The sequence below is a fragment of the Streptomyces chrestomyceticus JCM 4735 genome (genome assembly GCF_003865135.1).
In the GTDB taxonomy this organism is placed as follows: Bacteria; Actinomycetota; Actinomycetes; order Streptomycetales; family Streptomycetaceae; genus Streptomyces; species Streptomyces chrestomyceticus.
Genome location: NZ_BHZC01000001.1, coordinates 6,123,436 through 6,238,778, shown reverse-complemented (window position 1 = coordinate 6,238,778; position 115,343 = coordinate 6,123,436). Strand labels below are relative to the sequence as shown.

General features: G+C 71.9%; 90 protein-coding genes, 2 tRNA genes and 4 pseudogenes (2 of these 96 only partly in view). 44 read left to right on the top strand and 52 right to left on the bottom strand.

Annotated features, from left to right (window positions below):
* Positions 1-921 carry the 5' portion of a CYTH and CHAD domain-containing protein gene (locus EJG53_RS27005; RefSeq protein WP_125047062.1) on the bottom strand. 834 nt of this gene lie to the left of the window's left edge, so the window shows 921 of its 1,755 coding nt (coding positions 1-921); the start codon lies at positions 919-921; the stop codon falls past the left edge of the window.
* Between the two features lie 297 nt (positions 922-1,218).
* Here EJG53_RS27005 and EJG53_RS27000 point away from each other — a divergent pair, with 297 nt between their 5' ends.
* The 3 genes and pseudogenes from EJG53_RS27000 (at position 1,219) to EJG53_RS42795 (ending at position 5,069) form a co-directional block, all read left to right on the top strand.
* Complete coding sequence (locus tag EJG53_RS27000) at positions 1,219-2,598, top strand: family 2B encapsulin nanocompartment shell protein (protein ID WP_125047061.1); 1,380 nt, start codon at positions 1,219-1,221, stop codon at positions 2,596-2,598.
* Between the two features lie 439 nt (positions 2,599-3,037).
* Positions 3,038-4,437 (top strand): annotated as a pseudogene (locus EJG53_RS26995) (SufS family cysteine desulfurase).
* A 185-nt stretch (positions 4,438-4,622) separates the two neighbouring features.
* A complete protein-coding gene (locus tag EJG53_RS42795; protein WP_244955359.1) occupies positions 4,623-5,069 on the top strand; it encodes a hypothetical protein in 447 nt (148 codons plus the stop codon).
* 44 nt (positions 5,070-5,113) lie between these two features.
* Here the strand turns inward: EJG53_RS42795 and rodA are convergent, their stop codons facing one another.
* The 11 genes and pseudogenes from rodA to EJG53_RS26935 all read right to left on the bottom strand — a co-directional run bounded on the left by rodA (position 5,114) and on the right by EJG53_RS26935 (position 19,911).
* Positions 5,114-6,322: a rod shape-determining protein RodA gene (rodA, locus tag EJG53_RS26985; RefSeq protein WP_125047060.1), complete on the bottom strand. Its 1,209-nt coding sequence runs from the start codon at positions 6,320-6,322 to the stop codon at positions 5,114-5,116.
* Entirely contained in the window at positions 6,319-8,460 is a 2,142-nt protein-coding gene (gene mrdA, locus EJG53_RS26980; RefSeq protein WP_125047059.1) for a penicillin-binding protein 2, read from the bottom strand. The genes rodA and mrdA overlap by 4 nt, the downstream gene beginning before the upstream one ends.
* A complete protein-coding gene (mreD, locus tag EJG53_RS26975) occupies positions 8,457-9,179 on the bottom strand; it encodes a rod shape-determining protein MreD (protein WP_125047058.1) in 723 nt (240 codons plus the stop codon). The genes mrdA and mreD overlap by 4 nt, the downstream gene beginning before the upstream one ends.
* 3 nt (positions 9,180-9,182) lie before the next feature.
* Positions 9,183-10,115, bottom strand: a complete 933-nt coding sequence (mreC, locus tag EJG53_RS26970; RefSeq protein WP_031001874.1) for a rod shape-determining protein MreC — start codon at positions 10,113-10,115, stop codon at positions 9,183-9,185.
* A gap of 176 nt (positions 10,116-10,291) precedes the next feature.
* Positions 10,292-11,311 carry a rod shape-determining protein gene (locus EJG53_RS26965; RefSeq protein ID WP_003985182.1) on the bottom strand — a complete coding sequence of 340 codons (1,020 nt, stop codon included), beginning with the start codon at positions 11,309-11,311 and terminating at the stop codon, positions 10,292-10,294.
* Between the two features lie 289 nt (positions 11,312-11,600).
* Positions 11,601-12,014: a nucleoside-diphosphate kinase gene (gene ndk, locus EJG53_RS26960; protein ID WP_031001873.1), complete on the bottom strand. Its 414-nt coding sequence runs from the start codon at positions 12,012-12,014 to the stop codon at positions 11,601-11,603.
* Positions 12,015-12,313: 299 nt separating this feature from the next.
* Complete coding sequence (locus EJG53_RS26955; RefSeq protein WP_125047057.1) at positions 12,314-12,673, bottom strand: DUF4233 domain-containing protein; 360 nt, start codon at positions 12,671-12,673, stop codon at positions 12,314-12,316.
* Positions 12,674-12,675: 2 nt separating this feature from the next.
* Positions 12,676-14,213 (bottom strand): annotated as a pseudogene (gene folC, locus EJG53_RS26950) (bifunctional tetrahydrofolate synthase/dihydrofolate synthase).
* A 103-nt stretch (positions 14,214-14,316) separates the two neighbouring features.
* Positions 14,317-15,765, bottom strand: a complete 1,449-nt coding sequence (locus EJG53_RS26945; RefSeq protein ID WP_125047056.1) for a peptidoglycan D,D-transpeptidase FtsI family protein — start codon at positions 15,763-15,765, stop codon at positions 14,317-14,319.
* A gap of 1,217 nt (positions 15,766-16,982) precedes the next feature.
* Positions 16,983-17,153 (bottom strand): hypothetical protein, encoded by a 171-nt coding sequence (locus tag EJG53_RS43985; RefSeq protein WP_154806401.1) that lies wholly within the window; start codon positions 17,151-17,153, stop codon positions 16,983-16,985.
* A 112-nt stretch (positions 17,154-17,265) separates the two neighbouring features.
* The gene (locus EJG53_RS26935) at positions 17,266-19,911 is read right to left on the bottom strand and encodes a valine--tRNA ligase (protein WP_125047055.1); all 2,646 of its coding nucleotides are present in this window, start codon (positions 19,909-19,911) and stop codon (positions 17,266-17,268) included.
* Between the two features lie 159 nt (positions 19,912-20,070).
* On the opposite strand from EJG53_RS26935, the gene EJG53_RS26930 reads away from it, so the two are divergent.
* Together EJG53_RS26930 and EJG53_RS26925 are read left to right on the top strand one after the other, a co-directional pair.
* A complete protein-coding gene (locus EJG53_RS26930; RefSeq protein ID WP_125047054.1) occupies positions 20,071-21,000 on the top strand; it encodes a hypothetical protein in 930 nt (309 codons plus the stop codon).
* Positions 21,001-21,033: 33 nt separating this feature from the next.
* Positions 21,034-22,026, top strand: a complete 993-nt coding sequence (locus tag EJG53_RS26925) for a hypothetical protein (protein WP_125047053.1) — start codon at positions 21,034-21,036, stop codon at positions 22,024-22,026.
* A 92-nt stretch (positions 22,027-22,118) separates the two neighbouring features.
* Here EJG53_RS26925 and clpX read toward each other — a convergent pair whose 3' ends face one another.
* The 5 genes from clpX to EJG53_RS26900 form a co-directional block, all read right to left on the bottom strand.
* Entirely contained in the window at positions 22,119-23,408 is a 1,290-nt protein-coding gene (gene clpX / locus EJG53_RS26920) for an ATP-dependent Clp protease ATP-binding subunit ClpX (protein WP_030020546.1), read from the bottom strand.
* 163 nt (positions 23,409-23,571) lie between these two features.
* Positions 23,572-24,255, bottom strand: coding sequence for an ATP-dependent Clp protease proteolytic subunit (locus tag EJG53_RS26915; protein ID WP_031001865.1), 684 nt, complete (start codon positions 24,253-24,255; stop codon positions 23,572-23,574).
* 69 nt (positions 24,256-24,324) lie between these two features.
* Positions 24,325-24,927 (bottom strand): ATP-dependent Clp protease proteolytic subunit, encoded by a 603-nt coding sequence (locus EJG53_RS26910; RefSeq protein ID WP_030020548.1) that lies wholly within the window; start codon positions 24,925-24,927, stop codon positions 24,325-24,327.
* 324 nt (positions 24,928-25,251) lie between these two features.
* The gene (tig, locus tag EJG53_RS26905) at positions 25,252-26,649 is read right to left on the bottom strand and encodes a trigger factor (RefSeq protein WP_125047052.1); all 1,398 of its coding nucleotides are present in this window, start codon (positions 26,647-26,649) and stop codon (positions 25,252-25,254) included.
* 329 nt (positions 26,650-26,978) lie between these two features.
* Positions 26,979-27,055 (bottom strand) — tRNA-Pro (locus EJG53_RS26900).
* Positions 27,056-27,270: 215 nt separating this feature from the next.
* Between EJG53_RS26900 and EJG53_RS26895 the strand changes: the two genes are divergently transcribed.
* The 3 genes from EJG53_RS26895 to EJG53_RS26885 all read left to right on the top strand — a co-directional run bounded on the left by EJG53_RS26895 (position 27,271) and on the right by EJG53_RS26885 (position 28,061).
* Positions 27,271-27,344: transfer RNA gene (locus EJG53_RS26895), tRNA-Gly, on the top strand.
* 65 nt (positions 27,345-27,409) lie between these two features.
* Complete coding sequence (locus EJG53_RS26890) at positions 27,410-27,598, top strand: hypothetical protein (protein ID WP_125047051.1); 189 nt, start codon at positions 27,410-27,412, stop codon at positions 27,596-27,598.
* A gap of 85 nt (positions 27,599-27,683) precedes the next feature.
* Positions 27,684-28,061, top strand: a complete 378-nt coding sequence (locus EJG53_RS26885; protein WP_125047050.1) for an arsenate reductase family protein — start codon at positions 27,684-27,686, stop codon at positions 28,059-28,061.
* Between the two features lie 46 nt (positions 28,062-28,107).
* Here EJG53_RS26885 and EJG53_RS26880 read toward each other — a convergent pair whose 3' ends face one another.
* Complete coding sequence (locus tag EJG53_RS26880; protein ID WP_030020551.1) at positions 28,108-28,302, bottom strand: hypothetical protein; 195 nt, start codon at positions 28,300-28,302, stop codon at positions 28,108-28,110.
* Positions 28,303-28,877: 575 nt separating this feature from the next.
* On the opposite strand from EJG53_RS26880, the pseudogene EJG53_RS26875 reads away from it, so the two are divergent.
* Together EJG53_RS26875 and EJG53_RS26865 are read left to right on the top strand one after the other, a co-directional pair.
* Positions 28,878-30,066, top strand: a pseudogene (locus EJG53_RS26875) (acyltransferase family protein).
* 594 nt (positions 30,067-30,660) lie between these two features.
* Positions 30,661-31,860 carry a cation:proton antiporter gene (locus EJG53_RS26865; RefSeq protein WP_244955358.1) on the top strand — a complete coding sequence of 400 codons (1,200 nt, stop codon included), beginning with the start codon at positions 30,661-30,663 and terminating at the stop codon, positions 31,858-31,860.
* Between the two features lie 141 nt (positions 31,861-32,001).
* Here EJG53_RS26865 and EJG53_RS26860 read toward each other — a convergent pair whose 3' ends face one another.
* Positions 32,002-32,463 carry an SRPBCC family protein gene (locus EJG53_RS26860; RefSeq protein WP_125047049.1) on the bottom strand — a complete coding sequence of 154 codons (462 nt, stop codon included), beginning with the start codon at positions 32,461-32,463 and terminating at the stop codon, positions 32,002-32,004.
* 46 nt (positions 32,464-32,509) lie between these two features.
* Positions 32,510-33,652: a PP2C family protein-serine/threonine phosphatase gene (locus tag EJG53_RS26855; RefSeq protein WP_125047048.1), complete on the bottom strand. Its 1,143-nt coding sequence runs from the start codon at positions 33,650-33,652 to the stop codon at positions 32,510-32,512.
* Between the two features lie 127 nt (positions 33,653-33,779).
* On the opposite strand from EJG53_RS26855, the pseudogene EJG53_RS26850 reads away from it, so the two are divergent.
* Together EJG53_RS26850 and EJG53_RS26845 are read left to right on the top strand one after the other, a co-directional pair.
* Positions 33,780-35,008: pseudogene (locus tag EJG53_RS26850) on the top strand (GNAT family N-acetyltransferase).
* Positions 35,009-35,135: 127 nt separating this feature from the next.
* A complete protein-coding gene (locus EJG53_RS26845; RefSeq protein WP_125047047.1) occupies positions 35,136-35,417 on the top strand; it encodes a hypothetical protein in 282 nt (93 codons plus the stop codon).
* A 19-nt stretch (positions 35,418-35,436) separates the two neighbouring features.
* Here the strand turns inward: EJG53_RS26845 and EJG53_RS26840 are convergent, their stop codons facing one another.
* Both EJG53_RS26840 and EJG53_RS26835 read right to left on the bottom strand, forming a co-directional pair.
* The gene (locus EJG53_RS26840; protein ID WP_125047046.1) at positions 35,437-36,246 is read right to left on the bottom strand and encodes an Fpg/Nei family DNA glycosylase; all 810 of its coding nucleotides are present in this window, start codon (positions 36,244-36,246) and stop codon (positions 35,437-35,439) included.
* 74 nt (positions 36,247-36,320) lie between these two features.
* Entirely contained in the window at positions 36,321-36,809 is a 489-nt protein-coding gene (locus EJG53_RS26835) for a ribose-5-phosphate isomerase (protein ID WP_125047045.1), read from the bottom strand.
* A 204-nt stretch (positions 36,810-37,013) separates the two neighbouring features.
* On the opposite strand from EJG53_RS26835, the gene EJG53_RS26830 reads away from it, so the two are divergent.
* On the top strand, positions 37,014-38,513 hold the full coding sequence (locus EJG53_RS26830) for an amino acid permease (protein ID WP_125047043.1): 1,500 nt from the start codon (positions 37,014-37,016) through the stop codon (positions 38,511-38,513).
* Here the strand turns inward: EJG53_RS26830 and EJG53_RS42780 are convergent.
* Both EJG53_RS42780 and EJG53_RS26825 read right to left on the bottom strand, forming a co-directional pair.
* Positions 38,474-38,704: a DUF1795 domain-containing protein gene (locus EJG53_RS42780; protein ID WP_244955357.1), complete on the bottom strand. Its 231-nt coding sequence runs from the start codon at positions 38,702-38,704 to the stop codon at positions 38,474-38,476. The two genes, EJG53_RS26830 and EJG53_RS42780, sit on opposite strands and share 40 nt — an antisense overlap.
* A 35-nt stretch (positions 38,705-38,739) precedes the next feature.
* Positions 38,740-40,140, bottom strand: a complete 1,401-nt coding sequence (locus tag EJG53_RS26825) for a serine/threonine-protein kinase (protein WP_244955356.1) — start codon at positions 40,138-40,140, stop codon at positions 38,740-38,742.
* A gap of 64 nt (positions 40,141-40,204) precedes the next feature.
* Here EJG53_RS26825 and EJG53_RS26820 point away from each other — a divergent pair, with 64 nt between their 5' ends.
* The gene (locus EJG53_RS26820; RefSeq protein WP_244955355.1) at positions 40,205-40,954 is read left to right on the top strand and encodes a hypothetical protein; all 750 of its coding nucleotides are present in this window, start codon (positions 40,205-40,207) and stop codon (positions 40,952-40,954) included.
* Between the two features lie 174 nt (positions 40,955-41,128).
* Here the strand turns inward: EJG53_RS26820 and EJG53_RS26815 are convergent, their stop codons facing one another.
* Positions 41,129-41,728: a biotin transporter BioY gene (locus EJG53_RS26815; protein ID WP_125047041.1), complete on the bottom strand. Its 600-nt coding sequence runs from the start codon at positions 41,726-41,728 to the stop codon at positions 41,129-41,131.
* A 310-nt stretch (positions 41,729-42,038) separates the two neighbouring features.
* Here EJG53_RS26815 and EJG53_RS26810 point away from each other — a divergent pair, with 310 nt between their 5' ends.
* The 3 genes from EJG53_RS26810 to EJG53_RS26800 all read left to right on the top strand — a co-directional run bounded on the left by EJG53_RS26810 (position 42,039) and on the right by EJG53_RS26800 (position 46,067).
* The gene (locus EJG53_RS26810) at positions 42,039-43,451 is read left to right on the top strand and encodes an amino acid permease (RefSeq protein WP_125047039.1); all 1,413 of its coding nucleotides are present in this window, start codon (positions 42,039-42,041) and stop codon (positions 43,449-43,451) included.
* A gap of 279 nt (positions 43,452-43,730) precedes the next feature.
* Positions 43,731-45,197, top strand: a complete 1,467-nt coding sequence (locus tag EJG53_RS26805) for an amino acid permease (protein WP_125047037.1) — start codon at positions 43,731-43,733, stop codon at positions 45,195-45,197.
* Positions 45,198-45,425: 228 nt separating this feature from the next.
* On the top strand, positions 45,426-46,067 hold the full coding sequence (locus EJG53_RS26800; protein WP_031001846.1) for a superoxide dismutase: 642 nt from the start codon (positions 45,426-45,428) through the stop codon (positions 46,065-46,067).
* Between the two features lie 172 nt (positions 46,068-46,239).
* Here EJG53_RS26800 and EJG53_RS26795 read toward each other — a convergent pair whose 3' ends face one another.
* Complete coding sequence (locus EJG53_RS26795) at positions 46,240-46,896, bottom strand: DsbA family oxidoreductase (protein WP_125047035.1); 657 nt, start codon at positions 46,894-46,896, stop codon at positions 46,240-46,242.
* A gap of 123 nt (positions 46,897-47,019) precedes the next feature.
* On the opposite strand from EJG53_RS26795, the gene pepN (EJG53_RS26790) reads away from it, so the two are divergent.
* On the top strand, positions 47,020-49,602 hold the full coding sequence (gene pepN / locus EJG53_RS26790) for an aminopeptidase N (protein ID WP_125047033.1): 2,583 nt from the start codon (positions 47,020-47,022) through the stop codon (positions 49,600-49,602).
* A 248-nt stretch (positions 49,603-49,850) separates the two neighbouring features.
* Positions 49,851-50,897: a hypothetical protein gene (locus EJG53_RS26785; RefSeq protein WP_125047031.1), complete on the top strand. Its 1,047-nt coding sequence runs from the start codon at positions 49,851-49,853 to the stop codon at positions 50,895-50,897.
* 31 nt (positions 50,898-50,928) lie between these two features.
* Here the strand turns inward: EJG53_RS26785 and EJG53_RS26780 are convergent, their stop codons facing one another.
* On the bottom strand, positions 50,929-52,689 hold the full coding sequence (locus tag EJG53_RS26780; RefSeq protein WP_125047029.1) for a TIGR03767 family metallophosphoesterase: 1,761 nt from the start codon (positions 52,687-52,689) through the stop codon (positions 50,929-50,931).
* A gap of 405 nt (positions 52,690-53,094) precedes the next feature.
* On the opposite strand from EJG53_RS26780, the gene EJG53_RS26775 reads away from it, so the two are divergent.
* Positions 53,095-56,430, top strand: coding sequence for a S8 family serine peptidase (locus EJG53_RS26775; RefSeq protein WP_125047027.1), 3,336 nt, complete (start codon positions 53,095-53,097; stop codon positions 56,428-56,430).
* 83 nt (positions 56,431-56,513) lie between these two features.
* Positions 56,514-57,545, top strand: a complete 1,032-nt coding sequence (locus EJG53_RS26770) for an aspartate-semialdehyde dehydrogenase (protein ID WP_125047025.1) — start codon at positions 56,514-56,516, stop codon at positions 57,543-57,545.
* A 72-nt stretch (positions 57,546-57,617) separates the two neighbouring features.
* Here EJG53_RS26770 and EJG53_RS26765 read toward each other — a convergent pair whose 3' ends face one another.
* The 3 genes from EJG53_RS26765 to EJG53_RS26755 form a co-directional block, all read right to left on the bottom strand.
* Complete coding sequence (locus EJG53_RS26765; protein WP_125047023.1) at positions 57,618-58,139, bottom strand: DUF1203 domain-containing protein; 522 nt, start codon at positions 58,137-58,139, stop codon at positions 57,618-57,620.
* 68 nt (positions 58,140-58,207) lie between these two features.
* Positions 58,208-58,555: a type II toxin-antitoxin system PemK/MazF family toxin gene (locus EJG53_RS26760; RefSeq protein ID WP_125047021.1), complete on the bottom strand. Its 348-nt coding sequence runs from the start codon at positions 58,553-58,555 to the stop codon at positions 58,208-58,210.
* Entirely contained in the window at positions 58,542-58,772 is a 231-nt protein-coding gene (locus EJG53_RS26755; RefSeq protein ID WP_125047019.1) for a ribbon-helix-helix domain-containing protein, read from the bottom strand. Before EJG53_RS26755 ends, EJG53_RS26760 begins: the two co-directional genes overlap by 14 nt.
* Positions 58,773-58,884: 112 nt before the next feature.
* On the opposite strand from EJG53_RS26755, the gene pepN (EJG53_RS26750) reads away from it, so the two are divergent.
* Positions 58,885-61,461 (top strand): aminopeptidase N, encoded by a 2,577-nt coding sequence (gene pepN, locus EJG53_RS26750; protein WP_125047017.1) that lies wholly within the window; start codon positions 58,885-58,887, stop codon positions 61,459-61,461.
* A 234-nt stretch (positions 61,462-61,695) separates the two neighbouring features.
* Here the strand turns inward: pepN (EJG53_RS26750) and alc are convergent, their stop codons facing one another.
* From alc to EJG53_RS26725, 5 genes are all read right to left on the bottom strand, one after another.
* Positions 61,696-62,853: an allantoicase gene (gene alc, locus EJG53_RS26745; protein ID WP_125047015.1), complete on the bottom strand. Its 1,158-nt coding sequence runs from the start codon at positions 62,851-62,853 to the stop codon at positions 61,696-61,698.
* 155 nt (positions 62,854-63,008) lie between these two features.
* On the bottom strand, positions 63,009-63,974 hold the full coding sequence (locus EJG53_RS26740) for a LysR family transcriptional regulator (protein ID WP_125047013.1): 966 nt from the start codon (positions 63,972-63,974) through the stop codon (positions 63,009-63,011).
* Positions 63,975-64,007: 33 nt separating this feature from the next.
* On the bottom strand, positions 64,008-64,985 hold the full coding sequence (locus tag EJG53_RS26735; RefSeq protein WP_125047011.1) for an acyl-ACP desaturase: 978 nt from the start codon (positions 64,983-64,985) through the stop codon (positions 64,008-64,010).
* A 233-nt stretch (positions 64,986-65,218) separates the two neighbouring features.
* Positions 65,219-65,461, bottom strand: coding sequence for a hypothetical protein (locus EJG53_RS26730; RefSeq protein WP_030020579.1), 243 nt, complete (start codon positions 65,459-65,461; stop codon positions 65,219-65,221).
* 78 nt (positions 65,462-65,539) lie between these two features.
* The gene (locus EJG53_RS26725) at positions 65,540-67,114 is read right to left on the bottom strand and encodes an alpha-L-fucosidase (RefSeq protein WP_125047009.1); all 1,575 of its coding nucleotides are present in this window, start codon (positions 67,112-67,114) and stop codon (positions 65,540-65,542) included.
* A gap of 75 nt (positions 67,115-67,189) precedes the next feature.
* Here EJG53_RS26725 and EJG53_RS43405 point away from each other — a divergent pair, with 75 nt between their 5' ends.
* On the top strand, positions 67,190-67,318 hold the full coding sequence (locus tag EJG53_RS43405; protein WP_280526785.1) for a hypothetical protein: 129 nt from the start codon (positions 67,190-67,192) through the stop codon (positions 67,316-67,318).
* A 165-nt stretch (positions 67,319-67,483) separates the two neighbouring features.
* Here EJG53_RS43405 and malQ read toward each other — a convergent pair whose 3' ends face one another.
* Together malQ and EJG53_RS26715 are read right to left on the bottom strand one after the other, a co-directional pair.
* Positions 67,484-69,688, bottom strand: a complete 2,205-nt coding sequence (gene malQ / locus EJG53_RS26720) for a 4-alpha-glucanotransferase (RefSeq protein ID WP_125047007.1) — start codon at positions 69,686-69,688, stop codon at positions 67,484-67,486.
* Positions 69,688-70,005 (bottom strand): hypothetical protein, encoded by a 318-nt coding sequence (locus EJG53_RS26715; RefSeq protein ID WP_125047005.1) that lies wholly within the window; start codon positions 70,003-70,005, stop codon positions 69,688-69,690. The genes malQ and EJG53_RS26715 overlap by 1 nt, the downstream gene beginning before the upstream one ends.
* A 761-nt stretch (positions 70,006-70,766) precedes the next feature.
* On the opposite strand from EJG53_RS26715, the gene EJG53_RS26710 reads away from it, so the two are divergent.
* Positions 70,767-73,877 carry a beta-N-acetylglucosaminidase domain-containing protein gene (locus EJG53_RS26710; RefSeq protein ID WP_244955680.1) on the top strand — a complete coding sequence of 1,037 codons (3,111 nt, stop codon included), beginning with the start codon at positions 70,767-70,769 and terminating at the stop codon, positions 73,875-73,877.
* Positions 73,878-73,972: 95 nt separating this feature from the next.
* Here EJG53_RS26710 and EJG53_RS26705 read toward each other — a convergent pair whose 3' ends face one another.
* Positions 73,973-74,509 carry an HNH endonuclease gene (locus tag EJG53_RS26705; protein ID WP_003982442.1) on the bottom strand — a complete coding sequence of 179 codons (537 nt, stop codon included), beginning with the start codon at positions 74,507-74,509 and terminating at the stop codon, positions 73,973-73,975.
* Between the two features lie 277 nt (positions 74,510-74,786).
* Here EJG53_RS26705 and EJG53_RS26700 point away from each other — a divergent pair, with 277 nt between their 5' ends.
* Positions 74,787-75,854, top strand: coding sequence for a mechanosensitive ion channel family protein (locus EJG53_RS26700; RefSeq protein ID WP_125047003.1), 1,068 nt, complete (start codon positions 74,787-74,789; stop codon positions 75,852-75,854).
* A gap of 91 nt (positions 75,855-75,945) precedes the next feature.
* On the opposite strand, the gene EJG53_RS26695 is transcribed toward EJG53_RS26700, so the two are convergent.
* The 5 genes from EJG53_RS26695 to EJG53_RS40710 form a co-directional block, all read right to left on the bottom strand.
* The gene (locus tag EJG53_RS26695; protein WP_244955354.1) at positions 75,946-76,302 is read right to left on the bottom strand and encodes a hypothetical protein; all 357 of its coding nucleotides are present in this window, start codon (positions 76,300-76,302) and stop codon (positions 75,946-75,948) included.
* Positions 76,303-76,476: 174 nt separating this feature from the next.
* The gene (locus EJG53_RS26690) at positions 76,477-77,058 is read right to left on the bottom strand and encodes an SUKH-3 domain-containing protein (RefSeq protein WP_125046999.1); all 582 of its coding nucleotides are present in this window, start codon (positions 77,056-77,058) and stop codon (positions 76,477-76,479) included.
* Positions 77,059-77,061: 3 nt separating this feature from the next.
* Complete coding sequence (locus EJG53_RS26685) at positions 77,062-77,448, bottom strand: YwqJ-related putative deaminase (protein WP_125046997.1); 387 nt, start codon at positions 77,446-77,448, stop codon at positions 77,062-77,064.
* Between the two features lie 3 nt (positions 77,449-77,451).
* Positions 77,452-77,913 carry an SUKH-3 domain-containing protein gene (locus EJG53_RS26680; protein ID WP_167515171.1) on the bottom strand — a complete coding sequence of 154 codons (462 nt, stop codon included), beginning with the start codon at positions 77,911-77,913 and terminating at the stop codon, positions 77,452-77,454.
* A 21-nt stretch (positions 77,914-77,934) separates the two neighbouring features.
* Positions 77,935-79,740, bottom strand: a complete 1,806-nt coding sequence (locus tag EJG53_RS40710) for a YwqJ-related putative deaminase (RefSeq protein WP_154806400.1) — start codon at positions 79,738-79,740, stop codon at positions 77,935-77,937.
* A 199-nt stretch (positions 79,741-79,939) separates the two neighbouring features.
* Between EJG53_RS40710 and EJG53_RS26660 the strand changes: the two genes are divergently transcribed.
* The 4 genes from EJG53_RS26660 (at position 79,940) to EJG53_RS26645 (ending at position 84,419) form a co-directional block, all read left to right on the top strand.
* Positions 79,940-80,473, top strand: a complete 534-nt coding sequence (locus EJG53_RS26660) for a (2Fe-2S)-binding protein (protein WP_125046993.1) — start codon at positions 79,940-79,942, stop codon at positions 80,471-80,473.
* Positions 80,470-81,492 (top strand): FAD binding domain-containing protein, encoded by a 1,023-nt coding sequence (locus EJG53_RS26655; protein ID WP_125046991.1) that lies wholly within the window; start codon positions 80,470-80,472, stop codon positions 81,490-81,492. Before EJG53_RS26660 ends, EJG53_RS26655 begins: the two co-directional genes overlap by 4 nt.
* On the top strand, positions 81,489-83,633 hold the full coding sequence (locus EJG53_RS26650; protein ID WP_125046989.1) for a xanthine dehydrogenase family protein molybdopterin-binding subunit: 2,145 nt from the start codon (positions 81,489-81,491) through the stop codon (positions 83,631-83,633). Before EJG53_RS26655 ends, EJG53_RS26650 begins: the two co-directional genes overlap by 4 nt.
* 156 nt (positions 83,634-83,789) lie before the next feature.
* Entirely contained in the window at positions 83,790-84,419 is a 630-nt protein-coding gene (locus tag EJG53_RS26645) for an SUKH-4 family immunity protein (protein WP_125046987.1), read from the top strand.
* On the opposite strand, the gene EJG53_RS26640 is transcribed toward EJG53_RS26645, so the two are convergent.
* Together EJG53_RS26640 and EJG53_RS42775 are read right to left on the bottom strand one after the other, a co-directional pair.
* On the bottom strand, positions 84,413-84,610 hold the full coding sequence (locus EJG53_RS26640) for a DUF397 domain-containing protein (protein WP_125046985.1): 198 nt from the start codon (positions 84,608-84,610) through the stop codon (positions 84,413-84,415). The two genes, EJG53_RS26645 and EJG53_RS26640, sit on opposite strands and share 7 nt — an antisense overlap.
* A gap of 164 nt (positions 84,611-84,774) precedes the next feature.
* On the bottom strand, positions 84,775-85,122 hold the full coding sequence (locus EJG53_RS42775) for a Scr1 family TA system antitoxin-like transcriptional regulator (RefSeq protein ID WP_244955679.1): 348 nt from the start codon (positions 85,120-85,122) through the stop codon (positions 84,775-84,777).
* 413 nt (positions 85,123-85,535) lie between these two features.
* On the opposite strand from EJG53_RS42775, the gene EJG53_RS26630 reads away from it, so the two are divergent.
* From EJG53_RS26630 to EJG53_RS44295, 14 genes are all read left to right on the top strand, one after another.
* The gene (locus EJG53_RS26630) at positions 85,536-86,672 is read left to right on the top strand and encodes an ROK family transcriptional regulator (RefSeq protein ID WP_125046981.1); all 1,137 of its coding nucleotides are present in this window, start codon (positions 85,536-85,538) and stop codon (positions 86,670-86,672) included.
* Positions 86,673-86,928: 256 nt separating this feature from the next.
* The gene (locus tag EJG53_RS26625) at positions 86,929-88,266 is read left to right on the top strand and encodes an ABC transporter substrate-binding protein (protein WP_174856461.1); all 1,338 of its coding nucleotides are present in this window, start codon (positions 86,929-86,931) and stop codon (positions 88,264-88,266) included.
* A 12-nt stretch (positions 88,267-88,278) separates the two neighbouring features.
* Positions 88,279-89,271 carry a carbohydrate ABC transporter permease gene (locus tag EJG53_RS26620; protein WP_125046979.1) on the top strand — a complete coding sequence of 331 codons (993 nt, stop codon included), beginning with the start codon at positions 88,279-88,281 and terminating at the stop codon, positions 89,269-89,271.
* A gap of 6 nt (positions 89,272-89,277) precedes the next feature.
* On the top strand, positions 89,278-90,186 hold the full coding sequence (locus EJG53_RS26615) for a carbohydrate ABC transporter permease (protein ID WP_125046977.1): 909 nt from the start codon (positions 89,278-89,280) through the stop codon (positions 90,184-90,186).
* 7 nt (positions 90,187-90,193) lie between these two features.
* Positions 90,194-91,486, top strand: a complete 1,293-nt coding sequence (locus tag EJG53_RS26610; protein ID WP_125046975.1) for a 6-phospho-beta-glucosidase — start codon at positions 90,194-90,196, stop codon at positions 91,484-91,486.
* Positions 91,487-91,508: 22 nt separating this feature from the next.
* Positions 91,509-92,531: an N-acetylglucosamine kinase gene (locus EJG53_RS26605; protein WP_371858734.1), complete on the top strand. Its 1,023-nt coding sequence runs from the start codon at positions 91,509-91,511 to the stop codon at positions 92,529-92,531.
* Positions 92,532-92,919: 388 nt separating this feature from the next.
* Entirely contained in the window at positions 92,920-94,398 is a 1,479-nt protein-coding gene (locus EJG53_RS26600) for a hypothetical protein (RefSeq protein ID WP_125046973.1), read from the top strand.
* A 20-nt stretch (positions 94,399-94,418) separates the two neighbouring features.
* Positions 94,419-95,408 (top strand): glutamate ABC transporter substrate-binding protein, encoded by a 990-nt coding sequence (locus tag EJG53_RS26595; RefSeq protein WP_125046971.1) that lies wholly within the window; start codon positions 94,419-94,421, stop codon positions 95,406-95,408.
* Between the two features lie 393 nt (positions 95,409-95,801).
* The gene (locus tag EJG53_RS26590; RefSeq protein WP_174856460.1) at positions 95,802-97,151 is read left to right on the top strand and encodes a hypothetical protein; all 1,350 of its coding nucleotides are present in this window, start codon (positions 95,802-95,804) and stop codon (positions 97,149-97,151) included.
* Positions 97,148-98,926 carry a serine/threonine protein kinase gene (locus tag EJG53_RS43980; protein WP_371858733.1) on the top strand — a complete coding sequence of 593 codons (1,779 nt, stop codon included), beginning with the start codon at positions 97,148-97,150 and terminating at the stop codon, positions 98,924-98,926. The genes EJG53_RS26590 and EJG53_RS43980 overlap by 4 nt, the downstream gene beginning before the upstream one ends.
* Positions 98,923-100,185: a tetratricopeptide repeat protein gene (locus EJG53_RS43975; protein WP_371858732.1), complete on the top strand. Its 1,263-nt coding sequence runs from the start codon at positions 98,923-98,925 to the stop codon at positions 100,183-100,185. The genes EJG53_RS43980 and EJG53_RS43975 overlap by 4 nt, the downstream gene beginning before the upstream one ends.
* A gap of 1,110 nt (positions 100,186-101,295) precedes the next feature.
* Positions 101,296-102,123 carry a PP2C family protein-serine/threonine phosphatase gene (locus tag EJG53_RS26580; protein WP_371858731.1) on the top strand — a complete coding sequence of 276 codons (828 nt, stop codon included), beginning with the start codon at positions 101,296-101,298 and terminating at the stop codon, positions 102,121-102,123.
* Between the two features lie 252 nt (positions 102,124-102,375).
* Positions 102,376-103,782, top strand: a complete 1,407-nt coding sequence (locus EJG53_RS26575; RefSeq protein ID WP_125046965.1) for a vWA domain-containing protein — start codon at positions 102,376-102,378, stop codon at positions 103,780-103,782.
* A 51-nt stretch (positions 103,783-103,833) separates the two neighbouring features.
* Positions 103,834-105,750: an FHA domain-containing protein gene (locus EJG53_RS44295; protein ID WP_125046963.1), complete on the top strand. Its 1,917-nt coding sequence runs from the start codon at positions 103,834-103,836 to the stop codon at positions 105,748-105,750.
* Between the two features lie 123 nt (positions 105,751-105,873).
* On the opposite strand, the gene EJG53_RS26565 is transcribed toward EJG53_RS44295, so the two are convergent.
* Positions 105,874-106,968, bottom strand: a complete 1,095-nt coding sequence (locus tag EJG53_RS26565; RefSeq protein WP_125046961.1) for a methyltransferase domain-containing protein — start codon at positions 106,966-106,968, stop codon at positions 105,874-105,876.
* Between the two features lie 74 nt (positions 106,969-107,042).
* Here EJG53_RS26565 and EJG53_RS26560 point away from each other — a divergent pair, with 74 nt between their 5' ends.
* Entirely contained in the window at positions 107,043-107,447 is a 405-nt protein-coding gene (locus EJG53_RS26560; protein WP_031004512.1) for a globin, read from the top strand.
* Positions 107,448-107,540: 93 nt separating this feature from the next.
* Here the strand turns inward: EJG53_RS26560 and EJG53_RS26555 are convergent, their stop codons facing one another.
* The 6 genes from EJG53_RS26555 to EJG53_RS26530 all read right to left on the bottom strand — a co-directional run.
* Positions 107,541-108,356: a hypothetical protein gene (locus tag EJG53_RS26555; protein ID WP_125046959.1), complete on the bottom strand. Its 816-nt coding sequence runs from the start codon at positions 108,354-108,356 to the stop codon at positions 107,541-107,543.
* Positions 108,353-108,811, bottom strand: coding sequence for an acyl-CoA thioesterase (locus tag EJG53_RS26550; RefSeq protein WP_167515170.1), 459 nt, complete (start codon positions 108,809-108,811; stop codon positions 108,353-108,355). Before EJG53_RS26550 ends, EJG53_RS26555 begins: the two co-directional genes overlap by 4 nt.
* A 5-nt stretch (positions 108,812-108,816) precedes the next feature.
* The gene (gene ettA / locus EJG53_RS26545; protein ID WP_031004517.1) at positions 108,817-110,481 is read right to left on the bottom strand and encodes an energy-dependent translational throttle protein EttA; all 1,665 of its coding nucleotides are present in this window, start codon (positions 110,479-110,481) and stop codon (positions 108,817-108,819) included.
* 608 nt (positions 110,482-111,089) lie between these two features.
* Positions 111,090-112,487, bottom strand: a complete 1,398-nt coding sequence (locus EJG53_RS26540) for an LAETG motif-containing sortase-dependent surface protein (protein WP_125046957.1) — start codon at positions 112,485-112,487, stop codon at positions 111,090-111,092.
* 289 nt (positions 112,488-112,776) lie between these two features.
* The gene (locus EJG53_RS26535) at positions 112,777-113,307 is read right to left on the bottom strand and encodes a single-stranded DNA-binding protein (protein ID WP_125046955.1); all 531 of its coding nucleotides are present in this window, start codon (positions 113,305-113,307) and stop codon (positions 112,777-112,779) included.
* 178 nt (positions 113,308-113,485) lie between these two features.
* Positions 113,486-115,343, bottom strand: the 3' portion of a protein-coding gene (locus EJG53_RS26530; RefSeq protein ID WP_244955353.1) for a YfjP family GTPase. The gene runs 602 nt beyond the window's last position; 1,858 of the gene's 2,460 nt are visible here — the last part of the coding sequence; its start codon lies beyond the right edge, outside the window; its stop codon occupies positions 113,486-113,488.

Sequence of the window (115,343 nt, the reverse complement as noted above, 5' to 3'; positions counted from 1 at the left end):
GGTGCGGATCTGCTCACGGACGTACGCGAGGACGGCGTCACCGGCGGTACGGAGGTCGGCGGGCTGAGGGGATGTGGCGGCTGCTCCGGCCTTGCCGGGCTTTCCGGGCTTGCCCGGCTTGGCGGGCCGGCTTGCCTTGGCGGGCTTATCGGTCAGGGAGGACTTCCCGCGCTTCGGCTCTCCCTGCGACTGCTGTTCCGTCGGCTCGACTGTCCCGGCAGTCTCCGCCGTCTCCTCCAGCGCGCGGGCCAGCTTGGACGCCGAACTCGCGGGCCGTACCCCCGCGGCCGCCAGGACCTCCTCCACGGCGTCCAGGAGAGCGGGAGTCCCGTCCCCCACCAGCTCCACCTCGATCTCGCGCCAGCGGACGCCGACCGTCACCCGGCTTCCTGACGACTCCTGGTCCTGATCCTGGCTCGGGTCACGGTCCTGGTCCTGGCCGTGCCCCTCCCCCCGGTCCGCACCGTCCACCGGCCCCGCACCGTCCACCCGGTGCGCCACCACCTCGTCGACCGCCACCTCCGCGACCGGCTCGCCCTGTTCGCTCTCCAGCACCCGCAGCGTGCGCCGGGTCCGCAGTTGCGCCACCGGCGCCAGGCGCGCGCCGCGCACCCGCGAGCGCACCAGCGCCGCGAGCTTCGGCGGTACCCGGTCGGCGAGCGGCATCCGGACCTCGTCCCGTACGCCGGGGGCGACCGGCAGTTTCAGGTGCCAGCCCGCGTCGCCGCCTCCGGTGCGCCGCCGCAGCGTGACGCCGTCGGCGGCGAGCCGCTGGTCCGGCGTGTCGTAGTAGGTGGCGAGCAGGACTACGGTGCCCTGGTCCGCGACGGCCGCGACCCCGGCGACGCCGGTCAGGTCGGGCAGTTCGGTGCTGTCATCGGCCTCGTACTTTCGCTCGATCTCCCGCACGGTGTCCGCCATGGATCGAATCTAGCCGCGTGTGCGGCGCCGAGGCAGTCCCCGACCGGACGTTCCGGCGGTGGCGCGCCGTCCGCCGGAAGAGTTCCGGGCTGGCCACGTGGCGTCCGGCCCACAATCAGTTCATCTCTGTACGAACACCTGCGAATGCCCGATAGCTCCTTTCCGGCCGGTTGCGGAAATACGCCGTCTTGCCGTCGGCAGTTGCCGCTCGGACGATCGGTGCCCTCATCCCGCGTGCGGACCGCGGCGGCCGCGAGGGCCGCGGTGCGTCCGCGCGCCCTTTCACGAGGAGGAACGATGACCACCAACGGCCGCCAGAGCCTCAGTCCCGATGCGGCACGGCAACTCGCCACCGCCACCAAGACCACGCCGCAGATGCGCGGCATCACCCCGCGCTATCTGCTGCGCGCCCTGCCGTGGGTGGATGTCGACGCCGGTGTCTACCGCGTCAACCGCCGCCGTACGTTCATCCTCGGCGACGACCGGATCAGCACCTTCTCCGAGGGCGACAGCCACCGCATCGTGCCCGAGGACCTGCGGGAACTGCCGTTCCTGCGGCAGGCGGACGAGGGACAGCTTCGCGAACTGGCCGAGACGTGCGACGAGGTGACCTTCGAGGCCGGGCAGTTACTGTGCACGGAGAGCGACACCGCCGACCGGCTCTGGGTGCTCGTACGGGGCCGCGCGGAGAAGCGGGTGACCGGCCGCTACGGCGAGGACGCGCTGCTGGAGATCGTCGGCGACGGCCAGTTCTTCGACCTGGAGGCCTGGGCCAAGGGCGAGACGCTGCCGTACCGGGTCCGTACCCTCACCCCCGGTGTCGCGCTGTGCATCCACCGCTCCAAGCTGGCCGAACTGGCCGACCGCGACGAGTCGTTGCGCACCTCGATGGAGTCCTACTGCTCCGGCGAAGGGCCCACGCCGGGCGCCGAGGCGCCGGTCGACCTGGCCGCCGGGCACGTCGGCGAACCGGTGCTGCCGGGCACGTACGTGGAGTACGAGGACACGCCGCGCGAGTACCACATGAGCCTCGCCCAGACCGTGCTGCGCGTGCACACCCGCGTCGCCGACCTGTACAACCAGCCCATCGACCAGACCCGGGCGCAGAGCAACCTGACCGTGCACGCGCTGCGTGAGCGGCAGGAGTCGATGATGCTCAACCACCCGGAGTTCGGCCTGTTCAACCAGGTCGCGCCGGGGATGCGGGTGCAGCCGCGCACCGGCTCGCCGACGCCGGACGACCTGGACGAGCTGCTGGCCAAGGTGTGGAAGCAGCCCGCGTACTTCGTGGCGCACCCTCGGGCGATCGCCGCGTTCGGGCGTGAATGTACCCGCCGGGGTGTGCCCCCGGTGACCGACACCCGGTTCGGCAGTCCGCTGCTGACCTGGCGCGGCGTGCCGCTGCTGCCGTCCGACAAGGTGGGCATCAACGGCGCGGGTACGACGGAGATCCTGCTGATGCGGGTGGGCGAGGCCGAGCAGGGCGTGGTGGGTCTGCGTCCCAGCTCGGTGCCCGACGAGGCGGAACCCGGCCTGTCCATCCGCAACATGGGCGTGGACCAGAAGGCCATCACCTCGTACCTGGTCACGGCCTACTTCAACACCGCCGTCCTGGTCGAGGACGCCCTGGCCGTCCTCCAGAACGTCGAGGTGTCCAAGTACCATGACTACTCCTGAGGTCACGGGGCTCACGGCACCGCTGAGCGCGCTCCTGGGCAAGGGGACGAGGGCCGGCACCGCGGGCCCGGCGGCGCCGTCCGCCGCCGCGACGGCCCCGGCCGTACCGGCGGACACGGCACCCGCGACGGCAGCGGCCACCACACCGGCCACAGCACCGAACATGGGCGCGGCGCCGGGCGCGGGGGCGACCGTCGTACCGGCCGCCGCCATGGCCGGTCTGCCGGGGATGCCACCGGTCCCGAGCGCGGGCTCCGGCACGGGCGGCGCGACGTCAAGTGCCGTTCCCAGTACGGCGTCGGCGGTACCTGGAGCGGAGCAGTACCTCGGCTTCGGCGCCGTCCCGGGCATGAGCGCGATCCCCGGAACGAGCGCGGTTCCGGCTACGCCGACGGTCCCGGACCCGAACTCCGTTCCGGCCACGGGCGCTGTCCCCCGCATGGACGCGATACCGGCCATGGGCGCCGTCCCCGGCGTGGCCGCGATACCGACCACGGGCGCGGCCCCCGCCGCGAGTGCCGTCCCGGCCCCCGATACGGCCACCACCGTCCCCACCACCCCGGCCGTTCCCGCGACCGACCCCACCGTCGGTTCCGTTCCCCAGCAATTCCCCGGAGCCCAACGCGGCGCCTTCTCCCCGGAGATGGCGCGCCGCGACGTCCCGATCCTGCACCGGCTGGTCAACGGCCGGCCGCTCGTGTGGCTCGACAACGGCGCCACCACGCAGAAGCCGCGCCAGGTGATCGAGGCCGTGGCCGCGTTCTACGGCTCGGCCAACTCCAACATCCACCGCGGCGCCCACTCCATGGCCCGCGACGCCACCGCCCTGTACGAAGCGGGCCGGGCCGCCGTCGCGGACTTCCTGGGCGCCCCGTCCCCCGAGGAGATCGTCTTCGTCCGGGGCACCACCGAGGCGATCAACCTGGTCGCCCAGACCTGGGGGCGGGCCAACGTCGGTCCGGGCGACGACATCCTCGTCCCCGTACTGGAGCACCACTCCGACATCGTGCCGTGGCAGCAGCTCGCCGCCGAGACACACGCCCGGGTGGTGCCGGTCCCGCTGCTGCCGGACGGGCAGATCGACCAGTTCGCCTACGCCGACCTGCTGTCCTCCCGTACCCGCCTGGTGGCCGTCAGCCATGCCTCCAACGTGCTGGGCACCGTCCCGCCGGTGGCGGAGATGACGGCGCTGGCCCACCGTTACGGCGCCAAGGTGCTGGTGGACGGCGCGCAGGCGGTGGCCCACTTCCCGGTCGACGTGCAGGCTCTGGACGCCGACTTCTACGCCTTCTCCGGTCACAAGCTGTTCGCGCCCACGGGGATCGGCGCGCTGTACGCCAAGCCCGAGCTGCTGGCGTCGATGGCGCCGTGGCAGGGCGGCGGGAACATGATCGAGTCCGTTTCCTTCGACCGCACGACGTTCGCGCCCGCACCGCACCTCTTCGAGGCCGGTACGGGCCACATCTCCGGTGTGGTGGGGCTGCTCGCGGCCCTCGACTGGCTGTCGTCCTTCGACCACGAGGCCATCGCCGCGTACGAGACCCAGTTGCTGGCCTACGCGCAGCAGGTGCTGGCGGCCGTACCCGGCCTACGGGTATTGGGTGAGGCCCCGACCGCATCGGGGTGCTGGCCTTCACGCTCGCCGGGCACGACCCGACGGCGGTGGCGCAGGCCCTCGACCTGGAGGGCATCGCCGTCCGCTCGGGCCACCACTGCGCGCAGCCGGCCCTGGCCCACTACGGCCTGGACAGCGCCGTACGCGCCTCCCTGGCCCTCTACAACACCCCTGAGGAGGTGGACCAACTGGCGGCCTCCTTGCTGCGCATCCAGCAGTCCTGACGCCTGTCTGCCGGTGTCCGTCCCGAGCTGCCACCCGGGGCGGACACCGCCTTCGGCGTCCACGTTCCGGCCCGACGGCGCTCCGCCGCCCCGCCCCTGACACTGCCCGGACCCCGGTCCGTCCCCGTCCGCACCTGCCGGTACAGTGCGATCCTTGACCGGCGCACATCAGAGCAGGGGGAACGATGCTCGCGCATCTGACGGACACCGCACGCCAGTTGGCCGCTGTTCTCTGGCAGCAGCACACGGTCTACCGGGACCGGACGGGCGGGGTGGTCATACGGGGCGAGCACGTCCAGCGGTGGATAAGCCTGTCCGTCACCGGGACGCGGGGTGAGGTGCTCTTACGGGCGGGCCGCATCCTGGACGGCGGTACGAGTGCGCCCGCGCGGGCGGAGACGGTGATGCGGCTGGACAGCGGTACGGGCGAACTCGCCGCCGCCTGCCGTCGGCTGCTGGCCGACACGGCCCTCAGCGGCGCTCCGGAGGCACCTTGGGAGCCCCGGGCAAGCCGGCCCCGGCAGCGGGCGAGCGGGGCGCGGATCGCCCTCTGGGTACTCCTCGCCACGGCGGCGAGCGCCGCGGTGCTCGCCGCCCTCGTCGCCTACAGCTCCTACCGCGCCGCCCGCTGACGTACGGACCTGCCGTACGTACCCGGCGTACGGCAGGCGCGGGATCAGGCCGACACCGGCCGCTGCACATGGATGGACTGGAGCAGCCCTATGGCGATCCAGACCGCGAACATGGACGTGCCGCCGTACGAGACGAACGGCAGCGGGAGCCCGGTGACCGGCATGATGCCGAGCGTCATCCCGATGTTCTCGAACGCCTGGAACGAGAACCAGGAGATGCAGCCCGCCGCGACGATGGTGCTGTAGAGCTCGCTGGCCTCCCGGGCGATGCGGCAGGCGCGCCACAGGACGACGCCCAGCAGGACGATGATCAGGCCCGCGCCGAGGAAGCCCAGCTCCTCACCGGCGACGGTGAAGATGAAGTCGGTCTGCTGCTCCGGAACGAACTGGCCGGTGGTCTGGCTGCCCTGGAAGAGGCCGGAGCCGGTCAGCCCGCCGCCGCCGATCGCGATGCGCGCCTGGTTGGTGTTGTAGCCGACGCCCGCCGGGTCCAGGCTCGGGTTGGCGAAGGCGGCGAAGCGGGCGATCTGGTAGGCGTCCAGCAGGCCCAGTTGCCAGATGGCGACGCAGCCGGCGACACCGGCGCCCACCAGCCCGAGGATCCACCGGTTGGAGGCGCCGGAGGCGAGCAGGACGCCGAGGATGATGGCGCCGAGGACCATCACCGAGCCGAGGTCCGGCATCAGCATGATGATGCCGACCGGGACGGCGGCCAGGCCGAGGGCCTGCACGACGGTGCGGTGGTCGGGGTGCGGGCGGTCGCCCGCGTCGACCCGGCCCGCGAGGATGACCGCCATCCCCAGCGTGATCGTGATCTTGGCGAATTCGGCGGGCTGGAGGGAGAGCCCGCCGGGGATGGCGAGCCACGAGCGGGAGCCGTTGATCGTGGCGCCCAGCGGCGTCAGGACGAGCAGCGACAGCAGCAGCGAGACGGTGTACAGGATCGGCACGGCCCCGCGCAGCGTGCGGTGGCCGAGCCAGATCGCGCCGGCCGCCAGGGTCAGCCCGATGCCGGTGTTCAGCAGGTGGCGGAGGAGGAAGCCGAACTCGTCGCCGTGGTTGAGTTCGGTGCGGTTGCGGGTCGCGGAGAAGACCAGCACCGCGCCGATCAGGGACAGGGCCAGGCAGCACAGCAGCATGACCCAGTCGAGGCGGCGGACGACCGAGTCGCGCGCCGTCAGCTTGCCCCAGGCGCCGCGGTCGGGGCTGTAGCGGCGGACGGTGAAGCCGTTCGCCGTGTGCGAGCTGGTCACTGTTCCCGCCTTCCGGGCGCGGCGGACGGCGGGGTGGCGGCCACCGGCTTGATGGGCTGCGCCTGGATCGTGCCGTCGCCCAGGATCTTGGGCAGGCCGGTCTGCGGCCTGGGCAGCAGCGCCGCCTTCTCGTCGATCTTGCCCTTGTCGTCCACCCCGTACAGCGCGTTGTAGATCTTGCGTACGGCGGGACCCGCCGAGCCCGATCCCGTACCGCCCTGGGAGATGGTCATGACGATCGTGTAGTCCTTGGTGTACGTGGCGAACCAGCCCGTCGTCTGCTTGCCGTAGACCTCGGCGGTACCCGTCTTGGCGTGCATCGGGATCTTGTCCTGCGGCCAGCCCTGGAAGCGCCAGGCGGCGGTGCCTCGGGTGGCGACACCGGCCAGCGCGCCGTCGATCTGGGACAGCGTCTTGGCCGTCACCGGCAGCTTCCCGTGCGCCTTGGGCTCGATGTTCTGGATGCGCTTGCCGTCCGGGCTGACGATGGCCTTGCCGACGGTCGGGTTGTACAGCGTGCCGCCGTTGGCGATCGCCGCGTAGATCGTCGCCATCTGTATCGGGGTGACCTGGGTGTCGCCCTGGCCGATGGAGTAGTTGACGGAGTCACCGGCGCGCATCTTCATGCCGGACTCGCAGTTCTCCTTGGCGATCTTGGAGACGTAGTCGTCGCCGGTCCGGCCCTGCTTGCACCAACTGTCCTTGTTGGCCTCCCAGTACCGCTTCTTCCACTGGCGGTCCGGGACGCGGCCGGTGACCTCGTTGGGCAGGTCGATGCCCGTCTCCTTGCCGAGGCCGAACTGGTGCGCCGTCTTGTAGAACCAGTCGGCCGGGTTCTTCGGCTTGTTGCCGCCGTCCTTCTGCCACTGCTGGTAGGCGAGGCTGTAGAAGACGGTGTCGCAGGAGACCTCCAGCGCCCGGCCGAGGTTGATCGGGCCGTAGCCCTTGGACTCGAAGTTCTTGAAGACCTGGCCGCCGATGTTGAAGGAGGCGGTGCAGGGGTAGGTGCCGTTGAAGTCGTACCCGGCGGCGACCGCGGCCGAGGTGGAGACGACCTTGAAGATCGAGCCGGGCGCGGCCTGGCCCTGGATCGCCCGGTTGAGCAGCGGGTAGTTGGAGTCCTTTCCGGTCAGCTTCGCGTAGTCCTTGCCGGAGATGCCGCCGACCCAGGCGTTGGGGTCGTAGGACGGGTTGGAGGCCATGGAGACGATGCGGCCGGTCCTGTTCTCCATGACGATCACGGCGCCCGCGTCGGCCTTGTAGTTGGTGCCGGTGTTCTTGTCGTGGGTGCCGCGGGCGTCCTTCATCGCCTGCGCCAGTTCCTTCTCCGCTATGGCCTGGACCCGGGCGTCTATGCTCGTGACGACGTTGGAGCCGGGCACCGCCTTGTCGCTCTTGGCCTTGCCGATGACCCGGCCGAGGTTGTCGACCTCGTAGCGGGTCACGCCGGCCTTGCCGCGCAGCGCGCTGTCGTAGGTGCGCTCCAGCCCGGACCGGCCGATCTGGTCGGATCGCAGCAGCGGCGAGCGGGTGTTCTTGGCCTTCTGGATCTCCTCGTCGGTGACCGGCGAGAGGTAGCCGAGGACCTGCGCGGTCTCGGCCTTGCCGGGCGCGGCGTAGCGGCGTACGGCGGTGGGCTCGGCGGAGATGCCGGGGAAGTCCTCGGAGCGTTCGCGGATCTGGAGGGCCTGCTGGGTGGTGGCCTCGTCCGTGATCGGGATGGGCTGGAAGGGCGAGCCGTTCCAGCAGGGCTGCGGGGTCTTGGCGTCGCACAGCCGGACCTTGTTGCGGATCTCCGTCTCCGACATGCCCAGGACCTTGGCGAGCCGGCCGAGCACGGCCTTGCCGTCGTCCTTCATCTTCAGCAGGTCGGTGCGGCTGGCGGAGACGACCAGGCGGGTCTGGTTGTCGGCGAGCGGGATGCCGCGGGCGTCGAGGATGGAGCCCCGGGTGGCCGGTTCGACGACCTGCTGGACGTGGTTGTTGCGGGCCTCGTCGGCGTACTCCCGGCCGTTGCGGATCTGGAGGTACCAGAGCCGGCCGCCGAGGGTCAGCAGCAGGGAGAAGACGAGGATCTGGATGGCGATCAGCCGGATCGTGACGCGCGAGGTACGGCCGGTCTCCGGGATGTTGGTCACAGTCGCTTGACCCCCTTGATGCGTCCTGCCTTGTTACGGGCCGATCTGCCGAGCAGTCCGCCGCGCTGGCCGGCGATCCGGGCCGGCTTGGACGGGAAGCTGGTGCGCATCGAGCGGCTCGCCTTCAGGCCGGTGCCGGAGCCGATCCAGCCGTGCACGCTCTTGCGGCCCTTGGCGGAGCCGCCCTGCCCGCCGGCGGCGTCCGCCGCCAGCGGGTCGTGTTCCGTCCGGCGGGCCAGCGCCATCACCAGGGGTACGGCGAACGGGGCCAGCAGCAGGTCGTAGAGCGTGGCGGTGAACAGCAACCAGCCCAGGCCCACGTGGCGGGCGGCGGAGTCGCCGACGAGCGAGCCGACGCCCGCGTACAGCAGGGTCGAGCCGAGGGCGGCGGCGACCACGACGGCCAGCGGCATGGTCGCCGAGCGGTGCTGCCCGGTGTCCGGCTTGGTCAGCCCGGCCACGTACCCGATGACGCACAGCACCAGCGCGTACCGGCCGATGGCGTGGTCGGAGGGCGGCGCGAGGTCGGCGAGCAGCCCGGCGCCGAAGCCGACCAGGGCGCCGCTGACGTGCCCGTACACCAGGGCGAGGCCGAGGACGACCAGGAGCAGCAGGTCCGGTGTGGCGCCCGGGAGCTGGAGCCGCGCCAGCACGCCGACCTGGACCAGCAGGGCCACGACCACCAGCGCGGCGGAGAGCAGGATCCTCTTGATGCGCATCGGTCAGCTCCTGGGGGAGGCGCTCGCGGTGGGGGTGGCCGTGACGGTGACCGTCGGCGTCGGCTTGGGTTTGGCGGGTTTCTGCGGCAGCACCGTGTCGCGCGGGTCCTCGCGGGGCGGCTGGACGACCACGCCGACGATGTCCAGTTGCGAGAAGCCGACGAACGGGCGGACCTGGAGGGAGCGGGTCAGGTCGCCGTTGGACGGGTCGACCTTGACGACCCGTCCGACCGGGACGCCGGGCACGAACGGCTTGTCGGCGCTGGAGCCGAAGGTGACCAGCCGGTCGCCCTTCTTCACCTCGGCCTTGCCGTTGAGGAGCTGGACGCGCAGCGAGTCGCCGCCCTGGCCGGTGGCGAAGCCGATCTCGTTGGTCTTCTCCATCCGGGTGCCGACGGTGAAGTCCGGGTCGTTGGCGAGCAGGACGGTGGCGGTGCTGCGGCCGACGGTGGTGACCCGGCCGACCAGGCCGTCGCCGTTGAGGACGGTCATGTCGCGGGCGATGCCGTCCTGGGAGCCGGCGTCGATGGTGACGGTCCAGGAGAAGCCCTGCGCCGCGCCGATGGCGATGACCTGGGCGCCCTTGATGCCGTACTGGCCGGTACCGGCGGTCTTGAGCATCTTGTCCAGCTCGGCGGCCCGGTTGCGGTTGCGGTCGGTGGAGCCGAGCTTCGCCTTCAGGGCGGCGTTCTCGCGTTCCAGGACGCTGATCCGGTTGTGCCGCTCGCCGGAGTCGCGCACCGCGCCGACCGCGTTGCCCACCGGGTCGACGACCGTGGCGATACCGCTCTCGACCGGGCCGAAGGCCGCCGCGGCGGCCTGCCGGGCGGGGGCGAGCGGGGACCGTTCGCCGCCGCGGATGTCCACCGTGATCAGCGCGAACGCGATCGCGACCAGCAGCACCAGTAGCAGCCGGCTCTCTCGTGTGTCCCTCACGTGCGGCGGCCGTGTCCTTCCTCGTAGGACCGGCCGGCTGCGGGCCCGCGCCGGTCGCGCTGGGGAGTGCGGTTGTGCCTGTGTACGCAGTGCGCGCCCGTCGGGGCGTGGTGCTTGTATATCAACGATCCGCCGTACGGACGATCAGCCGCCCGTACGGCGGAATGTCGGGTTCCTCAGCGGCGCGGCTGGGAGTCCAGTACCTGCTGGAGGGCCTCGAACTCCTCGACGCACTTGCCGCTGCCGAGCGCGACGGAGTCGAGCGGGTCCTCGGCGATGTGGATCGGCATGCCGGTCTCGCGGCGCAGGCGCTCGTCGAGGCCGCGGAGCAGGGCGCCGCCGCCGGTGAGCACGATGCCGCGGTCCATCACGTCGCCGGACAGCTCCGGCGGGCACTTGTCGAGCGTGGTCTTGACCGCGTCGACGATGGAGTTGACCGGCTCCTCGATCGCCTTGCGGACCTCGGCCGCCGAGATGACGACGGTCTTGGGCAGGCCGGAGACCAGGTCGCGGCCGCGGATCTCGGTGTGCTCGTCCTGTTCCAGGTCGTACGCCGAACCGATGGTGATCTTGATGCTCTCGGCGGTGCGCTCGCCCAGCAGGAGGCTGTACTCCTTCTTGATGTGCTGGATGATCGCGTTGTCCAGCTCGTCGCCGGCCACCCGGATCGACTGGGCCGTGACGATGCCGCCGAGCGAGATCACGGCGACCTCGGTCGTGCCGCCGCCGATGTCCACCACCATGTTGCCGGTGGCCTCGTGGACCGGCAGGCCGGAGCCGATCGCGGCGGCCATCGGCTCCTCGATGATGTGCACCTGGCGCGCGCCGGCCTGGGTGGACGCCTCGATGACCGCGCGGCGCTCGACTCCGGTGATGCCGGAGGGGACACAGACGACGACGCGCGGGCGGGCCAGGTAACGGCGCTTGTGGATCTTGAGGATGAAGTAGCGGAGCATCCGCTCGGTGATCTCGAAGTCGGCGATCACGCCGTCCTTCAGAGGACGCACCGCGACGATGTTGCCGGGGGTGCGGCCGATCATCTTCTTCGCCTCGGCCCCGACGGCCAGGATGCCGCCGGTGTTGGTGTTGATGGCCACGACCGACGGCTCGTTGAGGACGATCCCGCGACCCCTGACGTACACCAGCGTGTTGGCGGTCCCGAGGTCGACAGCCATGTCACGGCCGATGAACGACATGTTGTTCCCCATGAGGATACGTCTGGCCTTCCCAACTGGAGCGAATGCTTACTTGAGGTCGGCAGGTGTGGTGCGCCGGGGCGCGGAAGCTCCATCGTAGTCACGAAGTCCCCACCGCTCGAACGCGGTGCGGGGTTCCTTCGCCATTGTCGGCGGAACACGGACCCGCCCCCCACAATGGGGACGTCGTGTCGCGCCGAAGCGTTCCCCCGTTCGGAGCGCGGATACCGCGGGGTGACCGACGGGCCGCCGGTCACCCCAGGTCACCGGGGGTCGGGGTGACCGGATGTCAGGAACGGCCCGGGAAGAAAATCTTGATTTCACGCTCCGCCGACTCCGGCGAGTCCGAGGCGTGGACGAGGTTCTCCCGGGTGATGGTCCCGAAGTCGCCGCGGATCGAGCCGCCGGGCGCCTTGATCGGGTCGGTCGGACCGGCCAGCGCCCGTACGCCCTCGATGACCCGCTCGCCCTCGACGACCAGGCTGACCACCGGGCCCGACGACATGAACTGCACCAACGGCTCGTAGAAGTCCCGGCCGACGTGCTCGGCGTAGTGCTGCTCCAGGATTTCGCGGTCCAGGGTGCGCAGCTCCAGCGCGCTGATCGTCCAGCCCGCCTTGCGCTCGATACGGCCGAGAATCTCACCGACCAGGCCGCGGCGGACCGCGTCGGGCTTGAGGAGGACGAGCGTGCGCTGGCTCACGGGAGGGGCTCCTTGTGTTACGCGACAGACGGCAGGTGCCCTGAGGCTACATGGGTGACGGCGTTGGGCTGTACGCGGTACCGGGGGCGGCCGGAGGGCCGAACGGGTGATGCGGGAGCGGGTTTCGCACGTGTGAGCGATGGGGTGCAGGTGGCGGCCGGGCGGGGTCTCCGGGGCGGGGTGCCGTACCGCCGCGCCCGGAACCACGAAGTCCGGCCCCGGGCGCGCGTCGTCCGTCCGTACATCGGTACGTCCGTACGGCCGCGCCCGGGACCGGACCGGAAGCCGTGGATCCGCGCCTACGCCGCCCCCGGCTGCGGGCCCTCCCCCGCCTGGGCCGCCCACCGGGCCTTCGCCTCGTCGATCTTGCGGCCGAAGTGCACCGACGCCCACCACAGCGCGGCGAAGACCGCGCCGAGGAAGAACATCGTGCCCACCACGAAGCCGCTGGCGATCAGGGCCGCCTGGAGGGCCCAGCCGAGCTGCACGCCGCCGGGGCGGGTGAGCACGCCGCACAGCAGGACGCACAGCAGCATCGCGACGCCGCTGACCGTCCAGACCGTGGCCGCGGAGTGGCCGGAGGTCTGCATGGCGACCAGACCGGCGAACCCGATCACGAAGAACTCGCCGATCAGCGTGCTCGCACACAGCGTGCGCATGGTCAGTTCCTTCCCAGGAGCAGCCGGGCCTCGCCGACCGTGATCACGGAGCCGGTGACCAGCACGCCGGCCCCGGAGTACTCGCCCTCCTCCTCCGCGAGGGTGATCGCCGCCTCCAGCGCGTCGTCGAGCCGGGGCTCGACCTGCACCCGCTCGGAGCCGAAGATCTCCACCGCGACGCCCGCCAGCTCGTCCGCGTCCATGGCGCGCTGGCTGGAGTTACGGGTCACCACGATCTCCGCGAAGATCGGCTCGAAGGCTTCCAGGACGCCGCGGACGTCCTTGCCCTCGCTGGCGCCGACCACCCCGACGAGTCGGCTGAAACCGAACGCCTCACTGACCGCTTCGGCCGCGGCCCGCGCACCCGCCGGGTTGTGCGCCGCGTCCAGGATCACGGTCGGGCTGCTGCGCACGACCTCCAGGCGGCCCGGCGAGGCCACCGCGGCGAACGCGGAGCGGACGGTGTCGATGTCCAGGGTGCGGGCGTGCTCGGAGCCGATGCCGAAGAACGCCTCCACGGCGGCGAGCGCCACCGCGGCGTTGTGCGCCTGGTGGGCGCCGTACAGCGGCAGGAAGATGCCCTCGTACTCGCCGCCCAGGCCGCGCAGCGTCAGAAGCTGGCCGCCGACCGCCACCTCGCGGCTGAGCACACCGAACTCCATGCCCTCGCGGGCCACGGTGGCGTCCACCTCGACCGCGTGCTTGAGCATCACGGCCGCCGCGTCCACCGGCTGCTGCGCCAGGACGACGGTGGCGTCCTTCTTGATGATCCCGGACTTCTCGCCGGCGATCTGCTCGGGGGTGTCGCCGAGGCGGTCGGTGTGGTCCAGCGAGATGGGCGTGACGACGGCGACGTCACCGTCGATCACGTTGGTCGCGTCCCAGGTGCCGCCCATGCCGACCTCGACGACCGCGACGTCCACCGGGGCGTCCGCGAAGGCCGCGTACGCCATGGCGGTGAGCACCTCGAAGAAGGAGAGGCGGTACTCCTGCTGCGCGTCGACCATCTCGACGTACGGCGCGATGTCGCGGTACGTCTCGATGAAGCGCTCGGCCGAGATCGGGGCGCCGTCCAGGCTGATCCGCTCGGTCACGGACTGGACGTGCGGGCTGGTGTACCGGCCGGTACGCAGCTCGAAGGCGGACAGCAGAGCCTCGATCATGCGGGCGGTGCTGGTCTTGCCGTTGGTGCCGGTGATGTGGATGGACGGGTAGGCGCGCTGCGGCGAGCCCAGGACGTCCATCAGCGCCTCGATGCGCCGCACCGACGGGTCCAGCTTGGTCTCGCCCCAGCGGCCGGCCAGCTCGGCCTCCACCTCGCGCAGCGCGCGGTCCACCTCGGGGTCCTCGGACGGGCGGGAACCCCGTCCCCCTGGGGCGGGCCGGCCTGGGCGCGCAGCGTACGGCTGCCGGCCTCGATCACCGCGAGGTCGGGGTCGCGGGTGGTCTCCGCGTCCACCATCTCCTCGAAGGGGTCGGCCTGGCCGTCCGGGCCGGGAATCGGGTCGGGGTCGTCGTTTCGGGGGCGCTCGTCGCTCACGGCTCCAGTCTACGAGCCACCACCGACAGCGGCGGGTGGCGGCCTGCGGCCGGGGCGCGACGGCCCGCGGCCCCGGCCGGAGCGCCCCCGGCGGGCCCCGGTGCTACGACAGCGCCGCCTTCATCATCGCCTTGGCCACCGGACCCGCCAGGCCGCCGCCCGAGATCTCGCTGCGGGCCGCGTCGCTGTCCTCGACCATGACCGCGACGGCCACCTGGTGGCCGTTGCCGTCCTTGGCGTAGGAGACGAACCAGGCGTACGGGGTGCCCTCGTTGTCCACGCCGTGCTGGGCGGTGCCCGTCTTGCCGCCGACCGTCAGTCCGTCGATCTTGGCCTTGGAGCCGGTGCCCTCGTTCACGACGGTCTCCATGGAGGACTGGAGCTGCTCGGCGGTGCGCTGCGAGACCGCCTTGCCATACTTCTTCGGCGCGTACTGCTGGAGGGTGTTGCCGCCGCTGTCGGTGAGCTTGTCGACCATCTGCGGCGTCTGGAGATCACCGCCGTTGGCGATGGCGGACGAGACCATGGCCATCTGGAGCGGCGTCGCGGTGTCGTCGAACTGGCCGATGCCGGACAGCGCGGTCTGCGCCTTGTCCATGCCCTGCGGGTACAGGCTCTTGCCGGCCCGCACCGGGGTGTCCAGCTTGCCGTTGTTGAAGCCGAACTTCTCGGCCTGCGCGCGCACCTTGTCCTGGCCCAGGTCGGCGGCCATCTTCGCGAAGACGGTGTTGCAGGAGTACTGGAGCGCGGTGCGGATGGTCGCGTTCTCGCAGGGCGCCGAGGCGCTCTCGTTCTTCAGGGTGGTGCGGGTGCCGGGGAGGACGTACGGGTCGGGGCTGTCGGTGGCCTCGTCCACGGAGGAGTACAGGCCGTCCTCCAGCGCGGCCGCCGCGACGACGAGCTTGAAGGTGGAGCCGGGCGGCAGCGGCTGCCGCAGCGCGCGGTTGATCTCGGGGTGCTTCTTGTCCGCCGACAGGTCCTTCCACGCCTTCTGGTCGCCGCTGCCGGAACCGGCGAACTTGCCCGGGTCGTACGAGGGCGTGCTGACCATCCCGAGGATCCTGCCGGTGGCCGGGTCGAGGGCGACCGCGGCCCCGGTCTTGTTCCCGAGCGCCTCGTAACCGGCCTTCTGCACCTTGGAGTCGATGGTGGTGGCCACGTCGCCGCCCTTGGGGCGCTGGCGGGTCAGCGCGTCGCCCGGGTTCTGCAGGCGGCTGTCGGAGCCGTCGAGGAGGTCGCCGTACAGGCTCTCCAACTGGTTGCTGCCGAAGATCTGCGAGGTGAAGCCGGTGACGGGGGCGTAGAGCGGGCCGTCCTTGTACGTCCGCTTGTTCTTCAGGGTGCCGTCGGTGGCGGTGGAGCCGGTCACCGGCTGCCCGTCCACGAGGATGTTGCCCAGTGGGTTCGCGTACTTGGCTATGGAGACGCGGGGATTGTGCGGATCGTCCGTGAACGTGGACGCCTTGGCCCCCTGCAGCCAGGTGACCCACGCCAGCAGCGCGAGGATCAGCAGGACGCAGAAGACCGAGACGCGGCGCAGGGGTTTGTTCATGGGTGGCGCGGCTCCTCGTCGCTGGACGGTGGTGCGGCCGACTACGTACGCCGTACGTTTCGCCGGAAAGTCCCGTTTGCGGGCCCCATGCTCCCCCGTCTCGATGAGAGGCGGATGAGAAGGCGGCGGCCGCCGCCCCGCCGTGACGTACGCCTCCGATCGCCGTCCACGGGCAACGCACCACCCCCTGCCCGCATCTTCCCCGGCGGGCTCTGTGAGCCTTGACCGACACGAAGATCCGGAGAAGACCGGACGAGAACGGGCCCCGGAGGGCGGCGGACGTACGGCCGCCGGGCTCCCCGGGCGAAACAGGAGCTGAAGAGCGTGCGCGTGCCGGCCATCAGTCAGCGGATGCACTTGGTGCTGCTCACCGCGTGGACCGTGCTGTGGTTCGTCGTGGTCGAGCCGAACGGGGGGTTCTCCTGGCACTACCTGCGCACCGGCGGCGAGCTGATCTACCAGGGCTCCTCCGGCGACGGCACCGGCGGCCTCAACCTCTACGCCCACCACCCCGAGCTGCAGATGGGCCCGGTCAGCTTCCTGATCGCCGGCCTGTTCAACCCGTTCCCCGAGCACACCGGACAGTTCCTGGCCGCGGCCCTGATGTCGCTGCTCGGCCTGGTGATCGTGGTGCTGGCGGGCCGCAGCGCCGCCTGGCACTTCCTGGGCACCGGCACCAACCACCAGCGGCTGCGGCAGCGCGTCCTGATAGCCGGGCTGGCGTTCATCCCCATGTGGATCGAGGTCTCGGTCCGCTTCGGGCACCTGGACGACGTGCTCGCCCTGTTCTTCACGGCGCTGGCCGTACGGTCGGTGACCCGCGGCAACGCTGCGCTGACCGGCGTCTTCCTGGCCCTCGCGATGGACTCCAAACCGACGGCGCTGGCCTTCGTCCCACTGCTGCTGGCCCTCCCGAAGGAGAAGTGGCTGCGCGCGGGGCTGTGGATGGCGGGCCTGGTCGCGGTGGCCTGGCTGCCGTTCTTCATCGGTGACATGAACTCGTTCTCGGCGGCCAAGTTCACCATCCCCAACCACCCGGCGTCCGCGCTGCGCTGGCTGGGCGTGGCCGACCCGGAGACGCCCGGCTGGGACCGGCCCGCGCAGTTCGCGCTGGGCCTGCTGCTGGGCTGCCTGGCGGTGTGGCGGGGGCGCTGGGCCGCCGTCGTCCTGCTGGGCGCCAACGCCCGTATCGTCCTGGACCCCAGCGTCTACACGTACTACACCGCGTCCGTACTGCTCGGCACGCTGCTGTGGGACGTCATCGGGCAGCGGCGCCTGGTGCCCTGGTGGAGCTGGCTGGCGCTGCTGATCCTGTACGGCAGCGTCTTCGTGGTGCCCGACGACTCGGTGCGCGGCCTGATCCGGCTGGCGTTCGTGGCCGTGTCCACGGCGTACGTCCTGCTGTGGCCGGTACGGGAACGCGGCGACCGGCGCGGCTCGGGACGGCGCAGGCCCCCGCCCGTAAGGACGAGGGGCCTGCGGAGCCGTACGCGCCGGGCGTCACGCCTTGGGCAGGGCCTCAAGCTGCGCGCTGATGCGCACGATGTCGGCCTCGGCCGTCTCCAGCCGGGTACGGATCTTGGCGACGACGTGTTCCGGGGCCTTGCCCAGGAACGCCTCGTTGCCCAGCTTCGCGTTGGCCTGGGCCTTCTCCTTCTCGGCCACCGCCAGGTCCTTCGACAGCCGCTTGCGCTCGGCCGCCACGTCGATGGCGCCCGACAGGTCCAGCGCGACGGTGGCGCCCGCGACCGGGAGGGACGCGGTGGCGGTGAAGTCCTCGCCCGCGGGCTGCAGGCGCAGCAGCGAGCGCATCGCGGCCTCGTGCGCGGCGAGCTGCGTACCCGCCAGCTCCAGCCGGGCCGGAACCTTCTGGCCCGGCTGCAGGCCCTGGTCGGACCGGAAGCGGCGGACCTCGGTGACGACCTGCTGGACGGTCTCGATCTCCCGCTCGGCGGCCGCGTCGCGGAAGCCGCTGTCGGCCGGCCACTCGGCGATCACCAGCGACTCACGGCCGGTCAGCGTCGTCCACAGGGTCTCCGTGACGAACGGCACGACCGGGTGCAGCAGCCGCAGCGTGACGTCCAGGACCTCGCCGAGGACGCGGCGCGAGGCGTCGGCGGCCGGGCCGCCCGCCATGAAGGTGGTCTTGGACAGCTCGACGTACCAGTCGAAGACCTCGTCCCAGGCGAAGTGGTACAGCGCGTCCGACAGCTTCGCGAACTGGTAGTCCTCGTAGTACGCGTCGACCTGCGCCACGACCGTGTTCAGGCGGGACAGGATCCAGCGGTCGGTCGCCGAGAGCTGCTCGGCCGGCGGCAGTTCGCCCTCCAGCGTCGCGCCGTTCATCAGCGCGAAGCGGGTGGCGTTCCAGATCTTGTTGGCGAAGTTGCGGGACGCCTGGACCCAGTCCTCGCCGATCGGCACGTCCGCGCCCGGGTTGGCGCCGCGGGCCAGCGTGAAGCGGACGGCGTCCGCGCCGTAGGCGTCCATCCAGTCCAGCGGGTCCACCGAGTTGGGGTTGGACTTGGACATCTTCTTGCCGTGCTCGTCACGGACCAGACCGGTCAGCGCGATGGTGTGGAACGGCACCTGGCCGTCCATCGCGTACAGACCGAACATCATCATCCGGGCGACCCAGAAGAAGATGATGTCGTGGCCGGTGAGCAGCACGTCGGTCGGGTAGAACTTCGCCAGGTCCGGGGTCTTCTCCGGCCAGCCCAGCGTGGAGAAGGGCCACAGGCCGGAGGAGAACCAGGTGTCCAGGACGTCGGACTCCTGGGTCCAGCCCTCGGCCTCGGTGCCCGGCGGCTCCTCGTCCGGACCGACGCAGACGATCTCGCCCTCGGGGCCGTACCAGACCGGGATGCGGTGACCCCACCAGAGCTGGCGCGAGATGCACCAGTCGTGCATGTTGTCGACCCAGTCGAAGTAGCGCTTCGACATGTCCTCGGGGTGGATCTTGACCCGGCCGTCGCGGACCGCGTCACCGGCGGCCTGCGCGAGCGGGCCGACCTTGACCCACCACTGCATGGACAGCCGCGGCTCGACGGTGGTCTTGCAGCGCGAGCAGTGGCCCACGGAGTGGGTGTACGGGCGCTTCTCGGCGACGATCCGGCCCTGCTCGCGCAGCGCCGCCACGATCGCCGAGCGCGCCTCGAAGCGGTCCAGGCCCTCGAACGGCCCGTGCACGGTGATCACACCGCGCTCGTCCATGACGGTCATCGACTCCAGGTCGTGCCGCTGGCCGATGGCGAAGTCGTTGGGGTCGTGGGCCGGGGTCACCTTGACGGCGCCGGTGCCGAACTCCGGGTCGACGTGGGTGTCGGCGACGACCGGGACGGTGCGGTCGGTCAGCGGCAGCTTGATCCGCTTGCCGATCAGGTGCGCGTACCGCTCGTCGTCCGGGTGGACGGCCACCGCGGTGTCACCCAGCATCGTCTCCGCGCGGGTGGTGGCGACGACCAGGGTGTCCTCGCCCTCGCCGTACGTGATCGAGACCAGCTCGCCGTCGTCGTCCTGGTACTCGACCTCGATGTCGGAGATCGCGGTCAGACAGCGCGGGCACCAGTTGATGATGCGCTCGGCGCGGTAGATCAGCTCGTCGTCGTAGAGCCGCTTGAAGATCGTCTGGACGGACTTGGACAGGCCCTCGTCCATCGTGAAGCGCTCACGCGACCAGTCGACGCCGTCGCCGAGGCGGCGCATCTGGCCGAGGATCTTGCCGCCGTACTCCTGCTTCCACTTCCAGACGCGCTCGACGAACTCCTCGCGCCCCAGGTCGTGGCGGGACTTGCCCTCCTCGGCGAGCTGCTGCTCGACCTTGTTCTGGGTGGCGATGCCCGCGTGGTCCATGCCGGGCAGCCACAGCGCCTCGTAGCCCTGCATGCGCTTACGGCGGGTGAGGGCGTCCATCAGCGTGTGCTGGAAGGCGTGGCCGAGGTGCAGGCTGCCGGTGACGTTCGGCGGGGGGATGACGATGGTGAACGGCGGCTTCTCGCTGTCCGCCGCCGCCTCGAAGTACCCCCGCTCCACCCAGCGCTCGTACAGCGGCCCCTCTACCTCGGCCGGCGCGTACTGGGTCGGCAGTTCAGTGGGGCTGCTGTTCGGCCCGCCGTCTCGGGGGCTCTGCTGAGTGTTCTCGGTCACGACGCTCAGTGTACGGGCGCGGATGTCGCAGTCTCGAATCGGTTTGGCCCCTGGAGCACCGGTCGGCAGTGGCGTCGTACAGGATGTTGGCGACGCACGGACATCAACTGTGACGGGTGTCATCGGACGCCGTCAGTCACTACGAGGGGAACCCGCTCCATGAGCTTCAACCAGCCGCCTCCCGGCCCGTACGGCCAGCCGCCGCAGCAGCCGGGACCGTACGGTCAGCCCGCGCCGCAGCCGGTCGGGCAACCCCAGTACGGCTATCCCCAGCAGGGCGGCCAGGTCCCTCCGCAGCAGCCTTACGGCTACCCGCAGCAGGCTTCCCAGCCCGGTTACCCGCAGCAGCCCCAGACGCCGTACGGACAGCCGCCGCAGCCCGCGCCTTACGGGCAGCAGCCCGGCGGCTACGGTCAGCAGCAGCCGCAGAGCGGCGGCAAGGGCAAGGGGATGAAGGTCACCCTCAGCATCGTCGCGGCGGCGGCCGTGGCGGGCATCGGCGTGGGCGCCTACTACGCGTTCGGTCCCGGCGGGGACGTGGCGCCGTACACGATCTCCATGCCGGCGAACCTGCTCGGTACGTACAAGAAGGCGGCGGGCAAGGACGAGACGAAGGACGAGTCCAACGACGCCGAGACCAAGGCCCTCGGCATCACCGAGGGCACCAGTGTCCAGGGCAGCTACGCGAACGAGAAGGGGCAGCCGCTGCTCGTCACCGGTGTCTACGGCAAGGTCGCCGACCCCAAGAGCACGGTGAACAAGATGGTCGCCCAGATGGAGAAGAAGTCGGAGCGGACCGACACCCAGGGCGCGAAGGTGGACGTCGTCACCCCGGTGACGGAGTTCTCGCCCGACGGCTTCGACGGCTCGGTCATGAAGTGCAAGGCGGTCAAGGGCACCGCGTCGCGGGCCGGCCTCACCGCGACGTCCACGGTGACCTGGTGCATCTGGGGCGACTCCAGCGCGGTGGGCGTCGTCATCAACAACGGGGTCGAGGCGCCCACCAGGTCCACCGGCCCCGCCTTCTCGGCCGAGCAGTTCTCCGAGAAGACCCGCGAGATCCGCGACGCGGTACGCCACGAGAAGTGACGGCCGCGGCCGTACGCAGGGGGAGGACACGTCATGAGCTTCAACCAGCCGCCGCCGGGGCCTTACGGGAGCAGCGGGCAGCCGCCGCAGGGGCCGTACGGCGACAGCGGGCAGCAGCAGCCGCAGGGCGGAGGCTTCGGGCCGCCTCAGGGGGCGCCGCAAGGATCGCCTCAGGGAGCGCCGCAAGGGCCTCCTCAGGGGCCGCCTCCCGGCCCGTACGGATACGGGGCGCCTCAGCAGCCGCCGGGCGCGCAGCAGCCGATGCAGCCCCCGCAGTTCCCTCAGTTCCCGCCGCCGGGGCCGCCCGGCCCGTCCGGGGGCGGCAGCGGGAACACCGGAAAGATCATCGCCGGGGTGGCCGCCGGTGTCGTACTCGTGGGCGCCATCATCGGCGGGGCCGTGATGCTCGTCTCGGGTGACGGCGGCAGCGGTCCCCCGCGGGCCCGGGGCGGCGAGTCCGCCGCCCCGGGGACCGGTTCCGGCGCCTCCGGCCCGTCCGAGGAGAAGCCGTCAGCGGAGGACGGCGGGCAGCGGATGCGGCTGACGACGCCCGCGACGGTCGACGAAGGCGCGTACACGCTGGAGAAGGACAAGGCGGCGCTGCAGCGCGACGGCCTGAAGCTGGGCTCGCCGCCGCCCGGTATGACGCAGGAGATCGCCCGCTACCGGGGTACCCGCGGCAGCGGGACGACCGCCCTGATGATCTCCGGCGGCTACGGCACCATCGGCGACCCGGACAGCGTGGTGGACAACATGTTCCGCGGCGTGGCCACCGGGGGCACCACGGTCGTGCGGCAGCGCGAGACGTTCCGGCCCGGCGGGGCGGACGGCACCGTCAAGATCGACTGCGAGGTCGTACGGAACCCGACGTTCGGCCACGCGCCGGTCTGCGGCTGGGCCGACGGCTCGACCGCCGCCGTGCTGCTCTACCTGAACGGCGAGCTGCGCTCCCCCTCGGACGTCAACCTGTCGCAGTACGCGGACACCACCGCCGTGGTGCGCGGCGAGACCCGCACCCCGCGGTAGCCGGGCCCCGGGACGCGGCCGAGCGAAAGGGCCGCCTCGCGACCGGTGGTCGCGGGCGGCCCTCGCCGTCCGTGCGGGGGGAACGGACGGCGCTACGCGCTCTTCTCGTGGTGTTCGCCCGACTCACCGCCGCGGTTGCGCGGTACCAGCGTCGGGTTCACGTTGGAGTGCACGACCTCTTCGGTGATCACGACGCGGGCCACGTCCTTGCGGGACGGGACCTCGTACATCACCGACTGCAGGACCTCTTCCATGATGGCGCGCAGGCCGCGCGCGCCGGTGCCGCGCAGGATCGCCTGGTCGGCGATGGCCTCCAGCGCCGGGCGGTCGAAGTCCAGCTCCACGCCGTCCAGTTCGAACAGGCGCTGGTACTGCTTGACGAGCGCGTTGCGCGGCTCCAGCAGGATCTGCAGGAGCGCCTCGCGGTCGAGGTTGTGCACCGAGGTCAGCACGGGCAGCCGGCCGATGAACTCCGGGATCATCCCGAACTTCACCAGGTCCTCCGGCATGACGTCCTGGAGCTGGTCCTTGGACTCGATCTCGCGCTTGGAGCGGATGTTGGCGCCGAAGCCGATGCCCTTGGCGCCGGACCGGGCCTCGATGATCTTCTCCAGACCCGCGAACGCGCCGCCCACGATGAACAGCACGTTCGTCGTGTCGATCTGGATGAACTCCTGGTGCGGGTGCTTGCGCCCGCCCTGCGGCGGCACCGAGGCGGTGGTGCCCTCCAGGATCTTCAGCAGGGCCTGCTGGACGCCCTCGCCGGAGACGTCACGGGTGATCGACGGGTTCTCGCTCTTGCGGGCGACCTTGTCGATCTCGTCGATGTAGATGATCCCGGTCTCGGCCTTCTTGATGTCGAAGTCCGCGGCCTGGATCAGCTTGAGGAGGATGTTCTCCACGTCCTCGCCGACATAGCCGGCCTCCGTCAGCGCCGTCGCGTCGGCGAAGGCGAACGGGACGTTGAGCATCCGGGCGAGCGTCTGCGCGAGCAGCGTCTTGCCGGAGCCGGTGGGGCCGAGCAGCAGGATGTTGGACTTGCCGAGTTCGATGCCGTCGTCGCCGCCGCGCGCGCCACCGTTCTCACCCGCCTGGACCCGCTTGTAGTGGTTGTAGACGGCGACCGAGAGCGCCTTCTTGGCGGGCTCCTGGCCTACGACGTAGCTCTCCAGGAACTCGTAGATCTCCCGGGGCTTGGGCAGTTCTTCCCAGCGGACCTCGGAGGTCTCGGCGAGCTCCTCCTCGATGATCTCGTTGCAGAGGTCGATGCACTCGTCGCAGATGTACACACCAGGCCCCGCGATGAGCTTCTTCACCTGCTTCTGACTCTTCCCGCAGAACGAGCACTTGAGCAGGTCGCCGCCGTCACCGATGCGTGCCACGAGGTGCTTCCCCTTCGCCTGGGATCCGCATTGCTCCGCGGACCCGGGTGCTTGCCTATCGACGGTACCTTGCCGGGCCCCCCGTACGGGCCCCCCTTGGACCGACTCGGTCAACCCGGTCCAAGGGGGCGTTGTGTCCGGCTCACTTCGCGACGGGTCGCGATCAGACCGAGGCGGCCGTCTTACGGGTCGAGACGATCTGGTCGACCAGACCGTACGCCAGGGACTCCTCGGCGGTCAGGATCTTGTCGCGCTCGATGTCGTCGCGGATCTTCTCGATCGGCGTGGTGGAGTGCTTGGCCAGCATGTCCTCGAGCTGCGTACGCATCCGGAGGATCTCGTTGGCGGCGATCTCCAGGTCGGACACCTGGCCGCGGCCGGTCTCGCTGTACGGCTGGTGGATCAGCACGCGGGCGTTGGGCAGCGCCATCCGCTTGCCGGGGGTGCCGGCGGCGAGCAGCACGGCCGCGGCGGAGGCCGCCTGGCCCATGCAGACCGTCTGGACGTCGGGCTTGACGAACTGCATCGTGTCGTAGATCGCGGTCAGCGCCGTGAAGGAGCCGCCGGGCGAGTTGATGTAGATCGAGATGTCCCGGTCCGGGTCCATCGACTCCAGGCACAGCAACTGCGCCATGACGTCGTTGGCCGACGCGTCGTCGATCTGCACGCCGAGGAAGATCACGCGCTCTTCGAAGAGCTTCGCGTACGGGTCGTACTCGCGCACGCCCTGCGAGGTGCGCTCGACGAAGCGCGGGACGATGTAGCGGGACTCGGCGGGCAGGCCCTGGAACTCTGCCTGCGGGGCGTCGTGGCGCTCGTAGAGGCTACGGCCGGGGAAGTTGTTCATCTTGGAGGTTCACCGTCCTGGTGGCGGTCAAAGGGGCTGGAGTCGGCTGCGTGGCGAGTCGTCCGGGGCTCAGGCCCCGGTGCCGCCCCCGCCCGGAACGCCGGCGGCGGTGGTCATGACGTCGTCGATGAGGCCGTACTCCTTGGCCTCCTGCGGGTCGAACCAGCGGTCGCGGTCGGAGTCGCGGGTGATCTGCTCGACGGTCTGGCCCGTGTGCTGGGCGGTGAGCTCCGCCATGCGCTTCTTGGTGTGCAGCAGCCGCTCGGCGTGGATCTTGATGTCCGACGCGGAGCCCGCCAGGCCCGCGGAGGGCTGGTGGATGAGGATCTCGGCGTTGGGCAGCGCGAAGCGCTTGCCCGGGGTGCCGGCGCTCAGCAGGAACTGGCCCATCGAGGCGGCGAGGCCCATGGCGATGGTGACCACGTCGTTCTTGATGTACTGCATGGTGTCGTAGATCGCCATGCCGGCCGAGATCGAGCCGCCCGGGCTGTTGATGTAAAGGAAGATGTCCTTGTCCGGGTCAGCGGCGAGGAGCAGCAGCTGCGCGGTGATCTTGTTGGCGATGTCGTCGTCGACCGGCTGGCCGAGGAAGATGATCCGCTCGCCGAGCAGCCGGTTGTAGACCTGGTCGCCGAGGCCACCGAAGGTCGGCTCAGCGGCGGCGGAAGGCATCGGGATCGTCACGTGTCCACCTGCTCGTTGTCGGACGGCCCAGGGCCGTCTCAGCGTCGTCTTCTGGGGCGCGGGGAGGGCGCGGCGTGCTCCGCCGGCGCCGTTACGGCTGGTCCCCTGCCCTCGTATCTACGGACCCTAACGCGCTGGTCGGCGGGCGCCATCCCGCATTGTCAACTGTTCGCTGTGAGCGCAGGCTCACCGGCGTTCACGGGCCCTGACGACGTACGGGCCCGAACACGCGGGCGTGGCGTGTTCGGGCCCGTACGTCTACCGGTGCCGCGGGGCGGCCGGGGCCGCCCGTGCCACCGGGGCGACCGGGGCTCAGCCCTCGGTCTTCTCGGCCTTCTCCGCCTTCTCGGCGTCGGTGCCCTCGGCCTCGGCGGCCTCGACGGTCTCGGCCGTCTCGTCCTCGTCGTCCAGGTCGACGACCTCGCCGTTGGTGTCCTTGACCGTGGCGGCCTCGACGACGACCGCGAGGGCCTTGCCGCGGGCGACCTCACCGACGAGCATCGGCACCTGGCCGCCCTCGACGACGGCCTGGGCGAACTGGTCGGGGGACATGCCGGAGGACTGCGCGCGGCGCATGAGGTGCTCGGTGAGCTCCTCCTGGCTGACGTTCAGCTTCTCCTTGTTGACCAGCTCGTCGAGGATGAACTGGGTCTTGATGCCCTTCTCGGCCTGCTCCTTGGTCTCGGCGTCGAACTCTTCCTCGGTCTTGCCCTGGATCTCCAGGTACTTCGCGAGGTCGAGGCCCATCTGGCCGAGCTGGTGGTTGACCAGGTTGTGCTTGCGGGTCTCGATCTCGTCCGCGAGCAGCTTCTCCGGCATCGGGACCTCGACCAGCTTCAGCAGCTCGTCGAGGACCTTCTCCTGGGCCTGGGTGGCCTGGTCGTACTTCTTCATCTGGGCGAGGCGCTTGGCGCTGTCGGCGCGCAGCTCCTCCAGCGTGTCGAACTCGCTCGCCAGTTGCGCGAAGTCGTCGTCCAGCGCGGGCAGCTCACGGGCGGCCACGGCGGTGACGTCGACCTTGACCTCGGCCTCCTTGCCGGCGGCGGAGCCGCCCTTCAGCTCGGAGGTGAAGGTGCCGGACTCGCCGGCCTTCAGGCCCTTGACGGCCTCGTCGATGCCGTCCAGCAGCTCGCCGGAGCCGACGGTGTAGCTGACGCCCTGGGCGACGCCGTCCTCCAGCACCTCGCCGTCGACCTTGGCCTCCAGGTCGACGGTGAGCACGTCGCCGTCCTCGGCGGCGCGCTCGACCGGGGTGGTCGAGGCGAAGCGCTCGCGGAGCTGCTCGACCGACTTGTCGATGTCCTCGTCCGACACCTCGACGGCGTCGACCTCGACCTCGATGCCGGAGTAGTCCGGGATCTCCAGGGCCGGGCGGATGTCGACCTCGGCGGTGAAGGTCAGCAGCTCGCCGTCCTTCAGCTCGGTGATGTCGACCTCGGGCTGGCCGAGGACGTTCAGCTCACCCTCGTTGACCGCCTCGGTGTAGAACTTCGGGAGCGCGTCGTTGACGGCCTCCTCGAGCACGGCGCCGCGACCGAACCGCTGGTCGATGACTCGGGCCGGGATCTTGCCCTGGCGGAAGCCCTTCACCGTGACCTGCTGGTTGATCTTCTTGTACGCCGCGTCGAGGCTGGGCTTGAGCTCCTCGAAGGGCACCTCGACAGTGAGCCGAACCCGGGTCGGGTTCAGGGTCTCCACGGCGCTCTTCACGGTTCGGTCTCCTTGGGGCTGACTTCTGGGGTTCTGCTTGAGATCTGCCGGCGCCTGGAGCCCAGGCGCCCTGCGGACCGCGCCCGGGAGAAAGACACACGGGCACGCAGCTTGCATAGTAACCGCAAGCGGGTTGGCAGCCGCAATGTGATCTTGACGGGCGGCTTACGGGCCCGTCCGCCCGGAGCCGGGCCGGGCCGCGGAGCGGGGCCCTGCGGGCGGCGGGCGCGCCGCGCCCGGAGCGCCGGTGACCGGCCGGAGACCGGGCCGGGACGCCGTACGACCGAACGCCTTACGGCCCGTACGGCGGAACGTGGAAAAAAACCTGCTGGTCGGGGTGGCCGGATTCGAACCGACGACCTTCCGCTCCCAAAGCGGACGCGCTACCAAGCTGCGCCACACCCCGTCGGTGCGACACGTAGGGTACATGGCCGGGGACGGCGCGGCTGCCGGATATCCACGGGCACGGGCCGCGGACCAGGGGGCGCACGGTGCACCGGCGGGGGCGCACGGGGCCGCGGACGGCCGCTGCCGCCGACGGGATCGGGGCGGAGTGTGCGGTGGGCCCGGGTGACCCGCTACGATGCACTGCGTGCCGAGGTCACCCGACCGGCGGCGCATGCGGGCGTAGCTCAATGGTAGAGCCCCAGTCTTCCAAACTGGCTACGCGGGTTCGATTCCCGTCGCCCGCTCCAGGTGGTTCAGGGCCAGGTCAGAGGTTTTCTCGTCCTGGCCCTGAGTGTTTTCCGGGACGGGGGCCATGGCCAGGAGGCGGTACGTCGCCCGAGGCGTGCCCGGCGGCTACCGGGTCTGGGACAACCGGGGACGGCGCTGGTGGGGCGACTTCTACGAGCTGTGCCCGGACGAGCTCGTCGAGGCGCTGAACGGCGGAGCCGACCCCGCGAAGCTCACGGCACTGATGAAGCGGTACCGGGCCCTGAAGCGGTAGCCGCCGGCCGCTCCCCCGCCGTCGTTTCTTGTCATCGCCTGACCAAGTCCGGCCGCGCCCCCAGGGCTCTCACTAAGGTGACGGCATGGAGATCTGGCTCAATCCCGCGTGTTCCAAGTGCCGCAGCGCCGTCGACCTGCTGAACGAGGCGGGCGCGGAGTACACCGTCCGCAGGTATCTCGAACAGCCCCCGACGGCCGCCGAGTTGCGGGAGGTCCTGAGCCGGCTGGGGCTGGAGCCGTGGGACATCACGCGCACGCAGGAGCCCGAGGCGGCGGAGCTGGGCATCGGCGGCTGGGAGCGTACGGACGCCACGCGGGAACGGTGGATCGAGGCGCTGGCCGAGCGGCCCCGGCTGATCCAGCGGCCGATCATCACGGCGGACGACGGCACGGCGCTGGTCGGGCGCAGCGAGGAGGCCGTGCGGGAGGCGGTCGCGCGGAGCGGACGCGACGACCGCTGATCGTCCCGGCCGGGCCCGTGCACGGTGGGTGCGGGCCCGTGACGCGCTAGAAGCTGATGTTGTTGATCGTCTCGGCCACCGAGTTCAGGAACCGGTTGATGGACGGCGCGATGCCGGTGGAGGCGAGGAAGAAGCCGAAGAGGATGGCCACCAGCGCCGGTCCCGCCTTGAGTGACTTGCCGCGTATCAACACGATCATGATGATGCCCAACAACAGCACGACGGACAGCGAAAGAGCCACAACTGATCACACCCTCGGTCGGAACGCCTGGCCGGCCCCGGAAGCATGCAGCCGCGCACACCCCCGCTCGGCACCATCGTGCCACCAAGTCACTGCCCAGTGGAGGCGGGTGGCGAATCATCGGCCAAGGCTTTGCCTGCGAACCGGACGGCCGCCCCGCCGGGCACGGCCGGACGCCGGTCCGCGGCCCGGGAATTGACGCCCCGGCACACATTCGGCCGCGCGGCCGGAACCGTACGCGGCGCCTGGCCGGATGCCGCCGCACGGACCGGCTCCCTTTTGTGCACACGTGAATTCCTGAGACGCGGGCACGCTCGACGGACGTCCACCGCACCGACATACCGGTAGCGAAGCGGACATCGTCCCCCGCTCCCACGACGGGGCATATGCCCTCGCATAAGCGGATGACGCACCCCGGGACAGATATTCACCACCCCTTCGGAAAACGCGCGAAAGTGCACCCGGGCTGCCCTGCGACCACTCCCCCAAAGGGAATTCCCGCCGCGCCACGCCGGTATTGCGCATTCGGCGGAGAAGGTTTTACGCATTCCCCGGCCGCCACTAGGGTGCGTCAGATGTTTTCCGCTGCGCCGACCCCACGACGTGTGCTTCCCCCGGCCGCCGAGCCCTCCGTCCCGGACCCGGCGGCCCCCGCCGCGGACGCCCGGGGTGAGGGGCCGCGGGCCGTCGGGCGGACGGGGACGGAGACCGCGCGACCCGCCGCCCGGGACGGTGGGGACGCCGCCGGGAGCGGCCGGAACGCTTTCTTCGACAATGCGAAGTATCTGGCGATCGTGCTGGTCGCCATGGGGCATTCCTGGGAGCCGCTGACCGGCCAGAGCCGTACGGCCGGGGCGCTCTACATGACGGTGTACGCCTTCCACATGCCGGCGTTCATCATCATCTCCGGGTATTTCTCCCGCGGTTTCGATCTGCGCCCGGACCGGCTGCGCCGGCTGATCACCGGTGTCGTGGTGCCGTACCTCGTCTTCGAGACCGCCTACACGCTTTTCGCGCGCTGGGCGTACGACGACCCGGACATGCCGGTCAGCCTCCTGGACCCCTGGTATCTGACCTGGTTCCTGGCCGCGCTGTTCGTGTGGCGGCTCACCACTCCCCTGTGGCGGATCATCCGTTGGCCCGTACCTCTGGCCCTGGCCGTGGCGGTTCTGGCGTCCGTGTCCCCGGAGGTCGGTGACGACCTCGACATGCAACGGCTGCTCCAGTTCCTGCCGTTCTTCGTCCTGGGGCTGCACCTGCGGCCCGAGCACTTCGCGCTCGTACGGCGGCGCGCGGCGCGGATCGCGGCGGTGCCCGTCTTCGCGGCCGCCCTGGCGCTGGCCTACTGGGCGGTACCGCGGATGACCTCGGCGTGGTTCTACCACCGGGAGAGCGCGCAGGAGTTGGGGGCGCCCTGGTGGGCGGGCGCGGTGATGACGCTCGCGATGTTCGGCTGCTCGCTGGTCCTGACCGGCTGCTTCCTCGCGTGGGTGCCGGCCCGCCGTACGTGGTTCACGGCGCTGGGCGCCGGCACCCTGTACGGCTACCTGCTGCACGGCTTCCTGACCAAGGGCGCCCGCTCCCGCGGCTGGTTCGAGGAGTACGCGTGGCCGCACTCGCCGCTCGGCGAGGTGGCGGTGAGCCTGACGGCGGCGGTCGCGGTGACGGCGCTGTGCACGCCGCCGGTCCGCAGCCCTGCGCTGCGTGGTGGAGCCCAGGATGGCGTGGGCGTTCCGGAAGGAGCGGCCACCGGGTCGCGGGTGACCATGACGACCGTGGTGCCGAGCCCGCCGGCCGCGTATCGCAGCAGGCCGAGGACGGCGCGAGCGAGCGCCTCGGCGGTGCGCCGCCGGTCGCGACAGGGCGACGTTCTCCCCGGCCGTCAGCGACGGCAGCAGGTTGAACGCCTGGAAGACGAAGCCGAGACGCTCGCGGCGCGGTGCGGTGAGCCGGTCCGGCCGCATCCGGGTGATGTCCGTACCGCCGACGCGGACCGTGCCGCCGTCCGTCCCGGTCTTCGTCACGCCGGCCCGTCGTGACGCCCCTCGTCCCGTACGTCCGGTCGCCCTGTGACCGTACGGAGCGGGGGTGAACCTGGACCATGGCGGCTGCCGGTGGCTTCCGGGTGGGGAAAACCCGAGGCAGGGCTCTCGTCGGGAGGCCCGGAAGGTCCCGGAGGCGGGTCGGTGGAGGAGCGGGCAGGAGCAGCGGGCGCGGCATGCGGTGCGCACGGGGGCGCCGGACCCGAAAAGTCGTTTGGTAAACTAACCATTAACGCTTTCTTGACTCCCCCTTGACCGAACACCGTCCGGCCGAACCTCTGGAGGAGCCATCGGACACGCAGAAACCCTCCTCGCGATGGGCGGGGCCTTCCTGGCCGCAGCCGTCCTCGCCCGTCTGGGCAGCCGCATCGGGCTCCCCACGATCCCCCTGTTCATCCTGGCCGGGATACTGCTCGGCCCGCACACCCCCGGCGTCGCCCTGGTCGACGACCCGCACGAGCTGGAGATGCTCTCCCTGCTGGGTCTGGTGCTGCTGCTCTTCTACCTCGGCCTCGAATTCCACATGGACGACCTCAAGGAGGGCGGCCGGAAGATGGCCGTCGCCGGGGCCGCCTATCTGGCGCTGAACGTCGGCGCCGGCCTGGTCTTCGGCTTCCTGGTCGGCTGGGGCACCTCCGAGGCGCTGGTCCTGGCCGGGGTGCTCGGCATCTCCTCGTCGGCGATCGTCACCAAAGTCCTCATGGACACCGGCCGGCTCGGCAATCCCGAGACCAAGCCGATCCTCGGCATCATCGTGGTCGAGGACATCTTCCTCGCGCTCTACCTGGCCGCGCTCCAGCCGGTGATCTCCGGCGCCGACTCGATGGCCTCGGCGGTCCTCGACGCGGGCAAGGCGTTCGGCTTCCTGCTGCTGCTCGCGGTGGTCGCCCGCTGGGGTACGGCGGTGATCGGCAAGCTGATCGCCACCAAGGACAACGAGCTGCTGGTCATCTCCTTCCTGGGCGGCGCCGTCTTCGTGGCGGGCGTCTCGGAGTGGTTCGGCGTCGCGGACGCGATCGGCGCGTTCATGGTCGGTCTGATGCTCGGCAGCACCAGTTCCGGCAAGAAGATCATGGAGCTGGTGCATCCGCTGCGGGACGCCTTCGGCGCGATCTTCTTCTTCGCGTTCGGACTCTCCATCGACCCCGGCGACCTGCCGTCGGTGGTGTGGCCGGTGCTGATCGCGGTGGCGCTGACCCTGCTGATGAACGTGGTCGCGGGGCTGGTGGCCGCCCGGATCTACGGCTTCGGACCGCGCCCGGCCGCGAACATCGCCACCGCGCTGCTCGCCCGCGGCGAGTTCGCGCTGATCCTGGCGACGATGGCGGCGGGCGCCGGGCTGGACGAGCGGCTGGCACCGTTCATCGCCGGGTACGTGCTGATCCTGGCCGTCCTGGGGCCGCTGGCGGCCGGCCGGTCGGCCTGGCTGGCGCGGGTCCTGCCGGGCGGCGGGCACCCGGAACCGGACGCGCCGGGGGGCGGCGGTCGGCCCGAGCCCGCGGCCGCCGGCAGGTAGCGCGGGCCGTACGGCGCAGCGCCGCCGGGCGGGCCGGGGGCCACGACCGGCACGAACGGCCCGGCGGCCACGGCCTTGCGGATCCAGCCCTGACCTGGCGGACCCCGTCCCGCCCCGGCGATCACATCTCCGGCCCGCCGGTCACGGCATCGCCCACGGCTCGCGCGGCAGCGGGCGGCCGGTCTCCAGCAGCGTCTTGAGGTTGGCCAGCACCGCGTACCAGCCCTGGGCCGCCGCGTCCCGCTCGGCCGCGTCGGCCAGGCCCTCGTGCGTCAGGGTCAGCCGGACGATCTCCCCGTACGGCTCGATGACGAAGGTCACCGTGGAGACGCCGGGTCCGGCCTCGGCCGCCCCCGCGCCGGGCTCCGCCCACGTGGTCACCAGCCGCGTGGGCGGACTGCTCTCCAGGACCGCGCCCTCGACGTCGGCGATGCCCGAACCGTCGGTGCGCCGGTGCTCCCAACGCGAGCCCGGCTGCCAGTCCGAGACATTGCTGTGCCCCCAGTAGGCGGCGGTCAGTTCGGGGTCGATGAGGGCGTGCCAGGTCTTCTCCGGCGTGGCCTCGATGTACGTGACGTAGCCGAAGGTGAGGGTGGCTGCCATGCGTCCTCCGCGGGTGGGTCCGGGCCGGTCGGGCCCACCGTACGGTTCAGTCGCGGCAGATCAGCAGCAGCGCGCGGTCGTCGTTGACATCCTTGGCCACGGCTTCGATCAGATGCCACGCGGCGCCCACGAAGCCGCCCGCCACATAGCGGTCGGCCTCGCCGGTCAGCCGGTCGATGCCCTCCGCGATGTCCCGGTCGGCGGCCTCCACCAGGCCGTCCGTGAAGAGCATCAGCACGTCGCCGGGGCGCAGCGTCCCTTTGACCGGGTCGAACTGCGCCCCGTCGTACACCCCGAGCAGCGGCCCCTCCGCCGCCTTCTCCTCCCAGCGGCCGGTGCCCGCGCTGAGCTGGAGGGCGGGCAGGTGTCCGGCGGACAGCAGCTCGTAGTCGCCGGACTCCAGGTCCAGCACGAGGTGGATGGAGGTGGCGAAGCCCTCGTCCCAGTCCTGGCGCAGCAGGTAGCCATTGGCGGCGGGCAGGAAGCCGTGCGGGGGCAGCGAGCCGAGCAGGCCGCCGAAGGCGCCGGACAGCAGCAGCGCGCGGGAGGCCGCGTCCATGCCCTTGCCGGACACGTCGGTCAGGACGACTTCGAGGATGTTGCCCCCGTGCGTACGGGAGGCCACCACGAAGTCGCCGGAGAAGGACTGCCCGCCGGCCGGGCGCAGCGCCATCTCGCGGTGCCAGCCGGCCGGCAGTTTGGGCAGCTTGCTCTGGACGCGGATACGTTCACGCAGGTCGAAGAGCATGGTGCCGCCGCGCCGCCACGGCACGCCGACCCGGCTGCGGAACTGCGCGATCAGCAGCCCGGACAGGCCGACCGCCGCGACCACCAGGACCGTGCCCGGGGTGATCCGGTCGCGGCCCTGGTCGTACGGGCCGAGCAGCGACGCCTCGACGATCAGGGCGGCGGCGGAGGTCCCGTACAGGGCGAGCAGATTGGCCGGGCGCAGCAGCAGTCCGCCGGCGATGACCGGCAGGACCAGCGCGGTGGGCGCGATCCAGTCGGGGCGCCAGATGGTGCCGCAGGCGATGGCGGGAATGGCGATCAGGAGGGCGACCAGGGCGATCCGGTCGGAGCCGTCGCCGCGGAAGTAGTCGACCCCGGCCTTGCGCACGCTGATACGGGCCCGGTGCACCGCCTTGCGCCACCGGGCCGTCGGGGACTCCGCTCCCGTGCTGCTCGCCATTGTTCTGGGACCTTATCCACCCGTTCGGCGGCGCGTCGATTCACGGCACGCCGCCTGGCGCAATCGCCGGGAAACGGCGTTCGAAAAACGGTCGCGCGGGCGGAAGACGTCCTGCTACCCATGGCCCATGACGACCGAGTTACGGCAACTGCGTCCGGACGACTGGGCCGACTGGTACGGGAAGCTGGAGCGGGCGTTCGGGGCACCCCGGAAGCGCCCGAGGAGCGCGCCCTGTGGCGGCGGCTCGGCGAGCCGGAGCGCTGCCTGGACCTGCGGGACGACGGCGAGACCGTGGGCACGGCGGGCGCGTACTCGTTCCGGCTGACGGTGCCCGGCGGCGCCGTCCTGCCGGTGGCCGGGATCACGCTGGTCAGCGTGCAGCCCACGCACCGGCGGCGCGGTCTGCTGCGCGCGATGATGCGCCGCCAGCTCGCGGACGTCCGGGACCGGGGCGAGGCGCTGGCCGTGCTCACCGCCTCCGAGCCGGCGATCTACGGGCGCTTCGGGTACGGCGCGGCGTCCGAGGCGGTGAGCCTGTCGCTCGACACGCTGCGCCAGTCGGTCCGGGTGCCGGAGGGCGCCGACGCCGTACGGCTGCGGCTGGTCGACCCGGAGGCCGGGCTGGCGGACTGCGAGAAGGTGTACGAACAGTTGGTCCCGGGCCGGCCCGGGATGCTCGCCCGGCAGCCGGGCTGGGAGCGGCTGCCGCTGCTCGACCCGGAGGCCGACCGGGACGGGGCCGGGCCGCTGCTGTGCGTGCTGGCCGAGGTCGCCGGGGAGGTGCGCGGGTACGCGCGCTACGCGGTCAAGGCGGGCTGGGACGGCGGCGGGCCCGACGGGACGGTGGTCCTGCGGGACGTCGAGGCGCTGGACCCGGTGGTCTACGCGGCGCTGTGGCGCTACCTGTTCGGCATCGACCTGACGTCCCGGCTGACGGTGCGCAACCGGCCGGCCGACGATCCGCTGCTGCACCTCGTGGACGACATGCGGCGCTGCCGGATCGGGGTGCGCGAGTCGCTGTTCGTACGGCTGGTGGAGGCCGGCGAGGCGCTCGCGGCGCGGACGTACGCGGCGCCGCTGGACGTGGTCCTGGACGTGGCGGACCCGTTCTGCCCCTGGAACGAGGGCCGGTGGCGGCTCACCGGCGACGAGAAGGGCGCCTCCTGCGAGCGGACCGCGGACCCGGCCGACCTGGCGCTGACCGTCCGGGAGCTGGGGGCCGCCTACCTGGGCGGCTTCACCCTGGACGCGCTGGCCGCGGCGGGCCGGGTACGCGAACTGCGCCCGGGCGCCCTGCGGGAGGCGTCGGTGGCGTTCGGCGCGTACCGCAAGCCGTGGCTGCCGCACGGGTTCTGAGGGCCGGGGCCTGAGCCGGGGCCTGAGGGCCGGTGTCCGGGCCCCGGCCCGGCGCGGGTTCCGGGCCTGGCCGCCGTCCGGGGCGGGCCGCTGACACGCCCCTCACCTGCGCGTCTATCGTTTCGGTGTGAACGAAACCGACACGACCCACGATCGGCTCGTCTGGACACTGATGGGGTGGGACGCCGACGAACGCCTGGCCGATGTCACCGAGCTCAGCCGGGAAGAGATCCTGCGTATCCGTGACCTCTTCGACCGCCGTCTCCCGGCGGGGACGGACGAATGGCTTGCCTTCGCGGACTACGAAGTGACCTCTGACCTGCGGCCCCACATGCTGGCCGCCGTTCCCCGGCTGGAGTTCGAGCCGGAGCTGGACTACTTCGTCGGAGGGGCGGTCCGTTCCCACTAGGCGCCGGACGGCTCAGCGGTCACTTCGGCTGGCACCCCGGACACCAGAAGAGATTGCGGTTGGCCAGGGCCGCCGTGCGGATCTCGGCGCGGCAGATGTGGCACTCCTGGCGGGCCCGGCGGTAGACGTAGACCTCGCCGCCGTGGTCGTCGACGCGCGGGGGGCGGCCCATGGCCTCGGGCAGGTGTTCGGCGCGGACCGTGTCGATGCGGTTGTGCCGGACCCCTTCGCGCATCAGGTCGACCAGGTCCGCCCAGATGGCGTCCCATTCGGACCGCAGAAGGTCACGTCCGGCGCGGTACGGGTCGATGCCGTGCCGGAAGAGGACCTCGGCGCGGTAGACGTTGCCGACGCCCGCGATCACCTTCTGGTCCATCAGCAGGGCGGCGACCGACGTACGGCTGCGGGAGATCCGCGCCCAGGCGCGCTCGCCGTCGTCCTCGGGGCGCAGCGGGTCGGGGCCGAGGCGGTCGTGTATCGCCTGCTTCTCGGCGTCGGTGAGCAGCGCGCAGGCGGTGGGGCCGCGCAGGTCCGCGTAGGCGGTGGCGTTGGCCAGCCGCAGCCGTACGGTGTCGGTGGGCGGCGGGGCCGGGGCGTCGCCGAAGGTCAGCTTGCCGAAGAGGCCGAGGTGGATGTGGACCCATCCGGCGGGCCCGAAGCCGAGGAAGAGGTGCTTGCCGTGCGCCTCGGCGGTGGTCATGACCTGGCCGTCGATCAGCGCCGCGCTGTCGGAGAACTTGCCCTGGGGGCTGCTCGCCCGGACCGGCGCGCCCTCGAAGAGCGCACGGTGGTCCAGCGCGAGGCGGTGGATCGTGTGCCCCTCGGGCATGGGTCGACGCCTCCTCGGCGGGGGTACGGCGACCGCCCGCGCCGGCGGGGGCGCGGGCGGGACGGCGGGTGGGCTCAGCCCTGCTGCGGGTGGTGGGCCGGGATGTCCGGGAGCTCGCCGGTGGTCTCGTAGCGGGAGAGCATCTCGATGCGGCGGGTGTGCCGCTCCTCGTTCGAGTACGGCGTGGCCAGGAACGCCTCGACGAACTTCGTCGCCTCGTCCCGGGTGTGCATCCGGCCGCCGACCGAGATCACGTTGGCGTCGTTGTGCTCACGCCCCAGCTTCGCGGTCTCCTCGCTCCAGGCCAGCACCGCCCGTACGCCCTTGACCTTGTTGGCGGCGATCTGCTCACCGTTGCCGGAGCCGCCGATGACGATGCCCAGGCTCTCCGGGTCGGCCGCGGTCCGCTCGGCGGCGCGCAGGCAGAACGGCGGATAGTCGTCCACGGCGTCGTAGATGTGCGGGCCGCAGTCGACGGGCTCGTGGCCGTGGGCCTTGAGCCACTCGACGAGGTGGTTCTTCAGTTCGAAACCGGCATGGTCGGAGCCGAGATACACGCGCATGTGCTGAGTGTTGCACGGACGTGTCGCCCGCCGGGCCCGGGGTAGGTGTCGCCGGTCCCCCCGGCCGCCATACGTGCGATGTACACACGGTGACGTGCGGAAATGAGATCCACGCAACGATCCGGATTCAGATCTTCCAAAACGGCCGTTAACGCAGTTCTAATGCGGGGACTCGACACCGAGAACCACAGAAGGACGGTGCACATGGGCGCGCATCCGCCGACCATGAACGCGGGCAAGGCGGCCGGTGGCTCCGGCGGCCCCGGCGGAGGCCAGTCTCCCGACGGCCTTCAGGCAGGTCTCAAGAACCGCCATCTGTCGATGATCGCCATCGGCGGCGTGATCGGCGCCGGGCTCTTCGTGGGCTCCGGCGCGGGCATCGCGGCGGCCGGTCCCGGCATCCTGATCTCGTACGCGCTGACCGGCCTGCTGGTCGTCCTGGTGATGCGGATGCTGGGCGAGATGGCCGCCGCCTCTCCGACCTCCGGCTCGTTCTCCGCGTACGCGGACCGGGCGCTGGGCCGCTGGGCGGGCTTCACCATCGGCTGGCTCTACTGGTTCTTCTGGTCGGTCGTGCTGGCCGTCGAGGCGACCGCCGCCGCCTCGATCCTCACCGGCTGGGTCCCCGCCGTCCCGCAGTGGGCGTGGGCGCTGCTGGTGATGATCGTGCTGACCGGCACCAACCTGATCTCCGTCGGCTCGTTCGGCGAGTTCGAGTTCTGGTTCGCCGGCATCAAGGTCGTGGCGATCGTGGTGTTCATCGTGGTCGGCGCGCTGGCGATCTTCGGGCTGCCGCCCGGCGACCACGCGGTGGGCATGGCCAACCTGACCGGCCACGGCGGCTTCCTGCCGAACGGGCCCGGCGCGATCCTCTCCGGCATGCTGCTGGTGGTCTTCTCCTTCATGGGCAGCGAGATCGTCACCCTGGCGGCCAGCGAGTCGCCGAACCCGGTGCAGGCCGTCCGCAAGGCCGTCAACAGCGTCATCTGGCGGATCGCGCTGTTCTACATCGGGTCGATCACGGTGATCGTGACGCTGCTGCCGTGGGACGACCCGGCGCTCGACAAGAGCCCGTACGTGGCCGTGCTGAAGTCGCTGGACATCCCGGCGGCCGGCACCGTGATGGACGTCGTGGTGCTCACCGCCGTGCTGTCCTGCCTGAACTCCGGTCTGTACACCGCCTCCCGGATGGCCTTCTCGCTCGGCGAGCGCGGCGACGCGCCGAAGTCCTTCGCCCGGGTGAACAAGGGCGGCGTCCCGGCGACCGCCATCTGGGCGTCGGTGGCCTTCGGCTTCGTCGCGACGATCTTCAGCTACACCTCCAAGGACACCGTCTTCGCGTTCCTGCTGAACTCCTCCGGCGCGGTGGCGCTCTTCGTCTGGCTGGTCATCTGCTTCTCGCAGCTCCGGATGCGCAAGGTCATCGAGCGGGAGATGCCGGAGCGGCTGACGGTACGGATGTGGCTGTACCCGTATCTGACGTACGCGACGATCGCGCTGATCCTCTTCGTCGTCGGCTACATGTTCTACAACCCCGACGGGCGCGAGCAGATGGTGCTCTCGGTGGTCGCGGCCGTGGTCGTCCTGGCCGTCGGCCTGGTGCTGGACCGCAGGCGGCGCGCCGACGGCGGCACCGGTACGGCGGACGGCGGCGGCCCGGCAGGTCAGGGCGACACCCGGAAGGACTCCTTGACCCGTTCGTAGGCGCGCAGGGCGGCGGCCTCGGCGGTATCCAGGTACCAGAGGTTGAGCTGGTACGTCCGGTTCCCGGCCCGGAAGCCGAGCTGCCGCCCGTGCGCCGGTTTCCCGTCGCGGGTGTAGGCGAACTGCCACTGGACGGCCGGATACCCCTGGAACGTGGTGCGCTCCAGCCGGACCCTGCGGTAGCCCGGCACGTCGTGCTGCTGCGCCTCGTACCGCTGCCAGACCGTCAGCAGGTCGCCGCCGGAGGACGGGTCCTGCCGCGCGGAGACGAGTGTGGAGCCGTCCCGCGTGCTGTACGTGATGTCGCTGGTGGACTCCTCGGTGCGGTTCCAGCCGGCCGGCGGCACCCAGTCGAAGCCGTTCTCGGTGCGGCGGACGCCGGACGGGGCCGCCGGGTCGCCGCTCCCGGTGTCCGTGGCGGTGCCCGTTCCGGTGCCGGTGGCGGAAGGGCGGCCGGTACCGGCCCCGGCACCGGCCGTGCCCCGGGGTCCGCGCCCTGCGACGCGACGAGGATCACCACGACCGCGGCGGCGGACGCGAGGACTCCGCCGGCGGCGAGCAGTGCCTGCCGCTTGCGGCGGGGACGGCCGGGTGGGTCTGACGGTGCGGGTGGTGTCGAGGGGGTGGCGGGAGCCGTCGCGGGCCGAGGGCCACTGTCCATACCGGGAGCAGGGGCTGCCGCCTCGATGCGGTCCGGCGCCGGGTCGGCCACCGTGGGCGTACGCACGTCCACGACCTCGGCCGCGTTCATCGGCTCCGTCGGATTGGCCGCCGCGGCCCGGCGTGCCGGCGGGGCGAGCAGCGTCTCGACCTCGTCGAGGGTGGGGCGCGCCTCGGGTGCCTTGTTCAGCAGGGCGGCCAGCACCTCGCGCAGCGGGCCCGCGGCGGGCGGGATGGCGGGCTCCTCGTGGAGCACCGCGTGCAGCGTGGCGAGGGTCGTGGCGCGGGTGAACGGCGACTGCCCCGCGACGGCGGCGCACAGGGTGGCGCCCAGCGACCACAGGTCGGAGGGCGGCCCCTGTTCCTGTCCCGCGACCCGTTCGGGCGCCATGTAGTCCGGCGAGCCGATCAGCATCCCGGCCATGGTCAGCGCGGTGGCGTCCTGCATGGCGGCGATGCCGAAGTCGGTCAGGACGACGGCGCCCCGGTCGTCGATCAGGACGTTGCCGGGCTTGATGTCCCGGTGGAGCACGCCCACCGCGTGCACCTCGCGCAGGGCGCGGGCCAGTCCGGCGCCGACCCGGGCCGCCGCGTCCGGGGACAGCGGGCCGTCCTGGGCGAGGATCTGTTCCAGCGAGCGGGCCTGGACCAGTTGCATGACGATCCACAGCCGGTCGCCCTCCTCGGCCACGTCGTGGACGCGCACCACATTCGGATGGTCGATACGGGCGGTGGCGCGGGCCTCGCGCAGACTGCGTTCGCGCTGCACCACGCTTTCCTCGCCGGCGTGTTCGTCGATACGTATTTCCTTGACCGCGACGCACCGGTCGAGCATTTCGTCCTGGGCGCGCCAGACCCGCCCCATTCCGCCGCGTCCGATCAATTCCAGCAGGCGGTATCGGCCCGCCGCCAGACGCCCGGGCCCCACCTCGCTCGCATTCCCCACCATGCCCAGCCCCCACAGCACCCGCGGAATCTTGTGGTACCCATCAAATACCTCAGCCGAGGACGGGGAAAAGGGGGGTTCAAGAATGTACACAACCCGACAGGGGAAACGTGCGTTCATGGTGGCCGCGGCGGCGGCCGTAGTGGCACTGTCGGCCGGTCCGGCGGCCCTGGCGGCCGAACCCGTACCGGGCAGCAGCGCGGGCGGCAAGGCCGGTCCGAGCGCGCCGGCGGGCTATCGGATCACCACGGAACTGCCGGAAAGGATTTCCGTCGACAATCGCAGCGGAAAGACGGAGCTGACCGCCAAGGTCACCAACAAGGGTTCCGCCACGACCGGTGCCGTACGGCTGACGGTCGCCGGTTTCCAGGGGCTGACGGTCGACAACGTGGCCGGGTGCACGAAGGTGCCGGAAGCGCGGCTGCCGAAGGGTTCGAACAGCGCGTACTCATGTGCGATCGACGCGTTGGCGAGCGGAAAGAGCCGTACGTTCGACGTCACCGCGCATTTCGATCTCAACCGGCAGGGGCAGATCTGTCTGCCGGTGACGCTGGGAAACACGGAGACCCTGCTGTGGCAGCAGGGCCCGGTCCATTTCGGCACCCGTAACCCGGTGTCCGACGCGCCGGACACCCCGCTGATGCTCAACACCGTCAATGTGCCGGCCGGTTCGTCGACCGCCACGCCGGGTCCGTCGGAGTCGGCGGCCCCCGGGGAGCGGCTGCCCGAGACCGGTCCGCCGTCGGTCCTGCCGCTGGCGGGCGCCGCCGCGGGCCTGCTGCTCCTCGGCGGGACCGGAGTGTGGATCACCACCCGCAGGTCGTCGCACCGGTGACCACGGGGCGTACGGGCAGGGACCGTACGGGCACGGGTCGTACGGGTACGAGCCGGACCGGTCGCCCGCGTACGCCCCGCACGTGCCCGGAAAGCCGCCGGGCCCCGTACCGCCACGCGACGTGGTGGTACGGGGCCCGGTCCGGTTCCGTACGGAAGGACGGCGCGCGCGGGGTCAGCCGCGGCGGCCGAGCAGCTTCCACGCGGTGGGCAGCGCGCCCATCGCCAGCGCGGCCTTGAGGGCGTCACCGATCAGGAAGGGGACGAGCCCGGTCGCGACCGCCTGGCCGAGCGACATGCCGGTGCTCAGCGCGAGGAAGGGCACACCGACCGCGTAGATCAGGGCCGTGCCGGCCGCCATGGTGCCGGCCGTGCGCAGCGGGCCGCGGTCGCCGCCGCGGCGGGCCAGCGCGCCGACCGCGGTGGAGGCGAGGAGCATGCCGAGGACGTAGCCGAAGGTCGCGCCGCCCGCGCCGGCCGCGCCGCCCGCGAACCAGGGCAGGCCCGCCATGCCGAGCAGCGCGTACAGCGCGAGGGAGGCGAAGCCGCGGCCCGCGCCGAGCGAGGCGCCGACGAGCAGGGCGGCGAAGGTCTGGCCGGTGACCGGGACCGGGGAGCCGGGGACCGGGAGGGCGATCTGCGCGGCGATGCCGGTGAGCGCGGCGCCGCCGACGACCAGTGCGGCGTCGCGGACGCGGGCGCGGGTGGCGTCCGCTGCGGGCAGCAGATCGGCGAGGACCGCACCGGGCCTGGTGGTTGCGTCGGCAGTGCTCATCGGAACTCCGCGGGGTGTGAGGTGGAGCGGGGACAGGGGGACGCGATGACGTTAGTCCAGCGCCCCGCAGCCGATCATCGTGTGGCGGCGACAAAGGCGCAATGGTGTCCTTGGAGACTTCCGTACAACGCCGCACCCTGTGGGCCGAACCGCCTCGTCAGCGGTCTTCGCAGGTCACGTGATGCTCATCACGGCTGTCACCCCGGACGGGTGCGCATTTTGTGGTAGCGCGTGACGGGCGGGGAAACTGGGGGGACAACGCGGGACCCTGTGGGGTTCCCCCAAAGACCCTTTACGAGAGTACGAGCCCATGCACGACGCACCCACCGCCACCGGAACGCCACCGCCGGGCGATGGCGCCGACGGGCGAGAGCCGCTGTCCGCCGGGCTCAAGCAGCGCCACCTGACCATGCTCGGGCTGGGCGGGGTGATCGGCGCGGGCCTGTTCGTGGGCTCCGGCGCGGGCATCGCGGTGGCCGGCCCCGGCATCGTCCTCTCGTACCTGATCGCGGGCGCACTGGCCATGCTGATCATGCGGATGCTCGGCGAGATGTCCTCGGCGATGCCCGCGTCCGGCGCCTTCTCGGTGCACGCGGAGCGCGCGCTGGGCCGCTGGGCGGGCTTCAGCGTGGGCTGGCTGTACTGGTTCCTGCTGGTGGTGGTGCTGGCGGTGGAGGCCACCGGCGCGGCGCAGATCGCCAACGGGTGGGTGCCCGCGGTCCCGCAGTGGGGCTGGGTGCTGATCTTCATGCTGGTGTTCACGGCCGCCAACCTCACCGCGGTGAAGAGCTTCGGCGAGTTCGAGTTCTGGTTCGCGACGCTGAAGGTCGGCGCGATCGTGCTGTTCCTGGTGCTCAGCCTGCTCGCGATCTTCGGGGTGCTGCCGGACACCGAGGCGGTCGGTCTGGCCAACCTCACCGGGCAGGGCGGCTTCCTGCCCAACGGCTGGCACGGCGTGGTCTCCGGTGTCCTCGCCGTCGCGTTCGCCTTCGGCGGTCTGGAGGTCGTGACCATCGCCGCGGCCGAGTCCGACGACCCGGCGCGCAACGTGGCGCGCGCGGTGCGCAGCGCGGTGTGGCGCATCCTCTTCTTCTACGTGGGCTCGATGCTGGTCGTCGTGACGCTGCTGCCCTGGTCGTCGATGCAGCCGGGCAAGAGCCCGTACGTCGCGGTGCTGGACAGCATCGGTGTGCCGGGCGCGGGCCAGATCATGAACGTGGTGGTCTTCGTGGCGCTGCTGTCGGCGCTCAACGCCAACCTCTACGGGTCCTCGCGGATGGTCTTCTCGCTGGCCGAGCGGGGCGAGGCGCCGCGCTCGCTGCTGAAGGTGACGGCGGGCGGGGTGCCGCGCCGGGCGGTGCTGTCCTCGGTGGCCTTCGGCTTCGTCTCGGTGCTGCTCAATCTGCTGTGGCCGGACACGGTCTTCCTCTACATGCTGAACGCGGTCGGCGCGGTGCTGCTGTTCGTCTGGGCGCTGATCGCGCTGTCGCAGTTGCGGCTGCGGCGGCAGATCGAGCGGACGGCGCCGGAGAAGCTGACCCTGCGGATGTGGGCGTTCCCGTATCTGACCTGGACGGCGCTGGCGGCCATGCTGGCGGTGCTGGTGCTGATGCTCACCGACGACGGGGCCCGGCCGCAGCTTCTGTGGTCGGCCGCGGCGACCGGTGCGGTGCTGCTGATCGCGGGCCTGCGGGAGCTGCGGATGCGGCGGTCCGGCCGCTGATCCGACGGTCGTCCGCCGCCCTCGCGGGGGCCGGGCGACCGCCCTCGTGGGGGCCGGACAATCGGCCGGAATCGGCCGCCCCTCTTCCGCCCCGCTCCCACCGCGCGAACACCCGGGGTCACGTCTCACAACGGTGTGAATACGACCGGTCACGATCACGTCTGAATACCGAACAACTGCTGCACGACTGTTGCCCTCAGCGGACACAGACACTCAAACTGAGCGCGTTTTCACCGTCGATCACCTCGCTCGCTCTCACATAATGGGACAGGTACGACCATGAATCGGACACCTTCGTCCAGCACGCCCGAGCGCGAGCGGACCGGCCAGGTCCCGGGCGCCGGGCCGGGCGCGGACGGCACCGGCAGCGCGGCGGACCCGGGCAACGGCGCCCCGCTGTCCAACGGACTCAAGCAGCGCCATCTGTCGATGATCGCGCTCGGCGGGGTGATCGGCGCCGGGCTGTTCGTCGGCTCCAAGGAGGGCATCGCGGCGGCCGGCCCGTCGATCGTGCTCGCCTACGCCGTCTCCGGCTGCCTGGTGATGCTGGTGATGCGGATGCTCGGCGAGATGGCGGCGGCCAGCCCCGCCTCCGGCTCCTTCTCCGTGCACGCCGGGCGCTCGATCGGCCCGTGGGCGGGCCTGACCACCGGCTGGATGTTCACCGCGCAACTGTGTGTGGCGGTGGCCGCCGAGGCGATCGGCGCCGCCGGGATCATGACCGGCTGGTTCCCCGGCACGCAGCCGTGGATGTGGGTGCTGCTGTTCATGGTGGTCTTCTGCGGCGCCAACCTGGCGGCGGTCAGCAACTTCGGCGAGTTCGAGTTCTGGTTCGCGGCTCTGAAGATCACCGCGATCGGCATCTTCCTCGTCCTGGGCCTGTTGGCCATCTTCGGCGTACTGCCCGGCACCTCCGCCCCCGGCGTCGCCCATCTGAGCGGTGACGGCGGCTTCCTTCCCAACGGCTCGGACGGCCTGGTCATCGGCCTGCTGGCCTCCGTCTTCGCCTACGGCGGCCTGGAGACGGTGACCATCGCCGCCGCCGAGTCCAAGGACCCGGTGCGCGGTGTGGCCCGCGCCGTGCGCACCGCGATGTGGCGGATCGCCCTGTTCTACGTCGGCTCGATGGCGGTCATCGTCACCGTCATTCCCTGGAACAACGCGGACATCGCCAAGAACGGTCCGTACGTCGCCGTCCTGGACTACCTGGACATCCCGGCGGCCGGGCAGATCATGAACGTCGTCATCCTGATCGCGCTGCTGTCCGCGATGAACGCCAACATCTACGGCTCCTCCCGGATGGCGCACTCGCTCTCCGTGCGCGGCCAGGGCCCGCGCTTCCTGCGCACCGTCAGCGGCGGCGTGCCGCGCCGCGCGGTGATCCTCTGCTCCGCCTTCGGGTTCCTCGCGGTGCTGTTCAGCTACTGGTGGCCGGAGACCGTCTTCCAGTGGCTGCTCAACATGGTGGGCGCGGCGATCCTGGTCGTATGGGGCTTCATCGCCGTCGCCCAGTTGCGGATGCGCCGCCGGCTGGAGCGTGAGGAGCCCGGGAAGCTGGTCGTCCGGATGTGGCTCTTCCCGGTGCTGACGTGGGTCGCGCTGGCCGGTGTGGTGGCGGTGCTGCTGCTGATGCTGCGGGACGAGAACCAGCGCGTGCAGCTCTACTTCACCGGCGGGTTCGCGGTGGTGCTCGTCGCCGTCGGTCTCGCCAAGCAGCGAATGGCGCGTCAAAAGGACGCCGGGTAAGCATAAGTAAGGCTTACCTCACTGAAAGCAGAAGTGCGGTAAGGCTTACCTCACCAGAATGCGCCGTGCTTTTCCGGAGGCGGTGCCCGACCTCGGACCGAGGTCGGGCACCGCCTCCTTCTTTTGGCCCAGACTCCGCCCCTCGGCAGCCCCGTGATCACTCATGCTGGTAGCGTGCAGTTGCAAGTCGATTGCAATTAAAGGTCGTAAGCAGCTGGAGGGCTCGGCATGGCCACCTACAATCTTCCGGAACTTCCGTACGACTACGCGGCGCTCGAACCCGTCATCAGCCCTGAGATCATCGAGCTGCACCACGACAAGCACCACGCCGCGTACGTCAAGGGCGCCAACGACACCCTGGAGCAGCTCGCCGAGGCGCGCGACAAGGACCAGTGGGGCTCCATCAACGGCCTGGAGAAGAACCTCGCGTTCCACCTCTCCGGCCACATCCTGCACAGCATCTACTGGCACAACATGACCGGTGACGGCGGCGGCGAGCCGCTGGACAAGGACGGCGTGGGCGAGCTGGCGGACGCCATCGCGGAGAACTTCGGCTCGTTCGCCAAGTTCAAGGCCCAGTTGACCAAGGCCGCGGCCACCACCCAGGGCTCCGGCTGGGGCGTCCTGGCCTACGAGCCGATCACCGGCCGCCTGATCGTCGAGCAGATCTACGACCACCAGGGCAACGTCGGCCAGGGCTCGGTCCCGATCCTGGTCTTCGACGCCTGGGAGCACGCCTTCTACCTGCAGTACAAGAACCAGAAGGTGGACTTCATCGAGGCGATGTGGCGCGTCGTCAACTGGCAGGACGTCGCCAAGCGCTACGCGGCCGCCAAGGAGCGCTCCAACGTACTGCTGATCGCTCCCTGATCCCGGCGCCCAGCGGCGCACCGGTGAGCGTCCTGCCTCGTGATCGTCTTCTCAGCCTTCACCCGGCAGGCGGATAGCGGAAGGACCCCCGTGAGGACGTGACTCATGGGGGTCCTTCTGCGTCCGGCGGCGGGCCGCCCGCGTCCGTACGCGGCGCCGCCGGGCCGGCGGCTCAGTCGAAGACCGGCCCCTGCGTCCGCGTCCGCTTGATCTCGTAGAAGCCCGGGATGGACGCGACCATCAGCGTGCCGTCCCAGAGCTGTGCGGCCTGCTCGCCCTTCGGGGCCGGGGTGACGACCGGGCCGAAGAAGGCGATCTGCGCGCCGTCGGCGCCGGGGACGGCGATGACCGGGGTGCCGACCTCCTGGCCCACCAGGTCGATGCCCGCCTTGTGCGAGGCGCGCAGTTCCTTGTCGTACGCGTCGGTGTCCGCCGCCTCGGCCAGCTCGGCGGGCAGTCCGGCCTCCTCCAGCGCGGCCACGATCGTCTCCCTCGTACGCGGCAGGCCCTGGTTGTGGAAGCGGGTGCCGAGCGCGGTGTAGAGGCGGGCCAGCGCCTCCTGGCCGTGCTCCCGCTCGGCGGCGACGCACACCCGCACCGGCGCCCACACCACGCCGCCGGGACGGTTCTTCTCCCGGTACTCCTCGGGAAGCTGGTCGAGTTTGTCCTCGTTCAGCACGCCGAGGCTCATCACGTGCCAGCGCACGTCCACCGGGCGCACCTTCTCCACCTCCAGCATCCAGCGGGAGGTCAGCCAGGCCCACGGGCAGGACGGGTCGAACCAGAAATCGGCCGGGGTCCGGTCGGTTGCGGCAGCGGTCTGGGACACGGTTGCTCCTCGAACGTTCGGGTCGGCGGCCGGCCGGCGGACCGGCCACCGGCTTCAACCGGGGCGCGGCGTGCCATGATTCCCAGTGTTCGATATACGAGACGAGGACGAGGGAGTCGCGTCGTGCCCGGTGAGAATCTGACCCGAGACGAGGCCCGGGAGCGGGCCGCACTGCTGAGCGTCGACGGGTACGACGTGGCCCTGGACCTGCGGTCGGCGGTCCTGGAGGGCGAGGCCGCGCGCACCTTCCGCTCGCGCACCACCCTCCGCTTCCGCTGCGCCGAGCCCGGCGCCGCCACCTTCGCGGACCTGGTGGCGCCGGCCGTCACCGCCGTCACCCTCAACGGGCGGGAGCTGGACCCGGCGGAGGTCTTCGACGGCACCCGGGTCGCCCTGGCGGACCTGGCCGCGGAGAACACCCTGGTGGTCGACGCGCAGTGCGCGTACAGCCGGACCGGTGAGGGCCTGCACCGCTTCGTCGACCCGGAGGACGGCGAGGTCTACCTCTACACGCAGTACGAGCCCGCGGACGCCCGGCGGGTCTTCGCCAACTTCGAACAGCCCGACCTGAAGGCGCCGTTCCGCTTCGAGGTGACCGCGCCCGACGGCTGGGTGGTGCTCAGCAACGGCGCCCCGGAGGGCGAGCCCGCGGCGGGCACGTACCGGTTCGCCGAGACGCGGCCGATCTCGACGTACATCACGGCCGTCGTCGCCGGCCCGTACCACTACGTCTCCGACACCTACCGGCGCACCCTCGCCGACGGCACGGAGCTGGAGATCCCGCTCGGCGCGCTGTGCCGCAAGGGCCTGTCCCGGCACTTCGACCCGGCGGACATCTTCACCGTCACCAAGCAGGGCCTGGACTTCTTCCACGAGCACTTCGACTACCCGTACCCCTTCGGCAAGTACGACCAGGCGTTCGTGCCCGAGTACAACATCGGCGCGATGGAGAACCCCGGCTGTGTGACCTTCCGCGAGGAGTTCGTCTTCCGCGGCAAGGTGACCGAGGCGTCCTACGAGCGCCGCGCCAACGTCATCCTGCACGAGATGGCCCACATGTGGTTCGGCGACCTGGTCACCATGCGGTGGTGGGACGACCTGTGGCTCAAGGAGTCGTTCGCCGACTTCATGGGCGCGCTGTCCTTGGTGGAGGCGACCCGCTTCACCAACGGCTGGATCACCTTCGCCAACGGCCGCAAGGCCTGGGCGTACCGCGCCGACCAGCTCCCGTCCACCCACCCGGTCACCGCCGACATCCGTGACCTGGAGGACGCCAAGCTCAACTTCGACGGCATCACGTACGCCAAGGGCGCGGCCGTCCTCAAGCAGTTGGTCGCGTACGTCGGGCGGGACGCGTTCCTGGAGGGCGCGCGGCGCTACTTCAAGCGGCACGCGTACGGCAACACCCGCCTGACCGACCTGCTGTCCGTCCTGGAGGAGACCTCCGGACGCGACCTGGCCACCTGGTCGCGCGCCTGGCTGGAGACGGCGGGCGTCAACGCGCTCACGCCGCAGGCCACGTACGACGCCGAAGGCCGTATCACCGAGCTGAGCATCCTCCAGGAAGCCGCCCCCGAGCGCCCCGAACTGCGCCCGCACCGGGTCGCCGTGGGCCTGTACCGGCGGGAGAACGCGGACGGTGCCCTGGTCCGCTACGCCCGCGCCGAGCTGGACGTCTCCGGCCCGCGCACCGTCGTCACCGAACTGACCGGCGCCGACCGCCCGGAGCTGATCCTGGTCAACGACGACGACCTGACGTACTGCAAGGTCCGCTTCGACGAGCGGTCGCTGGCCACGCTCCGCGGCCACCTCGGCGAGATCACCGAACCGCTGTCGCGCGCGCTGTGCTGGTCCGCGGTGTGGGGCCTGACCCGCGACGGACTGATGCCCGCCCGCGACTACCTCGACCTGGTACTGCGCTTCGCGGGCCGCGAGTCGGACATCGGCGTGCTCCAGTCGCTGCACGCCCAGGCCGGTTACGCGCTCGCGCACTACACGGCCCCCGAACACCGCGACCTGGCCGCGCGGGAGCTGGCCCAGGGCGCGCTGCACGAACTGCGGCTGGCCGAGCCGGGCAGCGGACACCAGCTCTCCTGGGCCCGGTTCTTCGCCTCGGTGGCCACCACGGCCGCCGACCTCCAGCTCCTCCAGGGCCTGCTGGACGGCACCGCGAAGATCGACGGTCTGGACGTCGACCAGGAGCTGCGCTGGACGTTCCTGGAGCCGCTGACCGCGCACGGTGCGGCCGACCAGGCCGCGCTCGACGCCGAACTGCGCCGCGACGACACCGCCTCGGGCCGCCGCCACCACGTACGCTGCCTGGCCGCCCGGCCCTCGGCCGAGGTCAAGGCGCGGGCCTGGGCGGACGTGGTGGAGTCCGACGAGCTGTCCAACGCGCTGGTCGAGGCGACGATCTCCGGCTTCGCGCAGGGGTCGCAGCGGGAGCTGACGGCCCCGTACGCGCCGAAGTACTTCGCGGCCGTCGAGCGGGTCTGGCGGGAGCGGTCGATCGAGATCGGCATGGCCGTGGTCCGGGGCCTGTTCCCCGCCCACCAAGACCGCCAGGAGACGCTGGACGCGGCGGACGCGTGGCTGTCCGGCCACCCGGACGCGCCGCCCGCGCTGCGGCGCCTGGTGTCCGAGGCGCGCGACGACCTGGCGCGGGCGCTGCGGGCGCAGTCCTGCGACGCGCAGGCCGCGCGGTAGCCGCCGGGGTCCCGCGCGTGAGCCGTACGGGCTCGCGCGCGGGGCCCGTTGCCGCCTGCGTACGGGGCCGTTGGCACCCGCGTACGAGCCCCGGCCGTGCGCGCGGTCCCTCGTACAGGTGTCAACTCCGTCCGGACCGGCAATTTTCGGCAGTCGAACTCCCGTACTTTAGGACGGCGTTGTCCGGGTTTGTCGACGGGCGTGTAACAGGCGTTAGGAGGCGGGGCGGCGGCGGGAATGGCCGGGACATGAACCACACTTCCCCAACCTCCGGCGGGGAGTCCCCCACCCCGCTCTCCCCCCGTCCGCTGCACGACCGCCCCGGCCGCGGTCCCCGCGTCCTGACCGGCCGCCAGCTACGTGAACACGGCATCGGCGCCGCGGAGGCCGCCGAGCGGTGCCGCCCCGGCGGCCCCTGGCAGCAGGTGCTGCCGGGCGTGCACCTGCTCCATCCCGGCCCGCCCACCAGCGAGGAACGCCTGCACGCGGTGCTGCTGTACGCGGCGAGCCGGCCGTCCGCCGTCCCCGCGCAGACCGGCCCGGCACCGGCCCAGGACCCGATGATCACCGGGCTGGCGGCGCTGGCCCTGCACCGCTTCGCCACCGCTCCCCCACTGCTGACCCTGGACCGCATCGACGTACTGGTGCCGCGCACCCGGCGGCTGCGCTCCACCGGCTTCGCGCAGGTCGTCCGGGCGCAGGTGATGCCGCAGCCGCAGCAGATCACCGGAGTGCCGGTGGCGCCCGTACCCCGGGCGCTGGCGGACGCCGTCAGCGGGCTCTCGGACGCCTGCACGGTAGGCCGGCTGCTCACCGAGGCGGTACGCGGCGGCCACTGCGAAGCGGCGGCGGTGGTACGGGAGTTCAACGAGGCGCGACTGCTGAACCTGCCGCACGTGGTGGACGCCGTACACGCACTGCTGGCCGAGGGCCGCGCGCTCGCCGAGGGCCGGCTCTACGACCTGGTGCGGCGGTACGGCCTGCCGGACCCGCTGTGGAACGTGGACCTGCGGCTGCCCGGCGGCCCGCACTTGGGCGGGGTGGACGCGTACTGGCCGGAGCAGGCCGTGGCCGTGGAGATCGACGCGCGGGTGCCCCGCCAGGAGGACGAGGCGCTGCGGGCGCAGTACGCCCACAAGCGCGAGCACCTGGAACGGCTGGGCATCACGGTCGTCCGGCTCAGCCCACGCAAGCTGCGCGACACTCCGGAGCAGCAGGCTGCGGTGGTCCGTACGGCCCTGATGGCGGCGGACGACCACGAGCCGGGGTCGTACGTGGTGGTGCTGCCGCGCTGAGGTCCGCCACGACGGTGTACGGAGCCGGCGCTCAGCGCCGCCTCAACAACAGCTCGGTGTTGCGGTCGCCCGGACCACCGGCGAGGTCGCTCCGGGCCCCGGGGGCGTTGCAGGACAGTTCGCGGTAGAGCGCCGCCAGTCCCCGCTGCGACAGGTCGCCGAAGTCCGTGCGGTGCGGCGCGTGCGACTCGACCAGCGTGGTGAACAGGGAGAGGGTGCCGTCCCGGTTGTCCGTCACCTCCACGACCCGCGCCAACTGCGGGAAGTCGATGTGCGAGGCGGTGGTGACCTCCCAGAAGGTGCCGTGCGGGGTGATGAGGTTGCGGTGGCTGTGCCCGTTGATCCAGGCCAGCACATTGCGGTGCCGGGAGAGCAGGCCGGCCAGTTCGGGTCCGCCGTGCCGCCGCTCGGCCGGGCGGGACGGGTCGGGCAGGGTGTTGTCCATGGACGTACTGGTGTGGTGGCTGAAGACGAGGACGTGCTCGTAGGCGTGCGCCCGCAGCGTGCGGTCGAGCCAGCGCATCTGACCCGATCCGACGGAGCCGGTGTGGTGGCCGCCGGGGTCGGTGGTGTCGAGGCTGATGCCCACCACGTCCTCCGCGATCCGGAACGTGTAGTAGAGCCGGTCCGCGTCGAGGTCGTCCGCCGTGTAGCCGTGCCCGTGCGGCCCCGGGCCGGTGTGCCGGGGGTCCAGGTGCGCGCGCAGGTAGGCGGGGCGGGTGAAGGGGACGCGGCGCTCGTCCGGCGTCACGGAGCGCGCCCGTTTGCCGTGCGCTTTCAGCAGGCCCGCGAACTCCCGTCTGGCGGGGCCCGATCCGTGACGTACCGCCAGATAGGCGCGGATGGCCTCGTCGGCCGGCAGCAGTTCCAGCTTGCGGCCGCCGGTCGCGACCTCCGCCAGGAACGGGTCGTCGGGGGCGCAGCAGCCCGCGGGCAGCGAGTCGTGGTTGCCGACCGTCGAGTACCAGGGCAGGTGCAGTCCGGGGCTGGTGACCGTACGGGTCGCCGCTTCCAGGAAGCCGGGGATGCCGGGGAAGCCGCGCAGCTTGTCGGCGTCGCGCAGGGCGCTGTCCGGCTGCCAGTACAGCGGGTGGCCGCTGTTCTGCACGCCTTCGTAGTGCCGCGGGTCGCCCGAGTTGGGGGTGATGCGGCCGCCGCTCAGCGCGGTCAGGTACCAGTCGAGTTCGATGCTGGAGTTGTTGTCCGTGTTGTCGCCGGTGGTCATCGCGAAGGACAGCGGCGCCCCGGTGGCGGGCCCGCCGGGCAGGCTGTTGACCCGCTCTACGAGGGAGACCGCGCCCGCGACGGACAGCGCCTCCTGGGGACGCCAGGCGCCCGCGGACCGCACCCGCAGGTACTCGTAGCGCAACGGGTGCTGCACATCGACCACGTGCAGGTCGGTGAGCTGCACGAACGCGGCGAGTACGGTGCGCCGGTCGGCCCGGCCGGGGCGCGTGGCGGCGAGGTCACGCCGTACGACGCGGTCCCAGCCGGGGCCTTCGGCGAGCCTGCGGTACCCCGTCGCGGCGCCGCCCGGGGTGGCGACCGAGGCGAGGGTGGTGCCTTCGGTGTAGGGGACGCGGGGGACGGGCGGCGCGGCGACCGGTTCCGGGGCGACGAGGGGTGCGGCTGTCGTCGCGTCAGGACCGGCGACGAGCCGGGCGCCACCGGCTCCGTACGCCAGCGCGGACGCGGTCGTGGCGCCGACGGCACCGGCGGCGGCGAGGAAGGCGCGGCGGTCGACGGTGGGGGCGGTGGGGACAGTCTGTGCGGCGGACCGTGTACGGGACATGCACGAGCTCCCTGGTACGGACGGGACGGCGGCGAGGGCGGCGCGCGGCGCGCGTAACAGCCCTCTCACCAGGGAGCGTTGGCAGCGGGTGTGGCCCACGGGTGAACCGCGCCGCAACGCCGGCCGCCGATCGCCGGACAGGGATCACGGCGGGCGCCGATGGTCACCGGGCCCTCGGGCCGGGTGCGGGTGACGGCCACCGGAGGTTCATCTCACGGGGTAACCGGGCGGCGGCCCGGATCACCGGGGCGCCCGGGCGGCGGCACCGGCCTTACGCCCCGCACATGCCGCCCGAATGTTCACAAACTTGTGATCACGCCCCTCCCCAAACCCCACCCCGTTACGTCATATTGAGCGGTTATACGGGTTCGATTTCCGGACCCTCCACCCCCTAAGAGGTGTGCCATGACCCCCGACACAGGACGCCCGCCCGCGGGCCGGGCAAGACGCACGGCCCGGGTCGCGGCCGTCGCGGCGATCGCCGTCGCCACCGCGGCCGGGCCCGCGCTCACCGCGGCCGGCGCCGCCTTCGCGGCAGGCACCGACGCGGACGCCCGAATATCCGCCGGCACCACACCCGCGCCGAAGTCCCCGCACGACAAGCTCGGTTCGCAGGACGCCGAGCTGCTCGCCCGCGCCAAGTCCGGCGGCGCCCGGTTCGTCTCGATGATGCTGGCCACCGCGCCGGGCGCCACCGAGCAGGCGGCCGCGGGGCTGGACTCCCTGAAGGGCGCCTCCGTCGGGCGTACGGACGACAAGCTCGGCTACGTCCGGGCCACCGTGCCCACCGCCCAGGCCGACGCGGCCATCGCGAAGATGCAGAAGCTGTCCTCCGTGCACGCCATCGACCTCCGCCAGGAGATCAAGCTGCCGGACCCGCGGCCCGGCGCGGACAGCAAGCACCAGGGCAGGCCGCAGGCCGGAAGTTACCCGGCGCCCGGCAAGGACACCCCGGCGAAGAACCCGTACCAGCCGTCCTTCGAGACCGGCGCGGTGGACTTCGTCCGCGACCACCCGAAGGCCGACGGCCGCGGCGTGACCATCGGCATCCTCGACTCCGGTGTGGACCTGGCGCACCCCGCGCTGCAGAAGACCACCACCGGCGAGCGCAAGATCGTCGACTGGGTCACCGCGACCGACCCGATCAGCGACGGCGACCAGACCTGGCGCCCGATGACCACCGCGGTCTCCGGCCCGTCCTTCACCTACGGCGGCCGGACCTGGAAGGCCCCCGCGGGCTCGTACCTGGTCAGCACCTTCGCCGAGGCCGCCACCACGGGCGGCGACATGAAGGGCGACCTGAACCGCGACGGGGACACCACCGACCGCTGGGGCGTGCTCTACGACCCGGCTGCCGGCACCGTCCGGGTGGACCTGAACGACAACGGCGACTTCACCGACGACCAGCCCATGAAGCCGTACAAGGACGGCTTCGACATCGGCTACTTCGGCAAGGACGACCCGAGCACCCCGATCGCCGAGCGCATCCCCTTCACGGTGGAGATCCGCAAGGACGTCCCGATGGACCCGCTCGGCGGGGACTGGACGGGCAAGAAGGCCGACTTCGTCAACATCGGCGTCGTCGAGTCGGAGCACGGCACCCACGTCGCGGGCATCACCGCGGCGAACGGCCTGTTCGGCGGCAAGATGAACGGCGCGGCGCCCGGCGCGAAGCTGGTCTCCTCGCGCGCCTGCACCTGGAGCGGCGGCTGCACCAACATCGCGCTCACCGAGGGCATGATCGACCTCGTCACCAAGCGCGGCGTGGACATCGTCAACATGTCGATCGGCGGCCTGCCCGCGCTCAACGACGGCAACAACGCCCGCGCCGAGCTGTACACCCGGCTGATCGACACCTACGGCGTCCAGTTGGTCATCTCGGCGGGCAACAGCGGCCCCGGCGCCAACACCATCGGCGACCCCGGCCTGGCCGACAAGGTCGTCAGCGTCGGCGCGTCCATCTCCAAGGAGACCTGGGCGGCCAACTACGGCTCGGCCGTGACGCGCAAGTACGCCATGCTCCCGTTCTCCTCCCGCGGCCCGCGCGAGGACGGCGGCTTCACGCCGATCATCACCGCGCCCGGCGCCTCCATCAACACCATCCCCACCTGGGAGCCCGGCAGCCCCACCGCCGAAGCGGGCTACGAGCTGCCGCCCGGTTACGCCATGCTCCAGGGCACCTCGATGGCCGCACCGCAGGCCACCGGCGCCTCGGCGCTGCTGCTGTCCGCCGCGAAGCAGCAGCGCGTCGCGCTGCCCCCGGCGAAGCTGCGCACCGCGCTCACCTCGACCGCCAAGCAGATCAAGGGCTTCCAGTCGTACGAGCAGGGCTCCGGCCTGATGGACATCCGCGCCGCCTGGTCCGCGATCCGGCACGGCGCCGCCGCCCATGAGTACACCGTCCGCGCCCCCGTGAAGACGGCCCTGTCCGACTTCCTGAAGACGCCCGGCTACGGCACCGGCCTGTACGACCGCGAGGGCGGCCTGAAGGTGCGCCAGTCCCGGACGTACGAGATCACCCTCACCCGTACCACCGGCCCCGACCGCCCCGTCCGGCACGAGCTGGACCTGATCAACAACGACGGCACCTTCGACCTGCCGGACGAGGACGGCGCGGTCTGGCTGCCGCTGAACCAGCCGGTGACCTTCGAGATCACCGCCAAGCCGCGCACCGCCGGCATCCACAGCGTCACCGTGGACCTGGACGACCCGCGCACCGAGGGCGTCGACCGCAAGATCCTCGCCACCGTCGTGGCCGCCGAGCCGCTGGCCGCGCCCACCCACGCGGTCGCCAAGTCCGGCACCGTCCAGCGCAACGCCACCACCTCCCACTTCATCACCGTCCCGAAGGGCGCCAAGGCCCTCCAGGTCTCGATGAGCGGGCTCGCGGCCGGCAGCCAGACCCGCTGGATCGCCCTCAGCCCGCAGGGCGTCCCGGTCGACCCGACCGGCACCCCGAACTGCTACCCGAACTACCCCAACCCCGCCAACACGTGCGACCCGACGCGGCGCACCTACAAGAACCCGGCGCCCGGCGTCTGGGAGATCGAGGTCGAGTCGCGGCGCACCTCGCCGCTGCTGGACAACCCGTACACGGTCACCGCGGCCACCCTCGGCACCACCTTCGACCCGGCCGTCCGCGTCCTGCCGGAGGCCAAGGTCGGCAGCCCGGCCCCGGTGTCCTGGAAGGTCGGCAACGCCTTCGCCGCCGTCGAAGGCACCCTCAAGGGCGGCGAGCTGGGCTCGTCCCGTACGCAGCGCCCGACGATCAAGGAGGGCGAGTCGCAGCGGTACGAGATCGTCGTGGGCAGCGGTGTGTCCCGGCTGGACGCCGCGATCGGCGCGCCCGCCGACGCCAAGGCCGACCTGGACCTGAGCGTCCTGCTCGGCGGCAAGGTCGTCGCCTCGTCGGCGACCGGCACCTCGGACGAGGCGGTCAGCATCGCCAAGCCCGCGCCGGGCACCTACACCGTCGTCGTGGACGGCTACGCGATCCCCTCGGGCAGCACCGCCTACGACTACCGTGATGTGTATTACTCCACCGGACTCGGTTCGCTCAAGACGGACGAGTCGAAACCGGTGAAGCTGGGTAGCGGAGCATCGACGCAGGTCACGGCCGAGGTCGCGGTCGCGGGCCCGGCGCCCGCCGGTCGCGAGTTCTTCGGCGAGGTCCAGTTGCTGAACGCGTCCGGGACGGTCACGGGCAGCGGTGGCGTGCGCATCGAAAAGGTCGTGTCGTAACGGCCTGAGATAGTGGACAGTAACGGGGCGGGTGCCCTCCACGGCACCCGTTCCGCTGCTGTACGTACCGAACAAGGAGTGCCATGAGGATCGGAATCGTCGGAGCCACCGGTCAGGTCGGCGGCGTGATGCGGGGCATCCTCGCCGAGCGGAACTTCCCGGTGGAGCAACTGCGACTGTTCGCCTCGGCCCGCTCCGCCGGGCGTACGCTCCCGTGGCAGGACACCGAGATCACGATCGAGGACGCGGCCACCGCGGACTACTCCGGCCTGGACATCGTGCTCTTCTCGGCCGGCGGCTCGACCTCCAAGGCGCTGGCCCCCAAGGTCGCCGACGCGGGCCCGGTCGTGATCGACAACTCCTCCGCCTGGCGGATGGACCCCGACGTCCCGCTGATCGTCTCCGAGGTCAACCCGCAGGCGATCTCCGAGCGCCGCAAGGGCATCATCGCCAACCCGAACTGCACCACCATGGCCGCCATGCCGGTGCTGCGCCCGCTGCACGCCGAGGCCGGGCTGGTCTCGCTGGTGGTCTCCACCTACCAGGCGGTCTCCGGCAGCGGCCTGGCGGGCGTCGCGGAGCTGGACGAGCAGGTGCGCAAGGCCGTCGAGCAGGACGCCACCAAGCTCACCCACGACGGTTCGGCCGTCGACTTCCCCGAGCCGGACAAGTACGTCCGCCCGATCGCCTTCAACGTGCTGCCGATGGCCGGCTCCATCGTCGACGACGGTCTGAACGAGACCGACGAGGAGCAGAAGCTCCGCAACGAGAGCCGCAAGATCCTGGAGATCCCGGGCCTGAAGGTCTCCGGCACCTGCGTCCGCGTCCCGGTCTTCAGCGGCCACTCGCTCCAGGTCAACGCGCGCTTCGAGCGCGAGATCACCCCCGAGCGCGCCAACGAGCTGCTGGCCGGCGCCCCCGGCGTCGCCCTCTCGCACATCCCCACCCCGCTTCAGGCCGCCGGCCAGGACGCCTCGTACGTGGGCCGCATCCGCAAGGACGAGACGGTCGACCACGGCCTGGCGCTGTTCCTCTCCAACGACAACCTGCGCAAGGGCGCGGCCCTGAACGCGGTCCAGATCGCGGAGCTGGTCGCGGCGGAACTGCGCGGCTGAGACGTTTCAGCACGCGTCGCGGGGCCCGTACGGATCTTCCGTACGGGCCCCGCGACGTATCCGTCCGTACGGCTACGGCCGCCGCACCTCGAACTGGAAGCACCCGTACTCCAACGCCCGGACGTGCACCAGCACCACCTCCGGCCGCGCGAAAGCCTCCGCGAGCACCGCGTCAAACCCGGCCTCCGCGTCCTCCGGAATCTCGAAGAACCGCCCGCCGACGATGTGCCCGTCCGCGTCGTACCTCCGCAGCGTCCGCAGGGCCCCCGGCCGCGCGAACGGGTACCCGGCGCGGCTGCCGTCCGGCCCACCGCACTCCCCGGCGTGAATGAACACCGGCCCACACTCGTCGTACGCCCCCGGCCGCGCTCCCCACTCCTCGGCCCACCGCCGCAACGGCGCGTACGAGACGAGCGCGACCTGATCGCCTTCCTCGATCCCCCGCAGACAGCAGCGCAGCGGACTGCCCACACTGCCCACCCGGTCCCTCACGAACCCGGCGGCGAAGGGCTCCATGGCCCGCCCGGAGTCGTCCGCGACACGCAGTTGCCGGAGGGCGGTTTCGGGGATGGGGAGGGGTGTGTACGTCGTCATACGTACAGGGTGGACGGGCATCCGGCTTGTTTCCGGCGGGAATCGGACGGGGAGATCCGCGGCGCGGCTCAGAGCGCCAAGTGCCGGCGGAGGGCTGCGTCCAGGCCCACCAGTACACGCGCCGGGACGCTGCCGACTCGTCGCCCCAGACGTTCGACGGACACCGCACGCACCTGCTCACACTGGGCTTTGGAGTCCCCCGAAAGCCCGCAACCATCGGCAGTCAGCAGCACCTGAAACGGGAAGACCCGCGTGACGTTGGAAGTCACGGGCACCACCGTGATCACGCCCCGCCCTGCGCGCTGCACGGACCGATTGGCCGCGTCGTTGGACACCAGAACTGCGGGGCGCATCTTGTTGGCCTCACTACCCCGGGCAGGCTCCAGGTCGACCAGATAGATGTCACCGCGCCGCATCAACGATCCCGTCTCCCGAGGTCCGGTCCCACAGCTGAGCGTCATCGCTCTCGTCCCACTCCTCCCAAGCCGAGGCGTAGTCCGCCTCCAACTCGGAGGCGCGCAGCAGCTCGACCGCCGCGTGTATCACGGCCGATCGGGATTCGGCGTCCGTCTTCTTGCCGTACGCGTCGACGAAGTCGATGTCCTCTTCTGGCAGGCTCACACTGATCTTCATACCCCTGATCCTACTCTGGTCGGACTACGATTGCCACCCCCAATACCACCCTCCGCAGCGGCGCACCTCCGTGGAAGGATGGCCCAAAGTCCGATGCGAAGGAGATGAACGGGTGCCTGGCACGAATCTGACCCGCGACGAGGCGCAGCAGCGGGCGCGGCTGCTCAGCGTGGACGCGTATGAGATCGATCTGGACCTCTCCGGTGCGCAGGAGGCGGGTGAGGGCGGTACGTTCCGGTCGGTGACCACGGTGCGTTTCGACGCTGCCGAGGCGGGTGCGGAATCGTTCATCGACCTGGTGGCCCCGACCGTGCACGAGGTGGTGCTCAACGGCGAGAGCCTGGACCCGGGCACCGTCTTCGCGGATTCCCGGATCGCGCTCGCGGGGCTGCGGGAGGGCCGCAACGAGCTGCGGGTCGTCGCGGACTGCGCGTACACCAATTCCGGTGAGGGCCTGCACCGCTTCGTCGACCCGGTCGACCAGCAGGCGTACCTCTACACGCAGTTCGAGGTGCCGGACGCCCGCCGGGTGTTCGCCAGCTTCGAGCAGCCGGACCTGAAGGCGACGTTCACCTTCACCGTCAAGGCCCCCGAGGGCTGGACGGTGATCTCCAACTCGCCGGCGCCGGAGCCGCAGGACAACGTGTGGCGCTTCGCTCCGACGCAGCGGATCTCCACCTACATCACCGCGCTGATCGCCGGCCCGTACCACAGTGTGCACAGCACCTGGGAGGGCGAGGGCCGCTCGGTGCCGCTGGGCATCTACTGCCGGCCGTCGCTGGCCGAGCACCTGGACGCGGACGCGATCTTCGAGGTCACCCGGCAGGGCTTCGACTGGTTCGAGGAGAAGTTCGACTTCGCGTACCCGTTCGCCAAGTACGACCAGCTCTTCGTGCCGGAGTTCAACGCGGGCGCGATGGAGAACGCGGGCGCGGTGACCATCCGCGACCAGTACGTCTTCCGCTCGAAGGTGACGGACGCCGCGTACGAGGGCCGTGCCGAGACCATTCTCCACGAGCTGGCCCACATGTGGTTCGGCGACCTGGTCACCATGGAGTGGTGGAACGACCTGTGGCTGAACGAGTCGTTCGCCACCTACACCTCCATCGCCTGCCAGGCGCACGCCCCCGGCAGCCGCTGGCCGCACGCCTGGACCACCTTCGCGAACTCGATGAAGACCTGGGCGTACCGGCAGGACCAGCTCCCCTCCACGCACCCGATCATGGCCGAGATCCGTGACCTGGACGACGTGCTCGTCAACTTCGACGGCATCACGTACGCCAAGGGCGCGTCCGTCCTCAAGCAGCTCGTCGCCTACGTCGGCATGGACGAGTTCTTCCAGGGCGTGCAGGCGTACTTCAAGGCGCACGCCTTCGGCAACACCCGCCTGTCCGACCTGCTCGGCGCGCTGGAGGAGACCAGCGGCCGGGACCTGAAGACCTGGTCGAAGGCGTGGCTGGAGACGGCCGGCATCAACGTGCTGCGACCGGAGCTGACGGTCGCCGAGGACGGTACGGTCACCTCCTTCACCGTGCTCCAGGAGGCCCCGGCGCTGCCGGCCGGCGCCAAGGGCGAGCCGGTGCTGCGCCCGCACCGCATCGCGATCGGCTGCTACGACCTCAAGGACGGCAATCTCGTCCGTACGAACCGCATCGAGCTGGACGTGGACGGCGAGCGCACCGAGGTGCCGTTCCCCGCGAACACGCCCCGCCCGGCCGTCATCCTCCTCAACGACGACGACCTGTCGTACGCCAAGGTCCGCCTGGACGAGGATTCGCTGCGCGTCGTCACCGAGCACCTGGGCGACTTCACCGAGTCGCTGCCGCGCGCGCTGTGCTGGGCGTCGGCGTGGGACATGACGCGGGACGGCGAGCTGCCCACCCGCGAGTACCTGGAGCTGGTGCTGTCGGGCATCACCAAGGAGTCCGACATCGGCGTCGTGCAGTCCCTGCACCGCCAGGTGAAGCTGGCGCTGGAGCTGTACGCGGCCCCGGCCTGGCGGGAGACCGGCCTCGCGAAGTGGACCGAGGCGGCGCTGGAGCAGTTGCGGGCCGCGGCCCCCGGCAGCGACCACCAGCTCGCCTGGGCCCGCGCGTTCATCGCCACGGCCCGTACCGACGCGCAGCTCGACCTGGTCCAGGGCCTGCTGGACGGTACGCAGGAGCTGCCCGGCCTGGCCGTGGACACCGAGCTGCGCTGGGCGCTCGTCCAGCGGCTGGCCACGACCGGCCGTGCCGACGAGAAGGTCATCGAGGCGGAGCTGGAGCGCGACCGGACCTCGGCGGGCGAGCGGCACGCCGCGGCCGCGCGGGCGTCCCGGCCGACCGCCGAGGCGAAGGCGGCGGCCTGGGCCTCGGTCGTGGACAGCGACAAGCTGCCCAACGCGGTGCAGGAGGCCGTGATCAGCGGCTTCGTCCAGACCGACCAGCGGGAGCTGCTGGCACCGTACGCGGAGAAGTACTTCGCCGTGGTCAAGGACGTCTGGGACAGCCGCAGCCACGAGATGGCCCAGCAGATCGCGGTCGGCCTGTACCCGTCCCTCCAGGTCTCCCAGGAGACCCTGGACGCGACCGACGCCTGGCTCGGCTCGGCCGAACCGGGCGCGGGCCTGCGCCGCCTGGTGACGGAGTCCCGCTCCGGCATCGAGCGCGCGCTGAAGGCACAGCGGGCGGACGAAGCGGCCGCGTAACGGCGCGCCGGACACGCTGGAAGCGCCCCGGACCGGGTGGTCCGGGGCGCTTCGCCGTCCGGGCGCTGCACCGTCCCGGCGCTTCGCGGTCCGGGCCGGGCACCGGTGCGGACGCGGGCATGGTGACGCCCGGCAGGCGGCGCGCCGGGCGCTGCCGTCTGCCGGGCGAGCCGGTCGCCGCCGGGCCCCGCCCCCCTCCGGTGAGGCCCGGTGCGGGCGCGGTGCGGGGCCGGGTCAGCCGCTCAGTTCGTCGAAGCGCCACACCAGTCCGGCGCGGCCGGTCTCGGTGAGGTCGCCGTGCAGGCGCATCCGGGCGAGGCCGCCGTCGGGGTAGACGTCCAGCCGTACGTGGGTCGCGGTCACCGGGCGCGGGAGCGCGAAGCGGTGCGGGGTGTCGGGCTGGAGCCTGGTCTGCGGGAGGATCTCGAACCAGGAGGCGTCGTCGGACGGGTCGGCGGTCTCCGCGTCGCATCCGTAGAGCGCCGCCCAGCCCGCCGAGTTGCCCTTCAGGTACGCGGTGTCGAGCTCGACGGCGCGTATCTCGCCCTGCGCGGCGAGGCGGAACCGTACCCAGTCGTGGGTGTCGCGGACGCGGCGGCGCCGGTTCTCCCAGCCGTCGTCCATCTTGCGGGACAGGTCGGGCTGGATGATCTGCGCGGGCGAGGAGTAGAAGCGGTCGGAGGCGTCCTCGACGACGCCGCCGTGCATGACGGACGCCAGGTCGACGGTGCCGAGCACGTCCAGCCACGCCGGGTCGGGCACGACCTCGCCGTACACCCGCAGCCGGGCGACGCCGCCGTCCGGGTGCTGCTTGAGGCGCAGGTGGGTGAAGCGGCGCTCGGCCGTCACCCCGAAGCCGTTGGCGGCGTGGCCGCGCACCGGTGTACGGGGGACGAGCTCCTCCCACTTCACGCCGTCGGCGAGCAGGTCCTCGGGGCCCGGGCTGCCGGGGAGCGCGGTGGCCTCGACGGTGATCTGCTGCGGGTAGTTGCCGCGGAAGTGGGCGGTGTCGACGATCACGCCCCGGACGACCCCGGGGGCGGCCAGACGGATCAGCGCCCAGTCGTGCTCGTCGTCGGTGGGGAAGGGGTGCGCGCCGTCGGCCCCGCGCCGCCGCCGGGTCTCCCAGCCGTCCATGATCTTGCCCTTGTGGCCGAAGCGCTCCGGGTCGAAGACCGCGGGGCCGGGCTTCAGCAGGTTCTCGCGCTCGGCGAAGAACTCGTCGTTCGCGGCGATGACGCCGGCGCCGAAGCGGCGGTCGGCGAGGTCGACGAGCGAGGTGAAGGGGAAGTCCCCGCCGCGGTAGTCCGCGTACGGGTCGCCGCCGCCGTACGGGGCGGCGTCGTTGGCGTGCGGGTCGGTGGCGGAGGCGGCGGCCGGAGTGCTGGTCATCTCTGCCCTTCGGTGAGGGGGTGATGTGACGCGGACTCCTCGACGATCGCAGGAACGATTAATCCAGGTCTATCGAAAGTTTCTGGAGGCTACGTTCAGGCTGACTGAACGGTCTGCCTCAGCAAGCCGTCTCGCCCCGCGGCACGGCCGCCGCCTCAGAGAGCCGCCCCGCCCGGCGGCACGGCCGCCTCCCCGGCGATCCGCCGCAGCGCGGCCAGCACCCGCGCCAGTCCCGGCGCCCCCTCCGCCCCGCGCCGTACCGCCGCCACGACATGCCGTCGCGGCTGGTCGGCACGGAGCACCCGCACCGCCACCGCGGCGGCACCGCCCTCGTCCCGTACCGGCTCGGTCCGGCCCCGCGCCCCCGACATCGCCATCCGGGGCACCAGCGCCACCCCCATACCCGCGCCGACCATCGCCAGGATCGCGTCCCAGTCGGCCGCGGCGTGCGCCCTTTCCGGGACGAATCCGGCGTGCTCGCACGCGGCCGTCGTGATCTGCGACCAGGGACCGCTGCTCCCGAAGATCCACTGCTCGCCCGCCAGATCGGCCAGCCGCAGCCCCGGCTCGTCCGCCAGCGGGTGTCCCGCGGGCAGCGCCACGTCCAGCGGGTCGGCGAGCAGCGCGAGCCGGGTGAACTTCGGGTCGCGCGGCGTCGGCGCGTGCGCGGCCAGCGAGAGCGCGAGGTCGACACTGCCCTCCGCCAGCAGCTCGTACGCCTCCGCCGCCTCCGCCTCCCGTACGGACACCGCGAGGCCGGGGTGCGAGCCGCGCAGGTCCCGTACGGCGGGTACCACCAGCGCGGGGATCGAGGTGGAGAACGCGCCGACCCGCACCTCCCCCGCCTCGCCCTGGAGGTAGCCGAGCAACTCGGCGTCCGCGCGTTCCAGTTGCGCGAAGACGGCTTCGGCGTGCCGCAGGACGAGGTGCGCGGCGTCCGTCAGGCGCACCCGCCGGCCGTGGGCCTCCAGAAGCGTCACCCCGAGCTGCCTGGCCAGCCCGGCGAGCTGCTGCGACACCGCGGACGGCGTCAGGTGCAGCGCCTCGGCGGCCGCCGTGACCGTGCCCAGCTCGTGGAGGGTGCGCAGGATGCGCAGCTTCTTGATGTCCCAGTCGGCCATGCGGGCAGCGTACGCACCGGGCGGTCGGCGGCCCTACCGGCCGCGGGCCGCCCGGCGGGCCTCCCGGGCCGCCAGCCGCTCGTCGAACTTGCGCGCCTGGTCGTCCAGCCCGCCCAGGTACGTCCCCAGCTCCTCCTGGGCCCGCAGCCCGGCCGGGCCGAGGCCGCCGATCTCCAGCACCTTCAGGTAGCGCAGCACCGGCTGGAGCACGTCGTCGTGGTGGATGCGCAGGTTGTAGATCCCGCCGATCGCCATCCGGGCCGCGGCGCGCTCGAAGCCGGGCATGCCGTGCCCCGGCATCCGGAAGCCGGTGACCACGTCCCGTACGGAGCACATGGTCTGGTCGGGCGCGAGCTCGAAGGCGGCGGCGAGCAGGTTCCGGTAGAAGACCATGTGCAGGTTCTCGTCGGTGGCGATGCGGGACAGCATCCGGTCGCAGACCGGGTCGCCGGAGTGGTGGCCGGTGTTGCGGTGCGAGATACGGGTCGCCAGCTCCTGGAAGGCGACGTACGCGATCGAGTGCAGCATGCTGTGCGCGTTGTCGGACTCGAAGCCCGCCGACATGTGCGCCATCCGGAAGTTCTCCAGCTCGACCGGGTCCACGGCCCGGCTGGTGAGCAGGTAGTCCCGCATGACGATGCCGTGCCGGCCCTCCTCCGCCGTCCAGCGGTGCACCCAGGTGCCCCAGGCGCCGTCCCGCCCGAAGAGGGTGGCGATCTCGTGGTGGTAGCTGGGCAGGTTGTCCTCGGTCAGCAGGTTGACCACCAGGGCGGTCCGCCCTATGTCGCTGACCTTGGACTGCTCGGGGGCCCACGGTTCGCCGCCCATGACGCCGTCGAAGTTGCGGCCGTCACTCCAGGGCACGTACTCGTGCGGCATCCAGTCCTTGGCCACCTTCAGGTGCCGGTTCAGCTCCTTCTCGACGACCTCTTCGAGGGCGTACAGCAGCCGGGCGTCGCTCCATGCGGCCTGGCCGCGCTCTTCTGCATGGCGGTCGGGGGCAATGGTCACGGGTACTCCATGGGGACGGGGTTACCTACGGCTCCGTAGGTTACGCCATCGTAGGTTAGGGCCGTGTGAAAACAAGCCCTCGGCGGAATCCCGCCCTCCGCGACAGGGGGCAGCGGCCCGGTGCGGTATACGCGGGCACGAAAAAGAGGGCGCCCGCCGGTTCTCGCGAACCTGCGGGCGCCCTCGAAGAGGCGTGGGGAGGAATCCTGTCGGAGTCCTGCGGGAGTCCTGGGTCAGGCCTTGGACTGCTTGCGGGACTTGTCGCCTGCCATGACCAGGCCGGCGATGACCAGGAAGAGGACGATGGGAGCGGCGACATAGAGGCCGAGCGTCTGGACGACACTCAGGCCCGGACCCGGGTCGTCACCATCGTCGCGGGTGAGCGCGAACGCGGGGGACGACATCAGCAGCATCAGCGCGGTGCCGGCCGTGATGGTTCCGGCGCGCAGGGCGTTCTTCTTGACCAGATTGCTCACGAGGTCAACGTATCGGACGCCGTTCACCCTCGCGCGCCCGGGGTGGCCTAACGGTTGACCCGGCCCCTCAGAGCCCGTTCAGGTGCGGGACCGGTGGGCCGTCACCGGCGTCAGGTGCGGGGCGGCGCGGGCCGCGAGGACCCGTACGCGTACGGCGTCGGCGGTCACCGGCGCGGGCAGCGCCAGGACGCGCCGGTGGCCGACGGTCGTCCCGCCGGCGATCCGCCGCCAGGTCCCGCCGGTCCGCGCCTCGACGGCGAATCGTTCCACCCGCTGGCCGTAGCGCGGGTCCTCCCCGAGTCCGATGCGGTCGAATGTGATGCCGGCGGGGTGTGCGGGCACGGAGCGGCCGCCCGCGGAGACGTCCCGGCCGTCCTTCAGCAGGTCCCGGCCGCCTGCCAGGAGATCCTTCCCGTACGTCTCCCGTACGGCCCGCCCGAAGCCGGTGAGGGCCGCGACATCCGCCGTATCGATCCGCCCGCCGGGCGCCGGCGGCACGTTGAGCAGCAACGACGCGTTGCGGCCCACGCTCTTCTCGTACAGGCCCAGCAACTGGGCGGGCGTCTTGGGCCGCTCCCAGGGGTGGTGGAACCAGCCGGTCCGGATCGAGACGTCCGCCTCCGCCGGATACCACTGGAGGTACTGGGTGGTGGGCGCCAGCAGCTTGGCGCGGGAGCCGATGTCGGCGTCGGTGGAGTCGTTGGGCAGGCCGCCGGAGAGCACCGACCAGGGGTCGACGGCGGACGGGGTAACGCTCCACTCCGTCTCGCGCGCCACGCCCCGCTCGTTGCCGACCCAGCGCACGCCCTGCGGCCCCTGGAAGACGACGGTGCGGGGCGAGAGGCGGCGGATCGTCTCGAACCACTGGCGCACGTCGTACTTCTGCGTGATACCGGCGTCCGCCCACGGGTTCGCGCCGTCCAGCCACAGCTCCTCGACCGGGCCGTACTGGGTGAGCAGTTCGTAGACCTGGTTGAGGTAGTACGCGTCGTAGTCGTCGGCGCGGACGGTGAAGGAGGGCAGCCGTCCGTCGCGTACGGCGTCGGCGCGGTCGTCACCGGGGACGAGGGTGGGAAGGGTGCGCTCGGTGACGGGGCTGCCGTTGCCGAAGCGGCCCAGCCCGGCGGGCGCCCGGCCGCGGTCCTCCAGGGCGACCCGTTCGGGCAGGCTGAGCGGCTTGCCCTCGGCCTGCTTGCGCCGGACCTCCTCGACCCAGCGCGCGTGCCAGGCGTGCGGCAGTTCGGCGCCGTCGGACGGGGAGAGGTAGAAGCCCACCGCGAGCCCGGCCTTGCGGGCGGCCCGCACGTACGCGCCGACGACGTCCGGCCTTCCGGGGCTCGCCCGGACGGTGTGCGGAGTGTAGCGGCTGGGGTAGAGCACGAAGCCGTCGTGGTGCTTCACGGTCAGCATGACCTGCTCGGCGCCCGCCGCCTTGTACGCGCGCATCCACTGGTCGACGTCGAGGCGCGGCGGCGCGAACCACGTCGGGTCCTCGGTGCCGGAGCCCCACTCGCGGCCGGTGAAGGTGTTCATGCCGAAGTGCGTGAACGCGGTGACCTCACGCTCCTGCCAGGCGCGCTGCGCGGTGGTCGGCACGATGTGGGCGGCCTTCTCGATGATCCGGGCCGGAGTGTCGCAGGGCAGGACGGTCATCTGGGAGGCGGGGCGTACGGGGCCCTGGCAGGAGTTCGCGGCGGGTTGAGGGGCGAAGAGCGGCGGTTGGACGGGATGACGGGCGAAGGCCGGCGGCTGGACGGGTTCCGGCCGTCCGTCGGCGGCGGTGGCCTGGAGCGGGAACGGCAGCGCGAGGGCAGCGGCGACGGTGAGCGCGAAGACGGTGCGGAAGCGGGCGCGTAAACGGGCGCGTGATCGGCTTCTTGCCATGGTTCCCTCCAACTCCCCGACCGGAAGGGGTCGGATCTCTTGGACGGCGTCCACGGCATGGTGCCGTACGGCCGGGGCGGCCGGAAGACAGCAGCCGGACGGGTGCGAGCCGCCGCCCTTCCGGCCGTACCGGCCCGATCACCGCCCCGACGTGCGCAGTTCGCTCATCAGCGCATGGAGCCGGGGCGATGCCGCGATCTCCTCCAAGGACAGCGGGCGCCCCGCCGGATCGGTGACCGGCAGCCGCCAGTTGGGGTATTCGTCCCAGGTCCCCGGGAGGTTCTGCGGCCGCCGGTCGCCCACCGCGTCCGGCAGCCACACCCCGACCATCCGGGCGGGCGTCCGCAGCAGATAGCGGTGCAGGGCCTTGACCGCCGCCTCCTCGTTCCCCCGCCCCTCCGGCAGCAGCCCCAGCCGGTGCAGCGTCTCCAGCCACTCGCCGACCTCGACCGCCTCCGCCGCCTGCTCCTCGTGGAGCGGGCGGTCCAGCAGCCCGAGGCCGTGCCGGAGCGCCGCGTGCTGCCCGGTCAGCCTGGCCGCCGTGCTGGGCAGGTCGTGCGTGGTGACCGTGGCCAGGCAGTCGGCGCGCCAGTCGCCGGGCGGCAGCGGCCGGGCCGGCTCTTTGGTGTAGTCACGTTCGAACCACAGGACGGACGTGCCGAGCACACCCCGCCCGGCCAGCTCCGTACGGACCACCGGCTCGACCGTCCCCAGGTCCTCCCCGATGACGGCGGCGCCCGCGCGGTGCGCCTCCAGGGCGAGGACGGAGAGCATCGCCTCGGCGTCGTACCGCACGTACGTACCCTCCGTCGGCGGCCGGCCCTCCGGCACCCACCACAGCCGGAACAGGCCCATGACGTGGTCGATGCGCAGGGCGCCCGCGTGCCGCAGCATGCCGCGCAGGAGACCGCGGTACGGGGCGTAGCCCTGGGCGGCCAGCGCGTCCGGCCGCCAGGGCGGCAGGCCCCAGTCCTGGCCGCGCGAGTTGAAGGCGTCCGGCGGCGCGCCCACGGACATGCCGGCCGCGAAGGCGTCCTGCTGGGCCCAGGTGTCGGACCCGGAGGGGTGGACGCCGACGGCCAGGTCGTGCACCAGCCCGATGCCCATCCCGGCCTCCTCGGCGGCGCGCTGGGCGGCGGCGAGCTGCTGGTCGGTGAACCACGCGAGGCGGCTGTAGAAGTCGATGCGGTCCAGCAGGCTGCTCCGCATCCGTGCCGTCCGGGCCGAACGCGGGTCGTCCAGACCGGCGGGCCAGCCGCGCCAGTCGGCCCCGTACAGCTCGGCCAGCGCGCACCAGGTGGCGTGGTCCTCCAGACTCGTGCCCTGCTCGGCGAGGAAGTCGCAGTAGGCGGCGCGCCGCCCGGGGCTCAGCGGCACCTTCCAGAGCAGCTCCAGCGCCTCCTTCTTCAGCTCCCACACGGCGTCCCGGTCGATCAGCGCGCCCTTGCGCAGCACCGCCTCGCGCAGCGTCCGGGCCCGTACGAGCAGCGCGTCGAACCGGGACCGCGCCGCGCCTTCGAGGCAGCCCAGCTCGGGGATGTCCTCGATGCGCAGATGGACGGGGTCGGGGAAGCGGCGGGAGGAGGGGCGGTACGGCGAGGGGTCGGTGGGCGGTCCCGGTACGGCGGCGTGCAGCGGGTTGATCTGTACGAAGCCGCAGCCGAGCGCGCGTCCGGACCAGGCGGCCAGGTCGGCGAGGTCGCCCAGGTCCCCCATGCCCCAGGAGCGGCCGGAGAGCAGGGAGTAGAGCTGCACCATGAAGCCGTGGGTGCGGCGGGGCGGCGCGGGCATCCGGTCGGGGGCGACGATCAGGTGGGCGCGGGCGGAGCGGCCGTCGGGAGTGTGGGCGCGCAGGGTGTGGATGCCGAGGGGGAGACCGCCCACGGTGCCGCGGGGGATACGGCCCTCGGTGTCGTCGGGGGCTCGGTCAGGAACTCGGTCAGGAGTGCGGGCGGAGGTCCGGCGCGGCGTGCGGGCGCCGTCGCGGCCCCGGCCCCGGGCGGGCGGCTCGTACGCGCCCTCCGGGCGGCCTCCGGGGTCCGGCCCCCAGTCGAGCACCTGGCCCGACTCGGTCTCCACCCGTAGGGCGGTGCCTTCGGGCAGGCGCGAAAGTTTCGGCGGGCGCCCCGGGCGCACCACGACGGTGGGCGGGAGCAGGGCCCGGCCCGCGCCGTGGTCGTACGCCTCCAGAGCGGCGCGTACGGCGTGCGGAGTCGAGGCGTCGACCCCGAGCGCGGCGAGGACGGCGACGACGGTGTCGTCACCGACGTGTTCCACACGGCCCGGTGCGGGCTCATAGGACGTGCACACACCGTGCAGACCGGCGAGCCGCGGTCGGCCCATCAGACCTCCATGGTCTCCGTACCCAGGCCGGCCGCGGTGGGCTCGCTGGTCAGCGGCAGCTCGGCGGCGATCGGGGACTCACTGGTGAGCGGGGCGGCGTCGGCGAGCGGGGGCTCGCTGGTCAGCGGCGGTTCGCAGAAGCAGAGCGAGCCGGAGCCGTCCAGACCGGAGTCGGGGTCGGACACGCCGTCGAACAGATCCGGCTCGACGGGTTTCTCCAGCCGGAAATTCTCCGGTCCGGAGGGTTTGACACGCTCTGCCGGGTACTCGGGGGCGGACGACAGTGCGTCGAGGAGAAGCTGAGCGGACGCGGCCACGGGGGCCTCCCGTTCGTCGGTGGTGGGACACGACCTGCCCTACCCACTCCGGGCGGTCGCAGACGTATCCATTCAACCAACGTGGTCCAGGTCACACATCCCTCGTGCAGGCGATTTGCCGGTGGCGGACGGGTGACGGCGCAGAGCTGCCCACCGGAGAGGCGTTCCGAAGGAAGTCCTTCAGCGCCTCGGACCCCTCCCGGCGCCCCGCCCCGCCCCCTCCGGCGGCCCCTGGAAAACGTCGCGACACGCCGGTCGCACAGGGCAAACCCGGCACTTGGTGTGCTGCCGTTGACACCCTCACCGCCAGAGTGGTGGGCTCACTGCCGAAGGCAGGTCCGGCGGGTTTCCACGGGGTACGAGGCCCCCGCCGCGACAGCCGGCTCAGGGGCGCGCGGCCGCGGGGCGGCCGGGCTGCGGCCGTCCGGTGCGTCACCGGCCGGCCGGGTGAGTGGGACGACGGGGACTGAGGAGAGACCGTGCGAGTCCGGAGCGGCGTTCGGGACGCCGGACAGGTCGGCAGGCAGGGCAAGGACATCGGCGGGGCCGGGAGCGGCGACGCCTCCCGGGCCGGGGACGGCGACGCCTCCTGGGCCGGAGAGGCCGCGGCGCGCCGTACCGATGGCGCCGCCACCCCTCTGACCGGCCCCACCAGCATCGGCACCGGCAGCCTCGGCGCCGGTGGCACCGGCCGTTTCGGCGCCGTACGGGCCGGGGCCCGCGCGCGGGTCGCCGGGGCCACCGCCCTCGCCGCCGCCGTCATCGGCGGGCTCCTCGGCAGCACCGCCCCTGTGTACGCGGCCCCCGCAGACCCGGCCGTCGGCACTCCCGACCTGCCCGGCCAGGCCGACGGCACCGGCCGGACCGTTTCCGCCGGGCAGTTGCCCGCCGTGTGGCCGCGTCCGCAGTCGATGCGGCCGGGCGGCGCGTCCGTAGCGCTGGACGGCGAGGCCACCCTCGTCGCCGATGCCGAGGCCGACCCGTACGCCCTGAGCGCGCTGCGCGCCGTACTGCGCGACGCCGGAGTCCGTACGGTCCACGACGCCGCCCCGGGCCAAGCGCTGCCCGGCGAGGGCCCGGTGTTCCGCGTCGGCGGCCCGGACGCCGAGACCGCGCTACGGGCCCTGCGCGCACCCGCCCGCGGGGACCTGCCCTCCGGCGGCTACCGCCTCGCGGTCGGCGAGGTGGCGGGCCGGGACACGGTCGCCCTGGACGGCGTCGGCCCGGACGGCCTCTTCCACGCCGTACAGACCCTGCGCCAGCTCATCGTGGAGCGCTCCGAGAGCGGCGGCAAGGCGGGCAGCGGCAAGGAGCTGGCCGCGGCCGTCGTACGGGACTGGCCCGGCACCGCCGTACGCGGCATGACCGAGGGCTTCTTCGGCCAGCCCTGGACCCGCGAGCAGCGCCTGTCCCAGCTCGACTTCATGGGCCGTACGAAGCAGAACCGCTACCTCTACGCGCCCGGCGACGACCCGTACCGCCAGTTCCGGTGGCGTGACCCCTACCCGGCGGAGCAGCGCGAGGACTTCCGCGCGCTGGCCGCCCGGGCCCGCGCCAACCATGTGACGCTGGCCTGGGCCGTCTCTCCCGGGCAGGCCATGTGCATGTCCTCCGAGGACGACCTGAAGGCGCTGCGCCGCAAGGTGGACGCGATGTGGGCGCTGGGCGTGCGCGCCTTCCAGCTCCAGTTCCAGGACGTCAGCTACAGCGAGTGGCACTGCGACGCGGACGCCGACACCTTCGGCTCCGGCCCCGAGGCCGCCGCGAAGGCGCACGCCAAGGTGGCGGACGCGCTCGCCGCCCACCTCGCCGAGCGGCACCCCGAGGCGCCGCCGCTCAGCCTGCTGCCGACCGAGTACTACCAGGACGGCTCGACCGCCTACCGGGAGGCGCTGGCGGTCGCGCTGTCCGACCGGGTCGAGGTCGCGTGGACCGGCGTCGGCGTCGTCCCCCGTACCATCACCGGCGGGGAACTGGCCGAGGCCCGCGAGGTGTTCGGACACCGGATGGTCACGATGGACAACTATCCGGTCAACGACTACGCGCAGGACCGTATCTTCCTCGGCCCCTACACGGGCCGCGAACCCGCCGTCGCCGCCGGCTCCAGCGCGCTGCTGGCCAACGCCATGGCGCAGCCCACCGCGTCCCGCATCGCGCTGTTCACGGCCGCCGACTACGCCTGGAACCCGCGCGGCTACCGGCCCGGCGCCTCCTGGGAGGCCGCCGTCGACGACCTCTCCGGCGGGGACGCCGCCTCCCGCGCCGCGCTGCACGCGCTGGCCGGCAACGACGCCTCCTCGGTCCTCGGCACCGACGAGTCCGCGTATCTCAAGCCGCTGATCGACGCGTTCTGGAAGGCGCGCGCCGACGCCACCGACAGCGACAACCGGGGCGACGACGAGCGTTACACCAAGGCCGCGGCCCGGCTGCGCGCCGCCTTCCACACGATGAGCGGCGCGCCGGAACGCCTCTCCCCCGGCCTGGCCGACGAAGTACGTCCCTGGGCGCGCCAATTGGCACGGTACGGTTCGGCGGGCGAGCGTGCCGTCGACATGCTGATGGCGCAGGCCCGCGGCGACGGCTCCGCCGCCTGGACCGCACAGCGCGCCGTCCAGGACCTGCTGAAAAAGATCAAAAAGAGCCCCGTGACGGTCGGAAAGGGCGTTCTGGGCCCCTTCCTCGACCGCGCGATGACCGAGTCCGACGCCTGGACCGGCGCCCGCTCCGACCGCTCCGAAACGGCCCCGCCGCCGGACCAGGACGCCCGCCCCACCTCCCTGACCGTCCCCTTCGGCCGCCCCCGCCCGCTGACCGCGGTCACCTCACTCACCGAGCCGAGCCCGTCGGCGGCCGCCGTGTCCGTGGAGGCGCACGTCCCCGGCGAGGGCTGGCGGCGCCTCGGCGGCCTCTCCGGCACCGGCTGGACGCAGACCGAGGCGCGCGGCATGAAGGCCGACAGCATCCGGCTGGCCTGGAAGGACGGCACCGCCGCGCCGTCCGTGCACTCCTTCACCCCGTGGTTCGCCGACACCCCGGCAGCGGGCCTGGAACTGGCGCACGACGAGATCGACGCCGACACCGGCGGCACCTTCTCCGTGGACGCCCGGATCTTCTCCCGCCGCCCCGCCGACGTGGAGGGCAAGCTCACGGTGAAGGCGCCCGAGGGCTTCACCGTACGGGCGCCGGAGCACGTCACGGCCCCGCGCGGCGGCACCGCCACCGCGCGTATCCAGGTCACGGTCCCGCGCGACGCCAAGTCCGGCACGTACGAGATCCCGGTCACCTACGGCGACCAGAAGCGGACGCTGACCGTCCGGACCTACCCGCCCACCGCGGGCCCCGATCTGGCCCGCGGCGCCGAGGCCACCTCCTCCGGCGACGAGACGTCCGAGTTCCCGGCCACCGCCGCCACCGACGGCGACCCGAAGACCCGCTGGTCCTCCCCCGCCCAGGACGACGCCTGGCTCCAGTTCACACTGCCGCGCCCGGCCCGCCTGGGCCGCCTCACCCTCAGCTGGCAGGACGCGTACGCGGCCGCCTACACGGTCCGGGTGTCGTCCGACGGCATCACCTGGCGCACGGCGGCCACCGTCCGCGACGGCAAGGGCGGCCGCGAGACCCTCCGGATGGACGCGAAGGACGTCCGCTTCGTCCGCATCCAGGGCGACCGGCGCGCGACCCGCTTCGGCTACTCACTGTGGAGCGTGGAGGCGTACGCGGTGAAGGACTCGGACCACCCCGGGCCGCCGCCCTCCCGGCCGTCCGGCCCCGGCGGCGACCGTCCCGGCACGCCGGCCCGGCCGGGGAAGCCCGGGGACACGCCCGGAAGCGGGCCGTCGGCCCATGAGGCGTGGCCGGGCGGCGGGCGCTAGGGAGGCGTACGGGCCGGGGGCGGCCGCCGGAAAGCGTACGGAACGGGGGCGGCCGCCGGGAGGCCGCTCCCCCTCACCACGCAAAAGACCCGGACCTATGCCGATACGGCGTCGATCCGGGCCAGCGCGTCATCCGCCCCGTACGGCTGCAGATATGGCAGCCACCGGGGGTCCCTATGCCCCGTGCCGATGATCCGCCAGGCCAGGCCGGACGGCGGCGCGGGCTGATGCCGCAACCGCCAGCCGATCTCGGCGACATGCCGGTCGGCCTTGACGTGGTTGCAGCGGCGGCACGCGGCGACGACGTTCTCCCAGGTGTGCTGCCCGCCACGACTGCGCGGAACGACGTGGTCGACGCTGGTTGCGACGCCACCGCAGTACATGCACCGCCCGCCGTCCCGGGCGAAGAGGGCACGGCGGGTCAACGGGACGGGACCGCGAAAAGGCACCCGCACGAACCGCTTGAGGCGGACCACACTGGGAGCGGGCATCACACGGGTCGCGCTGTGCATCAGGGCGCCGGACTCCTCAAGGCTGACGGCCTTTTCGTTGAGGACGAGGATGAGCGCGCGGCGGAGCGGTACGACGCCGAGCGGCTCGTACGACGCGTTGAGGACCAGGACATGCGGCACGGGTGCCTCCTTGTACGCCGGCGGCGCGTGGCTCGCGCCGGGACGATCTCTCCACAGTGTCCCCCGGTGCCTGGTCGGAGCGCCACCATCACCGGGTAACGGGTCCGAGGTGTTTTCGACCACACCGCTTTACTTCCCCCCGAACAGACCCGTAATTGGTCCGGTCACTCTCGAACACCGGCGCGGACCGCCCCCGTTGCCCCGTTAGTGTGGTTGGTCTGCCCGGGGCACGGTAGGTCCCGACCCGGGTCTGCTGTCCCACACGGAGGTTCCTGCTGTGTTCTGGTCCGCTTCCCCAGCCGCCACGCCGCCCGGCGCGCACCGCCGGGCGTCGCTCGACGACGCCACGGAGAAGGCCACCAACGCCGCCGGATGGGTGGAGGAGAACTGGGCGACCTGGCTCACGTCCGCCCTGCAGATCGCGCTGATCATCATCATCGCCGTCATCCTGCGGCATGTGATCCGGCGCACGATCACCAAGCTCATAGAACGGATGAACCGCACCGCGACGGCCGCCCAAGGCACCGCGCTGGGCGGGCTCCTGGTCAACGCCGAGCGCCGCCGCCAGCGCTCCGAGGCCATCGGCTCGGTGCTGCGCAGCGTCGCGTCGTTCGTCATCATGGGCACCGCCGCCCTGACGGTCCTGTCCGTCCTCAAGATCAACCTGGCCCCGCTGCTCGCCAGCGCCGGCGTCGCGGGCGTCGCCATCGGCTTCGGCGCCCGCAACCTCGTCACCGACTTCCTCTCCGGCGTCTTCATGATCCTGGAGGACCAGTACGGCGTCGGCGACGAGATCGACGCGGGCGTGGCCACCGGTACGGTCGTCGAGGTCGGCCTGCGCGTCACCAAGCTGCGCGGCCCCAACGGCGCCATCTGGTACATCCGCAACGGCGAGGTCAAGCGCATCGGCAACCTCAGCCAGGGCTGGTCCACCGCCACCGTCGACGTCATGATCGCCCCGGACCAGGACCTGGACCGCGCCCGCGAGATCATCACCGCCACCGGCGAGGAGATGTCCAAGGCCGAGCCCTGGAACGAACAGCTCTGGGAGCCCGTCGAGGTCCTCGGCCTCAGCGAGGTCCACCTCGACTCCGTCACCATCAGCGTCTCCGCCAAGACCATGCCCGGCAAGGCCCCCGGCATAGAACGCGAACTCCGCTGGCGCATCAAGAAGGCCCTCGACACCGAAGGCATCACCCTCGCCCCGCGCCCCCTCTCCACCGAAGAAGAACCCCCCACCCCCGACCCGTCCGCCGCGGTAGCGGCCCCGTCGGCCCTGGCCAGCCCGACATCACCGCAGTCCCTGGCGACTACACCGATACCGCCGCCGAATCTGGGGAAGTAACCGTCACAGAACACCACACCGCCGCCCCGGACCGACTTCCGGTCCGGGGCGGCGTCACGTGCAAGGGACTGAGGCGCGCTCGTATCCCGGCTCAGCCCTCCACCATCAGGAAGTCGTAATAGCCGACCGGCCCGGTGAGCACCGCCTGGAAGTACAACGGCTCCCCATCACTGTCCAGCGGAACCTCACGCCCGGCGACACGCGTGAAGCCCAGAGAAAGCTGGGGCACATTCGCGTAGAGCGTCTCGTCATGGACGGTGAGCCCCATTTCCCGCAGGCGCTCCAGCAGCACACGGGCAGGCGTACGGAAGACATCGACACCCCGGAAACTCACCGTGATCTCTTCAGGTCCAGGGCCCAGAATCCACGCCTCGGCCGCTGTGAGCGTCCGCCCGTCCTCAAAGTGAAAGACAACCTCGAACTGCGGGTGCAGCAGCAGGGCCTTCATACACCGGACAGGATCGGCGACACCCACATCCTGAACCGCGACCTGCCCCCATTCCGCAGCCTCACCCTTGACCGCGCCCACCGTGGCCCCGAACGGAAACCCCGTAACCCCACAAGGCGGATCCAACTCAATACCCCTCTTCACCCCACCCCCTATCCTCCGCATCTGCGCCCCTCACCCGAACACATCCCGCACCTGAGCCTCAGCCTCAGTACCGGCACCCGAACCGTGGCCCTGAGTGACCTCCATCGGCTCCCACGACCCGTCCTCCCGCACCCGCTTCGGCCGCCGCCCCTCGATCAGCACGGCCAGCCCGGCGAGCACCGAATCGCCGAGATACCACCAGCCCCCGTGGTTGACCATGAAGAGACGACTCTGTTCGTCCACGGCCAGCAGGGACTCTTCGCCGTGGATGCCCAGCGGAAAAGTGCGGCAGCCGATCCGGGCACCGAAGTCGTGGAACGTCTGCGACGCGTGGCGGCCTTCGCGCGGATCGATGGAAATCCCACGCACGGCAACCTCCACGCCCGCACCGCAGGCGACCGTCTCCAGGCCGTGAAAGGCGCGCAAGGCGCGCTCCGCGGCGGGAAACAGCTCCCATCGCACACCCGCTCGGGTACCGACCGTGCTGACCGTTTCCAGAATCGCCATCAGCGCTTCCGAGCCGGCATCCCGTGACGGATGCCAGCCCGCACCGGTAAGTACCGCAACCGCACTGCGCACGGCGTCGCCCGTACGGCCCTCCCCCTCGCCCACCTTCTACGCTCCGATGAACTCGATGCCCAGTTCGCTCAGCAGCTTTCCGCAGGCGGAACACGGGGCCGTCGACTGACCGTGCTCGGGGTCCCCATGTTCGCGGACCTTCTTGGACACCATGGCGGAGCCGGCGAAGTGCGGTGCAGCGTCGGCAAGAGTGAGCGGAGCGCCGGGGTTCCCCGCGTCGAGCCCCCACAGTTGGTCCGAAACGAGGGCGGACTCCGCGCAGTATCCGAGGAACGGTTCCCGGTCCTCCACCGGCAGGTGGTCGAAGAAGTCCCGTACCGCTGGGTGCAGATTGGGCTCGCCGTCGCCGGTGAGATTGGTGTGACTGAACACCTTCCCCTGCACCAGCAGCGACGACGCCGTACCGGGAATCAGTCCTGACATGATTCAGCCCAATCCTTGATAGTTGTTCACCAGCCAATTGGCGAAAGCCTCGCGCTCATTGTTGCCGAGGAAGTAGTTGTCGGACCAGTGATGATAGTAGAAGCGCCCGGATTCATCCATCAAAATGCTCGCCGACTCAGGTTCATCGTACCCGACACGAAACAGCCCGATGCCCAACTCCTCGGACAGTTCGGCGATATCCTCGAAGTCACCCTCATGACCTCCGGCCGGGTTCGTCTCCAGTACCCAGTCAGCTTTTCTCGGGTGCCGGAGTTCCAACAGCCCGTAAGAAACCAGAAACCGCTTCGCGGCCTCGAACACCGGAGCAGGGTGACCGTCGTCCTCAGCCTGCTGGACGGCATCCTCGATGAAGTCCGGGATACGGTCGGAGACATCCCTCTCGGGCGTCCATCCGTTGTCGCGAAGCCACTGGTCGATGTCGTATTTCGATTTTCCGTCGGTCACGTCTCTCCCACAGGACAGCAGTTAACGATGCGCGATGATGCCCAACCTGTCCAGCATCGGCTGACAGGAGTCGCAGGGCTTCTTGTACGCACCGTGCGGCATGTGCACATACTTCTCTCTGGTATCCGGATGCCTTCTGACATCATCCCCCAACTGCCGCGTATGGATGACCCCTCCCTCCAGTGCCCGCCGGGCATCGTCGGGGGTTCGTATCTTCGTCCCGTCCGGGTCCATCTGATGCAGACGGTCGGATATGAGCGACACCTCAGCACACTTTCCGTGCCCGGCCGCAGGATTCTCATCCATGTCCAAGAATCCCTGCTTCACATCGTCGAGAACCTGCTGCAACGCCGGATGAGCCCTTGGGTATTCCTGAGGTTGACCACCTCTGGAATTTGGGCCCCCAGAAGGTTTCCGTCGCGTGGAACTCGTGTGAGAGGTGATGATGCCATCATGCAGGAAGCTCCCTGAACAACCGTCCTTACGGTAGTCCTTTCCCGGAATGTTACTGTTCTGGTGTTTCTCGTCCCGAGCCTCGTGCGCCAGCTTGACGGCCTCGTTCTCCAGGCGATTCAACTGGGTCGGCCGGTCATCGCCCGAAACGTCGACGGGCTCACCACGATGGTGCCGCATCTGATCGGCACTGTGCCCGTGCCACCAAGGATCACGCGCACCGTCCCCGCCTCCGCCGGTCTTTCCCTTTCCCGGCGGGCGGCCGCCCCCACCACCCCCGCCGCCTCCGGCGTCAGCTCCCTTCGGAGCCTTCGGGTCCTTTTCGCCCTTGCCGAGGCCGGAGAAGTGGCTGGAGAGTTTCTGATCGTTCTCCTTGTGGTTCTTGGCCATCTGTTTGACGCCGCGGGTCATGCTGTCGTCGAGGTGCTTCGCGGCTTTCTTCACGCCGTCTTCGAGGCCGTCGACGAGCTTGTCGACCACCGCATTGGCCGAGTCCGCGATCACGTCCTTGCCGCGCGTGCGGCTGTGGTGATGTCTGGCGCGGCCGATCTTGCCGCCCGCGTTGTTGCGGAAGTGGCCGCCGGCGCTCTGCAGGCCGGTGACGGCCTTGTCGTGGGCGTCATGATCGAAAGTGAAGCCGCCACTGCCGGAACCACCGCCCGTACCGCCACCCCCGCCGCTCGCGCTCAGCAGTTGCATCGAGCTGCCGGCGGCGTCCTTGGCCCCCTGCACGCCCTGGCCGAAGCCCTCTTTGCCCGCCTTCGTGGTCCGGCCCAGGTCGACGCCGTCCTGGACTCCCAGTGCGTTGGCGCCGAGCTGGACGACCAGGTCGCCGACCATCGCGCCCAGCGCCTCCTCCACCGGAGTCAGGGCGATGCTGACGACCTGCTCAGCGACCTGCTGGCAGACTTCCTTGAAGAGGCGCTTGACGATCACGCGGGTGGCCTGGGTGGCGCCGAGAGCCCCCAGTTCGGAGAGGCCGAAGGTGAAGGGGGCGGCGGCCTGGGCCGCGATGACCTCGGCGGCCAGGATGCCAAGCTGGACGATCGCGCCCAGCTTGGCGCCCTCGATCAGTACGGCGACGCCGTCCAGCGCGGTGGCGGCCAGCTCACCGCAGTGCGCGAGCTTCGTCAGATGCGTACCGTTGATCTTGCCCCAGTGGGCGTTCAGCGCCTCCGCGGCCTGGCCGCCGCCCGCCGAGGAGACCAGCGCCTGCACCGCCTCGTGCGCTTGACCCGCGCCGTCGTTGATGTCACCGGCGAACTCGCGCATGGCCGTCGCCATCTCGCGGTAGTCGTCCTCGTCGACATTCGGCCAGGACACGCCGATGATGTCGAGGATTTCGTCCGCCCATCCCGGCAGTACGACACCCATGCGGAACACGCCCCCCGTTGAGCACACCCGAACACACTGGTAACAGTCCGGAGGACGCTTCCACCTGCGAGAACGGTTCCTCAAGAGGATATCGAGCCGACATCTTCAGCAGACTCCACGGTCCCGCTCCACGGCCTCCGCTCCACCATCACCCACATGCAGTCGTTTACCGCCCTTCTCCCTGGTGACTCGGCTGACCATGGAGACCGAGATCAGACTGCGCGTCGACGGGCAGACGCACGAGGTGACGGTGGACACGCGGACCACCGTGCTCGACGCGTTGCGGGAGCGGCTGGGGATCACCAGTCCCAAGAAGGGGTGCGACCACGGGCAGTGCGGATCGTGCACCGTGCTGCTCGACGGGCGGCGGGCGACGACCTGTTTCGCGCTGGCCGTGTCGTACGACGGGGCGGAGATCACCACGGCCGAGGGGCTGGGTGAAGGCGACGAGCTGCATCCTGTCCAACAGGCGTTCGTCGACCATGACGCGCTCCAGTGCGGGTACTGCACGCCGGGCCAGGTCTGTTCGGCGGTCGGGGTGCTGCGGGAGGCGGCGCAGGGGTGGCCCAGTGTGGTCACCGAGGTGGGTGCCGAAGGAGACATTTCGCCGGAAGCGCTGGATCATGACGAGATCGCCGAGCGGATGAGCGGCAACCTGTGCCGTTGCGGGGCGTATGTGAACATCGTTCCGGCCGTCGCGGCCGCCGCCGAGGCAGCGGGAGCGGGCCGGTGAAGCCGTTCCGGTACGAGCGGGCCGCCGACGCCGCCGGGGCCGTGGCCACCGTGGCGGCGCACCCGGGTGCCGCGTTCCTCGGCGCCGGCACCAACCTCGTCGATCACCTGAAGCTCGGGATCACCGCCCCCGACCTGCTGGTCGACGTCACGCGGCTGCCCATGGACCAGGTGGAGGAGCTGGACGGCGGCGGCCTCCGGATCGGGGCGAACGTACGCAACGCCGACCTGGCCGCGCACCCCGCCGTACGGTCGCGCTATCCGGTCCTCTCCCAGGCCCTCCTGTCCGGCGCCTCCGGGCAGCTCCGCAACCTCGCGACCACCGGCGGCAACCTCCTCCAGCGCACCCGCTGCGCCTACTTCCAGGACCCCAGCGCGCCCTGCAACAAGCGCGATCCCGGCTCCGGCTGCGCCGCCCTGAAGGGCTGGACCCGCTACCACGCCATCCTGGGCGCCTCCTCGCACTGTGTGGCCGTGCATCCGTCCGACATGGCGGTGGCGATGTCCGCCCTGGGCGCGGTGGTCGTGACGCTCGGCCCGGACGGCGAGCGCCGCATCCCGCTCACCGAGTTCCACCGGCTGCCCGGTGACGCGCCGCACCGCGACACGGTGTTGCAGCACGGCGAGCTGATCACCGCCGTCGAGCTGCCCGCGCTGCCGTACGCCGCCCGCTCCCGCTACCGCAAGGTGCGCGACCGTGCCTCGTACGCCTTCGCGCTGGTCTCCGTGGCGGTGGCGCTCGACCTGGAGGACGACGGCCGCACCGTACGGGAGGCACGGATCGCGCTGGGCGGCATCGCGCACAAGCCGTGGCGGGCCGAGCGAGCCGAAGAGGCGTTGCGCGGGCTGCCGGCCACCGAGGAGAACTGCCGGGCAGCGGCCGAGGCGGAGACGGCGGACGCGCATCCGCTGCGGGACAACGCGTTCAAGGTTCCGCTTGTGCAGAACACGCTGGTCGCGGTGGTACGCGAGCTGGTGCCGGAGACGCCGGGGGCCGCCGGCCTGGAGGGATCGCGATGACGACACGTACGTCCGAGAGCCGGACCCCGGACCCGGCCGCCCGCCCCCGTACCGTCGGCGCCGACCAGGAACGCGCCGACGCCCGCGACAAGGTGCTCGGCCGGGCCCCGTACGCCTTCGAGCACCCGATGGAACGTCCCTGCTACGCGCACGCCGTGCTGTCCGCCGTCCCGCGCGGCCGCATCACGGCCGTCGACACGGAGGCCGCGCGCCAGGAGGACGGCGTCATCACCGTACTGACGTACGAGAACGCCGAGCGGCTCGCGTCCACGGACGACGCGGAGCTGGCGATCCTCCAGGAGCCCGAGGTGGCGTTCCGCGGGCAGATCGTGGGGGCGGTGGTGGCCGAGACCCCGGAGGCGGCCCGGGAGGCGGCGTCGCTCGTGCGCATCACGTACGCCGAGGAAGCACACGCTTCCGAACTCAAACCGGGCGAGAGTGAGCTGTACCGGCCGGAGACGGCCAACGGTGGGGCAGGTACGGACAGTGAGCTGGGCGATCTGGACGCCGCCATGGAGGCGGCCCAGGCGGACCCGGGTGCGATCGCGCTGGACGAGACGTACGTGACCGCGATGACCCACTGCAACCCGATGGAGCCGCACGCGACGATCGCCGTGTGGCAGGGCGACGAGCTGACGCTGTACGACTCCAGCCAGAGTGTGCACGGGCACCGCGACACGCTGGCCGAGGTGTTCGGCCTGGACCGGGCGCGGGTGCACATGATCTGCCCGTACGTCGGCGGCGGCTTCGGTTCGAAGGGCGAGCCGCACGCCCACTCGGTGCTGGCGGCGCTGGCCGCGCGAGCGGTGCCCGGACGGCCGGTCAAGTTCGCGTTGACGCGGCAGCAGATGTTCACCCTCGTCGGCTACCGCACCCCCACGTACCAGCGGGTACGGCTCGCGGCCGGCGCCGACGGGCGGCTGACCGGCATCGGCATGGACGCGGTCGAGCAGACCTCGCGCATCAAGGAGTTCGCCGAGCAGTCCGCCAACCCGACCCGGACCCTGTACGCGGCGCCGCACCGAAGGACCACCCACCGCCTGGCCGCCCTGGACGTGCCCGTGCCGTCCTGGATGCGGGCGCCCGGCGAGTGCCCCGGCATGTTCGGGCCCGAGGTCGCGATGGACGAACTCGCCGAACGCCTCGGGCTGGACCCGGTCGACGTACGCGTCCGCAACGACGCGCCGACGGACCCGGAGACCGGCAAGCCCTTCTCCAGCCGCAACCTGGTCGCCTGCCTGCGCGAGGGCGCGCGCCGCTTCGGCTGGCAGGACCGCGACCCACGCCCGGGGGTGCGGCGCGAGGGCCGCTGGCTGATCGGTACGGGCGTCGCCTCCTCCGCCTACCCCGTCAACCGCCAGCCCGGTTCGGTCGCCGCGGTCCAGTACCGGGACGACGGGCGCTACCGGGTCGACATCGCCGCCGCCGACCTCGGCACCGGCGCCTGGACCGTACTCGCCCAGATCGCCGCCGACGCGCTGGACGTCCCCTACGACCGCGTCGAACTGCGCATCGGCGACACCGCGCTCCCGAAGGCGACCGTCGCGGGCGGGTCCTCCGGGACGGCGATGTGGGGTTCCGCGATCGTGGCGGCGGCCCAGACGTTCCGCAAACGCCACGGCCACGACCCGTCCCCCGGCGACCACGCCCAGGCCGAAACGCCCGGCAACCCGCACGCCGAACGTTTCGCCATGCACGCCTTCGGGGCGCAGTTCGCCGAAGTACGGGTGGACGCCGACACCTGCGAGGTACGCGTCCCCCGCCTCCTCGGCGTCTTCGCGGCCGGCCGCATCATCAACCCACGCACCGCCCGCTCCCAGTTGATCGGCGGCATGACGATGGGCCTGTCCATGGCCCTCCACGAGGAAACGGTGACGGACCCGCGCTACGGCCTCCTCGTCAACCACGACCTGGCGAACTACCACATCACGGCCAACGCGGACGTCCAGCGGATCGAGGCCCACTGGATCGACGAGGACGATCCGTACGTCAATCCCCTGGGCGCCAAGGGCGTCGGCGAAATCGGCATCACGGGGACGGCGGCGGCCGTCGTCAACGCGGTCCGGCATGCGACGGGGGTGCGGGTGCGGGAGGTGCCGGTGACGTTGGACAAGGTGTTGGAGGGGATGCGGGAGGGGTGAGGGGCGGGCGGGACGGAGCCGTGGTGCCGTCCGCGCTGCCTGTGCCTATATCTCTGCCTCCGCCTACGCCTACGCCTCGGCGGTCGATTGTCAGTGCCGTGCGGTTCACTGGTCACAGCAAGACGGAACGGTGACGGAAGGTACGGGGGCCGGCTGATGAGCGAGACCGTGCGGCAGGAGAGCCGTGGCGATGCGGACCGGGAAGCGCTGTTGGCTGCGGCCGTGGAGCCGACGGCGGAGTGGCTGGAGTCGATATTCGGCGCCGGGTCGCTGTGGCGGCCGAAGGCGGACGAACTGCCCGAGCGCCTGGAGGACGAGGAAAGCCGCACGTTCCTCACCCGGGTCGGCTTCCCGTCCGTCCACCTGGACTTCATCGACTTCGACTCCACCGACCTGGTCGAGGACGGCCCCTGGGAGGAAGACCCGGACGAACTGTTCGGCAACCGCTACCCGGACGACGACTCCCCGCCCAAGTCGTACGCCTACGGGATGGGCGACTCGATGGGGTACAGCCTGATGCTGCTGGGCGACACCGGCAGCATCACCCTGTACGACCCGAACGGCTGGGACCACGGCGCAGGTTACGCGGGCCACGTCATCGACAGCCTGCCGCTGCTCGCGGGTGTCCTGGGCCTGCTGACGACCTACAAGACCCGTCTCGTCGGGGACGACGAGGACGACCGGGAGGCCGCCCTGCGCGAGGTCCGTGAGCTGATCGACCGAATAGAGCCGGTCGACGGCTGCCGCTTCCTGGAGGCGATATGCGAGCGGCTGGAGGATCAGTAGCGGGCCGCTTTCAAGGCGTCGACGAAGGCTGCCCAGACGGGAGCGGAGAAGAGCAGGTGCGGCCCGTCGGGGCGCTTGCTGTCGCGTATGGGCACGGGTGAGCAGGGCGGGAGGCCGTCGGCTATCTCCAGGCATTCGTCCTGGCCTCCGCTGTACGTGCTCTTGCGCCAGGGGGTGTTTACAGGGTTCATGCTCGGGGCTCCTTGGCGATGCGCTTGATCCAGGCCGGTGATGCCGTAGGTGAAAGTGCGTGCGTACGGACGTCGGCGAGCAGCTCGCGGTAGCGCGGCACCTCCGGCCCCCGCTCCGGCCAGGCCGCTCCGGTGGGGTTCGCCGCTCGTACGACGTCCAGCGCCTACATTCGCGCGAAGCTCAGCAGCAGGTAGGACCCGAACATACCTGCGTGTGCGCCCGGGGAGAACGGCGAGGCCTGGACCGTGACGTTCGGCTCCTCAGCCATCGCCGGAAGGTGTTCGAGCTGGGCTCGCACCACCGTCGGGCCGCCGACCTGCTGAAGCAGTACGTCTTCGGTCACCACGGGCCACATGGTGAGCATCGGTTCGTCCGCGAGGCGTTCCTGGCGGGCCAGCCTTACTTGGACCCCGACGGCGGCCGTTCGCGGTACGTGCCAAGATGGCGAGACGCTCAAGTGCGGTCGCGTCCCGCACGCCGTACGTTCGCCGCGACCGAGAATCCACTGCATTCCACCTGCGCAACTCATCGCTTCCTCCCGAAACCGGCGAAGGCCCAGGTCGAGCATGCGGAGCCGCCGGAATGGGCCGCCTCTCAAGGGCTCGGCCCCACGGACGCCGGGGAGGTACGCCCGTCGTCCGGTCTCCTGGGCCGTTCGACGAGCACGGCCGAGGCATGGCGATCGTCGACGTACTCGCGGACGACGGGGGCGTGGCCCTCGGGGCAGGCCCGGGGAAGACCGTCTGGGCCGCGCTGAAAGTCAGTGGTCCAGACCCATTGACGGGGTGCTGACGCGGCGCCTACGTTCCTGTGCATCGATTGGAAACTTTCTTAACAGATCGCACAGCGAGAGGCGGGGCGGGCGTCATGGCCGTAGGGCAGGGCGGGCAGGGGGCTCCTGGGACGCCGCGGGTGTTGCGGGCCATGAACGACCGGGCCGCGCTCGACCTGCTCGTGGCGCAGGGGCCGTTGACGCGGACCCAGATCGGGGAGCTGACCGGGCTGTCCAAGCCCACCGCCTCGCAGTTGCTGGGGCGGCTGGAGGCGGCCGGGCTGGTGCGGACGACGGGGAACGTGACCGGGCGGCCGGGGCCCAACGCGCAGTTGTACGAGGTCGCTCCGGATGCCGCGTACGTGGCCGCGCTCGCCGTCGACCAGTGCGGGATCAGCGCCGCGGTCGCCGACGTCACCGGGCGGGTGCTCGGTGAGGAGCGGGTCGGTACGGATGCCGTGGACGAGGGGGCGCCGGGCAGGACGGCGCGGCTCGTGGCGGCCGCCGTGGACGGCGCGCTGGCCAAGGCCGGGCTGGAGCGGGAGCGGCTGCACGGGGCGGTGATCGGGACGCCGGGTGCGCTCGATCCGCAGACCGGGGTGCTGCGGTACGCGCCGCACCTGCCCGGCTGGCAGTCGCGGACGCTCCGCGAAGAGCTGGCCGGGGTGCTGGGCGTGCCGATTGTCATCGAGAATGATGTGAATCTGGCGGCGGTCGCCGAGCAGCACGACGGGGCCGCGCAGGATTTTGATGATTTTGTGTTGGTGTGGGCCGACGAGGGCGTCGGCGCGGCCATCGTGCTCGGCGGGCAGTTGCTGCGCGGGGCCACCGGTGGCGCGGGCGAGATCGGCTACATGCCGCTGCCGGACGCGCCGCTCGCGCGGGACGGCGACCGCAGCGCGGCCCGGCCGGACGCCGGCGGGGGCTTCCAGCGCCTCGTCGGGGCGCCGAGCGTGGTGGAACTGGCCCAGGAGTACGGGATGCGGGACGCTCGCACGGTCGAGGAGGCGCTGGCCGACGACGGGGTACGGGCCGAGGTCGCGCGGCGGCTCGCGACCGGGCTGGCCGCGGTGGTCGCCGTCGTGGACCCCCGGCTGGTGGTGCTCTCCGGCGAGGTCGCCCAGGCGGGCGGCGAACCCCTGCGGGAGCTGGTCGAGGGGGAGTTCACCGGGCTGGCGCTGCCCCGTCCGGAACTCCGGCTCAGCAATATCGAGGGGAATCCGATTCTCATCGGCGCGCTGCGAACGGCACTCGCCGAGGCTCGCAACTCCGTGTTCGACACGGCCTGATGAGACGGTACAGCGGTGACGTGACGGGCCGATTATCCGCCGGCCGCCGCGTCCGCGCGGCCGGGAACACCGGGAGCGGGAGCCGGTACGGCTCCGTGCCTGCCGGACGCGCAAGCCGCTACGGCTCCGTGCTTTCCGGGCGCGGCCGCATCCCGCCGGACACCGTTACGGCCGTCACCGTCACCGGCGAGAGCCCCGTACAGCGCAGTATTCGCAGCACCTTCTGTCATCACCCCTGCCGTAAAGGAAGTCCGCCATGCGTCCGCGTATGCGCATCTGCCTGTCGGCGGCGCTCGCCGGAGCCGGTCTGATTCTTTCGGGCTGTGCCAATCCGAGCGTCGGCAGCGATCGCGACGACCCCACCCAGCCCGTCACCCTGAAGTTCTGGCACGGCTGGTCCAACACAGCCGAGGTGAAGGCGATCGACGACAGCATCGCCCGTTTCGAGAAGCTGCATCCGAACATCACGGTGAAGACGGTCGACAACGTCTCCGACGCAACCGTGAACCAGGCGCTGCGGGCCGGCGGGGACGACGCTCCGGACGTGGTGTCGTCGTTCACCACCAACAATGTGGGGCAGTACTGCTCGTCCGGTATGTGGGTGAACCTCGACCCGTTCATGAAGAAGACGGGGCTGGTGAAGGAGAAGGTTTTCCCCAAGACGTTCCGGGAGTACACGAGTTATCAGGGGAATCAGTGTGCTCTGCCGCTCCTCGCGGACTCCTACGGGCTGTACTACAACAAGGACGCGTTCCGGGAGGCCGGTATCGAGCGGCCGCCGCGCACCATGTCCGAGTTCAAGCGGGACGCGGCCAAGCTGACCAAGCGGAAGCCGGACGGATCGCTGGAGCGGGCCGGGTTCGTCCCCAACTTCCGGCTGTACCAGAACAGTCCGGACCGGCTGTTCGCGCAGTGGGGGCCGAAGTATTTCGACAGTGAGGGGAAGGCTCGGCTCTCGAAGGACCCGCGCAGCAAGCAGTTCTTCGCCACCCAGCGGGAGCTGATCGCCGCACAGGGCGGGTATGCCGCGCTGGAGAAGTTCCGTACGACGTTCGGTGACGAGATGTCGTCGCAGAGTTCCTTCATGACGCAGAAGGCGGCCATGCACCTGGACGGCGAATGGCGCGGCCTGATGCTGGAGGAGGGGAAGGCGAAGTTCGACTGGGGGACGGCGCCGCTGCCGGTGCCGGACGACCAGGCGGACACGTACGGCCGCGGCTTCCTGACCGGCACGGTCGCGGGGATCGCGCACAGCAGCAAGCACCAGAACGCGGCGTGGGAGCTGGTGAAGTTCCTGACGACGGACACGGACCAGGTGGTGCGGTTCGCCAATGCCATCCACAATGTGCCGTCCACGTTCGCGGCGCTCAAGTCGCCGAAACTGGACGCCGATCCGGCGTTCCGCACCTTCATCGACATCGCGCGGAATCCGCACAGTACGGCACTGCCGCCGTCCGTCAACGGCGGGCAGTACGTGGTGTCGCTGCAGGACTTCTCGTACGACGTCGAGGCCGGGAAAGTGCCCGACCTCGACCGGGGCCTGCGTGAGCTCGACGCCCAGATAGACACCGACAATCTCCAGTCCGTGAACTGACGGAGCCCTGCCATGTCCCTCGTCGAATCCCCCGAGCGCCCGGCGGCCACCGCCGCGCCGCTCCGCAAAGCTCCCGCGTTGCGCCGCAAGCACACCCGCCAGCGGTTGCGTACGCTCGGTTTCCTCTCTCCCTGGCTGGTCGGTTTCAGCGTCTTCTTCGGCTACCCGCTCATCGCCACGGTCTATTTCTCGTTCATGCACTACAACCAGATCCAGCAGCCGTCGTTCGTCGGGCTGCGGAACTGGAAGTACGTCTTCACGCAGATGCCGCTGTTCGGCCCGGCACTGTGGAACACGCTCTGGCTGGTCGTGGTGATGGTCGCGCTGCGCGTGATCTTCGGCCTCGGGATCGGGCTGCTCGTCACGAAGGTCAAATCGGGTGTCGGGCTCTTCCGTACGGCGTTCTACCTGCCGTATCTCGCTCCGCCGGTCGCGGCGACGGTCGCCTTCGTCTTCCTGCTCAACCCCGGCACCGGCCCGGTCAACGGGCTGCTGGAGGCCGTCGGCATCCCGGCGCCCGGCTGGTTCAACGACGCGGCCTGGGCGAAGCCGTCGCTGGTCCTGCTCTCCCTGTGGGGCATCGGCGACCTGATGGTGATCTTCATGGCGGCGCTGCTGGACGTCCCGAAGGAGCAGTACGAGGCGGCGGAGCTGGACGGGGCCGGCGCCTGGGCCAAGTTCCGGTACGTGACCTGGCCGTCGATCACGCCGATCGTGATGTTCGCGGTGGTCACCGGCGTCGTGCAGACCATGCAGTACTACACGCAGGCGCTGGTCGCCGGGAAGCTGGCCTCCGGGGTGAACATCGGCCCCGGCTCGGTCATCCAGCCCGGCTATCCGGAGCACTCCACCCTCACCGTGCCGCAGCTCGTCTACTCGCTCGGCTTCCAGAACTTCAACACGGGCGCCGCGTGCGTGCTCTCGCTCGTGCTCTTCGTGATCGCGATGGCCGTCACCACCCTGCTGATGCGCAAGCGCGCCGGCCTGCTCCCGGCGGAGGACTGAACCGACATGACCACGACGACCCTGAGGGCGGGCGGCGCGCCGGCCCGTACCGGCTCCGCCGACCGGGGGCCCGCCGCGGCCCGCGCCCGCCGCAAGCGGCTGCTGCACTGGATAGCCGTGCACGCCGTCGCGATCGCCGCGGCGCTGTTCTTCGTCCTGCCGTTCGTGTTCGTCTTCCTGACCTCCGTCATGAGCGACGACCAGGCGATGAGCGGGGAACTGTGGCCGCACGAGTGGAACTGGTCCAACTACGCGACCGTCTTCAGCACACCGGGCTTCCTGGACTGGTGGAAGAATTCGCTGATGTACGCGGGCCTTGGCACGCTGTTCACGGTCTGCTCGGCGATTCCGGTGGCCTACGCGCTCGCCAAGTTCCGTTTCCGCGGGCGGCGTACGGCGATGGTCCTGGTGATCTCGACGATGATGCTGCCGCCGCAGGTCGTCGTGATCCCGATGTACCTGGTGTGGGCGCAGCAACTGCACCTGTCCGGTTCGCTGTGGCCGCTGCTGATCCCGATGGCGTTCGGTGACGCGTACTCCATCTTCCTGCTGCGGCAGTTCCTGCTGACGATTCCGCAGGAGTATCTGGAGTCGGCGAAGGTGGACGGCTGCGGTGAGGTCCGTACGCTGCTGCGCATCGTCGTTCCGATGGCGAAGCCGGGGATCTCGGCCGTCGCCCTGTTCCAGTTCTTCTACTGCTGGAACGACTATTTCGGACCGCAGATCTACGCCGCACAGAATCCCGCCGCCTGGACGTTGAGTTACGGACTCGAATCGTTCAAGAGCGCGCACAGCGTCAACTGGAACCTGACCATGGCCGCGACCCTGCTCGTCATGGCTCCCGTCATCATCGTCTTCTTCTTCGCCCAGAAGGCTTTTGTCGAAGGCGTCACGCTCACCGGAGTGAAGGGCTGATCGATTCATGCTGTCGTCCGCCGGGGGAACGCCCCCGCACCCCCATCTCAAGATCGCCGTGGTCGGTGGAGGATCGACCTACACCCCCGAACTCATCGACGGGTTCGCCCGGCTGCGGGACGCGCTGCCGCTGGCGGAACTGGTCCTGGTCGACCCGGCCGCCGACCGGCTGGACCTGGTCGGCGGCCTGGCCCGGCGGATCTTCGCCCGGCAGGGCCACCCGGGCCGGATCTCCTGGACGTCCGACGTCGACGCCGGCGTGGACGGCGCCGACGCGGTCCTGCTCCAGTTGCGCGTGGGCGGGCAGGCCGCCCGCAACCAGGACGAGACCTGGCCGCTGGAATGCGGCTGCGTCGGGCAGGAGACCACCGGCGCGGGCGGTCTGGCCAAGGCGCTGCGCACCGTCCCGGTCGTCCTGGACATCGCGGAGCGCATCCGCCGCCGTAATCCCGACGCGTGGATCGTGGACTTCACCAACCCCGTCGGCATCGTCACCCGGGCCCTGCTGTCGCACGGCCATAGGGCCGTCGGCCTGTGCAACGTGGCCATCGGCTTCCAGCGGAAGTTCGCGCGGCTGCTGGGCATCGCGCCGGAGCGGGTCGAGCTGGAGCACGTCGGGCTGAACCACCTGACGTGGGAGCGGTCGGTGAAGGTGGACGGCGAGGACGTGCTGCCCCGGCTGATCGCCGAGCACGGTGCGGCCATCGCCGAGGACCTGCACATGCCGCGCACCCTCGTGGAGCGGCTCGGCGTCGTACCGTCGTACTACCTGCGCTACTACTACCAGCACGACGAGGTCGTGGAGGAGCTGCGCAGCAAGCCGTCGCGGGCGGCGGAGGTCGCGGCCATCGAGAAGCAGCTCCTGGACATGTACGGCGACCCGTCGCTGGACGAGAAGCCGGAGCTGCTGGGCAAGCGCGGCGGCGCGTTCTACTCGGAGGCGGCCGTGGCACTGACCTCCGCGCTGCTCGGTGACACCGGGGACGTGCAGATCGTCAACACGTTCAACAACGGCACGCTGCCGTTCCTGCCCGACGACGCGGTGATCGAGGTACCGGCGACGGTGGACGCGGCCGGGGCGAAGCCGCTGCCCGTACGGCCGCTGGAACCGCTGTACTCCGGCCTGATCGCCAACGTCACGGCGTACGAGCACCTCGCGCTGGAAGCGGCCCTCAAGGGCGGCCGGGACCGGGTCTTCGAGGCGCTGCTCGCCCACCCGCTCATCGGCCAGATCGCGTACGCGGACCGGCTGACCGACGAACTGATCGCGCACAACCGGGAGCACCTCACGTGGCTCTGAGCGAAGCCGAGGGGGCGGGGCGGTGTCCGGGGAGACGCGTACGTCGCCCTCCGGCGGTCCGGCGCGCGCCGCCGACGGCCTGGCGCTCGCCGTCGACGCGGGCAACAGCAAGACCGACGTGGCGCTGGTCGGCGCGGACGGCACGGTGCTGGCGACGGCCCGCGGCGGCGGCTTCCAGCCGCCGGTGGTCGGCGTGGCGCGGGCCGTCGGCGACCTGGCCGTCCTGGTGGACGCGGTACGGGAACGGGCCGGCGTGACCGGCCCGGTGGGCCAGGTGTCGGCCTACCTGGCCAACGCCGATCTCCCCGCCGAGGAGACCGAACTGGCTGCCGAGATCACCTCGTACGGCTGGGCCCGTACGGTCACGGTCGGCAACGACACCTTCGCGCTGCTGCGCGCCGGGCTCCCGGACCGCGTCGAACCCGTCGGCGTCGCCGTGGTGTGCGGCGCCGGCATCAACTGCGTGGGGCTGGGGCACGGCGGCCGCACCGCGCGGTTCCCGTCCATCGGGCGGATATCCGGCGACTGGGGCGGCGGCGGGCACCTGGCCGAAGAGGCCCTGTGGTGGGCCGCGCGCGCCGACGACGGACGCGGCGAGCCGAGCGCGCTCGCCCGCGAGGTGCCCGCCTACTTCGGGCTGGCCACCATGCCGGAACTGATCGAGGCGCTGCACCTGGGCCGCATCCCGCGCGAGCGCCGCTACGGGCTGACGCCGCTGCTGTTCGCGGTGGCCGCGTCCGGCGACGCGGTCGCGCAAGCCCTGGTGACGCGGCAGGCGGAGGAGGTCGCGCTGCTGGCGTCGGTCGCGCTGGACCGGCTGGGCCTGCTCAACGAGCGGACGCCGGTGATCCTGGGCGGCGGCGTCCTGGCCGCCCGGCATCCGCTCCTGCACGACCAGGTGACCCAACTCCTGGCGGAACGCGCCCCGAAGGCGGATCCCCGTGTGGTGACGGCGCCGCCGGTCCTGGGGGCCGCCCTGCACGCGCTGGACCGGGCGGGGGCAGGGGCGGAAGCGTATGCGCGGGTGCGGGGGGAGTTCGTCTGAGGGGTGCGCTGTCGGGGTCGGCCGAGGGGCGCCTCGCGGCTCGGGGGGCGCTACCGGCCGTTCGTACGCGGGGGCCGTACGCCGGGGTTGCCGTACGCGGGAAGCCGTACTCCGGGGATCTCGTACGGAGCGGGCTCGTACGCCGAAAACCCGTACAGGCGTGCCCATTTCGGGAACCGCGCCCGGCGGCCTGCGCGTGGTGGAGGGCGAGGACGGGGGAAACGCCCACCGGACGGGAGGATTCGGAGGGGCCTGATCCGCACATGATCCAGGCATTGACGGTGTGGTTGTCAGTCCCTGCGGCCATACTGACTGCTGGCCGTGCATCTGTTCCCGTGCGCCCGTCGCACGGGGCCGGGGCCGCCGTCCGCGACCAGGGGGAGGTTCCGTGTCCAACCCGCAGACCGGCACTGCGCCGCCGACGTCGCCGTCCGGCCGCGCCACCGGCTCCGCCGCCTCTTCCGTCGGTACGGGCGCCGGCCTCGGCGGCACGTTCCCGGGCGGCGCGGACCCCGCCCAGGCCGCCCGGCGGCGTACCGCCTGGGCCGACGGGGTGGACCAGCTCCGGGCCACGGCCACGACCGAGCCCGGACGGCTGCGGATCATCGGCGCCGTACTGGCCTTCCTCGTCCTGGCGTTCGGCGCCGCCACGGCCTGGCAGGTCGCCGACCGGTCCGCCGCCGCGCGCGACGTCGTGGAACGCAGCCAGCCGCTGACCGCGGACGCGGCGGACATCTACCGCTCGCTCGCCGACGCCGACACCACCGCCGCCGCCGGTTTCCTGGCGGGCGGCAAGGAGACCCAGGCCACCCGCGACCGGTACGAGAACGACATCGCGACGGCCGCCCGGCTGCTGGCCAAGGCGTCGTCCAACACCAGCGGTTCGGACGCCGCGGCCCGCCAGATAGGCAAGCTCAACAGCCTCCTCCCCCGGTACACGGGCCTGGTCGAGACGGCCCGCACCAACAACCGGCAGGGCCTCCCCCTCGGCGGCGCCTACCTGCGCTACGCCAACGCGCAGATGCGCGACGAACTCCTCCCGGCGGCGCGCGGGTTGTACACGACCGAGACGGCGCGCCTGGGCGAGGACTACGACGCCGCGAAGGCGTGGCCCTGGCTCGCGCTCGCCACCGGAGTGCTGGCGCTCGGCGCCCTCGCCTGGGCCCAGCGCCGCAACTACCGGCGGACGAACCGCGTGTTCAACCGCGGTCTGCTGGCCGCCACGACCGCCTCGGCCGTCGTGCTGCTGTGGCTGGTGGCCGGGCACTCCGTGGCCCGCTCGGGCATGAACACGTCGTACGACAGCGGCGCCAGATCGCTGAAGGTCCTCAACGAGGCCCGCATCGACGCCCTCCAGGCCCGCGGTGACGAGAACCTCACCCTGGTCGCGCGCGGCGCCGTGGTGACCAAGGACCAGCAGGACTTCTACGAGGTCGGCTACCGCACCGGCATGCGGGACCTGGCGGGCCCCGGCCGGTCCGGCGCCGCCGCGGCGGACAGCAGACTGGGCACGGCCCTGACGCTCGCGGACGACGACACGGGCCGGCGCCCCGTCCGGGAAGCCGTCGAGACCGTACGGCAGTGGCAGGCGCGCCACGCCGAGGCCCGTACCGCGGACGACCAGGGGGACTACGACCGGGCGCTGGCCAAGGTGATCGGCGGCGAGGCGGCGACCGGCCAGTCCTTCGACCGGGTGGACAGCAGGCTGGCCCAGGCCCTGGCCCATGAGCAGCAGCAGTTCCGGCGGGCCGCCGACGACGGGCGCGGGGCGCTGGGCGGGCTGGCGGCCGGTGCCGTGGTGCTGGCCGTCCTGGGCGCGACGGGCGCGGTGCTGGGCATCGGGCGCAGGCTTTCGGAGTACCGGTGATGGGGCCTGGTGATGGCGACATGACGAAGCGCGCGAGGGGTCTGCGGAACCTGCGGGCCGCGCTGGCCCCGGTGGCGGCGGGCGTGTGCGTGATGGCGGCGGCCGCCGCCGTCCTCGTCCCGGTGCTCGGCGCTGACACCCCGGCGCCCCGCCCCCTGCCGCACGGGACGAGCACCGCCCACGCCGACGCCACGGCCGCGGACTGCACCCCGGGCAACGCCGCCGCGAGCCTGCGGCCCTCCCCGGACGGCGGCCCCGCGGTGGACCGGATCAAGGCCCGGGGCCGGCTGATCGTCGGCGTCGACCAGAACACCTACCGCTGGGGTTACCGCAACCCGGCCACCGGTGACCTGGAGGGCTTCGACATCGATCTGGTGCGGGCGATCGCCGAGGACATCCTCGGCCCCGACCCGAAGATCACGTTCCGGGCGATCCCCACCAACCAGCGCATCCCCGCCCTCCAGGAGCGCACCGTCGACCTGGTCGTTCGGACCATGACCATCAACTGCGTCCGCAAACGCCAGGTCGCCTTCTCGACCGCGTACTTCCAGGGCGGACAGCAGGTCCTCGCGCCGAAGAACTCCTCGATCACCGCCTTCGACGACTCGCTGAAGGGCAAACGGGTCTGTACGGCAGCCGGTTCCACGGGCGAGGCCCGGCTCGCCGAGGAGCGGCACGGCGCCCGGGTCGTGACCGTCCCGAACCAGCTCGACTGCCTGGTGCGCCTGCAGCTCGGCGAGGCCGACGCGGTGGTGACCGACAACGCGCTGGCCGCCGCGCAGGCCGCGCAGGACCCGACGGTGCAGCTCAAGGGCAAGCCGTTCACCGACGAGCCGTACGGGGTCGCGGTCAACCGCGCCGACACCGACCTGGTGCGGCGGGTCAACAAGGTGCTGGAGGACTACCGCGGCGGCGGCAGCGGGAGCCGGTGGATGGCCGCCTACAAGAAGTGGCTGCAGGCGGACCTGCCCGGCATAACGAAGGCGCCCGAGCCCCAGTACAGCGACTGATCCGTGCGGGGGACGGGCGCCGCGGCGCACAGTGAGGGCGGACGGCCCGGGGCCGGGCGGCACGGCCGGGCCGGGCATGCGGCGGACCGGCGGCACGTCGCGGACCGGCGTCCGCCCGCCGGCCGCGTCACCATGGAAGGAGCACCGCGGGCGCGGGGCCGGAAGGAGGGGAGGCAGCGGGGGCATGCGGCGGGCCCGCATGCGGCCGGACCGCACGCAGTTGCCCGCATGCGGCAGGGCCGTACGGAAGCACCCGCTCCGTACCGGGCCGTACGCAACCGGCGTACGCGACCGCCGCACCGGCTGCACATACCGCGACCGCCGGGACGACCGTCACGACTGTCACGACCGCCGCGCACCGCACGCACCGCACGCACTTTGGAGAGGTGATCGATGGGGGCCCCTGGACCCTTCCCCGGCTCTCCGGGGAAGTCCCAAGATCCGGTGCTGAGCCGGGAGGAGGTGGACCGCGCCCTGAGCCGGCTCGCTGCCGAGTACGAGGCGATCGAGACCTCGCTGCTCGCGCTGCAGGACCACGCGGGCCGCAGACTCCTGGAGGGCGCCGAACTCACCGGCCTCACCAAGGAGCGCTGGGCCGCCACCGAACAGTCCATCACCGTCCTGTGGGCGCACTTCGACGCGTACACCGAAACGCTCGCCACCGCCCGCGAACTGCGCGCCCGGCGCCGCTGGCCGTCCCCCGACGACCTCGCCGAACTGACCGAACTGCTGCGCGGCACCCGCGTCACCGTCTCCGGCGCGGCCGCGGGCGGCGGCACACCGCAGGCCGGCGGCGGCCCGGCCCGGCTGAGCGAACAGTTCAGCCTGGAGGAACTGGTCGAGCGGATGAACGGCCTGTACGCGTCGGCGCTGGACGTGATCGTCTCCGCCGACGCCGTATGGTCCGCGCTGCCCGCCCGGATAGACCTGCTCGCCGCCGAGCTGCGCCGCACCCTGTCCCTGGCGCGGTCCGTCGGCGTACGTCCCGGGGAGCACCCGGCCGGCGACGACCTGGAGCGCATCACGTACGAACTGACGCAACTGCGCGCCCAGGTGGTGTCCGACCCCCTCGCCTACTGGGTCCCGGACGCCGACCGCAGCGCCGCGCCCGGCGGCGGCCGCCCGGACACCGCCCGCTACGACCGCGCGGCGCTCGCCCTGGAGGACGCCCGGCGGGAGATCGAAGCGGTCCTGGACGTACGGCAGGACGCCGAGCGGCGGCTGATGCGGCTGCGCGACGTGCTCTCCCGCGCGGACCGGACGCTCACCGAGGCGCGGCAGGCCCGCGGCGAGGTGCTCGCGAAGATCGCCGCGTCCGAGGTGCCCGCCGTCAGCGGCCCGCCCACGGCGCTGCACGAACAGTTGTCCACCGCCGCCGAGTACCGCCGGCACGCCCAGTGGCACCGCCTCTCCCCCCTGCTCGACAGCCTCGAACAGCGCGCCGAGGACGAACTCCACCGGGCCCGCGAATCGTTGACGGCGGTCACCGCCCCGCTGGCCGTACGGGCCGAACTCCGCGGCCGTCTGGACGCGTACAAGGCGAAGGCCGCCCGGCACGGCCTGGCCGAGGACCCGCTGCTGATCGAGCGCTACGACGCCGCGCGGCGGATGCTGTGGAGCGCCCCGTGCGACCTGCGGGTCGCCGAACAGGCGGTACTGCGCTACCAGCGGACGGTGGCCGAGGCGCTCCAGCCGCCGGGACCGGGTGGCGGACCGGCGGACGGACCACAGGGGGGAACATGAGCGAGAGCGAGGAGCGGGCCGGCGGCGTCGCGTGCCAGCGGCGCGAGTGCCCGGGCACGTACGAGGACGTGGGCGGCGGCGAACGCTACTGCGACACCTGCGGCCTGGCGCCGGTGGTGTCACCGGAGGGGATGGTCGGCTCGCCGCCCACGGGGGTGACTGCGGCGCGGCGGGGGGTGGCCGGGGCTGTGGGGGCTGGGGGGTATGAGAGTTCGGGGGGTTCGGGAGGTCTCGGTGGTTCCGGTGGGGCCGGTAGTTCCGGTGGGGCCGGTGGTTCCACCGGGGGCGGGGTGGCGGAGGGGCGCGGCTCCGGTGCCGGCTCCGGCTCCGGTGCCGGCACCGAGACGTCCGTCGGCGGGCGTACGTCCGCATCCGCTTCCGCTCGTGCCACCGGCCGTTCCTCGACCTCGCGGCGCTCCGTCTCCGGGCGCCTCTCCCGCTCCCTGCCGGGCGCCTCGACGCGTTCGATGTCCGTGTCGGTACGCAGCGCGGGGCGCAGCTCAGGTGCCGGGTCCGGGCCGTCCCGCGGGCGGCTGGGGGCCGGGCTGGTGGCGGTGCCGGAAGTACCGCGTCCGGACCCGCGTACGGCCGTCCTGGAGAACCCGGAGGTCCCCGAGCGGAAGCGGTTCTGCAGCCGCGGCGACTGCGGCGCCCCCGTGGGCCGGGCCCGGGGCGACCGCCCGGGCCGTACGGAAGGTTTCTGCACCAAGTGCGGCCACCCGTACAGCTTCGTGCCCAAGCTGCGCCCCGGCGACGTGGTGCACGGCAGCTACGAGGTCGTCGGCTGTCTGGCGCACGGCGGCCTGGGCTGGATCTACCTGGCGATCGACCGCGCGGTCTCCGACCGGTGGGTGGTGCTCAAGGGCCTGCTGGACACCGGCGACGAGGAAGCCCTCGCGGTGGCCGCGTCCGAACGCCGCTTCCTCGCCGAGATCGAGCACTCCAACATCGTCCGCATCTACAACTTCGTCGAGCACCTGGACCGTACGACCGGCAGCCTGGACGGCTACATCGTCATGGAGTACGTCGGCGGCAAGTCCCTCAAGGACATCGCCAACGAGCGGCGTACGGCGCGCGGACGCCGCGACCCGCTGCCGGTCGAGCAGGCGTGCGCGTACGGCATCGAGGCCCTGGAGGCGCTCGGCCACCTGCACAGCCGTAACCTCCTGTACTGCGACTTCAAGGTGGACAACGCGATCCAGCAGAACGACCAGCTCAAGCTGATCGACATGGGCGCGGTCCGCCGGATGGACGACGACGAGAGCGCGATCTACGGCACGATCGGCTACCAGGCGCCCGAGGTCGCCGCCGCGGGCCCGTCCGTCGCCTCCGACCTCTACACGGTCGCCCGCACCCTCGCCGTGCTCACCTTCGACTTCCAGGGCTACACGAACGTCTTCGTGGACTCGCTGCCCGACCCCGACAACATCGAGGTCTTCCGTACGTACGAGTCCTTCTACCGGCTGCTGGTACGGGCCACCGACCCCGACCCGGCGCGGCGGTTCTCGTCGGCGGCGGAGATGGCCGAGCAGTTGACGGGGGTGCTGCGGGAGGTCATGGCGCTCCGGACGGGCGAGCAGCGGCCCGCGCTGTCCACGCTGTTCGGGCCGGAGCTGCGGGTCGTGGACACGGACGTGGTGGCGCGCGCGGAGGGGGACACGTCGCTGCTCGGTGGGCGTGCGGTTCCGGTGGGGCGAAAGGGGTGGATGGGGCGGAAGAGGCAGGTGGTGGTCGGTCCGGCCAGCGGGATCGGGGCGCCCGGGGTGTGGGGGTGAGGGCGGGTGTACGTGCGGGTGAGGGCGGTGGTGCGGCGGCCGGCATCTCCGCGCAGCCGGCCGGCGCCTCCCAGGCCGCTGTAGCCGCGCAGGCCGCTGTTCCCGCGCAGGTCGCGTACGAAGTCACGTCGGCCACCGGGCCGCAGACGATGAGCGGCGGCGCCGAAGCGTTGGCCGGGCCTGCCTTCACCACGTCCGCCGGGAGCGCTGTCGGAAGCGCTTCCGGGGTGGCGGCCGTGACGCCCGGCAGCGTGCGCGGCGCGCCCGTTCTCCGTCCGCTCGACACCGGCCTCGCCGTCCTCGCCCTGCCCGTACCGCGCGTCGACCCCGCCGACCCGAACGCGGGTTTCCTGGCCGGCCTGCTGGCCGCCGCCCCCGCCGAGTTGCTCGGCGCCCTGCGCGCGGCCCCCGCCGACACCATGGAAACCCGGCTGCGCAGGCTGCGGGCCCACCTGGAGCTGGGGGACGGCGCGGCGGCCCTGCGCGAACTGCGCGCCGTCGAGACGGAGCCCGGCCAGGGCTGGGACGAGGACTGGCGGGTGGTCTGGTACCGCGGCCTGGTGGCGCTGACGAACGACGACCGCGAGACGGCGGCCCTGTCGTTCGACGCGATGTACGACGCCTTCCCCGGCGAGCCGGCGCCGAAGCTGGCGCTCGCCGTCTGCGCCGAGGTGCTGGGGCAACTGGACAACGCGGCGGAGTACTACCGGCTGGTGTGGGCCACCGACCACAGTTACGTCAGCGCGGCGTTCGGGCTGGCCCGGGTACGGCTGGCGGCCGGCGACCGGGCCGGGGCCGTGGCCACCCTGGAATCCGTACCGGAGTCCTCCATTCACTACACTGCGGCGCGCATCGCGGCCGTCCGGGCCCGGCTGCGGCAACGTCCCGCCCACGACGCACTGCTGGAGGATCTGCGGTCGGCGGCCGGGCAGGTCGAGCGGCTGGCGGACTCCGGGCTGGACGCGGAGCGCCGCGAACAACTGACGACCGAAGTGCTGGGCTGTGCCCTCGACTGGGTACTCTCCGGTAGCCGCGGTGCCGAGCAGCAGGGGCGTACATTGCCGTCCGGGGCCCGCGGCCCCGGTTCCGGCGGCGCCGCCGCCCGGCCCGGTCTGCTCGGCAGCGCACTGGACGAACGCGGCCTGCGGCTCGGCCTGGAGCGGTCGTTCAGACTGCTCGCCCGGCTGGCGCAGCGCGGCGAGGAAAGGATCGAGCTGGTGGAACGGGCCAACCGCTTCCGCCCCAGGACGTGGGTGTGACATGGGTGTGACAGGGCCGTTCCGGTGTGCGAGCTGCAGCGAGCCGCTCGAACCGGGGGACAACTACTGCGGATTCTGCGGCGCCGACGTCGTGGCACCCACCGGGCCGGACGGGGCCGGTGACCGCCCCACGGTCCCGCTGGGCGGCACGGCACATCCCGCGCCCGGGACGGGGGCCGCCCCGCCGGGTCCCGTCGCGCTGCCCGCGTCGTTCTTGATGCCGGGGGCGGGAGGGGCGGCGGTGGGGCAAGGGGGGCCGGGGGTTTCCGGGACGCCGGGGGCTCCGGGGGCTCCGGGGCAGGTTCCGGTGTCTCCGGCCGTGCCGCCCTCGTCGTCCGTACCGCCGTCGCCGCCGTCCGTCTCGCCGCCGGCAGCCGTCCCGCCGCCGGTGGCCGCGCCGGTCCCGGCCCCGTCGTACGGCGGATCGTACGGCGGACCGACCCCGTCGTACGGTACGGGAGCCCGGCACGACAGCGGCCCCGCGTACGCGTCGGGCTCCACCCACACGAACGGATCGGCGCAGGCCCCGCACGTTCCGCACACTCCACACCCCCCGCACGCCCCCGTACCGCCGCCGGTCTCGCCGGGCTACGGGCACGGAGGGCAGCAGGCCCACGCGCCGGCCGGGGTCGGCGTGCAGGTCCACGCACAGGGTGACGCACAGTCCCGGGTGCCCCATGCGGAGGCGAGCGTTCCGCCGTCGGCCGGTAGTCCGTACGGGGGCATGCGCACCGGGCCGCCGCCTCCCACGGTGGCGCGCCGGACCCCCGTATCGCCGGATACGACCTCGCCGCCGAGGCGGCGGACCGCTCCGCGGACGCGAACGGCTCCGACCCGGCAGGCCCGACCGGCCCGGCAGCCTCGACAGGCCCGGCCGATCCGGCGGGCCCGCCCCACCCGCAGGCACCCGGCGGACCGGCAGAACCACCGGCCCAACCCCCAGCCACTCCCACCTCTCCCACCTCTCCCGCCACTCCTACCCCCTCCTCCCCCGAACACCAAACCCCCGCCCAAGGCACCAGTCTCTGCGCGCTCTGCCACGCGGGGACGGTCACCGGCGACGGTTACTGCGAGAACTGCGGTCACGCCCAGCCACGCGAACGCGACCACATGGAGCGGGAGCTGCCGGGCGTGGCGGCGGTCACCGACCGGGGCCACCGCCACCACCGCAACGAGGACTTCTTCGCGGTCGCCGAAGGAACGCTGCCGGACGGCTCGCCCGCCGTACTCGCCATCGTCTGCGACGGCGTCTCCTCCGCCTCGCGGCCCGACGACGCGTCCGCCGCCGCCTCCGGAGTCGCCGCGCGGTCACTGCTGGCCGCCCTGCCCGGCGGTACACACCCGCAGCGGGCCATGCACGACGCGATCCTCGCCGCCGCCAAGTCCGTCAACGCCCTGGCCGCCGCGCCCAACCAGGCCCAGCAGCACGACCCGTACCGCCAGCAGAACGCTCCCGCCTGCACCTTCGTCGGCGCGGTGGTCGGCGGTGGGCTGCTCGTCATCGGCTGGGTCGGCGACAGCCGCGCGTACTGGGTCCCCGACGACCGCAGCGCGCCCGCCGTCCGCCTCACCGAGGACGACTCCTGGGCGGCGCAGATGGTCGCCAACAACCTGATGTCGGAGGCGGAGGCGTACGCGGACGACCGGGCGCACGCCATCACGGGCTGGCTCGGCGCCGACGCGTACGAACTGGAACCGCACACCGCTTCCTTCAAGCCCGACGGACCGGGTGTAGTGGTGGTGTGCACGGACGGGCTGTGGAACTACGCGGAGGCCGCGGAGCAACTGGCCGCGGTGCTGCCGGGGGACGCGCACGACCGGCCGCTGCACAGCGCACGGACCCTGGTCGCCCACGCCCTCGCCGGCGGGGGCCACGACAACGTAACAGTGGCGGTGGTGCCGTTCCCGGCGCCATCGGGACGGGCAGGATCGGCCTGAGCGTCCGCCCGGGGCGCGCCGCCCGCCCTCGTCGGCCACGGTGGCCGGAAGCCGTGCTGCTTCCGGCCCCGCCCGGCTGACCCGTACCAGCAGCCACCACCGCACCTCCGGAACCGTCCGGACCGTACTCATCAGCAGGAGCAAGGTGCCAACGGGGGGATGATCACGGGGACTTCCGCCCGCCCAGGTGTCTCTTCACCGCCGCGACGACTGCGCCGCGGAGCCTCGCGGCGGCACAAAGGAGCGGAACAGATGGCCAATTTCTCCAAGTCCGGCGTGCCGAGGTTCGCCGCCGAGGTGTACCAGAACGCGTACCTGCCCGAGGGCGGGCGCGAGGTGAACGCCATCGTCACCGTCACCGCCACCGGGGGCGGCACCAGCGGCGGGCTGCCGCTCTTCGCGGCCGGCACGGACCCCGCCGGAACCGCGGCAGGGGCCGGAGTCGGGGTCGGAACGGGAACCGGCACCGCCCGCGCCCACGGCGGCGCACCGCACGCAGCCGTCGTGATCATGGTGGACTGCTCCGGCTCGATGGACTACCCGCCCACCAAGATGCGCAACGCGCGCGACGCCACGGCCGCCGCGATCGACACCGTACGGGACGGCGTCGCCTTCGCCGTGGTGGCCGGTACGCACCAGGCCGCCGAGGTCTACCCGGGCGGCGGGCGGCTCGCCACCGCCGGCCCGACGACCCGCGCGCAGGCCAAGGAGGCGCTGCGCAAGCTGAGCGCCGGCGGCGGCACCGCCATCGGCACCTGGCTGCGGCTGGCCGACCGGCTGCTGGCCGACGCGGACGTCGCCGTCCGGCACGGCATCCTGCTCACCGACGGCCGCAACGAACACGAGTCGCCCCAGGAACTGCGCGCCACCCTCGACGCCTGCGCCGGCCGCTTCACCTGCGACGCCCGCGGCGTCGGTACGGACTGGGAGGTCAAGGAGGTCACCGGCATCGCCTCGGCGCTGCTCGGCACGGCCGACATCGTCGCCGACCCGGCCGGGCTGGCCGCCGACTTCACCCGGATGATGGAGGCCGCGATGGGCAAGGAGGTGGCGGACGTCACCCTGCGGCTGTGGACCCCGCAGGGCGCGCAGGTCGCCTTCGTGAAGCAGGTGGCGCCGGCCGTCGAGGACCTGACCGGCCGCCGTACCGAATCCGGCCCGCGGACCGGCGACTATCCGACAGGTTCCTGGGGCGACGAGTCCCGCGACTACCACGTGTGCGTACGGGTCCGGGCCGCCGAGGTGGGCCAGGAGATGCTGGCCGCGCGGATCTCGCTCGTCCTGCCCGCGCCCGACGGCGGCACGCGGACGCTCGCCCAGGGGCTCGTACGCGCGATCTGGACGGACGACATGTCCGCTTCGACCAGTATCAACCCGCACGTCGCCCACTACACGGGACAGGCCGAACTGGCCCAGGTCATCCAGCAGGGACTGGATGCCCGCAAGTCGGGCGATGCGGACGGCGCCACGGCGAAGCTGGGCCGGGCCGTGCAACTGGCGAGCGCGTCCGGGAACGAGGACACTGCGAAACTGCTTGCGAAGGTGGTGGACGTCGTCGATGCGGCGACCGGTACTGTGCGACTGAAGGCGAAGGTCACAGAGGCGGACGAGATGACGCTCGAAACGCGCTCGACCAAGACAGTTCGCGTCAAGAAATAACAAACTAGACGTACTACCGAACACAATCGGTACTGAGGGGGAAGATCCGACATGCCGACCTGCCCGAACGGCCATCAGTCGGTGGCCGAAGACTGGTGCGAGGTGTGCGGCCACCGGATGGCGGGCGCTGTTCCCCCGCCGCCCTCCCTGCCCGCGGGATTCCTCAACACTCCGCCGGCCGGCCAGCCGGCTCCGCCGCCGCCCGCTCCGCAGGGCGGCCCGAGCCCCCAGAACGGCCCCGGAGCCCCCGGCGACACCGGCGCTCCCGGCGTCTCCGGAACCCCCGGCACTCCCGGCGCTTCCCAGGGCGGGCAGGGCTTCCCCGGCCAGACCCCGCCGCCTCAGCAGACCCCGCCGCCGCACCAGGCCCCGGCCCAGCAGCCCCCGCACCAGCAGACCCCGCCCCCTCAGGCCCCGCCCGCACCGCAGGGCCCGATGGGCCAGGTTCCCGGCCCGGCTCCCGCCCCCGGCCCGCACGCCGGCCAGGGCGGCCCGGGTTCCCACGGCGGTCAGAGCGGCCCCGGCCCTCAGGGCGGCCCGGGTTCCCAGGGCGGTCAGAGCGGCCCGGGCTCCCAAGGCGGCTACGGCTTCCCGCCCCCGGTCCAGGCCCCGGCGCCCCCTCGTCCCGGCCAGAACACCCCTGGCCCCCCTCCCCAGCAGGGCTTCGGCCCCGGACAGCAGCCCCAGCCGGGCGGCCAGCCGGAACTGTGCCCCCAGTGCCGTACGCCGCGCGAGGCGATGGCCCCGTTCTGCGAGGAGTGCCGCTACAACTTCTTGACGCACTCGGCCACCTCGTACGCCCCGCCGCCCCCCGCCCCGCAGGGCGGCCCGGGCTCCCAGGGCGGCTACGGCTTCCCGCCGCCGCACCAGGGCCCGCCCACCCCGCCCCAGCAGTACGAGTACCAGGGCTCCCGCCCGTCACAGATCAACCGCCCGGCCGAACCGCTCTCCCCGGAGCAGTCCGGCCAGTTCGGCTCGCCCGAACAGCCCGCTCCCTTCGGCCGGCCCGACCAGTCGGGCCAGTTCGGTTCGCCGGAGCAGCCCGCACCGTTCGGCGCCCCCGCACCCACCGGCCAGCCGGGCCCTCAGGGAGCCCCCGCCGGCCGGCCCGGCCCGGCGCGTCCGCCCCGGGCAGCCGACGACGACTGGCCGCTGCCTCCCCCGAACTCCCAGTCCTCTCCCCAGTCCCCGCCCCCGCCGCCCGCGCAGCCGGGTCCGCAGGGCAGCCCGGACCACGGCCAAGGCAGCCAGGGCGGCCAGAGCAGTCAGGGCGGCGGCTACGGCTTCCCGCCCCCGCAGCAGGGCCCGCCTACCCCGCCTCGGCAGCAGGGCCCGTACGAGCCCCAGCAGCCTCCGCAGCAACAGCCGCCGCATGCTCCGTACGACCCGCAAGCCGCCCAACAGGGCCCTCCGCCGGCCCCGTTCGAACCGCAGCAGCAGCCCGGCCCCTTCGGCCGGCCGCCGCAGCAGCCGGACGCGCACCAGCAACCGCAGCCCGACCAGCAGTGGAACCAGCCCGCACCGGGGCCCGCCGCCCCGCCCGGACCACCGCCGGTCGTCGGTGACGGCTGGGTCGTGGCGATCGCCCCCGACCGCGAGTACTTCATGGCGATGATGGGCCGCAGCGGCCCGGAGGCGGCCGGCCTGAACCTGCCCGCCTACTCCCCCGAGCAGCAGATCCCGCTCACCGGCACCCAGATCGCCATCGGCCGCCGCCGGCACAGCACGGGCGAGTCCCCGGACATCGACCTGGGCCGCCCCCCGGAGGATCCGGGCGTCTCGCACCAGCACGCCCTCCTGGTCCAGCAGCCCGACGGCAGTTGGGCCGTGGTCGACCAGAACTCCACCAACGGCACCACCGTCAACCTCGCCGAGGACCCGATCCAGCCCTACGTACCGACCCCCCTCCACGAGGGCGACCGCATTCACGTAGGCGCCTGGACCACCATCACCGTCCGCCGGGCCTGACGCACGACGGCCCCCGTAGGCGGGCCCGGAAAGCAGCAGGAAGCGCCGGCCACAGTGCACCCACTGTGGCCGGCGCTTCCTGCTGTCGGACACCGTTCTCGCGCGACGCGGGCAGCGTCCCCTTTAGCTCCCGGGCAGCACCCACCGGTGCGGGCCCTCCGGGGAATCGAGCCACGCGTACTGACAGGCGCCGTGCACGGTCACTCCGAACCGTTCACGGCGGGGACGGTTCTGCCGGTGCCACAGGGTGTGGGCTTCCTCGGGGGTGAGGGTGTTGGCGGTGAGGCTGCGGAGGAATTGGAAGCGGTCGTCGCGCAGGGCTTCTCGGGGGAGGCGGTGGCGGGGACTTCGGTGGTGTCCGTCGGATACGGCGGGTGGGCCGGACTGCTCGGGGGTGTCGGGGTGGAGCGGCTGTGCGGTGGGGTCGGGGCCGGTTCGCAGGGGGACGAAGTAGGCGGGGGTGGGCAGGAAGCGGCCCTCCGCCCGTACGGCCTCGGGGTCCGTCACGCGGAGTGCGATCAGGCCGGTCGCCAGCGGGGCCAGGATCAGGGCTCCCGGGACGGACTGCGCGATCCAGGCCGGCGGGACGGCAGGCAGGGCGCAGGTGGCGATGATCCGGTCGTACGGTGCGCGTTCCGGGCAGCCCCGGGCGCCGTCGCCGGTCACCACGGTGGGACGGTGCCCCGCGGCGGCCAGCCGGTCGCGCGCCGGGCCGGTGATCTCCTCGTCCAGGTCGATGGTGGTCACGTGCTCCGCGCCCAGGCGGTGAGAGAGCAGGGCGGCGTTGTAGCCGGAACCCGTACCGATCTCCAGGACGCGGCAGCCGGTGTCCGTGGGCTGCTCCTCGGTCTCCTTGGCCTCCTCCACCTCCTCGACGTGCAGTTCTTCCAGCATCATCGCCATCAGCGACGGCTGGCTGCTGGTGGACACCAGCTCGCCGTCCCGCATGTACGTCGCCAGCGCCCCGTCGGTATAGACGCCTTCCAGCCAACGTTCCCACCGCTCGGGATCGGGGTCGGAGCCCGAGAGCCGTTGGTAGCCGCGGGGTGTGGCCACGAAGTAGTACGGGACGAAGAGGTGCCGCGGGACCTCCTCGAAGGCGGCCCGCCAGCGCGGGTCTCCCAGATGGCCAGCCGCTCTGATCTGCCGGATCAGCTCGGCGCGGGCCGCTGCCGTCGGCTCGTGGTCCGGCTCCGTACCGGACGGTGTACCGCTCATGTCTCCACTGTCCTACGTCGCGGGTCCTCGGCCGAGCAGTCCGGCACCGCCGCGTCGTCTGACACCATGGACGGGTGAACAAGATTCCGCGCGGCACGCTTCAGGAACAGACTTTTTACGAGCAGGTCGGTGGCGAGCCGACGTTCCGCCGCCTGGTGCACCGTTTCTACCAGGGGGTGGCCGAGGACCCGCTGCTGCGGCCGATGTACCCGGAGGAGGATCTGGGACCGGCCGAGGAGCGGCTCGCGCTCTTCCTCATGCAGTACTGGGGCGGGCCCCGTACGTACAGCGACGGCCGTGGCCACCCGCGGCTGCGCATGCGGCACGCGCCCTTCACCGTGGACCGTGCCGCGCATGACGCCTGGCTCAAGCACATGCGGGACGCGGTGGACTCCCTGGAGCTGTCCCCCGAGCACGAGACGCAGCTCTGGAACTACCTGACGTATGCGGCGGCGTCGATGATCAATACGGCTGAGTGATGCCGTAGCCGCTCAGGCCGTCGCGGGCGGGGCGTCGGGGCCGGGCGTGGGGCCTGCCCCGCACCGCGCTGACGGGGTCTCCCGGCGGACGGCTCAGGCGGGCGTCACCGGGAGCGCCGACGGTCCGCCCGTGCGGACCGCGACCGATCCGTACGGCGTCCGCAGCCGCAGCCAGCCGCCCGCGGCCAGCAGGGTCAGCGCCGGCGGTTCCGCCAATGCGGCGCCGTACCCCGCAGAACCGGAAACGGAACCGTGGCCACCGCCTGCGGGCCCGTAGACGCCGGCTTGCGCTTCGGCCCGGACAGGGCGCAGGAAACCCAGGGACTGCGCGGCGTGCGCGGCGCGCAGCGGCAGGTGGGTGTCGCCCAGGGTGCGGGACCAGATCTCGCGGCCGATGCGGTCGCGCTCGGCGCGCGTACGGCGTTCCGGTGGCAGTGCCTCGTCCCGGGCGCGGAACTCGGCGACGGCGAGTGCGACGGTCCTGCCCAGCGCCTGCGGCGAGGGCAGCCCCGGGATCTGCTGCCAGCCGCCGCGCGGCGGCAGGACGCCGGCCCACGGCGGGCCCGTGACGGCGGCGGGCAGCGTCAGGCTGTTTGTCGACTCGTCGATGCCTTCGAGCAGGTCTCCGGCGGAGACGGTGCGGTCGAGGCCGACGGCGGGAGCGGCTCCCGTGCCGGTCCGCGGGCCGTGGGCCGCGGTCGCTGCCTGCGGGCCGGAGGACGCGGCCGGTGCCAGGCGTGCCGTACGGATCGCCAGCACCTCGAACGACGGCGGCCGCCCGAACACCGCGAGCACCCCGCCGCCCGTCTGCAACCGCACCGCGGCGGCACGGTCGTAGTGGATCAGCCGGGCCAGGAAGGCGGCGAGATCCGCCGCCTCCCCGGCATCGGCCAGGCGCAACGCCGTCATGCGGCGACGGCCCCCTCCTGCTGGGCACCGTCCGCGTCGTCCGCGCCGTCAGCGCCATCCATGTATTCCTTGAGGAAGGACTTCTCCTCGGCGGTGATACGGCGGGGCCGCTCCGCGCCGAAGTCGTACGGGACGACGACGGTCGAGGCACGGACGTACACCGTGTCCTCGTCCTTGATCTCATAGGCGATCGTCATCGACGCGGCGCCTATCTTCGTCACCCAGGACTCTACGGTCACCGGCGCGTGCCGGTGCACCAGCGGCCGTACGTAGTCGATCTCGTGGCGGGCCACCACGGACCCGCCGGAGAAGGACGTGCTGCCCTCGCCCGGCGCCAGTCGCCACATGAAGTCGATCCGCGCCTCTTCCAGGTAGCGGATGAACACCGCGTTGTTGACATGGCCGAAAGCATCCATGTCGGACCAGCGCAGCGGGCAGGAGTACAGGTGTCGCACGCGGCTCAGCCCCGGGTGAGCTTCTTGTACGTGGCGCGGTGCGGACGGGCCGCGTCCGGGCCCAGCCGCTCGACCTTGTTCTTCTCGTACGACTCGAAGTTGCCCTCGAACCAGAACCACTTGGACTCGCCCTCGTACGCCAGGATGTGCGTGGCGACGCGGTCCAGGAACCAGCGGTCGTGGGAGACGACCACGGCGCAGCCGGGGAACTCCAGCAGCGCGTTCTCCAGCGAGGACAGGGTCTCGACGTCGAGGTCGTTGGTCGGCTCGTCGAGGAGCAGCAGGTTGCCGCCCTGCTTGAGGGTGAGCGCCAGGTTCAGGCGGTTGCGCTCACCACCGGAGAGCACACCGGCCGGCTTCTGCTGGTCCGGGCCCTTGAAGCCGAACGCCGACACATAGGCGCGGGACGGCATCTCGACCTGGCCGACGTTGATGTAGTCCAGCTCGTCGGAGACGACGGCCCACAGCGTCTTCTTGGGGTCGATGTTGGCGCGGGTCTGGTCGACGTAGGAGATCTTGACCGTCTCGCCGACCTTGATGCTGCCGGAGTCCGGCTCCTCCAGGCCCTGGATCATCTTGAACAGCGTGGTCTTGCCGGCGCCGTTCGGGCCGATGACGCCGACGATGCCGTTGCGCGGGAGGGTGAACGACAGGTCGTCGATGAGGACCTTCTCGCCGAACGCCTTGTTGAGGTGCTCGACCTCGACGACGACGCTGCCCAGGCGCGGGCCCGGCGGGATCTGGATCTCCTCGAAGTCCAGCTTCCGGGTCTTCTCCGCCTCGGCCGCCATCTCCTCGTAACGGGTCAGCCGCGACTTGGACTTGGCCTGCCGGCCCTTGGCGTTGGAACGGACCCACTCCAGCTCTTCCTTCAGACGCTTCGCACGCTTGGCGTCCTTCTGGCCCTCGACCTTCAGGCGGGCGGCCTTCTTGTCCAGGTACGTGGAGTAGTTGCCCTCGTAGGCGATCGCGCGGCCGCGGTCGAGCTCCAGGATCCACTCGGCCACGTTGTCGAGGAAGTACCGGTCGTGGGTGACGGCGACGACGGTGCCGGCGTACTTGGCGAGGTGCTGCTCCAGCCACTGCACGGACTCGGCGTCCAGGTGGTTGGTGGGCTCGTCGAGGAGCAGCAGGTCGGGCGCCTCCAGGAGGAGCTTGCAGAGCGCGACGCGGCGCTTCTCACCACCGGAGAGGTTGGTGACCGGCCAGTCGCCGGGCGGGCAGCCCAGCGCGTCCATGGCCTGCTCGAGCTGGGTGTCCAGGTCCCACGCGTTGGCGTGGTCCAGGTCCTCCTGGAGCTTGCCCATCTCCTCCATCAGCGCGTCGGAGTAGTCGGTCGCCATCAGCTCGGCGACCTCGTTGAAGCGCCTGAGCTTGTCCATGATCTCGCGGGCGCCGTCCTGGACGTTCTCCAGGACGGTCTTGGACTCGTCCAGCGGCGGCTCCTGGAGGAGCATCCCGACGGTGAAGCCGGGGGTCAGGAACGCGTCGCCGTTCGACGGCTGCTCAAGACCGGCCATGATCTTCAGCACCGTCGACTTGCCGGCGCCGTTGGGCCCCACGACACCGATCTTCGCGCCCGGCAGGAAGCTCAGCGTCACGTCGTCAAGGATGACCTTGTCGCCGTGCGCCTTGCGCGTCTTGCGCATCGTGTAGATGTACTCAGCCAAGAGAAACCGTCCGGCAGTCTGGATCTGTCATGGTCAATGCGGCTCCGCCGCGTGGGCCGATGAGCGGCTCCGCCGCGCGAGGGCAGATACACCCATCTTGCCGTACGGCCAGCCCGCGATGGAAACGAGTACCTCGGGGGGACGGGGAATAGGGTGGTGGGCGGGGTGACCGGCCGGGGGAGGCGGGCCGTGAGTGCCAGGCCCCGGGCCCTTGATCCCCGCCGGCCCTGCTGGCCCTGCCGCCCAGCCGGGAATGCCACCGCCCTCCGTGGCCGAGGAGCGGATTCGCTCGGGCACGGAGGGCGGTGGGTGGTGTGCGTACGGTCACGGGCGGGCGGGGCCGGGCGCGCCGTGGCGCCGGGGCTGGGGCGCGTCGTGGCGCCGGGGGCTGGGAACGCGCCGTGTGGCACCTGGGCCGGAACCAGGGCGCCGTGTGGCACCGCGGCCGGAGCCGGGGCGCGCCGTGTGACGCCGGGGCCGGGGCGCGCTTCGTCACACCCGGGTCGGGGCCGCGGCGCGCCTCGTCACGCCGGGCCCCAGGGAGCTTCCGCGCCCCGGGGCCCGGGTGACGTCCGTGCCTCAGCTACGGGGTGACGTCCGTACCTCGGTTACGAGGTGGCGCCCGCCTTCTTCTTGCGGAGGAAGAAGACCGCGCCGCCGCCGACGACGACCAGCGCGGCCGCGACGCCCGCGATCACCGGGGTGGCGTTGCTGGAGCCGGTCTCGGCGAGGTCGCCGCCCGCGCCGCCGCCGGAGCCGGTGCCGCCGGCCGAGGCCGGGCTGGGCTGCGAGGAGGGCTTGCCGGGCGTGGTGCCGGCGGTCTTGCAGTCGAGGACGCCGGTGAAGGTCTTCTTGAAGCCGGCCTCACCCGCGATCGTGATCTCGTACGCCTGGTCCTCGCCGACCGGGACGGTGATCGTCTCGGACTTGCCCGGGGCGATCACGTGCTCCTTGCCGGAGAGCTGGAACTTGAACGGCGCGTCGCCCTTGTTGGTGGCGGTGACGTCCACGCCGCTCTTGGAGCAGTTCTTCTCCGCGGTGACGGCCGGGGCCGCGCCCGCCTTCTTCCAGGAGGCGGTGGCGGTCGCGGTGGCGGTGGACTCGCTGGAGCCGGCCAGGATCATGGTCTGGCTCTTGACGCGGCCGACGCTGCCGGTGAAGGCGCGGCCGACCGAGACCTTGGTGGCGGCCTGCGCGGTCAGCGAGGTGGCGCCGTCCTTCGCGCCGGCGGGCACGTCGAAGAAGAGCTGGGTGCCGTTGGCCGCTTTGGTGACAGGCTTGCCGTCGGCGCCGACCACCTTGACGCCGGCGGGGGTACCGGCGGCCGGGGAGACGGTGACGCTGTTGGCGTTGGTGTGGACCGTGACCGGGCCGAGCTTGCTGCCGGACTTGCCGGAGACGGCCGGCGAGTCCAGCTTCAGCGACGCCTCGGGCTCGGTGAGGATCTTCGCTTTCTGCTCCAGGTAGTCGGCGAGCTTCCCGGCCGCGGGGTCGACGGCGTCGACCTTCACGTGGTCGGAGAAGCGCCAGATCGCGACCTGGGTACCGGCGGCAGCGGTCTTCTCGGTCAGGCTCCCGGCACCGGCCTTCTGGGCGAGCGAGGCCAGGTCGTTGACCTGCGGGTAGGAGTTCTGCAGGATCCAGCGGATCTTGCCGGCGTCCGGGTTGTTGTGCAGCGACGAGGCGCTCCAGGGCACCTCCTTGTACTTCGCCATCTGCTGTGTCGGCGTGCCGATGTCGATGCAGTACGTCTGGAGGGTGCCGCCGTTGTCGACCTTCATCTCGAAGAGCCCGGCGCCGATCCGCTGGTCGCGGCCGTCGGCGTGCAGGACTGCCTGACCGTAGGTCTTCAGGCCGTCGAGCGTCGCACTGGCGCCGCCGTGGACCGGCGCCGCGTCGTCCGCCGCGGCGGGACCCGCGGTGGCTATCGTGCCCGCCGCGGCCAGGCCCGACGCCAGGACCGCGGCGGCAAGGCGGGCTGCGCCCCGCCTCTTCACTGAAATCATGAATTTCCCCTCTGGGCGAGGCGGGATCGATAGGGGAGTTGCCTCGCCGGAATGAACCCGAAGAACTCAACAGCCGAATACATCAGCCCCCGTGAGTACTCGTGAGTACCCGACGGATCCTAGAGAGCGGGCGCAACACGATCCCCCGCAATACCGTCCTATAAGCGATCCGAATCGCAATCGTTACCGACTACACCCCACTTGACCTGGCAATATCGACAAATCACCGGGACTTTCCGGGCACTGATCGCTTCTCCGGCGTACTGCGCATCAGGGGTGCGGGAGAGGCTCAGGCCGAGGCAATACCACCCTCCTCGGGAGGGGGTGCCGGGGGTGGCGACGACCAGTCAGGTTCGGTGCCGGATACGGCGTCCGAGGGCGTTGGGGACGGCGAGAACTCCGGATGGGGCGGAGCGGACGGAAGGGAGGGAGCGGGTGGCGCACTCGTCCGGTCGACCCGCCGGAAGGCGGAGGTGCCGCGCGACAGGTCGTGTCCGACGGCCAGGGCCTCCACCTCGACCGAGACCCGCCGCTGTCCGCCCTTCTCCTCGGGCAGTTCGCGGTCCCACACCCGCATGCGGCCGTGCACGACGAGGGGTTCGCCGCGCGAGACCGAAGCGGCGACGTGGTCCGCCAGCGACCGCCACGCGCGGACGGTGTAGAAGCTCGTGTCCCCGTCGATCCAGCACCGGCGCTCCTTGTCCCAGCGCCGCGCGGACGTCGCCAGGCGGAACCGCGCCGCCGAAGCGCCTGTCGTGGTCAGCCGGTGCTCCACCGCTGTCGCGGCGTTCCCCACCAGCGTCACCATCGTTTCGTACATGGCCGTCGCCTCCCCCGTCGTGGGCCCCGGCGGGCCCTGCGGCCCGGTCCCGGGCCTGCGTGGAACCCATGCTGCACGGATTCGCCGGAGCCCGCCGGAGCCTGTGTGCTACCGCGGAGTTGTGGACAACTCCGTCACTCCGACGGGGGGCCTGCCACGCTCGGCACGCTCCGCCGCCTCACAACCCCGCCGCCACCGCGTACTGCTCCCGCACCTCCCGGTAGCGCAGCAGTTCGGCGGCGACCGGTTCCAGCACCGCGGCACGGCCGCAGCCCGCCGCCGCCGTACGCAGCCGGCGTTCCGCTTCCTGGCCGTACCGGCGGGCCGCACCGCGCCCCGACACTCCGCACACCCACGACAGGACCGGGCCGCCCGTCGTCCCGATGACCGTCACCAGCAGCGCGGACAGCCACTCCCCCGCCTCCGCCGCGCCCACCGCCACGGCCAGCAGCCACAACACCCCGACCACTTGCAACATCGTCAGCAGCCCCTGCGTCACGGCGGCCACCGACCACCACCGCGGCCGCACCAGCGGCCCGGCGCGCAAGTCCCCTTCCGCGACAGCCGCCGCCCGGTCCAGCGCCTCCGGCAGCCCCTCGGCGCCCCGGAACGCCGCCTCGCGCACCGCCTGCGCCCAGGGCGCCGGCAGCCCTTCCGACGCCTCCCCCGCCACGGCCCGTACGGCCTGCTCGACCAGCGGGCGCGCCGTGGCCCGCCCGTCCACCGGTACCCAGCCGCTCACGGTGCCGTACGCGTCGTCGCCGCCCGCTTCACCGGCTGCGTCCGCCTCCGTGTACGCCTCCGGGTACGCGTCCCGGTGCCACAGTCTGGACCGTCCCGTACGTCCCGGACTCGTCCGCCCGGACCGTCCACGCGCCGCCCCCGACCGCCGTCCGCGCAGCCTCAGACGCAGCCACGGCGTGCCGCAGGCCCGCTGCCCGTGGCGCAGCCAGTCGCGTTCCGCCGCACTGCCCATCGCCCCGGCGCCGACCGCCTCGGCGAGCCAGTCCTCGAACTCCTCCCGGGCCGCTTCCGTCAGCCCGTACCGTCCGTCGGACACGTACACCGGCCACAGCCGCCCCGCCGCCGCGTCCACGTCGGCGGTCAGCCGCCGGTCCGCCGCGCCGCGCTCCGCGACGAACTGGCGGAGCGCCTCCCGCAGGTCCCCGACGCCCTCCCCTGTGGCGGCCGACAGCGCCAGTACGGCGGCGCCCGGTTCGCCGTGCTCCCCGAGGGCCAGACCGTCCTCGTCGAGCAGCCGCCGCAGATCGTCGATCACCTGTACGGCGGCGTCCCCCGGCAGCCGGTCCACCTGGTTGAGGACGACGAACATGACCTCGGCGTGGCCCGCCAGCGGCCGCAGATACCTTTCGTGCAGCACCGCGTCCGCGTACTTCTCCGGGTCGACCACCCAGATCACCGCGTCCACCAGCGCCAGCATCCGATCGACCTGCTCACGGTGCCCGGCCGCGGCCGAGTCGTGGTCGGGCAGGTCCAGGAGGACGAGACCGGGCAGCGTGGCCGAGCCGGCGGCCGGCGCGTGTCTGCGGCGTGCCGGTACTCCGAGCCGGTCCAGCAGGCCGTGCGCGCCCGGCTGTCCACCGGACCACACGCAGGCCACCGGCTCCGAGGTCGTCGGCCGGCGCGCCCCCACGTCCGAGTGGTCCGCCTCCACCAGCGCGTTGAACAGGGACGATTTTCCACTGCCGGTGGCTCCCGCGACGGCGATGACGGTGTGCTCCCCGGACAGCCGGCAGCGCTCGTCCGCCGCGCCGAGCACCCGTCCCGCCTCGGCCAGTGTCGCCCCGTCCAGGCGCGTCCGGGACAGCCCGACGAGCTCCCGGAGAGCGTCCAGGCGGGGGCGCAGGCGCTGCCCGGGGGTGGGCCGGGCTCCGGGGGCTCTGGAGGCCCTGAAGGCTCTGGGGCCTCGGGGGGACGTGATCCCGTCCGGGGCCACAGGGTCTTCGCGGCCTTCACGGTCCTCGGGGCCTCCGGGGTTCTTGCGCTCTCTGGTGCCTCTGATGCATCGGAGCCCC

What these genes read in the sequence shown, in the direction of transcription:
- EJG53_RS27000 (WP_125047061.1), top strand. Translation starts at nt 1,219, where the DNA reads ATGACCACCAACGGCCGCCAGAGCCTCAGTCCCGATGCGGCACGGCAA.
- EJG53_RS42795 (WP_244955359.1), top strand. Translation starts at nt 4,623, where the DNA reads ATGCTCGCGCATCTGACGGACACCGCACGCCAGTTGGCCGCTGTTCTC.
- mreD (WP_125047058.1), bottom strand. Translation starts at nt 9,179, where the DNA reads ATGCGCATCAAGAGGATCCTGCTCTCCGCCGCGCTGGTGGTCGTGGCC.
- EJG53_RS26965 (WP_003985182.1), bottom strand. Translation starts at nt 11,311, where the DNA reads ATGTCGTTCATCGGCCGTGACATGGCTGTCGACCTCGGGACCGCCAAC.
- EJG53_RS26955 (WP_125047057.1), bottom strand. Translation starts at nt 12,673, where the DNA reads ATGCGCACGCTGTGTGCGAGCACGCTGATCGGCGAGTTCTTCGTGATC.
- EJG53_RS26945 (WP_125047056.1), bottom strand. Translation starts at nt 15,765, where the DNA reads ATGAACAAACCCCTGCGCCGCGTCTCGGTCTTCTGCGTCCTGCTGATC.
- EJG53_RS26930 (WP_125047054.1), top strand. Translation starts at nt 20,071, where the DNA reads ATGAGCTTCAACCAGCCGCCTCCCGGCCCGTACGGCCAGCCGCCGCAG.
- EJG53_RS26925 (WP_125047053.1), top strand. Translation starts at nt 21,034, where the DNA reads ATGAGCTTCAACCAGCCGCCGCCGGGGCCTTACGGGAGCAGCGGGCAG.
- EJG53_RS26915 (WP_031001865.1), bottom strand. Translation starts at nt 24,255, where the DNA reads ATGAACAACTTCCCCGGCCGTAGCCTCTACGAGCGCCACGACGCCCCG.
- EJG53_RS26910 (WP_030020548.1), bottom strand. Translation starts at nt 24,927, where the DNA reads ATGCCTTCCGCCGCCGCTGAGCCGACCTTCGGTGGCCTCGGCGACCAG.
- EJG53_RS26890 (WP_125047051.1), top strand. Translation starts at nt 27,410, where the DNA reads ATGGCCAGGAGGCGGTACGTCGCCCGAGGCGTGCCCGGCGGCTACCGG.
- EJG53_RS26885 (WP_125047050.1), top strand. Translation starts at nt 27,684, where the DNA reads ATGGAGATCTGGCTCAATCCCGCGTGTTCCAAGTGCCGCAGCGCCGTC.
- EJG53_RS26865 (WP_244955358.1), top strand. Translation starts at nt 30,661, where the DNA reads ATGGGCGGGGCCTTCCTGGCCGCAGCCGTCCTCGCCCGTCTGGGCAGC.
- EJG53_RS26860 (WP_125047049.1), bottom strand. Translation starts at nt 32,463, where the DNA reads ATGGCAGCCACCCTCACCTTCGGCTACGTCACGTACATCGAGGCCACG.
- EJG53_RS26855 (WP_125047048.1), bottom strand. Translation starts at nt 33,652, where the DNA reads ATGGCGAGCAGCACGGGAGCGGAGTCCCCGACGGCCCGGTGGCGCAAG.
- EJG53_RS26840 (WP_125047046.1), bottom strand. Translation starts at nt 36,246, where the DNA reads ATGCCCGAGGGGCACACGATCCACCGCCTCGCGCTGGACCACCGTGCG.
- EJG53_RS26835 (WP_125047045.1), bottom strand. Translation starts at nt 36,809, where the DNA reads ATGCGCGTGTATCTCGGCTCCGACCATGCCGGTTTCGAACTGAAGAAC.
- EJG53_RS26830 (WP_125047043.1), top strand. Translation starts at nt 37,014, where the DNA reads ATGGGCGCGCATCCGCCGACCATGAACGCGGGCAAGGCGGCCGGTGGC.
- EJG53_RS26820 (WP_244955355.1), top strand. Translation starts at nt 40,205, where the DNA reads ATGTACACAACCCGACAGGGGAAACGTGCGTTCATGGTGGCCGCGGCG.
- EJG53_RS26815 (WP_125047041.1), bottom strand. Translation starts at nt 41,728, where the DNA reads ATGAGCACTGCCGACGCAACCACCAGGCCCGGTGCGGTCCTCGCCGAT.
- EJG53_RS26810 (WP_125047039.1), top strand. Translation starts at nt 42,039, where the DNA reads ATGCACGACGCACCCACCGCCACCGGAACGCCACCGCCGGGCGATGGC.
- EJG53_RS26805 (WP_125047037.1), top strand. Translation starts at nt 43,731, where the DNA reads ATGAATCGGACACCTTCGTCCAGCACGCCCGAGCGCGAGCGGACCGGC.
- EJG53_RS26800 (WP_031001846.1), top strand. Translation starts at nt 45,426, where the DNA reads ATGGCCACCTACAATCTTCCGGAACTTCCGTACGACTACGCGGCGCTC.
- EJG53_RS26785 (WP_125047031.1), top strand. Translation starts at nt 49,851, where the DNA reads ATGAACCACACTTCCCCAACCTCCGGCGGGGAGTCCCCCACCCCGCTC.
- EJG53_RS26780 (WP_125047029.1), bottom strand. Translation starts at nt 52,689, where the DNA reads ATGTCCCGTACACGGTCCGCCGCACAGACTGTCCCCACCGCCCCCACC.
- EJG53_RS26775 (WP_125047027.1), top strand. Translation starts at nt 53,095, where the DNA reads ATGACCCCCGACACAGGACGCCCGCCCGCGGGCCGGGCAAGACGCACG.
- EJG53_RS26770 (WP_125047025.1), top strand. Translation starts at nt 56,514, where the DNA reads ATGAGGATCGGAATCGTCGGAGCCACCGGTCAGGTCGGCGGCGTGATG.
- EJG53_RS26765 (WP_125047023.1), bottom strand. Translation starts at nt 58,139, where the DNA reads ATGACGACGTACACACCCCTCCCCATCCCCGAAACCGCCCTCCGGCAA.
- EJG53_RS26760 (WP_125047021.1), bottom strand. Translation starts at nt 58,555, where the DNA reads ATGCGGCGCGGTGACATCTATCTGGTCGACCTGGAGCCTGCCCGGGGT.
- EJG53_RS26755 (WP_125047019.1), bottom strand. Translation starts at nt 58,772, where the DNA reads ATGAAGATCAGTGTGAGCCTGCCAGAAGAGGACATCGACTTCGTCGAC.
- alc (WP_125047015.1), bottom strand. Translation starts at nt 62,853, where the DNA reads ATGACCAGCACTCCGGCCGCCGCCTCCGCCACCGACCCGCACGCCAAC.
- EJG53_RS26740 (WP_125047013.1), bottom strand. Translation starts at nt 63,974, where the DNA reads ATGGCCGACTGGGACATCAAGAAGCTGCGCATCCTGCGCACCCTCCAC.
- EJG53_RS26725 (WP_125047009.1), bottom strand. Translation starts at nt 67,114, where the DNA reads ATGACCGTCCTGCCCTGCGACACTCCGGCCCGGATCATCGAGAAGGCC.
- EJG53_RS43405 (WP_280526785.1), top strand. Translation starts at nt 67,190, where the DNA reads ATGACGGGCGAAGGCCGGCGGCTGGACGGGTTCCGGCCGTCCGTCGGC.
- malQ (WP_125047007.1), bottom strand. Translation starts at nt 69,688, where the DNA reads ATGGGCCGACCGCGGCTCGCCGGTCTGCACGGTGTGTGCACGTCCTAT.
- EJG53_RS26695 (WP_244955354.1), bottom strand. Translation starts at nt 76,302, where the DNA reads ATGAAGGCCCTGCTGCTGCACCCGCAGTTCGAGGTTGTCTTTCACTTT.
- EJG53_RS26685 (WP_125046997.1), bottom strand. Translation starts at nt 77,448, where the DNA reads ATGTCAGGACTGATTCCCGGTACGGCGTCGTCGCTGCTGGTGCAGGGG.
- EJG53_RS40710 (WP_154806400.1), bottom strand. Translation starts at nt 79,740, where the DNA reads ATGGGTGTCGTACTGCCGGGATGGGCGGACGAAATCCTCGACATCATC.
- EJG53_RS26660 (WP_125046993.1), top strand. Translation starts at nt 79,940, where the DNA reads ATGGAGACCGAGATCAGACTGCGCGTCGACGGGCAGACGCACGAGGTG.
- EJG53_RS26650 (WP_125046989.1), top strand. Translation starts at nt 81,489, where the DNA reads ATGACGACACGTACGTCCGAGAGCCGGACCCCGGACCCGGCCGCCCGC.
- EJG53_RS26645 (WP_125046987.1), top strand. Translation starts at nt 83,790, where the DNA reads ATGAGCGAGACCGTGCGGCAGGAGAGCCGTGGCGATGCGGACCGGGAA.
- EJG53_RS26640 (WP_125046985.1), bottom strand. Translation starts at nt 84,610, where the DNA reads ATGAACCCTGTAAACACCCCCTGGCGCAAGAGCACGTACAGCGGAGGC.
- EJG53_RS42775 (WP_244955679.1), bottom strand. Translation starts at nt 85,122, where the DNA reads ATGCAGTGGATTCTCGGTCGCGGCGAACGTACGGCGTGCGGGACGCGA.
- EJG53_RS26630 (WP_125046981.1), top strand. Translation starts at nt 85,536, where the DNA reads ATGAACGACCGGGCCGCGCTCGACCTGCTCGTGGCGCAGGGGCCGTTG.
- EJG53_RS26625 (WP_174856461.1), top strand. Translation starts at nt 86,929, where the DNA reads ATGCGTCCGCGTATGCGCATCTGCCTGTCGGCGGCGCTCGCCGGAGCC.
- EJG53_RS26620 (WP_125046979.1), top strand. Translation starts at nt 88,279, where the DNA reads ATGTCCCTCGTCGAATCCCCCGAGCGCCCGGCGGCCACCGCCGCGCCG.
- EJG53_RS26615 (WP_125046977.1), top strand. Translation starts at nt 89,278, where the DNA reads ATGACCACGACGACCCTGAGGGCGGGCGGCGCGCCGGCCCGTACCGGC.
- EJG53_RS26610 (WP_125046975.1), top strand. Translation starts at nt 90,194, where the DNA reads ATGCTGTCGTCCGCCGGGGGAACGCCCCCGCACCCCCATCTCAAGATC.
- EJG53_RS26595 (WP_125046971.1), top strand. Translation starts at nt 94,419, where the DNA reads ATGACGAAGCGCGCGAGGGGTCTGCGGAACCTGCGGGCCGCGCTGGCC.
- EJG53_RS26590 (WP_174856460.1), top strand. Translation starts at nt 95,802, where the DNA reads ATGGGGGCCCCTGGACCCTTCCCCGGCTCTCCGGGGAAGTCCCAAGAT.
- EJG53_RS43980 (WP_371858733.1), top strand. Translation starts at nt 97,148, where the DNA reads ATGAGCGAGAGCGAGGAGCGGGCCGGCGGCGTCGCGTGCCAGCGGCGC.
- EJG53_RS26580 (WP_371858731.1), top strand. Translation starts at nt 101,296, where the DNA reads ATGGAGCGGGAGCTGCCGGGCGTGGCGGCGGTCACCGACCGGGGCCAC.
- EJG53_RS26575 (WP_125046965.1), top strand. Translation starts at nt 102,376, where the DNA reads ATGGCCAATTTCTCCAAGTCCGGCGTGCCGAGGTTCGCCGCCGAGGTG.
- EJG53_RS44295 (WP_125046963.1), top strand. Translation starts at nt 103,834, where the DNA reads ATGCCGACCTGCCCGAACGGCCATCAGTCGGTGGCCGAAGACTGGTGC.
- EJG53_RS26565 (WP_125046961.1), bottom strand. Translation starts at nt 106,968, where the DNA reads ATGAGCGGTACACCGTCCGGTACGGAGCCGGACCACGAGCCGACGGCA.
- EJG53_RS26555 (WP_125046959.1), bottom strand. Translation starts at nt 108,356, where the DNA reads ATGACGGCGTTGCGCCTGGCCGATGCCGGGGAGGCGGCGGATCTCGCC.
- EJG53_RS26540 (WP_125046957.1), bottom strand. Translation starts at nt 112,487, where the DNA reads ATGATTTCAGTGAAGAGGCGGGGCGCAGCCCGCCTTGCCGCCGCGGTC.
- EJG53_RS26535 (WP_125046955.1), bottom strand. Translation starts at nt 113,307, where the DNA reads ATGTACGAAACGATGGTGACGCTGGTGGGGAACGCCGCGACAGCGGTG.